87 protein-coding genes, 2 tRNA genes and 1 pseudogene (1 of these 90 running past the window's edge) are annotated in these 101098 nt (G+C 60.6%); 62 read left to right on the forward strand and 28 right to left on the reverse strand.

What is annotated here, in order from left to right:
* On the reverse strand, positions 1 to 326 hold the 5' end (the start) of the coding sequence (locus tag H3V09_RS07820) for an ABC transporter ATP-binding protein (RefSeq protein ID WP_198191504.1). Its footprint begins 487 nt before the window's first position; only the first 326 of its 813 coding nucleotides appear in the window; it begins with the start codon at positions 324 to 326; its stop codon lies off the left edge, out of view.
* A 395-nt stretch (positions 327 to 721) separates the two neighbouring features.
* Here H3V09_RS07820 and H3V09_RS07825 point away from each other — a divergent pair, with 395 nt between their 5' ends.
* From H3V09_RS07825 to rsmD, 4 genes and pseudogenes are all read left to right on the forward strand, one after another.
* Complete coding sequence (locus H3V09_RS07825) at positions 722 to 1747, forward strand: helix-turn-helix transcriptional regulator (RefSeq protein ID WP_198191503.1); 1026 nt, start codon at positions 722 to 724, stop codon at positions 1745 to 1747.
* Positions 1748 to 1871: 124 nt separating this feature from the next.
* On the forward strand, positions 1872 to 2066 hold the full coding sequence (gene rpmB / locus H3V09_RS07830) for a 50S ribosomal protein L28 (RefSeq protein ID WP_029677698.1): 195 nt from the start codon (positions 1872 to 1874) through the stop codon (positions 2064 to 2066).
* Positions 2067 to 2166: 100 nt separating this feature from the next.
* Positions 2167 to 4644: an ATP-dependent DNA helicase RecG gene (locus H3V09_RS07835; protein WP_198191502.1), complete on the forward strand. Its 2478-nt coding sequence runs from the start codon at positions 2167 to 2169 to the stop codon at positions 4642 to 4644.
* Between the two features lie 10 nt (positions 4645 to 4654).
* Positions 4655 to 5284 (forward strand): annotated as a pseudogene (gene rsmD / locus H3V09_RS07840) (16S rRNA (guanine(966)-N(2))-methyltransferase RsmD); the annotation flags it as partial.
* On the opposite strand, the gene trmD reads toward rsmD, so the two are convergent.
* Positions 5285 to 6235: a tRNA (guanosine(37)-N1)-methyltransferase TrmD gene (gene trmD, locus H3V09_RS07845; protein WP_046322437.1), complete on the reverse strand. Its 951-nt coding sequence runs from the start codon at positions 6233 to 6235 to the stop codon at positions 5285 to 5287.
* A 938-nt stretch (positions 6236 to 7173) separates the two neighbouring features.
* Here trmD and H3V09_RS07850 point away from each other — a divergent pair.
* Positions 7174 to 8283, forward strand: coding sequence for a helix-turn-helix domain-containing protein (locus H3V09_RS07850; protein ID WP_198191499.1), 1110 nt, complete (start codon positions 7174 to 7176; stop codon positions 8281 to 8283).
* Positions 8284 to 8838: 555 nt separating this feature from the next.
* The gene (locus H3V09_RS07855; protein WP_198191498.1) at positions 8839 to 10242 is read left to right on the forward strand and encodes an MFS transporter; all 1404 of its coding nucleotides are present in this window, start codon (positions 8839 to 8841) and stop codon (positions 10240 to 10242) included.
* A 29-nt stretch (positions 10243 to 10271) separates the two neighbouring features.
* Here the strand turns inward: H3V09_RS07855 and H3V09_RS07860 are convergent, their stop codons facing one another.
* Positions 10272 to 11288 carry a YdcF family protein gene (locus H3V09_RS07860; protein ID WP_232339505.1) on the reverse strand — a complete coding sequence of 339 codons (1017 nt, stop codon included), beginning with the start codon at positions 11286 to 11288 and terminating at the stop codon, positions 10272 to 10274.
* Positions 11289 to 11645: 357 nt separating this feature from the next.
* Here H3V09_RS07860 and H3V09_RS07865 point away from each other — a divergent pair, with 357 nt between their 5' ends.
* From H3V09_RS07865 to H3V09_RS07875, 3 genes are read left to right on the forward strand one after another with little or no spacing between them, the layout of a single operon-like run.
* Positions 11646 to 12464, forward strand: coding sequence for a (Fe-S)-binding protein (locus tag H3V09_RS07865; RefSeq protein WP_198191497.1), 819 nt, complete (start codon positions 11646 to 11648; stop codon positions 12462 to 12464).
* A complete protein-coding gene (locus H3V09_RS07870; protein ID WP_046322442.1) occupies positions 12461 to 13966 on the forward strand; it encodes a LutB/LldF family L-lactate oxidation iron-sulfur protein in 1506 nt (501 codons plus the stop codon). Before H3V09_RS07865 ends, H3V09_RS07870 begins: the two co-directional genes overlap by 4 nt.
* Positions 13963 to 14667 carry a LutC/YkgG family protein gene (locus tag H3V09_RS07875; protein WP_046322446.1) on the forward strand — a complete coding sequence of 235 codons (705 nt, stop codon included), beginning with the start codon at positions 13963 to 13965 and terminating at the stop codon, positions 14665 to 14667. The genes H3V09_RS07870 and H3V09_RS07875 overlap by 4 nt, the downstream gene beginning before the upstream one ends.
* 106 nt (positions 14668 to 14773) lie before the next feature.
* Here H3V09_RS07875 and rimM read toward each other — a convergent pair whose 3' ends face one another.
* From rimM to ffh, 5 genes are all read right to left on the reverse strand, one after another.
* Entirely contained in the window at positions 14774 to 15379 is a 606-nt protein-coding gene (rimM, locus tag H3V09_RS07880) for a ribosome maturation factor RimM (RefSeq protein ID WP_046322447.1), read from the reverse strand.
* The gene (locus H3V09_RS07885; RefSeq protein WP_015021362.1) at positions 15376 to 15609 is read right to left on the reverse strand and encodes an RNA-binding protein; all 234 of its coding nucleotides are present in this window, start codon (positions 15607 to 15609) and stop codon (positions 15376 to 15378) included. Before H3V09_RS07885 ends, rimM begins: the two co-directional genes overlap by 4 nt.
* 36 nt (positions 15610 to 15645) lie before the next feature.
* Complete coding sequence (rpsP, locus tag H3V09_RS07890) at positions 15646 to 16104, reverse strand: 30S ribosomal protein S16 (RefSeq protein ID WP_046322448.1); 459 nt, start codon at positions 16102 to 16104, stop codon at positions 15646 to 15648.
* Positions 16105 to 16275: 171 nt separating this feature from the next.
* Positions 16276 to 17238: an endonuclease/exonuclease/phosphatase family protein gene (locus H3V09_RS07895; RefSeq protein ID WP_198191496.1), complete on the reverse strand. Its 963-nt coding sequence runs from the start codon at positions 17236 to 17238 to the stop codon at positions 16276 to 16278.
* A 30-nt stretch (positions 17239 to 17268) separates the two neighbouring features.
* Positions 17269 to 18885 (reverse strand): signal recognition particle protein, encoded by a 1617-nt coding sequence (ffh, locus tag H3V09_RS07900; RefSeq protein ID WP_198191495.1) that lies wholly within the window; start codon positions 18883 to 18885, stop codon positions 17269 to 17271.
* A 323-nt stretch (positions 18886 to 19208) separates the two neighbouring features.
* Between ffh and H3V09_RS07905 the strand changes: the two genes are divergently transcribed.
* The 8 genes from H3V09_RS07905 to H3V09_RS07940 all read left to right on the forward strand — a co-directional run bounded on the left by H3V09_RS07905 (position 19209) and on the right by H3V09_RS07940 (position 27501).
* Positions 19209 to 20468, forward strand: a complete 1260-nt coding sequence (locus tag H3V09_RS07905) for an ABC transporter substrate-binding protein (protein ID WP_110424860.1) — start codon at positions 19209 to 19211, stop codon at positions 20466 to 20468.
* Entirely contained in the window at positions 20465 to 21391 is a 927-nt protein-coding gene (locus tag H3V09_RS07910; protein WP_232339504.1) for a carbohydrate ABC transporter permease, read from the forward strand. Before H3V09_RS07905 ends, H3V09_RS07910 begins: the two co-directional genes overlap by 4 nt.
* Position 21392: 1 nt before the next feature.
* Positions 21393 to 22337: a carbohydrate ABC transporter permease gene (locus H3V09_RS07915; protein ID WP_232339503.1), complete on the forward strand. Its 945-nt coding sequence runs from the start codon at positions 21393 to 21395 to the stop codon at positions 22335 to 22337.
* Between the two features lie 19 nt (positions 22338 to 22356).
* Positions 22357 to 22812, forward strand: a complete 456-nt coding sequence (locus tag H3V09_RS07920) for a hypothetical protein (RefSeq protein ID WP_046322451.1) — start codon at positions 22357 to 22359, stop codon at positions 22810 to 22812.
* A gap of 285 nt (positions 22813 to 23097) precedes the next feature.
* Entirely contained in the window at positions 23098 to 24408 is a 1311-nt protein-coding gene (locus H3V09_RS07925; RefSeq protein WP_198191494.1) for an ABC transporter substrate-binding protein, read from the forward strand.
* 31 nt (positions 24409 to 24439) lie between these two features.
* Positions 24440 to 25375, forward strand: a complete 936-nt coding sequence (locus H3V09_RS07930; RefSeq protein ID WP_024627639.1) for a carbohydrate ABC transporter permease — start codon at positions 24440 to 24442, stop codon at positions 25373 to 25375.
* A gap of 20 nt (positions 25376 to 25395) precedes the next feature.
* Positions 25396 to 26277 carry a carbohydrate ABC transporter permease gene (locus tag H3V09_RS07935; RefSeq protein WP_046322455.1) on the forward strand — a complete coding sequence of 294 codons (882 nt, stop codon included), beginning with the start codon at positions 25396 to 25398 and terminating at the stop codon, positions 26275 to 26277.
* 99 nt (positions 26278 to 26376) lie between these two features.
* Positions 26377 to 27501, forward strand: coding sequence for a glycoside hydrolase family 172 protein (locus H3V09_RS07940; RefSeq protein WP_232339528.1), 1125 nt, complete (start codon positions 26377 to 26379; stop codon positions 27499 to 27501).
* A gap of 5 nt (positions 27502 to 27506) precedes the next feature.
* Here the strand turns inward: H3V09_RS07940 and H3V09_RS07945 are convergent, their stop codons facing one another.
* Positions 27507 to 28535, reverse strand: a complete 1029-nt coding sequence (locus H3V09_RS07945; RefSeq protein ID WP_198191492.1) for a LacI family DNA-binding transcriptional regulator — start codon at positions 28533 to 28535, stop codon at positions 27507 to 27509.
* Between the two features lie 4 nt (positions 28536 to 28539).
* Complete coding sequence (cysS, locus tag H3V09_RS07950) at positions 28540 to 30117, reverse strand: cysteine--tRNA ligase (protein ID WP_198191491.1); 1578 nt, start codon at positions 30115 to 30117, stop codon at positions 28540 to 28542.
* Between the two features lie 90 nt (positions 30118 to 30207).
* Here cysS and H3V09_RS07955 point away from each other — a divergent pair, with 90 nt between their 5' ends.
* Positions 30208 to 30933, forward strand: a complete 726-nt coding sequence (locus H3V09_RS07955) for a type 1 glutamine amidotransferase (protein WP_121912578.1) — start codon at positions 30208 to 30210, stop codon at positions 30931 to 30933.
* A gap of 2 nt (positions 30934 to 30935) precedes the next feature.
* Here the strand turns inward: H3V09_RS07955 and H3V09_RS07960 are convergent, their stop codons facing one another.
* The 9 genes from H3V09_RS07960 to coaD form a co-directional block, all read right to left on the reverse strand.
* A complete protein-coding gene (locus tag H3V09_RS07960; protein WP_198191490.1) occupies positions 30936 to 32900 on the reverse strand; it encodes an ABC-F family ATP-binding cassette domain-containing protein in 1965 nt (654 codons plus the stop codon).
* A 61-nt stretch (positions 32901 to 32961) separates the two neighbouring features.
* Positions 32962 to 33621: a sugar O-acetyltransferase gene (locus H3V09_RS07965; RefSeq protein ID WP_198191489.1), complete on the reverse strand. Its 660-nt coding sequence runs from the start codon at positions 33619 to 33621 to the stop codon at positions 32962 to 32964.
* Positions 33622 to 33651: 30 nt separating this feature from the next.
* A complete protein-coding gene (gene ilvN / locus H3V09_RS07970) occupies positions 33652 to 34206 on the reverse strand; it encodes an acetolactate synthase small subunit (protein ID WP_015021375.1) in 555 nt (184 codons plus the stop codon).
* 14 nt (positions 34207 to 34220) lie between these two features.
* The gene (locus H3V09_RS07975; RefSeq protein WP_198191488.1) at positions 34221 to 36161 is read right to left on the reverse strand and encodes an acetolactate synthase large subunit; all 1941 of its coding nucleotides are present in this window, start codon (positions 36159 to 36161) and stop codon (positions 34221 to 34223) included.
* 217 nt (positions 36162 to 36378) lie between these two features.
* Complete coding sequence (gene rnc, locus H3V09_RS07980; RefSeq protein WP_121912574.1) at positions 36379 to 37140, reverse strand: ribonuclease III; 762 nt, start codon at positions 37138 to 37140, stop codon at positions 36379 to 36381.
* Positions 37141 to 37246: 106 nt separating this feature from the next.
* Positions 37247 to 37441 carry a 50S ribosomal protein L32 gene (gene rpmF / locus H3V09_RS07985; protein ID WP_015021378.1) on the reverse strand — a complete coding sequence of 65 codons (195 nt, stop codon included), beginning with the start codon at positions 37439 to 37441 and terminating at the stop codon, positions 37247 to 37249.
* A gap of 64 nt (positions 37442 to 37505) precedes the next feature.
* Positions 37506 to 38126: a YceD family protein gene (locus tag H3V09_RS07990; protein WP_121912573.1), complete on the reverse strand. Its 621-nt coding sequence runs from the start codon at positions 38124 to 38126 to the stop codon at positions 37506 to 37508.
* The gene (locus tag H3V09_RS07995; protein WP_144178060.1) at positions 38123 to 38815 is read right to left on the reverse strand and encodes a cell division protein; all 693 of its coding nucleotides are present in this window, start codon (positions 38813 to 38815) and stop codon (positions 38123 to 38125) included. Before H3V09_RS07995 ends, H3V09_RS07990 begins: the two co-directional genes overlap by 4 nt.
* Complete coding sequence (coaD, locus tag H3V09_RS08000; protein WP_046322473.1) at positions 38812 to 39321, reverse strand: pantetheine-phosphate adenylyltransferase; 510 nt, start codon at positions 39319 to 39321, stop codon at positions 38812 to 38814. Before coaD ends, H3V09_RS07995 begins: the two co-directional genes overlap by 4 nt.
* A gap of 62 nt (positions 39322 to 39383) precedes the next feature.
* On the opposite strand from coaD, the gene H3V09_RS08005 reads away from it, so the two are divergent.
* Positions 39384 to 39695, forward strand: a complete 312-nt coding sequence (locus H3V09_RS08005; protein ID WP_232339502.1) for a DUF3039 domain-containing protein — start codon at positions 39384 to 39386, stop codon at positions 39693 to 39695.
* Positions 39696 to 39720: 25 nt separating this feature from the next.
* Here H3V09_RS08005 and H3V09_RS08010 read toward each other — a convergent pair whose 3' ends face one another.
* Together H3V09_RS08010 and H3V09_RS08015 are read right to left on the reverse strand one after the other, a co-directional pair.
* The gene (locus H3V09_RS08010) at positions 39721 to 40740 is read right to left on the reverse strand and encodes an aldo/keto reductase (RefSeq protein WP_198191487.1); all 1020 of its coding nucleotides are present in this window, start codon (positions 40738 to 40740) and stop codon (positions 39721 to 39723) included.
* Entirely contained in the window at positions 40740 to 42086 is a 1347-nt protein-coding gene (locus tag H3V09_RS08015) for a nicotinate phosphoribosyltransferase (protein WP_198191486.1), read from the reverse strand. Before H3V09_RS08015 ends, H3V09_RS08010 begins: the two co-directional genes overlap by 1 nt.
* A 103-nt stretch (positions 42087 to 42189) precedes the next feature.
* Here H3V09_RS08015 and H3V09_RS08020 point away from each other — a divergent pair, with 103 nt between their 5' ends.
* The 4 genes from H3V09_RS08020 to H3V09_RS08035 all read left to right on the forward strand — a co-directional run bounded on the left by H3V09_RS08020 (position 42190) and on the right by H3V09_RS08035 (position 47545).
* Complete coding sequence (locus tag H3V09_RS08020) at positions 42190 to 42828, forward strand: Pr6Pr family membrane protein (RefSeq protein ID WP_198191619.1); 639 nt, start codon at positions 42190 to 42192, stop codon at positions 42826 to 42828.
* Positions 42829 to 42893: 65 nt separating this feature from the next.
* On the forward strand, positions 42894 to 43658 hold the full coding sequence (gene rph, locus H3V09_RS08025) for a ribonuclease PH (protein ID WP_046322477.1): 765 nt from the start codon (positions 42894 to 42896) through the stop codon (positions 43656 to 43658).
* Positions 43659 to 43693: 35 nt separating this feature from the next.
* Positions 43694 to 44380 carry an RdgB/HAM1 family non-canonical purine NTP pyrophosphatase gene (gene rdgB / locus H3V09_RS08030; RefSeq protein ID WP_198191485.1) on the forward strand — a complete coding sequence of 229 codons (687 nt, stop codon included), beginning with the start codon at positions 43694 to 43696 and terminating at the stop codon, positions 44378 to 44380.
* Between the two features lie 240 nt (positions 44381 to 44620).
* Entirely contained in the window at positions 44621 to 47545 is a 2925-nt protein-coding gene (locus tag H3V09_RS08035) for a hypothetical protein (protein ID WP_332460997.1), read from the forward strand.
* A gap of 78 nt (positions 47546 to 47623) precedes the next feature.
* Here H3V09_RS08035 and H3V09_RS08040 read toward each other — a convergent pair.
* A tRNA-Leu gene (locus H3V09_RS08040) sits at positions 47624 to 47704 on the reverse strand.
* Positions 47705 to 47744: 40 nt separating this feature from the next.
* Positions 47745 to 47817 (reverse strand) — tRNA-Thr (locus tag H3V09_RS08045).
* A 123-nt stretch (positions 47818 to 47940) separates the two neighbouring features.
* Here H3V09_RS08045 and H3V09_RS08050 point away from each other — a divergent pair.
* The 14 genes from H3V09_RS08050 (at position 47941) to H3V09_RS08115 (ending at position 65099) form a co-directional block, all read left to right on the forward strand.
* Positions 47941 to 49065, forward strand: a complete 1125-nt coding sequence (locus tag H3V09_RS08050) for a mannose-1-phosphate guanylyltransferase (RefSeq protein ID WP_198191484.1) — start codon at positions 47941 to 47943, stop codon at positions 49063 to 49065.
* Between the two features lie 129 nt (positions 49066 to 49194).
* The gene (gene pgi / locus H3V09_RS08055) at positions 49195 to 50892 is read left to right on the forward strand and encodes a glucose-6-phosphate isomerase (protein WP_198191483.1); all 1698 of its coding nucleotides are present in this window, start codon (positions 49195 to 49197) and stop codon (positions 50890 to 50892) included.
* A gap of 221 nt (positions 50893 to 51113) precedes the next feature.
* Positions 51114 to 51485, forward strand: a complete 372-nt coding sequence (gene rplS / locus H3V09_RS08060; protein WP_046322486.1) for a 50S ribosomal protein L19 — start codon at positions 51114 to 51116, stop codon at positions 51483 to 51485.
* A 155-nt stretch (positions 51486 to 51640) separates the two neighbouring features.
* The gene (lepB, locus tag H3V09_RS08065) at positions 51641 to 52405 is read left to right on the forward strand and encodes a signal peptidase I (protein ID WP_198191482.1); all 765 of its coding nucleotides are present in this window, start codon (positions 51641 to 51643) and stop codon (positions 52403 to 52405) included.
* Positions 52406 to 52412: 7 nt separating this feature from the next.
* Positions 52413 to 53120 carry a ribonuclease HII gene (locus H3V09_RS08070; protein ID WP_198191481.1) on the forward strand — a complete coding sequence of 236 codons (708 nt, stop codon included), beginning with the start codon at positions 52413 to 52415 and terminating at the stop codon, positions 53118 to 53120.
* A 38-nt stretch (positions 53121 to 53158) separates the two neighbouring features.
* Complete coding sequence (locus H3V09_RS08075; protein WP_121912565.1) at positions 53159 to 54280, forward strand: LacI family DNA-binding transcriptional regulator; 1122 nt, start codon at positions 53159 to 53161, stop codon at positions 54278 to 54280.
* Positions 54281 to 54382: 102 nt separating this feature from the next.
* Positions 54383 to 55996, forward strand: coding sequence for a xylulokinase (locus H3V09_RS08080; RefSeq protein ID WP_144178046.1), 1614 nt, complete (start codon positions 54383 to 54385; stop codon positions 55994 to 55996).
* A gap of 64 nt (positions 55997 to 56060) precedes the next feature.
* The gene (locus H3V09_RS08085) at positions 56061 to 56753 is read left to right on the forward strand and encodes an L-ribulose-5-phosphate 4-epimerase (protein ID WP_110412451.1); all 693 of its coding nucleotides are present in this window, start codon (positions 56061 to 56063) and stop codon (positions 56751 to 56753) included.
* A 28-nt stretch (positions 56754 to 56781) separates the two neighbouring features.
* Positions 56782 to 58296 carry an L-arabinose isomerase gene (gene araA / locus H3V09_RS08090; protein ID WP_198191480.1) on the forward strand — a complete coding sequence of 505 codons (1515 nt, stop codon included), beginning with the start codon at positions 56782 to 56784 and terminating at the stop codon, positions 58294 to 58296.
* Between the two features lie 243 nt (positions 58297 to 58539).
* Positions 58540 to 60564, forward strand: coding sequence for a pilin N-terminal domain-containing protein (locus tag H3V09_RS08095; protein WP_198191479.1), 2025 nt, complete (start codon positions 58540 to 58542; stop codon positions 60562 to 60564).
* 192 nt (positions 60565 to 60756) lie between these two features.
* Positions 60757 to 61626 (forward strand): hypothetical protein, encoded by an 870-nt coding sequence (locus H3V09_RS08100; RefSeq protein WP_198191478.1) that lies wholly within the window; start codon positions 60757 to 60759, stop codon positions 61624 to 61626.
* Positions 61627 to 62032: 406 nt separating this feature from the next.
* Positions 62033 to 63271 carry a class C sortase gene (locus H3V09_RS08105; RefSeq protein ID WP_198191477.1) on the forward strand — a complete coding sequence of 413 codons (1239 nt, stop codon included), beginning with the start codon at positions 62033 to 62035 and terminating at the stop codon, positions 63269 to 63271.
* A 127-nt stretch (positions 63272 to 63398) separates the two neighbouring features.
* On the forward strand, positions 63399 to 64247 hold the full coding sequence (locus H3V09_RS08110) for an aldo/keto reductase (RefSeq protein WP_198191476.1): 849 nt from the start codon (positions 63399 to 63401) through the stop codon (positions 64245 to 64247).
* Between the two features lie 54 nt (positions 64248 to 64301).
* Positions 64302 to 65099, forward strand: coding sequence for an HNH endonuclease family protein (locus H3V09_RS08115; RefSeq protein ID WP_232339501.1), 798 nt, complete (start codon positions 64302 to 64304; stop codon positions 65097 to 65099).
* A gap of 131 nt (positions 65100 to 65230) precedes the next feature.
* Here the strand turns inward: H3V09_RS08115 and H3V09_RS08120 are convergent, their stop codons facing one another.
* A complete protein-coding gene (locus tag H3V09_RS08120; protein ID WP_198191475.1) occupies positions 65231 to 66802 on the reverse strand; it encodes an MDR family MFS transporter in 1572 nt (523 codons plus the stop codon).
* 328 nt (positions 66803 to 67130) lie between these two features.
* Here H3V09_RS08120 and H3V09_RS08125 point away from each other — a divergent pair, with 328 nt between their 5' ends.
* The 5 genes from H3V09_RS08125 to H3V09_RS08145 all read left to right on the forward strand — a co-directional run bounded on the left by H3V09_RS08125 (position 67131) and on the right by H3V09_RS08145 (position 72072).
* Positions 67131 to 68279, forward strand: a complete 1149-nt coding sequence (locus H3V09_RS08125) for a phosphate ABC transporter substrate-binding protein PstS (protein ID WP_198191474.1) — start codon at positions 67131 to 67133, stop codon at positions 68277 to 68279.
* Positions 68276 to 69229: a phosphate ABC transporter permease subunit PstC gene (gene pstC, locus H3V09_RS08130; protein ID WP_198191473.1), complete on the forward strand. Its 954-nt coding sequence runs from the start codon at positions 68276 to 68278 to the stop codon at positions 69227 to 69229. Before H3V09_RS08125 ends, pstC begins: the two co-directional genes overlap by 4 nt.
* Positions 69226 to 70206, forward strand: a complete 981-nt coding sequence (gene pstA / locus H3V09_RS08135; RefSeq protein WP_198191472.1) for a phosphate ABC transporter permease PstA — start codon at positions 69226 to 69228, stop codon at positions 70204 to 70206. Before pstC ends, pstA begins: the two co-directional genes overlap by 4 nt.
* A gap of 31 nt (positions 70207 to 70237) precedes the next feature.
* Entirely contained in the window at positions 70238 to 71017 is a 780-nt protein-coding gene (gene pstB / locus H3V09_RS08140) for a phosphate ABC transporter ATP-binding protein PstB (RefSeq protein ID WP_024627440.1), read from the forward strand.
* A 68-nt stretch (positions 71018 to 71085) separates the two neighbouring features.
* Positions 71086 to 72072 (forward strand): AEC family transporter, encoded by a 987-nt coding sequence (locus H3V09_RS08145; RefSeq protein ID WP_198191471.1) that lies wholly within the window; start codon positions 71086 to 71088, stop codon positions 72070 to 72072.
* 4 nt (positions 72073 to 72076) lie between these two features.
* On the opposite strand, the gene H3V09_RS08150 is transcribed toward H3V09_RS08145, so the two are convergent.
* Positions 72077 to 72292, reverse strand: a complete 216-nt coding sequence (locus H3V09_RS08150; protein WP_198191470.1) for a hypothetical protein — start codon at positions 72290 to 72292, stop codon at positions 72077 to 72079.
* Positions 72293 to 72511: 219 nt separating this feature from the next.
* On the opposite strand from H3V09_RS08150, the gene H3V09_RS08155 reads away from it, so the two are divergent.
* Complete coding sequence (locus H3V09_RS08155) at positions 72512 to 73912, forward strand: NCS2 family permease (RefSeq protein WP_046322514.1); 1401 nt, start codon at positions 72512 to 72514, stop codon at positions 73910 to 73912.
* Between the two features lie 649 nt (positions 73913 to 74561).
* On the opposite strand, the gene H3V09_RS08160 is transcribed toward H3V09_RS08155, so the two are convergent.
* Together H3V09_RS08160 and trxA are read right to left on the reverse strand one after the other, a co-directional pair.
* Entirely contained in the window at positions 74562 to 75569 is a 1008-nt protein-coding gene (locus H3V09_RS08160; RefSeq protein ID WP_121912552.1) for a G5 domain-containing protein, read from the reverse strand.
* 149 nt (positions 75570 to 75718) lie between these two features.
* A complete protein-coding gene (trxA, locus tag H3V09_RS08165) occupies positions 75719 to 76063 on the reverse strand; it encodes a thioredoxin (RefSeq protein ID WP_110412466.1) in 345 nt (114 codons plus the stop codon).
* A gap of 170 nt (positions 76064 to 76233) precedes the next feature.
* On the opposite strand from trxA, the gene H3V09_RS08170 reads away from it, so the two are divergent.
* The 19 genes from H3V09_RS08170 to H3V09_RS08260 all read left to right on the forward strand — a co-directional run bounded on the left by H3V09_RS08170 (position 76234) and on the right by H3V09_RS08260 (position 98708).
* Positions 76234 to 76863, forward strand: a complete 630-nt coding sequence (locus H3V09_RS08170) for an NUDIX hydrolase family protein (RefSeq protein WP_046322519.1) — start codon at positions 76234 to 76236, stop codon at positions 76861 to 76863.
* A gap of 23 nt (positions 76864 to 76886) precedes the next feature.
* Positions 76887 to 77744 (forward strand): alpha/beta fold hydrolase, encoded by an 858-nt coding sequence (locus H3V09_RS08175; protein WP_198191469.1) that lies wholly within the window; start codon positions 76887 to 76889, stop codon positions 77742 to 77744.
* Complete coding sequence (nudC, locus tag H3V09_RS08180) at positions 77741 to 78778, forward strand: NAD(+) diphosphatase (protein ID WP_198191468.1); 1038 nt, start codon at positions 77741 to 77743, stop codon at positions 78776 to 78778. Before H3V09_RS08175 ends, nudC begins: the two co-directional genes overlap by 4 nt.
* Before the next feature lie 86 nt (positions 78779 to 78864).
* Complete coding sequence (locus H3V09_RS08185) at positions 78865 to 80463, forward strand: L,D-transpeptidase (RefSeq protein ID WP_198199050.1); 1599 nt, start codon at positions 78865 to 78867, stop codon at positions 80461 to 80463.
* A gap of 39 nt (positions 80464 to 80502) precedes the next feature.
* A complete protein-coding gene (gene gcvH, locus H3V09_RS08190; protein WP_045935082.1) occupies positions 80503 to 80916 on the forward strand; it encodes a glycine cleavage system protein GcvH in 414 nt (137 codons plus the stop codon).
* 10 nt (positions 80917 to 80926) lie between these two features.
* Positions 80927 to 82117, forward strand: a complete 1191-nt coding sequence (locus H3V09_RS08195; protein WP_198191466.1) for an App1 family protein — start codon at positions 80927 to 80929, stop codon at positions 82115 to 82117.
* Between the two features lie 7 nt (positions 82118 to 82124).
* Positions 82125 to 84548 carry a S9 family peptidase gene (locus tag H3V09_RS08200; RefSeq protein ID WP_198191465.1) on the forward strand — a complete coding sequence of 808 codons (2424 nt, stop codon included), beginning with the start codon at positions 82125 to 82127 and terminating at the stop codon, positions 84546 to 84548.
* Between the two features lie 66 nt (positions 84549 to 84614).
* A complete protein-coding gene (locus H3V09_RS08205) occupies positions 84615 to 85658 on the forward strand; it encodes a 3-isopropylmalate dehydrogenase (RefSeq protein WP_046322529.1) in 1044 nt (347 codons plus the stop codon).
* Between the two features lie 30 nt (positions 85659 to 85688).
* On the forward strand, positions 85689 to 86630 hold the full coding sequence (locus H3V09_RS09050) for a TM2 domain-containing protein (RefSeq protein WP_232339500.1): 942 nt from the start codon (positions 85689 to 85691) through the stop codon (positions 86628 to 86630).
* The gene (locus tag H3V09_RS08215; protein WP_198191464.1) at positions 86612 to 87859 is read left to right on the forward strand and encodes a lipoate--protein ligase family protein; all 1248 of its coding nucleotides are present in this window, start codon (positions 86612 to 86614) and stop codon (positions 87857 to 87859) included. The genes H3V09_RS09050 and H3V09_RS08215 overlap by 19 nt, the downstream gene beginning before the upstream one ends.
* Before the next feature lie 124 nt (positions 87860 to 87983).
* Positions 87984 to 88703 (forward strand): Crp/Fnr family transcriptional regulator, encoded by a 720-nt coding sequence (locus H3V09_RS08220; protein ID WP_046322531.1) that lies wholly within the window; start codon positions 87984 to 87986, stop codon positions 88701 to 88703.
* A 41-nt stretch (positions 88704 to 88744) separates the two neighbouring features.
* Positions 88745 to 90940, forward strand: a complete 2196-nt coding sequence (locus H3V09_RS08225; protein ID WP_198191463.1) for a transglycosylase domain-containing protein — start codon at positions 88745 to 88747, stop codon at positions 90938 to 90940.
* A 179-nt stretch (positions 90941 to 91119) separates the two neighbouring features.
* Positions 91120 to 92472, forward strand: a complete 1353-nt coding sequence (locus H3V09_RS08230) for an NADH:flavin oxidoreductase/NADH oxidase (protein ID WP_198191462.1) — start codon at positions 91120 to 91122, stop codon at positions 92470 to 92472.
* 8 nt (positions 92473 to 92480) lie between these two features.
* Positions 92481 to 93224, forward strand: a complete 744-nt coding sequence (locus tag H3V09_RS08235; protein WP_198191461.1) for a polyprenol monophosphomannose synthase — start codon at positions 92481 to 92483, stop codon at positions 93222 to 93224.
* Positions 93225 to 93444: 220 nt separating this feature from the next.
* Positions 93445 to 94320 (forward strand): DeoR/GlpR family DNA-binding transcription regulator, encoded by an 876-nt coding sequence (locus H3V09_RS08240; RefSeq protein WP_198191460.1) that lies wholly within the window; start codon positions 93445 to 93447, stop codon positions 94318 to 94320.
* Positions 94321 to 94402: 82 nt separating this feature from the next.
* Positions 94403 to 95686 carry a galactose-1-phosphate uridylyltransferase gene (gene galT / locus H3V09_RS08245; protein WP_198191459.1) on the forward strand — a complete coding sequence of 428 codons (1284 nt, stop codon included), beginning with the start codon at positions 94403 to 94405 and terminating at the stop codon, positions 95684 to 95686.
* A complete protein-coding gene (galK, locus tag H3V09_RS08250; RefSeq protein ID WP_121912540.1) occupies positions 95683 to 96945 on the forward strand; it encodes a galactokinase in 1263 nt (420 codons plus the stop codon). Before galT ends, galK begins: the two co-directional genes overlap by 4 nt.
* Positions 96946 to 97060: 115 nt before the next feature.
* On the forward strand, positions 97061 to 97333 hold the full coding sequence (locus tag H3V09_RS08255) for an ACT domain-containing protein (RefSeq protein ID WP_198191458.1): 273 nt from the start codon (positions 97061 to 97063) through the stop codon (positions 97331 to 97333).
* A gap of 10 nt (positions 97334 to 97343) precedes the next feature.
* Positions 97344 to 98708 (forward strand): PFL family protein, encoded by a 1365-nt coding sequence (locus H3V09_RS08260; protein ID WP_198191457.1) that lies wholly within the window; start codon positions 97344 to 97346, stop codon positions 98706 to 98708.
* A gap of 345 nt (positions 98709 to 99053) precedes the next feature.
* On the opposite strand, the gene H3V09_RS08265 is transcribed toward H3V09_RS08260, so the two are convergent.
* Positions 99054 to 100931 carry a family 49 glycosyl hydrolase gene (locus H3V09_RS08265; RefSeq protein ID WP_332461000.1) on the reverse strand — a complete coding sequence of 626 codons (1878 nt, stop codon included), beginning with the start codon at positions 100929 to 100931 and terminating at the stop codon, positions 99054 to 99056.
* Positions 100932 to 101098 lie beyond the last annotated feature (167 nt).

Below are 101098 nucleotides of genomic sequence, written 5' to 3' on the forward strand. Positions count from 1 at the left end.
ACCAGGTTGTAGTCCTGGAAGACGAAGCCGATATGGTCGCGCCGAAGCCTGGTCAACTCCCTCTCTTTCATTCGTGTCAGATCCTCCCCGGCGATGGCCACCTTGCCCTGTCTGACTTGGAGCAGTCCTGCGGCGCAATAGAGGAGGGTCGATTTGCCGGCGCCTGAAGGGCCCATGATGGCCGTCCAAGTCCCAGCCGGACATTCCAGGCTGATTTCGTCCAACACTCTTGTGCCCTGCTTCTGCCGGGTTCCGTAGTCGTAGCAGACCTTGTTCAGAATGAGCGGAATCTGTGCGTATGGATCCTTGGCCATTCGATGCTGCATCGTTGCCTTCCTTTCGGTCGTCGCCTGCCTGGTCTCTTCTTCTATGAGACCATGGCGAGAGCTCCTGTCAGGGTGTTTTCAGGGTCGAATCGGGGACGGTTCAGGGTGGGATCCACAGGATTCGCATTCGCTCCTGAAAGGTATGTATCGTGAACGTAGAGGGGTCGCATCTCTTGCCGGAAGGGGGATTGATGGGCGGGTCGTCATCAGAATGACAGGGATTCAGTGATCGCTTATTTCCTTGGAATTGCAAGGATGCAACCGTCAGTTGACAGCAAATATCGGTGTCTTTGCCGGGTGCAACCCAAAGCTGGTGGCGGTCGGAGCCCTGCACGTTTCATCATGGCCTCGTTGCTGGTTGAATCGGCATTCCGCCGATCGGGAGAAAGAACAATATGAGTTTCAGAACCAACGTGCAGTATCTGCGTTCGCAGCGCAATATGACTCAGGAGCAGCTGGCCATGCTGGTGGGGGTGTCCCGTCAGGCGGTGTCCAAGTGGGAGTCGGACAAGGCATATCCTGAGATGGACAAGCTCCTGGCCATCTGCGACCTCTTCGGCTGCACCCTTGATGACCTGGTCCTGGGCGATGTTCGGCATCCGGGTTCCGGGCAGCGTGCGTCCAAGCCTGACCATCAGGATGCCGACCAGGCGACTTCGGCAACCCATGTGACTGCGCCTGTCCAGTCTGCCATGGAAGACGTAACCGGCTACGCATCCTTCAGCAATGCCTATAGTCTTCGGATGGCTTTCGGCATCGCCCTTATCATGCTGGGACTGGCTTTCGGTGGTCTCTTTGCCGGAGTCAGCCAGCCGACCGACGCACAGAATGGTCTGGCCTTTCTTTCTCTGATGATCGGCATCGTCCTGGGACTGGCCTGTCTGATACCGGCGGTTTCCGCCAGAAGGGATTTCCGCCGCAGGCATCCTTATGTGGCGGATTTCTATACCGATGAGGAGCGCTCGAGAGTATACCGGCAGACTACTTGGGAGTTGGTCTGCGGTTTGGCTGTCGTGCTCTTGGATGTGGGAATCAACTCTGCTGGGTTCCTGGTCTGGGGCTGGTCCCATCAGGTCAGAGGGTTTGTCTTCTTCCTTCTTCTGGCTCTGGGGATCTTCCTACTAGTCCATGCGGGAACGAGCCACAGAATGATGAACCTCCGAGCCTACAACAGGCAGATGGATTCCGTCGATGACGGTCGCTGGGACACCTATCGTTACGAACACCGGATAAGCAATGCCATCAGCGGAGTCATCATGGGCCTTTGCACGCTGGTGGCCCTGACCATGCTCTTCTCAGGCAATTACGACAACCTTTTTGGTTGGCGCATCCCATTCTGGGCCATCTGGATCATCGGCGGGGTATTTTGCGGAGTGCTTCAGTCTCTGATCGGCATCTTCCGCAAGCCTCCTCGTGCCTGAAACTGTTAATTTGCCTTACTTGACGGAATGTAGTAGTCTAACAAAGTTGTGTGTTCATCCGTAGCCTTGTGTTGCGGCCTGGAGCACCTGGGACGACTTGGAAAACAACGTAAAGGAAGTCATCATGGCAGCTCGTTGCGCGGTGTGCGGCAAGGGCCCGCAGACCGGTTACAGTGTTTCTCATTCGCATATCCGGAACAAGCGCATCTTCCGCCCCAACCTGCAGTCGGTGCACACCACCGTTGATGGTCAGAACGTGCGTCTGCGTGTCTGCGTCAAGTGCCTCAAGGCCGGCAAGGTGCAGCGCGTCGCCGCCTGAAGGCGGTTCGTCGGTCGTATTGGGACCCCCGGGGGCAAAGCTCCGGGGGTTCTTGTCATCCTGAGGGATGATGATCGGCGCTTGCGGGAGGTGATCGGGTATGTCGGCAGTGGCTCATGTTGGGCTGCACAGCACCGTGGCCTCGCTGGTGGCCAACAGGCGTCGGGTGAGCGCTCTCAAGGCTCTCGGCGTGGTCACGGTCGGGGATGCGCTGACCTATTATCCTTTCCGCATCACCGATCCCATGCAGGTCACCACTATTGCCGGCATTCGGCTGGGTGAGCCCTGTGCCTTCGCCGCCCGGGTTGATCAGGTGCGTCTGGTGCCGCTGAGCGGTCACCGGGGCTTTCGGCTGGACGTGATGGTGGACGATGCGGCCTTCGTCAGCAGCCAAGGTGGCACTCCGCTGGCGGTCAGGCTGGTCTTCTTCTCTCATAAGAAGCCTTATATGGACTGGATGGTCCGTCGGCTGCAGATAGGGGCGGATTTGGTCGTGGCCGGTGAGCCCGGCATCTACATGGACCAGCTCCAGTTCACCCACCCCGAGACCCTGGTTGTCGCTAATGCCGATCAGGAGGTTTCTGCGGACGCATCTCGGCCCGATGCGGCCAGCCTTGACGAGGCCCTGGAGCGTGTGCGTCGACCGCGGCCGGTTTACCATGCCAGCTCTCGCATCTCCTCGGACCATATTCACGATGTCATTCTGGGGTTTCTGCGTCTGCTGGCGCAGGCTGATAATTCACCTGACTCAACTCCCGCAGCCAGTGCTGCCGAAGAGGGGCAGCCCAGTGCCGATGTCCGTATTGATCCAGAAGCGCTGGGCCGTGCCATACCTGATGTGCTACCTGAGCAGGTCCGTGCCGACCAAGGGCTGTTGCATCGTGCCCGTGCCCTCTTGGGCATGCATGCGCCCGACAGTCCTGACGACTTCGCTGCGGCACGGAAGACCCTGCGCTATGAGGAGGCCTTTGTCTCGCAGACAGCTCTTCTGCAGACCCGCCGCCAGACCCAGCAGCAGCCCACTTATCCATGCATGGATTCGGGCGCTGACCGTCCAGACACCCTGCCTGCCCGTTTCATCGACTCCCTGCCATTCCAGCTGACCGAAGGCCAGCGTCAGGTCATCAATGACATCGGCGTCGACATGGCCAAAGATCAGCCCATGCAGCGGCTTCTGCAGGGCGAGGTCGGCTCCGGCAAGACCGTGGTGGCCCTGGCGGCCATGCTTCAAGCGGTCCAGGCTGGTCATCAGGCTGTCTTGGTGGCTCCTACCCAAGTGTTGGCCGAGCAGCACTATGCCTCTATCGGCGGCATGCTCAAGGCCATGGGCACCGATGTGACCGCCACTGCCGTAGAAGGCCGCCATAAGCCTGTGGACAACGTCACTATGATCCGTATGACGGATCAGCTGGTCCTGCCTCTGGTGCTGCTGACCGGAGGTATGAGACTAGCTCAGCGCCGCTCGGCTTTGGCTGTCTCGGCCTCGGGCCGTCCCTGCATTGTCATCGCCACCCATGCGGCCTTCTCCAAGACCTTTCAGGCTCCCAATCTGGCCCTGACCGTCATCGACGAGCAGCATCGTTTTGGTGTTGAGCAACGCGAGGAGCTGCGCCGCAAATCCGAGCGCGTTCCCCATCTGTTGATCATGACCGCTACACCCATTCCTCGTACAGCAGCCATGACCTGGTTCGGAGATCTTGACATCTCCACCCTGACCGAGCTGCCCAGCAACCGCAAACCGGTCCGCACACACGTCATTGCTGAGTCCGACGGAGCGACCATGGGCGCCATGTTCTTGCACTTACGTCGTCGGATCGAAGCTGGGGAAAGGGCCTATGTGATCTGTGCCCGTATTGACGATGAAGACGATCCTTCGGCCGCTTCAGACCGCCCCGGCCAATCCGGTGGGTCTGACTCCCAGCCTGAACTGCTGCTTGAGGAGGGCCAAAGTGATGGCCAGCGTCCGCCACTGCATTCGGTGGCTGAAATGAGTCAGCGACTGGCCGCCCTGCCGCAGTTCCAGGGCATCGCCATGGCCACGCTGACCGGGCGAGACGACGATGCCACCAAGAACGCCGTCATGGCGGACTTTGCCTCGGGTCGCACGCCCTTGCTGGTGGCCACCACTGTAGTGGAGGTGGGGGTGGATGTGCCCCAAGCCTCCTGCATTGTCATCTTCGATGCCGATCGGTTTGGGCTCTCCCAGCTTCATCAGCTGCGCGGCAGGGTGGGACGCGGCGGCACTGACTCTTGGGCCTTCATGATCTCGCGCGCCCCAGCGGATTCACCAGCTGCCGAGCGGCTTGAGGTCATTCGCGACACCACTGACGGGGCTAAAATCGCCGAAGAGGACATTCGAATCAGGGGAGCCGGCGACGTGCTGGGGGATGCCCAGTCCGGCGGTCATTCTTCTCTGAAGCTTCTGCGGGTGGTCACTGATGCGCCCATGATCGCTCGTGCCCGCACCCAGGCAGGCCAACTCCTGGAGTCCGATCCCACCTTGGCCGGGCAGCCCGAGCTGGCTGGCGCCGTTCTGGACTTCATGAGGGGCAACGAGGGTTTCCTGGTCTCCAGCTGAAAGGACAACGGACCATATGCACATCATCGCCGGCCGATTCAAGGGATTCCCCATTCCCGCAGCCCTCAGGGGCACCCGGCCCACTACCGATCGGACCAAGGAGGCCATTTTCTCCCATCTGGAGTCCGAAGACCTGCTGTCCGGTGCTCGGGTCCTGGACCTGTTCGCCGGCACAGGGGCCTTGGGATTCGAAGCCCTATCCCGTGGTGCCCAGAGCTTGGTGGCTGTGGAGTCTTCTGGCCGTGTCGCTGGACTGCTGTCACGTTCAGCTGCAGGGCTGCGCCATCACCCGGCTTGGGATTCAGCCATGGACATTCGCGTCAGCAGAAACCGTGCCGAGCGCTTTGTCCGTCCCCTCTCCTCAGGTCATGAGGATGCTGGTCTGTCCGAAGCTTGCTTCGACCTGGTCTTCATGGACCCGCCTTATGATCTGTCGACGGATGACTGCCAGAGCATTATGACCGGTCTGACTGGCCGAAAAATGGTGGATGATGGAGGCATGATCGTTCTGGAGCGATCGACACGCACCCCGCCGCCCACGGCTCCTGAAGGATGGGCGATTGATCAGGCCCGTACCTATGGGGAGACAGCAGTCTACTATCTGACGGCTCGCCGATTATCCCCGCAATCGGACAGCTGATCAAATCGACGGCTGATCCAGAGGTCTCGGATGGGTTTCCCGTGTATCCCAGCCCAGGTCTTCCAAAAGACGCCGGTCATGCTTATCCAGGGTTGAGCAATCCAATCTGGCAATCAGGTCGGGACGGATCCGACTGGTTCGCCTGATGGCCTCGTTGCGCCGGAACCTGTCCACCTTTCCGTGGTCGCCACTGGTCAGTATCTCGGGCACGGCCATACCCCGCCAGGTGGTGGGACGTGTGTACTGGCGATATTCCAGCAGGGGCTCATCACCTGTGTAGGATTCCTGCACTATGGATTCAGGATTGCCCATGAAACCTGGCAGGAGTCGGGTGATCGCCTCCAGCATGACCGAGACAGCCACCTCGCCCCCATTGAGTACATAGTCGCCAATGGAGTACTCACGAACGTCAGTCCCCTTATTCCGGTAGTAGTCGGGGATGCGTGCGTCGTAGCCCTCGTATCGGCCGCAGCCGAATACCAGCCTCTTCGCCTGTGACAGCTCGGTTGCATCGGCCTGGGTGAACAGAGGAGCGGATGGGTTGGGGAAGATCAGGATTGGTTCGGCCACGCCAGCCTTGTGGCTGTCTACAGATGAATCTGCCTCGGATGCTATGCCATCGCTTTCGCCGCCGGAACTCTTCATCGCTTCTTTTTGCTCTTTCACTTCAGCGGTGCCAACTGTCTGGTCCGTGGGTAGTTGTTGCCGAGTCGATCCGTCTGGCATGTCCAGCAGGTCGTCCAGGCACTGGCCCCAGACTTCGGGTTTCATGACCATGCCAGCTCCGCCTCCTACCGGCGTATCGTCCACGGAGTGGTGCACGTCATGGGTCCAGTCGCGCAGATTGTGGGCATGTATGGTCACCAGGCCGTTTTCCTGGGCCTTGCCCAGCAGGCTGAGTCCAGTCACGTCAAAATACTCAGGGAAGACGGAGACAATATCGATTTGCATGTCACCAACTCTACCCAAGCCTGTTCGAGTCGGAATCGGGCGCGGAATGGCAGGTTTTTGAGTTCGCCTGAAGATTCACCACGATAGTAAGCCTCGTTTCCAACGACTCTGTCAGATTGATGACCACTTTGCATCAACTGTTCGGACATGGTCAGCTCAGTGGACAGTATCGTCGCCTCGGACTTGTCGCCATGAGGATTCGTGACAACCTTGGCAAGGCAAGATCGATTGAATCTGTGCCGATTCCGATTTGATAAATTAATTTTGTGGCAGTAAAGTCAAACTCAGATAGTAAAATACAACAATGATCCCGATATCAAACAAGAATACGCGCTTTAAGGAGACTCTTTGGAAAAACTTGAACTCATTCGTCAGAATCTCACGCCAATCAATGATGCCCTTCCAACATTGTTGCCGCAGGCCAGGCTTCGCTCACTGTCGGCCATGAACACGCCACTCCTCGAATTAAGTATCCGAAGCTCTATGCAGACAACTTCAATGCGACGCTCCGCGCAGAAATCGCAGATGAGCCAATCGACGGCTGGCAACTTACGAAGTCCACTTCCTGCCTTCATCTGCGCAATACCGGCTCAGGCCTCAGGCTTCGATTCCTCAAGAAGTTCAAATTCGAGGGAAGTGTTCCTCCCGCCGGTCCGAACTTACGGCGTAGGGAGGCATGGGTGCAACCAGCTATGCTCGACCAGGAGCTTTCCGGCAAGAAGCCACTGAGCGACTCGGAAATCGTCCTGGTTTGGACCGAAGCAAATGGCATTTTCCATTGTTCTGCCTACCAGCCTACTGGAACCGGCCGGTTTCATAGTTCTTCAGATGGGTGAAGGTTTCAAGGGTATGGCGTTTAACGGTGATGACGAGGAAAATGAGCTGTTGGTCCCACGCTCAAATACAATTGTCGAAGAAGAAAGGGAAGAGACGGTCCGATGAATGACTTCAACCCCACGCGCATTGAGCTTGCACGGAAGTATCGGGGTTGGACCAAAAAAGAGCTTGCCGAGCGTTCTGGCATGACCCCGACCTACATCGGCATGCTGGTTGGCAATCCGACCACTCATCTTACGGAATCGAGCGTCGAAAAGATAGCCTACGCAACCAGCCTTCCTCTGTCTTTCTTCATGCTGCGCGATCCAGGTCTTGACTGGAATCGCCTCGCCTTTCGTCGCAAGAAAACAATTACCAGGAATCTCAGCAATCGCATCTGCGCAGAGTTCGAGATGTTGGCGGACACGGTATCCAGGGTCAGTTCGATGTCAAATGTGCCAGATAAGACGGCATCCTGGCTAGATAAGATTGCACCGACCTTTAACCCGCAGGCACAAGGAGTCCGCCGCATTGCGGCAAACACGCGCGCGATATTGGGGCTGCCTTCCAGGGGAGCGGTGCGCAATATGATCCGAAGCGTGGAACGCAAGGGGGTGATCATTGCACCGCTGACGACAAAGGTAGCTGATTCGGTCAGTGACGGAGTTACTTACCCAGACAAGGCCCTTATAGGCTATTTTCCCGAAAACAAGCCTGGTGACCGGCTCAGATTCACTATTGCTCATGAGCTGGGGCATCTGGTTTTGCACCGGTACCGCCGTCCCAAGGATGTGTCCTTGATGGAGAGGGAGGCTAACGAGTTTGCTGGCGAATTCCTTTTTCCTGAGTCCGACGCGCGAGCGATCATCAGCCCGAGCATGATGCTGGAGGACTACCTGTACGTAAAGTCCGGGTGGGGAATTTCCATTGGTGCGGCCGTGCGCAGAGCCTTCGATCTGGGTCTGATCGATGGCGACAAATACAAATCCCTGTACGTTCGCATGGCGCAGCGTCATTGGATAAAGCATGAGCCCGTGGAGGTCAAGGCGGAGCATCCGGTACGTCTTGCTCAAATGCTCGGCCGTGCGTTCGGCGGACTGGACGACACTGGTCGTTCCACGGTGCCCAGGGATGGGATTGAAGGATTCCTTGGTGTTCCCTTCGAACTGGCGAACGATTGGTGTGACAACAGGCTGACGGAAAAGGCGGCGAGCTGGACGATCATGAGATAGGCAAAGCGGCTATAGAAGCATCTCCATAAAGGCCATATTCGTCAGCAAGATATTCGGAAATGACTTACATGCCGGTAATGTCAAGTCAAAAAAGAAGCTCAGTGGGTTCTTTGTTGACAGAACAGGAAAGTATGACCGGAACAGCGAGGGCTAGACTTGTCCAGGATCATCGAAGTCGTGGCAAAGTTAAAAAACCAACGGAGGGGTAGCCTGGCCTGATCGATGTTGAACGTGAGTTGCAGGAAACACATCAGCGTTAACAGCAAATCTCGATGTCACCAACTCTACCCAAGCCTGTTCAGGTCCAGAGTAAGCGCGGATTGGTACCCCTGCGGGTGCTACACTAGCTGGGTCTTCAAAAGTTGTGGAGGCGAACCGGCTCGTCGCAGCATGCGGCTGTTAGCCCGGCGCCACCTTGGAAGATGTCATCAACGCAGCCAGAGAGCTACAACCGTTGCGCAAACTGCAATGAGAGCGACATCGGATGATGCCATGCCGTACGGATCCGTGGAGATGGCTATGCGAACAGTCTGATGCGTTAGGAGCGGACGGTCCATGGTCGACCATGTTGATAAAAGAACAAAACTGCTGATTGCCGGCACTGCCGGGCTCGCCTTCTGCGGGGTCCTTTTGGAGACCTCGCTCAACGTCACTTTTCCGGAGATGACCCGGTACTTCAAAACCGGGCTGGGCACAGTTCAATGGCTGACTACCGGCTATCTGCTGGTGGTAGCCTTGACGGTTCTAGCCGCCGCCTGGCTGGAGCATTCATTCACGACCCGCGCATTGATTCTCGCCAGCGTGGGAATATTCCTGGGTAGCGACCTGATGTGCATCCTTGCTCCATGCTTTCCCGTCCTTATGGCGGGACGCCTCCTGCAGGGCATCAGCACTGGTATTGCTCTTCCCTTGGTGTTCTCTCTGATCATGAAAAAGGTTCCCCTTCACATCCAGGGCCGTTACGTGGGCAGCGCTGGCATGGCGGTGGCACTGGCACCCTCCTTGGGTCCGACCTTTGGCGGAGCCGTTATCCAAGCCTTATCCTGGCGGGCCATCTTCCTGATCGTGCTGCCCATCGAGCTGGTATTCGGGATTATCGCCTTCATTTCAGTAGACAGGGAGACGGCCCATGTCGGTGCTTTCGCCTGGCTCCAGTTCCTTTTTCTGGGTGTCTTTCTGACCGGTCTGACCATAGGACTGAGCACCTTGGATGTGCATGGCCCTGTCACTTGGCTGTCCTTGTTCATTGGGGTTCTGGCACTTGTTGCAGGCGTCTGGACTCTTACGCACCAGCGCACCAGGCTGATCAACATTGCGGTCTTCCGGAACCGTACTTTCACCCTTGCCTTGATCCTCTACTTCCTGGTCCAGTTTGTTCAGATCGGCCTGACGTTCATCCTGCCCAACATGGCTCAGTCCGTACTGGGTGAGACCTCTACCGTGTCTGGCCTCCTTCTGCTGCCGGGGAGCCTGCTCTCTGCGCTCTGCCAGCCCGTCACAGGCGGCTATCTGGATGGCCATGGCCTGCGTGGACTGCTCGCGGTGGGAAGCACCGCCTTCTTCCTCTCGGCCTTAGGCTTCCTGGTCCTCAGCCGACACTTATCCGTTCCGCTGATGGTTCTCCTCTATGCCTGCTACATGGTCGGTCAGGCCTGCGTCTTCAACAACCTGCTCACGGTTGGACTGCAGCATATCCCAGCCAAACTGGTGCCCGACGGTAATGCGCTCTTCAACACTCTTCAGCAGTATTCAGGTGCCGCCTCGACCGGCGTCCTGGCAGCCATCATCACTGGCATGCCCAAGGCCAGAGGGATTCATGCCGGCGCTCAGGCCTTCCAGTTCGGAGCCGTTTGGGCTTTCGTTTTCGTCTTTCTCATCGTCCTGGTCATCCTTCTGGTGGCCTGGTTCCTAGAACATAGCCTGGCCAGTCAGGATAAGGGTGGGGTTCAGGTTGTATGACCTCTGATTCCTTCTGGAAGGCGGTGTTTTTAATTCAGCAATGAGATACCGACCCAGACGACCCAGCCCAGTGCAAGGACCAGGTAGGGCCACCAGTGCATGCGGGTGATGGCCACGAACTCCCGGATGAAGGCGGTCGGCCAGTAGTAGCCCTTGGTGTGTGAGCCGATTCCATCGGCATTTAGCCCGACCTTGCTGGCGTATTCGCTGGCCCGGAAGACGTGGTAGTCGCTGGTGACCAGGGCCACCCGGTAATGCTCAGGCCCGGTGCCCATCTCGTAGCGGTCGTCCAGTATCTGCTTGGAGTAGCGCAGGTTCTCCAAGGTTGTGGTCGACCTGTCCTCCATGATGATGGCTTCGGCTGGCACCCCGCAGGAGCTGCGCAAATACTGGGCCATGGCCCTGGCCTCGCTGATGACCTCGTCGGGACCCTGTCCTCCGGAGACCACAAAGCGCCCGTTTCGTCCCTGCCGCTTCCAGAGGTCTACAGCCTTGTCCAGTCGTCCCCGGAGCAGCGGCGTGGGTTCTTCGCCGCGCAGGCCGGCTCCGTGGATGATGATGTAGTCGTAGCGACGCTTGCGGGGCAGCATCCTGTAAAAGTTGGAATAGAGCAGCAGGGCCAGGAAGGAGAAGAAGAACCAGGTGGCTTCCAGGTCGATCAGTCCGGCCAGCTTCTGCAGCCATGAGGGTGCGCCAAACCCAGCCAAGAGGGGTGAAAGAAGCATGTAGGCCACCACGGCCAGTGCAAGTAGGCCGGGCAGCAGAGTGGTCAGGGAAACCCCTTCGTGTCGGATGACGATGACCGTGTTGGCCAGCAGGAAGCAGATCACCAGCAGGGGAGCGGCGATGAGCAGGATGACCAGGGGCAGGATCAGCCAGCGCATGCCGAACTGCAGAAGAAGCGCTCCGCCCAGGGTCAGCAACAGGAGCAGCAACCAGATGGCATTGCGGAACTGCCGTGGCTCCTTGTGCAGGTCCCAGAGGAAGAGCAGGCCGAAGATGATGGCAGGTGCATAGAGCAGGAGGAGTTGCAGGTGGTTGGACATGCGCCGATTGCCCCTTTCACGAGAATGGCCGCGCAGGGTCTGAATCCACTGTAGCGAATCGGCCAGTCACCTCCATCCTTGACATGCCAAAGACTCCCAGACCGCCGTGGTAAGATATATGTGGTAAATCTCACACGTTCAAAAGCTGAGGGTGGGCGATTTTCGACGGCGCGAATTCCAGGTCGAGACCATGATAATGATGGGTCCTTTCAAGGATTGCGCATCGATGACCGCATGAGCGTGGTGGTCGCAAGGCAGCGATGTGTTGGAAGGATTAGGGGTTCAGGTGATGTTGGGTTTCTCCGCAATCCAGAGATGGTTCGGACCTGGCGTGCAAGGTTGTAGAGAGGTGCGGTAATGAAAGTTGTGATATTCTCCACCTGCGTGGTGGACCTCATGTTTCCGAACGTGGGGAAGGCCATGGTGGAGGTGCTCGAGCGGTTCGGCTGCGACACCTATCTCCCCAAGGAGCAGATCTGCTGCGCCCAGCCCACTTTCAACAGCGGGTATGTCAAGGAGAGCATGCAGGTCATGCGCAACGAGGTCGATGCCCTGCTGAGCGTGGATGCCGACTATATCGTGGGTCCGGCAGGCTCCTGCGTGAACATGCTCAAGGAGCTGCCCTTCCATTTGCGGGCCGACCCGGTCTATGCAGCCAAGGCCCAGACCATGGCTGACAAGACCTATGAGTTCTCGCAGTTCCTCTATCGGGTGCTGGGTGTGCTGGATGCCGGCGCCGAACTCGATGCTGTGGCCACCTACCACCGCTCCTGCCACATGACCCGGCTGCTGGGGGAGCGGACCAGTCCCTTCGTCCTGCTGGGCCATGTCAAGGGTCTGACCATGGTCCCCCTGCCCCACATCGAGAACTGCTGCGGGTTCGGCGGCATGTTCTCCATGAAGGAGCCTGAGATCTCCAAGCAGATGGTCGATGAGAAGGTAAACGACGTGCTCAGCACCAAGGCCAGCGTCCTCATCTCCTGTGATCCGGGATGCCTGATGAACATCGGCGGCCGCTTCAACCGGCGTGGCGAGAAGATCACCATCATGCACCTGGCTGAGGTGCTCAATCACAACGTGGATATGCGTCGCGTCAAGTATGTGGAAGGCCGCTCTGCTGGCGATGGGACTGTGGATTCCGTCAGGGCTGCCAAGAAAGAGGGGGCTCTGGTATGAGCAGCTTGGTCAATGGCAAGAAGGCCGCGCAATATCTGCGGACCAGCAAGGCTCCCTTCCTGACCAGGGTCAAAGAGTCCGAACAGGACAAATTCGCCCAACAGGCCGTGGCCAAGGCCCAGGATGCCCAGTGGATCAAGCGTGAAGCCGCCCGCCAGGAACTGGGCAACTGGGAACAGTGGCGCGACCTGGGCGAGCAGATCCGCCAGCACGTCATCCGCTACCTGCCTGACTATCTGGAGGAGTTCGCCGACAACGTGGAGAAGCGCGGCGGCCATGTCTTCTTCGCCCAGACCGACGATGAGGCTGCCCAGTACATCAAGCAGATCGCTATCGAAAAGAAGGCCAAGCACGTCGTCAAGAGCAAGTCCATGGTGACCAGCGAGATCAACCTGGATCCAACACTGATGACTGTGCCCGGCCTGGAAGTGTTGGAAACCGATCTGGCCGAGTTCATCCTGGAGGAGGATGACTGGGACCAGCCCACGCATCTGGTCTTCCCCGCCCTGCACAAGAACCGCGAGCAGGTTCGTCAGGTTTTCGAGAAGAAGCTGGGTTACAAGGGCGACAACGACCCCCAGCACATGGCCCGGTTCTCGCGCAAGGTTCTGCGCAAGCACTTCCTCGAGGCGGACATGGGCATCACCGGCTGCAACTTCGCCGTGGCTGATACGGGCATGATCAACCTGGTGACTAACGAGGGCAACGCCGACCTGGCCATGTGCATCCCCAAGACCCAGGTGGTGGTCATGGGCATGGAGCGCCTGGTGCCGACCATGAAGGAGGCCGAGACCATGGACAACATGCTGGCCCGGTCCGCTGTCGGCCAGAAGCTGACCTCCTACCTGACCTACACCGCGCCACGCACTGGTCAGGAGTCGGACGGACCGGACGATTTCTATGTGGTCATTCTGGACAACGGCCGCTCAAACGCTCTGGGAACGGTCTTCGAGCCCATCCTCCAGTGCATCCGCTGCGCCTCCTGCCTGAACGTCTGCCCCATTTACCGGCACATCGGCGGTCACGGCTACGGATCCATCTATCCGGGCCCTGTGGGCTCGGTGCTTTCGCCGGTGCTGGACGGCGGCTATGACGACTTCGGAGACCTGCCCTACGCCTGCAGCCTGTGCGCGGCATGCACGGCCACCTGTCCGGTCAAGATCCCCCTGCATCAGCTCATGATTGAGCACCGGCGGATCATGATGGATGACCAGTCCCAGGCCAATCTGATCGACGACACGGTTATGAGGGTCATGGGCCTGGGAACCGGCCACTCCTCGCTCTTCCGCACTGCACTGGGTGTGGATCACACCATGCTGACCCCCATATCCAAGAAGCAGCCGGAGACGGCCAAGAACCTCTTCGCCAGTGATCGGCATGTGGAATGGATGCCCTTCGTCTTCGGCGGATGGACCAAGGTACGTGATCTGCCGGATCCGCCCAAGCACGGGGAGAACTTCCGCAGTTGGTTCGCTCATCACAAGAAGGAGCAGCAGGCATGACCGATCGTGAGGTATTCCTGGATTACCTGGCCAAGAAGAGCGGTCGGCCCCGTCACCAGCTCAAGGATCATCCTCTGGTGCCGGTCAACGATTTACCGGAGACCACCCTGTCGGGTCATACCCAGGACGAGCTCCTGGAGATCGCCCGGAAGAGCAGCGAGGCCGTCCATGTGGACTTCCGCACATGCACCAAGGCTGAGCTTCCCACTGCATTGGACGAGTTCATCGATTCACGCAAGGACGACAGCGACCATGTGATGCTGCCCACCTCCGACCTGTTCGCAGACTTCGGGCTGGAGGAGTGGAGGGACAGCCTGAATCCGCCCGCCACTTTCTGGAAGCCGGGGGCCAGCCGTGAGGAGAACATCAAGACCGCCGACGAGTCCGGTACAGCCATCGCCTTTGCGGACTTCCTCCTGGCCGAGTCGGGCACCATTACCGTGGCTACCACTCCTGGTCAGGGTCGTGCCTTCCACTTCCTGCCGGTTCACTATCTGAGCATCATTCGCAAGTCGAAGATTCTGCCCCGAACCCGGCAGGCCATGGACTACTATGATCCCGCCCTGGTCTCAGGTGAGCTCAAGACCTCCAACATCAACTTCATCACCGGCCCCTCCAACACGGGCGATATCGAGATGGTGATCGTGGTGGGCGTGCATGGTCCCCTGGATATGACATATCTGGTGGTTGAAGACATGTAGCTCCGTAACATTTCCTGCTTATGCAGGCGCATTTCCCGCAAGTGGGGAGTCAGTGGCTTGAAGAAAGATGCTGACTCCCCACTTGCGGTTTTGCTCAAAGACGGGTTCAGCCCAAGCCAGGCAGAAGCCCTCCAGGTGGATCGATGGCCACATACCCGTTTTCAATGTCAACCTGGGGTACCAAGGCTTCGACGAAGGGTATCAGCCCCTCCGTTTCCTCGTCGTTTTCTGCGGTGGTCATGTGGATCTGCAGCTGCTGCTGGGCTACACCATCCAGTACATCGCTGACTTGGCCGACCACTCGTCCGGACGGTTCACCTAGTGAGTTGCCCGGGGCCATGCGAACCTCGAGTCCAATCAGATCCTCGGGATACCAGGCGTCCTCCTGCGCCAGCTCCTCGGCTGGATCAGCCTGGACATACAGTTCGATGCCATTCAACGCTTCGGAGGCGTTCCTGTCTTCCACTCCTTTGAAGAGGACGATCCAACGCTGTTTGAAGCGACGGGAGGAAACCACCGTGAAAAACTGTCCGTCCTTGGTCTGCAACTGGGAGCCGGGGGCGAAGCGCCGCTCAGGCTCGTCGGTGTAGACATATACGTTGACCTCGCCCTTGAGTCCCTGGGCGCGGCCGATACGGCAGACCCTCAGCAACCTTCGCTGCTGAGGGTCCGGACCCTGCGGGTCGTGATTGGTGGACCGGCTGGGGCTCACCGGCGCACGTCCATGATGTCGACGCGCACCTTGTGGTCGGCCAGAGCCTGGATCACGGTGCGGATGGCGTTGGCGGTCCTGCCGCCCCTGCCGATCACGCGGCCGATGTCCTCGGGGTTGACACGCACCCGCAACAACTCTCCGCGAGAGTTCTCGTGGGACTTGACCGACACGTCATCGGGAAAGTCCACGATGTTCCTGATCAGGTGCTCAACGGCCTGTGCAAGCATGATAGCCGGTCCTTCCAATCCTTAAGTGAATGTGCCTTACTCAGCTGCCTGCTCGGCCTGGGCTGCATCTGCCGACTCATCGGCCTTGGGGGCTTCCTTCTCTGCCTGAGCCTTGGCCTTGGCATCAGCCTCAGACTTGGCGGCCTTGAGCTTCTGAGCTTCGTTCTGTGCCTGCTCGATGCGGGCCTGGGCGTCGACCTCGGCCTGCGGCACCTTAAGGGTGCCTTCCTTGCCGGGCAGATCCTTGAACTTCTGCCAGTCGCCGGTGATCTTCAGGAGGTTGAAGACGGGGTCGCTGGGCTGAGCGCCCACACCCAGCCAGTACTGGGCGCGCTCGGAGTCGATCTTGATTGAAGAGGGCTGGGTGTTGGGATCGTAGGTGCCGATCTCCTCAATGACCTTGCCATCGCGCTTCTTGCGGGAATCGACCACGACCACGCGGTAGAAGGGATAGAACTTCTTGCCCATTCTCTTCAGACGAATTCTGGTTGCCAAAACGGCTCTCCTTGGTACTTGGTATGCCCGGCGGCGTCTCCATGTGGGGCATGGTGGCGCTCCTGGCGTGTTCCTCACGGCCGTCGGAATGAGAGGGCTCCTCCGGACATGAATAACAGCAAAAGTATACCTCAACCTTGGGATATGGCGGGCGGGAAGCCTGTACGGTGTTCAGAGCTGACGCGGCAGAGTCAGACGGGCCACTAGAGCTCGATGGTCGCTGCCTGAAATTCGGAGGACATGCATGGATTGTGTGATCAGGTTGCCGTCCGTCAGAATATGGTCGATTTCGATCAACGAGGGTAGCGTGCTTGCGGAGGGGAAAGTCAGGTGGCTGCCGGCTTTCAGGTGCAAAGAAGCGTCATGCAGCCCGGATTCGGCCAGCATGGCCCGGAAGGTCGGATGCTGCAGGGTGGCGTTACAATCGCCCATGACTATGGTGGGCACGGTCGGATGAGTCAGCCTGGCCAGGGCAGCGATGCCCATGCCCCACTGTCTGGCGCCTCGCTGGGGTGATTTGGGATGGACGCTGGCCACTCGGATCGGTCCAGAGCTGGTCTTGAGCTCGACTAGGGGTACTGCCGCCGCCGGAAGGTTCACGGCCGATGGCGAAGCTTTAACGGGTTGGTGAGCCGAGAAGATAGCGTTGTAGCCGCCGTTGTCGCTAGGGCTGGCAGTCCCCTCTGTCAGATAGGGCAGGAGCTGATTCAAGCCCGCAGCCTGAAGTGATTCCAGCAGCTTCCCCTTTACTTCTTGCAGGGCCAGAACCTCTACTCCGTAGGCGCGCACGCAACGTACGATTTCCTCAGGATCGGCCCTGCCGAAGCGGCAGTTCAGAGTCATGACGCTCAGCCCATGGCCAGAAGATGATTGACCGGCCCGGTCTGCTGGAGGTAGTCGGTAGCGCAGGCGCTGGCAGCTGACCAGAGTAAGTTCAATCAGCGCCAGCAGGCATTGGGGCCAGGCGCCCGCGACGACCGTCCATATCAGTATGGCCAACAGAGGAGCGGTCAGCAGGTCGATCAGGGCGATCAGCTCTACCAAGGGGCGGTGCCAGTCAGCCCCGGCGGGCAGGAAGCGCAGGGCAATCCATAAGGCGATGAGCCCCAGGAGAATCCAGAGAAGGGTGTTCACGTGCCATTGTCTCCTGCAGGAGGGAGGGGTTTAGCGACCGCCGAAGAGACCGCCCAATCCACCGCCCAGGTTGGGGGGCAGGTCCGGCAGACCCTCAGGCATCTGCGGGGCCTCAGGGTGCTTGGCGAAGGCGGAGCCGCCGGAGGATTTGCCCTTGCCGGAGAGGCGCTCGCGTAAAGCCTTCTCTTCGGCCTCCCGCTTCATGGGATTGCCTGAGCGGGAACCCTTGCGGCCTTTCTTGCCTTTTTTGCCCTTCTTGCCGCTGCCAGCGCCCATACCGCCCATGCCGGGGATCGAGCGGTTGCCATTGGTCATCCGCTTCATCATCTTGGCAGCCTGCTCGAACCGCTGCAGCAGGCCGTTGACTGCGGAGACCGTAGTGCCGGCACCATAGGCGATCCGGGCCCGTCGTGAGCCGTCGATGATGCTGGGGTCGCGTCGTTCCTGGGGAGTCATCGACTGGATGATGGCCTGGGTCCGGTCCACCTCCTTTTCATCGAACTGCTCAAGCTCCTTGCGATGCTGGGCCATGCCTGGGATCATACCCAGGATGCTCTTGAAGGAGCCCAGCTTGCGAACCTGCTGGAGCTGCTCCAGAAAGTCGTCCAGGCCGAAGCTGCCCTCGGACATCTTCCCGGCGGCCTTGCGGGCCTCCTCCTCGTCGAACTGGCGCTGGGCCTGCTCGATCAGGGTCAGGATGTCGCCCATGTCCAGAATGCGGGAGGCCATACGATCGGGGTGGAAGACCTCGAAGTCCTTGAGACCCTCGCCGTTGGAGTCGAAGAGGATGGGCTTGCCGGTCACCGAAGCCACCGACAGGGCCGCGCCGCCGCGGGCATCGCCGTCCAGCTTGGACAGCACCACGCCGGTGAAGTCCACGCCCTGGTCGAAGGCCTTGGCTGTGGCGACCGCGTCCTGGCCGATCATGGCATCGATGACGAAGAGGATCTCATCGGGGTGGACGGCATCGCGGATATTGCGGGCCTGCTCCATCAGCTCCTGATCCACGCCCAGTCGACCGGCCGTATCAATAATGACCACGTCGTAGAGCTTGTCCTTGGCCACCCTGATCGAGTCGGCCGCGACCTTGACGGGATCGCCTGTGACCTGCCCCGGGGCCGCCAGCTCGGATCCTTCGGTCTGCACGCCTGGCTCGGGTGCGTATACCGGTACTTCGGCGCGCTCGCCGACCACCTGGAGCTGGGTGACCGCATTAGGCCGCTGCAGGTCGGCCGCCACAAGCAGGGGGGTGTGGCCGGCGTCCTTGAGCCAGTAGCCCAGCTTGCCGGCCAGTGTGGTCTTGCCTGCACCCTGCAGGCCGGCCAGCATGATGACTGTGGGTGGATTCTTGGCGAAATTGAGCGGTCGATCCACTCCCGCGCCCAGGATACTGGTCAGTTCGTCGTAGACGATGGAGACCACCTGCTGGGCCGGGTTCAGAGCCTTGGAGACCTCCTCGCCCAAGGCGCGTTCCCGGACGCGTCCGGTGAAGGAGCGCACCACATCCAGGGAGACATCGGCATCCAGAAGGGCGCGGCGGATCTCGCGGATTGTGCCGTCGATGTCGGCCTCGGTCAGCTTCCCCTTGGAGCGCAGATGGGTGAAGGCCTGGGAGAGCCGATCGGTCAAAGATGAAAATGCTGCCATAATGTCCCAAGTCTACCTGTCAGCCGGGAGATTGGCTCTGGTTTCAGCAATGCCTGTGCCCAAGACCTGCCTGGCTGGTTCTGATATGGAACGACGATTTTGTTCAATAGCAAAGGCGTGTTACCCTGAATTTGCAACGTTGCAAATCAACATGAACCGGTCGGTCCGGCTCGCAGGGTGTTGATGTTTGATGCCCGGGGGCCGACGGGTTCTGAAAAACGATGCAGGGTTGCCGGCATACGGGTGTGCCGGTCCCATCGAGAGGAGCAAGAGGGATGGTGAGTGTCTTCAATGAAGAAAGACACGGGGGAGGTGGAACCCACATGCCCTTATTTGCGCGACGTTGGCTCAGGCTGTTGCTGAGCCTGGCGGCCATATGCGGCATGGTGGTCTCGACCGCAGGCTGTGGCGGCGGCGATCAATCCGCCAAGGAGATCTACTTCTGGAATGGTTTGACCGGCGATGACGGTCCGGCCATGCAGAAAATCATCAAGGCCTTCAATGCACAGAGCCCCGAGTACAAGGTGGTCTTCCAGCCCATGAACGGCGGAGATCTGACCACCAAGATCTACAGCGTCATGCAGACCGGGAAGAACATCCCCGATCTGGTCATCAACGATTCGTTCTCCACTTCGGTTCTGCAGAGCCAGGGGCTGCTCAACCCCTCCTCGGTGTGGACCAAATACCACCCGGAGCTCAAGGAGTCGAGCTTCCTGCCGCAGGCCTGGCAGAACACCGTCGTCAAGGGGAAGTCCTACGGCATCCCCCTGTACATGTTCCAGATGGCCATCTATTACAACAAGGATCTGATCCACAAGTACGGCCTGGACTATATCCTGGACGACCGGCTGGTCACCACCGATGAGATCGCCTCCATGAAGGGCAAGCTGCCCAAGGACGTCTATGGGCTCTGCCTGGGCAACCTGCCCTGGGCCATGATGTCCCTGCTCTACAGCACCGGCACCAACATCGAGGATGGCGTCAAGGACATGACCGGTCCGGGCTGGCGCAAGCCGCTCAAGGCACTGCGCGACCTCAACGACCAGGGCATGCTCTCGCCCATCGACAGCGACGGTGAGCAGGTCTTCGCCTCTGGGCATGCGGTCTTCGGCATGCTGGGCACCTGGGCGCAGGGCAACATGTCCTCCACCCTGGGCAAGGACAAGGTTGGCGAGATCAACACCCTCCAGTACGGTACCGAGCATCCTTCCAACTTCCTGTACCAGCAGAACTGGCTCCAGCTCAAGGACAAGAACCGGCCCGAGGCCAAGGTCAAAGCGGCCGCCGACTTTGTGGACTTCGTCTACAGGAATTGGATGATGTGGTCGGACGTAGGGTCCATCTCTCCGGCCTACCGTGACCTGAACAACCCGGAATACCAGAAGCTCATCCAGGCCTCCTTCACCAATGACAAGCGTGAACGGCAGTGGATCAAGACATCCAACTACATCTATGGCGGCTATGCCACTGCCGGGTGGGGATCCTTCATGGACATCGTCTATCGGAACATCTCCCTGGAGGAAGGTCTGAAGACGCTTGATCTGATGACCCAGGGCCAGATCCAGATTCAGGAGCAATCATGAGCGCGCACGGCACAACCGCAGTCATGGATGGACGGGGCAAGCGCCGTCCGCTGGGACAGAAGTCCTTCTGGCATGCCTTCCCCTACATCGCCCCGCACATGGTGGTCTTCGCCATCTTCGGCGTCATCCCGATCTTCTTCGGCATCTACCTGGCCTTCACCAGGTGGAACCTGGTTGGTTCCCCCACCTGGGTCGGGCTGGACAACTTCAAGCTGATCTTTGACAAGTCCACCTACTTCTACTCCATTTTCTGGAGGGACATGTGGCACACGATCATCTTCGTGCTGATCAGCGTGCCCCTGACCATCATCGTCCCCCTGTTGCTGGCCTGCGCCCTGCAGACCAAGCACCTGAAGGGAGTGGGGCTCTTCCAGGCCATCTTCTATGTGCCCGGTCTGATCTCCGTGGCCGCAGGAGCCCTGGTCTGGCGGCTGGTCTTCAACTCCCAGTTCGGCCTGCTCAACACCACTTTCCGGTGGGACATCAACTGGCTGGGCAAGCAGCCCTGGGCCTGGATCGCCATCTTCGTCCTCAGTCTCTGGGGAGGCATCGGTGGCAACCTGATCATTTATCGGTCGGCCCTGTCCGGGGTAAGCCAGGATCTGTACGAGGCGGCCTCGGTGGATGGCGCCGGACCCATCCGGCAGTTCTTCAGCATCACCCTGCCGGCCATCAAGCTGCCACTCTTCTATACGACCATCATGACCACCGGCGGCGCCTTCAACGTCTGGGGCCAGCCACAAATGCTGACCGGCGGCGGTCCTGCCTACACTTCGCAGGTGCTGCTGATGGACATCAGGAACCTGGCCTTCCCGCAAGGGCCTTCGGCCGCTGGCATGGCCTCCGCAATGGCCCTGCTGCTGGGGATCATCCTCATGCTGATCTCCCTGGTCCAGATATTCTTCATGAACAAGGAGGACTGACATGAGTTCGGCAACCCTTGATATGGCATCCCTGGGCAAGGGGCTCAAGGCTCCTGGCCCCAGCGCAACGGTTCCCGGCGGCGAGAACGTGCCCGAAAACCACCACAAGGTGCTCAAGCCTTCGCTGGTGGCCATCTATGCGGTGCTGATCGTCCTGGCTGTGGTCTGGATCATTCCTGTGGTCTATACCATCACGACATCGTTCAAGTCACCCCAGGAGTTCCTGAAGAACGCCTACAACTTCCTGCCTGCGCACTGGGTCACCGTCAACTATCTGACCCTGCTGCAGGCCTCGGCCTCCTACCCGGTCTTCAACTGGCTGGGCAACTCGCTGGTCATCTCGCTGTCCCATGGCATCCTGGCGGTCTGCGTGGTGGCTCTGGCCGGGTACGGCTACTCCCGAATCAACTTCAAGGGCAGGGACACGCTCTTCTTCGTCCTCCTGCTCATCTCGATGTTCCCGGGTGTGGTCAACATGATTCCCTCATACCGCATCGTGGCCACTTTCGGCTGGATCAACTCATACTGGTCCTGCATCATCCCCGGCTTGGGGAACGTGGCCAACATCTTCCTGGTGCGCAACTTCATGAAGGGGATCCCCAAGGAGATCGACGAGGCCGCCGAGATTGACGGCGCCGGCGATTTCCGCATCTTCCGCAGCATCATGCTGCCCTCCATCCGCCCGATCCTGATTGTGATCTTCCTGTTCGCCTTCACTGGAGCATGGAACGACTTCCTCTGGCCCACTTTGGTCTTCAACGACATCAAGAAGACCCCGGTCACGGCCGGCCTGCAGCTGCTGGGCAACCAGATGATGCAGTACAACCAGATGGGCACGCTTTGCGCGGCCACCTGCCTGGCCATCATCCCTACCCTGCTGCTCTTCGTATTCGCCCAGCGCTACTTCCTGCAGTCGCTGAACATCACCTCGGGCCTCAAGGGCTGAATCAGGAAAGGCGGCAACAATGGCAAAGGAAAACCGTAGCGATCATCTGGCGGGCAAGGACGTAGCGAGCAGAAGGACCGAGAAGATCATCCTCCTGGTGGCGGCAGCCATCAACGTGATCATGGCCTCGGTCACCATGTTCATATACTCGCCTTGGTTCAAGGACGAGGGCTATGCCATTCTCGGCCGGGCCGGACGTCTGGCCGACGATATGGCCACAGTCAACGGCGCGGCCACCGTGGCCCAATCCTACGGTTTTCTGCTGCTTATTCTTGGGGCGGTCTCCTTCATTGTGGCTCTGCGGGCCATGCGGCCCTCGACGATTATTCGAGGGGTGCAGTACTGGATGATCTTCTGCATGGTCTTTTCCTTGGCCACGGCGGATTGGCTTTCGCTGATCGCCTACGGCCTGGCCTTCGTCACCTATGTGGCCAGAAACAAGACCATCCGCCGGATCTCGTCGAGTCGAAGGTGACCAGCCCCGGGGGTATGCGGCGCCCCTGACCGCTGCACTTCCAATCCCCTCCCCTTGTCCGAAACCATCGGGCAATGGGGAGGGATTTTTGATTTTGGGCAATCTTCTTCTGCGTGCCTTGTTGACATGACCCCTGCCCGGCTTCTATACTAAGTCGAAACGATTCGATATTTCGGTTGCATCGACGAAGATGGTCAGCGCCTGCAGTACACCCGAAGTCGAAACCTTTCGACACATTGAATCGCAGTAGATGGATGCAAGGATGCAAGGAAGTTAGGAGCCATCATGAAGATCAGAAGAGGGATCGGGGCGGCCTTGGCCTTGGCCATGTCGATCCTGCCGCTGGCGGCCTGTGGATCGGGGGGCGATGCTCCCCAGGAAGCCCATCCGTCCAGCATCAAAATCTGGTACTACGAGGAGCCCAGCAGCGGTCAGGCCCGGGGTTGGCTGAAAGCTGCAGATATCTTTACCCGCCAGACCGGCATCAAGGTGGATTTCGAAGTCAAGTCTTTCACTCAGATTGCCCAGAACGGCAGTCAGTTCCTTAATTCGGACGACGCCCCGGACGTCATGGAGTCCAATCGTGGCAACGGCTCGGCTGGGGTCCTGTCCACCCTGCAGCTGCTGACCGACCTCAAGCCCTATGTGCAGAAGTACGGCTGGGACAAGAAGGTGCGCGGCCAGGCAGCAGCTGTGGGCAAGTACGACAAGCGCGGCGTCATGGACGGGAATACCTGGTACGGGGTTTCCTCCTACGCGGAGATGCAGCGCGTCTACTACAACAAGGACCTTTTTGATAAGTACAAAATCCCCATCCCTCGTACTTTCGACCAGTTCGTGGCAGCCCTCAAGGCTTTTAAAAGCCACGGGGTCACGCCCATAGCGGCCGATGCCCAGGAATACGGGGTGCTTTGGCTCTGGTGGCAGCTGGCCATGACCAAGGCCGATGCCCGATTCGTCGATGATTGGCAGCTCTACAAGCATCCGGTCAACTGGCGCAGCAAGCCGCTGACCTTCGCCACCAATACCATCCGTGACTGGATCGACAAGGGATACATCTCCAAGAACGCCACCGGTATGAAGGCCGAGGACACGACCACGGCATTCATCAAGGGGACCTATCCCATCTACCAGACCGGCACCTGGAACCAGACCCGCTTCATGGAGCAGGTGAAGGCCTTCGACTGGACGGCATCCATCTTCCCAGGGGCCAGGATGGTCGAGGGCTGCGCGGGCAATCTGCTGGTCATCCCGCAGAAGTCACGGCGCAAGGATGCTGCAGCCCGCTATATCAATGTGGTTCTGTCCAAGGAGGTTCAGAACTACATCGGCAACAAGGGCGGCGTGCCGGTGGCGGCCGATACGGACGCCATCACCAACCCCAAGAGTCGTGATCTGGTCAACGAATACACCAAAGCCTCGGACGCCAGCCGGATGAGCTACTATCCCGACTACCCTGCGCCCAACCTGACCGACGCCATGCCGGCCGCCTTCCAGGAGCTGGTCAACGGTACCAAGACCCCCGACCAGGTTCTGGACACCCTGCATAAGAACTACGACGACGGCGTCGCCCAGCTCGATCTGGATGACGACTGAGCTGCGTCAATCCGCCAAGGAGAGTACAAGCATGTCTGACACACATAGCAGGAAAAAGGCGCAGTCCCGAATCCCGGGCAGTGCGCCCTCGCGGTTCGTCCCTTATCTGATTCCCGGTCTGATAGGCATTGTGGCCATCGTCATCGTGCCCATTTTCTGGAACATCTACCTGAGCTTCACCCGCTGGAGAGGGGTGGGGCCAACCAAATGGGTGGGTCTGCGCAACTGGCGACGGCTCATGGGCGATTCGACCTTCTGGGTCTCCTTCGGGCACACCCTCTGGATCATTGTGGCCATCGTCATCATTCCCACGGTTCTGGGCCTGCTGATCTCCTCGGCCCTGACCGACGTGATCCAGAAGAAGTTCGGCCCTCATACCTCTTCGACCCTGCGGGCTCTCTATTACCTGCCTCAGGTCCTGCCAGTGGCAGTGGCCACCATCATTATGGGCTGGATCTTTCGGCCTGAAGACGGTGCGGTCAACGACCTGCTGACCAAGATCGGCCTAGGCGGCTTGGCCCATAACTGGCTGGGTTCGACCACCACGGCCCTGCCCATCCTCATGGTCATCCTGATCTGGATCCAGCTGGGCTATCCCATCGTCATCTTCATGTCCGGACTGCAGCGGGTGGATCCTGAACTCTACGAGGCGGCCAGCCTGGACGGGGCCAACTGGTGGCAGAAGTTCCGCGTCATCACCCTGCCCTCCATCATTCCCGAGCTGCTGGTGGTCATCCTCACCTCCACCATCGGCGCTCTGAAGACCTTCGCTCCGGTCTATCTGCTGACCAAGGGCGGGCCCGGCACCTCCACCATGGTTCCCTCCTACTACTCCTACAACCAGTTCTTCCAGGTGCAGCAGGTGGGCTACGGCGCCGCCATCTCGACATCCCTGACCGTGGTCATCGTCATCTTCTCCATCGTCTTCACCATTGTGCAGAAGCGCGTGCAAAAGAGCATCGCCTGAGGAAGGCTAGGAAGCACATCATGAATAATCAAGCCACACTGCAAGCCGACGCCCGGGTGTCCTCCCGGCACGCCCGTAGAATCCGCACCTGGGGGAACTGGGCCGGTCTGATCCTGCTCATCGCGGGAGCTGTGATCATGCTCTTCCCCCTGCTGATCCTGGTCCTGAACGCCTTCAAGACCACGGCTGACTACAACGCCACGGGCCCCCTGTCCGTGCCCGCCCACTTCAGCATGGACGGCATCATCTCCTTCTGGAACAAGAGCAATTTCCCGCTCAAACTGGGCAACTCCCTGCTGATTTCCCTGGTGGTTGCCGTGGTCGGGGTCCTGCTTTCGGTCCTCAATTCCTTCGCCCTGGGCATTGGCAGAGTCAAGGGCAACACGGTCATCCTCCTGTTCATCATGCTGGCCAACATGGTTCCCCAGGAGGCCCTGCTCTACCCGCTCTACGTCATGTTCAAGTGGATGGGCTTCTATAACTCCCAGTGGTCCATCATCATCATCTTCACCATTATTCAGAGCGCCTACGGTACTTATCTGCTTTCCTCGGTCTACGGGACCTTCCCCCAGGCCATACTGGAGGCGGCCACCGTCGACGGGGCCTCGCGCTGGCAGATTCTTCGCAAGATCGTACTGCCGGTGTCCTGGTCGACCATCAGCGTCCTCTTCGTCTTCTTCTTCATTTGGACCTGGAACGAGTACATGATTCCCATGGCCTTCCTGATGAGCGAGAAGACGCAGACCATTCCGCTGGCCTTGGCCACCATGCAAGGGCAGCACACCATGGCCGCCACCGACCTGGCCTCCGCCTCCCTGCTCAGCATCATCCCCACCATCATCTTCTTCATCTTCTTCCAGAGGAAGCTCTCGCAGGGGATAGTGGCTGGCGCTGTCAAGTAATCGCCGCCGTACAAGTACACTGAACATGGCCGCCCGCTGCAAGAAGGCAGAGGAGGGGAGCGGGCGGCCCGAATATGAAAGGCAACCACAACCATGGGTATGACCATGCCGAACATCACCAACGGTCTTGAGGCGCTGACCCGCCCATCCACAGACCGCACCCGCTGCATCAACGCCGAGAACCCTCGGGGAGGCAAAGGCAGAGCGGCCATGACAGCCAGTAATCTGGGCCCCTCAAGGAAGGGGACTCCTTGCCTGAAGAACATTCCTCCCGGGAAGGACATGGTTCTGGCCGACCTGTCCGGCGCGGGCGAGATCCGTCATATCTGGATGACCGTGACCGATGCCACCTCGCCCACCGGGCCCAACGTCCTGCGCAATCTGATCCTGGAATGCTACTGGGATGGCGAGCAGACACCCTCGGTTTGCGTGCCCCTGGGCGACTTCTTCTGCTGCGGTCACGCCCAGGCCTGCAGGGTGGAGTCCGTGCCTGTGGCCGTCTACCCGCGCCGGGGCTTCAACTGCTATTGGCCCATGCCCTTCCATGATGGGGCCCGGATTGTCCTGCGCAACCGGCACAACGAACCCATTGAGGCCTTCTTCTACCAGATCGACTATGTGGAGAAGGACGAGCTGCCCGAGGAGGTCATGACCTTCCATGCCCAGTGGCGCCGTCAGCGGGTCACCGAACTTGGCCAGGACTATGTGATCCTGGATGGGGTGCATGGCCGGGGCTCATACGTAGGCACCTATCTGGCTCTGACCGCTCTGGAGAGCCGCTGGTGGGGGGAAGGCGAGGTCAAGGTCTACCTGGACGGAGACAAGGACTATCCCACCTGGTGCTCCACGGGAAGCGAGGACTACTTCGGCGGTGCCTGGAGCTTTGCCGGGCAGGACCCGGATGGCAGGATGCGCGAGGTCACCTACAGCGGGGCCTACATGGGATTTCCCTTCCACTCCAGGCAGTTGGACAACCGCGAATCCCAGTACTGGGATGCCGACACCCCGGTGACCAGGGGGTTCTACCGTTGGCACATCCCCGACCCGATTATTTTCAGCAGCGATATCAAGGTGACCTTGCAGCAGATAGGTGTGGACGAACAAGGCTACTTCGAACGTCAGGATGATCTGGCCAGCGTGGCCTATTGGTACCAGCAGGAGCCCCATAAGCCCTTCCCGCAGAACGTGCTGGAGACGGGGGAGCGGGACCGCCGACCCCGTTGATTGGCTCAGGCGGCCTCCTGCTTCTGTCTGCTGATGGAGGCGCGATCGATCAGCCTGGGGCGCTCCAGTAGGACTCGTCCAGCCAGAGAAGCCCCCTCCTCCACAGCCTGTGTCAGCAGATCCGCAGCCTTGGCGCACAGTGAGCGGGGGGTAAGTGGTATCTCAGAGATACCCTGAAGCTCAAGAGTATGGCTGACCTTGCCTGCAGCGCAGGACAGAACAGCCACGTCATCGGGAATGCTCATGCCGTCTGAGTGCATGCGGACCACCACAGTGTCCAGTAGGGAGGGGCGGATCTGGCCGATCAGACCATCAATGCGGCCGTGATGGATGATGTCCAGCACTTGCTGGGTGTAGGCAAGATCGCTGCCGGTAGGGCCCGGTTCAAGCTGCAGATCCATCCCCAGACGGCAGGCCCAGGTTTTGAGACTGCGTAGCAGGATGAGGCGGAAGCCGGACCCGCGCCGGTATTCGCCCTCCAGATCCTCCAGAAAGAGCAGGCGTTTGCGTCCCGCTCTGGCCATGGCTTCCACCGCCATACGACCCATCAGGTCAAAGTCCAGATCCACACAGGCGCATGCTGTGTGCTGCCGAGGCAACCCCAGTGCCACGCAGGGGCGTCCATACGAGGCGGCCTGCGCGGCGCGGATGTCATCGTCCACCAGATCCATCAGCACTACGCCGTCGGCCAGATTGCTGCGGGTGACCCGCCGGATGTCTTCAGCGCCATTCTCGGCAGTCAGCAATAGGGAGTCATAGCCACGGGCATGCTCGCAGCTGGCCATCTCGATGAAGTAGTCCGCGTAGGAGGCCCGGTTCTGACCGGGTCGGAGCGGGGCGCTCAGAGCGACGATCTGATTGCGCTTGGCCCGCAGCATCCGGGCGCCGGCATCCGGGGCGTAGTCCAGCTCACCGGCGGCCTGCATGATCCGCTGGTAGGTTCCCGGAGAGACGGGACGCTTGCCGGAGAAGGCATAGGAGACTGTGCTGACCGAGACCCCGGCCCTTCTGGCGACATCGCGTATGTCGGACATGGGTTCAGCGGCTCAGGTCCCAGGTGCTGCCAGCGGGTGTGTCAGCCACGGTCACACCGGCCGCTGCTAGCTGGTCCCGAATAGCATCGGACCGGGCGAAGTCATGATCCTTTCGCGCTTGATCCCGTTCCTGCAACTGCTGGCCTACCAAGGCATCCAAGGTGTTCATGGCTCGATTGTCATGGACGGCCGCGGCTCCTGCCCAGTGGGGATCAAGTGGATCGAGTCCGAAGACATCAAGCATGGCTCTGACCTGGAGCAGGGCATTAGCCAGCCACTTCCGATCCAGGGCAGCCTGGTCCGCATCCATGGTCGCGTTGGCTTGACGAATCAGCGCATAGAGGGCAGCGAGACCGCCAGAGACGTTGATGTCGTCATTCATGGCCTGCACAAAGTCCTCTGGTAGATCGTCCGCGCCCAGTCCCGTTACCCGGGCACGCTCGGGCTGCGCTCCCAGGATTCGTCCGGCCCGGTCCATGAAGTTGCTGATGCGCTCGTATGCGCCCTCGGCCTCCTGCAGGGACTGGTCGGACCATTCCAGCATGGACCGGTACTGCACCGAGACCAGGGCGTAGCGCACCACCCAGGCAGGATGCTGCGACAGCACCTGGTCGACGGACAGCCCGTTGCCCAGGGACTTGCTCATCTTCTCGCCCTTCTGGGTCACCCAGGCCGTGTGCATCCATCGATGGGCGAACCCCCAGCCGGCTGCGTGCGACTGGGCCATCTCGTTCTCATGATGGGGGAATCGAAGGTCAAGACCGCCTCCGTGGATGTCGAAATCCGCACCCAGATAGCGGTGGCTCATGGCCGAGCATTCCAGATGCCAGCCTGGCCGACCTGTGCCGAAGGGTGTTTGCCAGCGGGCCGTGGGCGGATCGGTGGGTTTGGGCGCCTTCCAAAGTGCGAAGTCGCGGGGGTCGCGCTTGCCGGGCTCTTCATCGGAGTTGGCAGCCTGGTCATCGGTGTCGATACTGGGTCCCAGCCGGTCGTTGGCGGCGGCCTGCTCGTCAGCGGGCTGGGTGCCGGTCTGCTGGTGGGTCAGGGCGCCATACTCAGGCCAGGAGGCCACGTCGAAGTAGACGTTGCCTGATGGGCGGCCCTGTTCGTCGGGCACCACATAGGCGTGGCCGCGGTCGATGATGCGCTGGATCAGGTCGATCATCTCGGGGATGTGCCCGGTGGCCCTGGGCTCGTAAGTAGGTGGCAGGACTCCCATGGTCTCGTAGGCATGGGTGAATTCGCGCTCGTAGATGTAGGCCCGCTCCCACCAGCGCTGGCCGTTGGCCGCCGCCTTGGTCAGGATTTTGTCGTCAATGTCGGTCACGTTCCGGATCAGGGTCACCTGGTATCCCAGCCTGAGCAGCCAGCGTCGGATCACGTCGAAGGCCAGGGTGGTCCTGATGTGGCCAATGTGGGGCGAGCTCTGCACCGTGGCTCCGCACACATAGATGCCGACCTTGCCCGGTTCAATGGGTCTGAAGGGGGTCACCTGGTGATCAGCAGTGTCATACAGACGTAGACCAGCTGCGGCCAGGCTGACTGAAGCCTTGGAATCATGCGGTTGCGAACTCGTGTCCATATCCTTGAGCCTATCAAGGCTTGCTGACTGTCCAGGGGGAATGCCGAGCCCGCAGACTCGGTCCGACGGCATATGTGCAAGAATGGAATCATGGCGAAACCTAGGGTGCTGGTACTCCAGCATGTGGATTGGGAAAAGCCGGGTCGCATTCTCGACAATCTTCAGGAGTGCGGGCTGGACACCGAGATCACCAATATCGTGGATGAGAAGAAGCCCAAGCTGCCGCGCTCGCGTGAATTGGCGGGGCTGGTCATCATGGGCGGGCCCATGTCGGCCGATGACTACGCGCAACACCCCGGACTCAAGGCGGAGACCAAGCTGGCCAAGGCGGCGATGGCTGCCAACAAGCCCATTCTGGGGATCTGCCTGGGTCATCAGATTCTGGCGCGGGCCCTGGGAGGCACCCTGATGAAGGACCAGGATCCCGAATACGGCATGGGGCCCATCCGCTGGGTGGGGCAGGACGACGACGTGGCCATGTGGAGCAAGAACACGGATGTGCTGCACTGGCATGCCGACCAGGTCACCCTGCCGCCGGGGGCCAAGCTACTGGCCCGCTCCCAGGCCACCAAGGTTCAGGCTTTTCGGCTGGGGTCGGCTCTGGGCCTGCAGTTCCATTTGGAGGTGACGGCGCCTATCTTCGAGGAGTGGATGCAGGTGCCCAGCATGGTTGGCACGATCAAGAAGTCCAAGATCGCTAAAATGCGCGACGAATTTATCAAAGGGATGCCGCAGATGCAGCCTCTGGCCGACGCAATCTTCTCCGCCTTTGCGGCCCGGTGCTCGACCCAGGCCGCTCAGCTGGCTGCCGCCTGAGACTACTCCAGCTCCTCCCCGATGGTCAGCCACTCCTCCTCCAGCTGGTCCGACTGCCCGGTCAAATCCTTAAGCTTGCTGTTGAGCTCGTTGAGGCCCTGGTAGTCGCCAGGGTCATGCTCAGCCATCTGCCGTTCAAGTTCCTTGCGCTGATCGGCCAGCTTGGCCAGCTTGCGTTCGATGGCGGATGCCTGCTTGCTCAGATTTCGTCTGGCAACTCGTTCGGCCTTGGCCTGATTGGGATTCCCAGCCTCCTTGGCTGATGTCTGACTTGGAGCATCCGCAGCCTCCCGGTCGGCAGACTCGACCATATCCAGGTAGTCCTGAACACCGCCGGGCAGATGAACCACCTTGCCATTGATCAACGCGAACTGCTGGTCGGTCACCCTCTCCAGCAGGTAGCGATCATGGGAGACCACAATCAGGGTGCCCGGCCATGAGTCCAGCATGTCCTCCATGACGGCCAGCATGTCGGTATCCAGGTCGTTGCCTGGCTCGTCCATGATCAGCACGTTGGGCTCGTCCAGTAGGATGAGCAGGAGCTGCATACGGCGCTTCTGCCCGCCAGACAGGTCGCTGATTCTGGTCATCAGCTGGGAGCTTTCAAAGCCCAGGCGCTCCATCAATTGGCTCGGGGACACCTCCTTGCCTTCCACCAGATAGGTGGGCTTGTAGCGGCTGAGGACCTCTTTGATTCGATAGCGGCCCAGTTTCTCCAGCTCATCCAGACGCTGGGTCAGCACCGCAAAGCGGACCGTCTTGCCGACCTTGACGTGTCCTGCCGTGGGAGACACACTGCCGTCAATCAGACCCAGCAGAGTGGACTTGCCTGCCCCGTTGGCGCCTACGATGCCGAATCGGTCGCCAGGGCCGATTAGCCAGGTCACGTCGTCCAGGACCTTGTGTCCGCTGATGGTAAGGGTGTCGGCCGCTGCAGTGCCCGGACGGTTCTGGCCGTCTTCGCCATCCTTGTCGGGATCAGCAGCCACTGTTACTGAGCCCATCAGAGGACGCTCGGCATGAGGGGAGGGGACCCGGTTGTCATTGCCTTCGGCGGCATCGGAGTCGGTTCCCGGATAGATTTTGGTTACGTCGACCAGGTCCACCACCTGCTTGCCCAGGCGGGAGGTGGCCATCCGCTTGAGTTCCAGGCTGTTGCGCATGGGTGGCACGTCGGCGATCAGCTCCTGCGCGGCCTTGACATGGAACTTCTGCTTGGTCGATCGGGCCCGGGCACCTCGGGTCAGCCAGGCAAGTTCCTTGCGGGCCAGGTTCCGGCGCTTGGTCTCGGCCAGATCCGCCTGGCGCTCGCGCTCCACCCGCTGGAGCATGTAGGCGCTGTAGCCGCCCTCGAAGGGGTCGATGGTTCCGTCATGCACCTCCCACATGGAGGTGCAGACCTCGTCCAGGAACCAGCGGTCGTGGGTGACCAGCAGTAGGGCTCCGGAATTCTTGGCCCAGCGGTTCTTCAGGTGCTCGGCCAGCCAGTGGATGGTGAGCAGGTCCAGATGATTGGTCGGCTCATCCAGGGCCAGGATGTCCCAATCCTGGAGCAGCAGCCGTGCCAAATCCACCCTGCGGCGCTGACCGCCGGACAGGGTGCCCACCTTGGCCTCCAGCTCCATGCCACCCAGAAGGGACTCGACGATTTCGCGGGATCTGGGGTCGGCGGCCCACTCGTAATCTTGTCGGTTCTCCAAGGCCGCCTTGCGGACCGTGTCCTCGTCTTTCAGGGGGTCACGCTGGTCCAGCATGCCGAAGGTGAGTCCATTGCGCATGGTCACCCGGCCCTGATCCGGTTCCTGGGTCCCTTTCAGCAGGTGCAGCAGGGTGGACTTGCCGTCGCCGTTTCGGCCCACGATGCCGATCCGATCACCCTCGAAGATGCCCTGAGTCACATCCGTAAAGATGGTTTTGGTGGCGAATGACAGAGCGACGTGTTCCAGACCGAGATCATAGATGGGCATGATTCCCCAATCTACCGCCAGCCTTGGATGGAATGAGCTGTGGGCTTTTCGGGGAAGGGGATTATTGGTCCTGGTCGTTCTCCTGGTCCCGCTGACGAATTCTATCCAGATAACCGGTTTTGTCCGCATCGGTGAGAGGCCGCAGGACAGTGCAGGGGTTGCCGACCGCAACTACCTGTTCCGGTATGTCATGAGTCACGACAGACCCCGCTCCGATGACGGCTCCACGGCCAATCCGCACTCCTCCCAGGACGACCACGTGACCACCCAGCCAGGCACCCTGGCATATCTCGATGGGTCGGGCCTGGCAGGCACCGGCCTTCCGTTCCTCATAGTCCAAGGCATGGTTGGTGCAGAAGAGCCCCGCGCCGGGGCCTATCCACACGTTCCTGCCTATGGTGATCGGAGCGTTGTCCAGCATGACGGCGCCGTAATTGATCAGAGTCTGACTGCCGATCCGTATGTTGCAGCCTACCTCGCATCTGAAGTCCGGGTTGATGACGACATCCTGCCCCACTTGGCCGAGCAGGTCTTCCAGAATCCTTCGGCGTTCCTGCTTCTGTCCGGGGCCGGTCCTGTTGTATTCCATGAAGAGGCTTTCGGCCCGTCCCCTTTGGCGATCGATGTCGGGGTGGGTGTCCTGATAGACCTGGCCGGATACCATCCGCTCCCATTCGATTCGGCCCGTCCGGCTCATTCCTTCCATTACATCGTCAGTCATGGGCACCACCTTCTAGGATTTCAGAATGAGTCAGCGGCCGGTGATCTGCGAGCCCAGTACCTTCTCGCTCAGGGCCCGGGGTCCCCGAGTGACGGCCACGGCGCCCGACCGGACCAGTTCGATGATGCCGAAGGGCCGCAGCAGACGCAGCAGGGCTTCCAACTTGCCCTCGGCCCCGGTGGCCTCAATGGTCAGGGACTCGGGGTGGACGTCGACCACGCGCACGCGGAAGAGTTTGACAATCTCCAGCACGTCGGAGCGGTTGCGTTCGTTGGCCTTGACCTTGATCATGACCAGCTCGCGCTCCACGGCCTCATCGCCCTTGAGCTCGACGATCTTGAGCACATGCAGGAGCTTGTTGAGCTGCTTGATGATCTGCTCCAGGGGGACGGCCTCTACGTCAGCCGTGACCGTAATCCGGGAGATATCGTCCCGCTCAGTGGACGAGACGGACAGGGAGTTGATATTGAAGGCGCGCCGGGCGAACAGGCCGGCCACCCTGGCTAGGACGCCGGGGCGGTTCTCGACCAGGACGGAAAGGGTGTGCCGTTCGGAACCGGGCTTGGATGCTGGATAATTGGCCATGTGGTGCCCCTTTCCTACTTGTTCATGCGACCGGCGGCGTCGCTGGCCATGGCTGCCCGGTCGGCTCCGGTCTGCTCATGCGGCTCGGGCTGCTCCTGCTCCGGACGGATGCCGGCCAGGGGCTGCACGCCAGGCTTGTAGATGATGGTGTCATTGGAGGCGCCTGCCGGGACCATGGGCCATACCATGGCATCCTTCCAGACGCGGAAGTCGATCAGGACCGGTCGGTCGGTCACTGCGTTGGCCTTATCGATGGCCTCCAGGGCCTGCTCCTGGGTAAAGGCCCGCAGTCCCAGGCAGCCATAGGCCTCGGCCAGTTTGACGAAGTCGGGGATGCCGTTGCCGTCTGTGGGCTTTGCGCCGCCATCCTCAAGGTTGGTCTGGGAATAGTGGCTGCCGTAGAAGAGGGTCTGCCACTGACGGACCATGCCGTAGACAGAGTTGTTGAGTATGGCGATACGGATGGGCAGTCCCGCCTGCCCGGCCGTGGCCAGCTCTTCGGAGGTCATCTGGAAGGAGCCGTCCCCGTCGATCAGCCAGACGGGCCGCGGATCTTCCTCTTCTCTGGTGCCGATTGCTGTTCCTATTGCAGCGGGCAGGCCGTAACCCATGGTCCCCAGTCCGCAGGAGGAGACCCAGGAGCGGGTGCGTTCGAAGTCGATGAACTGGCTGGCCCACATCTGGTGCTGGCCTACGCCGGATACCCAGATGGTATTCGGATCGGCCTTGTTGCTCAAGGTCTGAACCACCCACTGGGGGGCTAGGGTGCCGTCTGGGCTGGGTTCAAAAGTGGTGGGGTAGTCGTGCCGCCAGCCGTCGATCAGCCGCCACCAGGGCTTGAGATCGGGCTTGCCCCAGGTGCGCTGGGCCGCCTTGAGCGCCGGGATCAGGTCGTCCAGCACCTGGCCCACGTCCCCGACGATGGGTACGTCTGCCTGCCGGTTCTTGCCGATCTCGGCCGGGTCGATGTCGATGTGGATGACCCGGGCCACCGGAGCGAAGTCCTCCAGGCTGCCGGTCACCCGGTCGTCGAAGCGTGTGCCCACTGCCACCAGCAGGTCGGAGTGTTGGATGGCCCCGTTGGCGGCCACCGTGCCGTGCATGCCGGGCATTCCCAGAACTGCCGGATCGGAGTCGGGCACGATGCCTCGCGCAGGCAGGGTGGTGACCATGGGGGCACCGGTGGCTCGAACGAGTTCCTGAACCTGTCGACGGGCATCTGACCGGACTGCGCCTCCGCCCACATACAGGACCGGCCTGTGCGACTGGACCAGGAGCCGGGCGGCATCATCCAGGACGTGCCCGTGGGCCCGCGTCACCGGGTTGTAGCCGGGCAGGATCATCTCCTGGGGCCAGGAGTAGAGCATTTTGCCGTTTTGAGCCGTCTTGCTCAAATCCACCACTACCGGGCCAGGCCTTCCCGAGCGGGCGATGTGGTAGGCCTCGGTCATGACCCGGGGGATGTCCTGGGCCTTGGTCACCAGATAGGAGTGCTTGGCCACCGGGTAGGTGATGCCCACGATGTCGGCCTCCTGGAAGGCGTCGGTGCCGATGGAGTCCACACCCACCTGGCCGGTCACCACCACCAGGGGAACCGAGTCCATCATGGCATCGGCTATGGGGGTGACCATATTGGTGGCTCCAGGTCCGGAGGTCACCAGGCAGACCCCCACCTTGCCCGTGGAGACGGCGTAGCCCTCGGCAGCATGCCCCGCGGCCTGCTCGTGGCGGGTCAGTGTGAAGTTGAAGCGCACCTGTTCGTCAATGGCGTCGTAGGCAGGCAGAATGGCCCCTCCTGGAACGCCGAAGACCTGGGTGACCCCCAAATCCTCCAGGGACCGAATAAGCGCCTGGGCTCCCGTCATGGGTTCGCCCTGGGCAGGGACATCCTTGTCGTCATGGTCCCAGTTCTTGGGTACTGAGCTGAACGCTTGCAGAGGTGTCGGCAGACTCATGTTTCCTCTCGACCTCCAGACTGCGCGCCGACCTGCGGCCGTGCATGTCGAAATACGAACCTGTCGGAGCGTCGGCGGGGTGGGCGGACGAATTCCGATCAGGAGGAAGCACCTATGCCGTTCGTGACGGCGTGCCTCCGGGTTATGCCCATAGTCTAAACAGGGGTCTGGTCGGGGCGTTGGCGCAGTACCGCATGTCGGAATTTCTACAGAAACTTCAGGATGATTGCTCGGCGCGCAGGGTCGCAAGCAGATCTTGGTTGTCCAGCTGCTTCCATCCCTGGGCGGCAGCAGCCAGCTGGGCCTTACGCTTGCTGCTGGCCCGGCCCTTGCCGATCACGGTCCCGCCGTCCGCCAGTCGCAGCTCGGCAGTGAAAACCTGGGCGTATTCCGGCCCGGAAACCGCCATGGTGTACCGGGGCTCGCCCAAGCCCAGCTTGTGGGCCTTCACGGTGATTGAGGTTTTCCAATCCAGCGCAGGCCCCTCGGTGGCTACCTCGGCCAGGGTGTCGTCAAGAAGGGTATGGACGGTAGTCCGAGCTCCTTCGATGCCGTGTTCAAGAAAGACCGACCCGATCAGCGATTCGACGGTGTCACAGAGTATGGAGTCCTTGTCGGCTCCGCCATTCTCGCTCTCTCCCCGGCCCAGAAGAATATACTGCCCCAGATGCAGCTTCTCCCGGGCTATGGCCGACAGGGCCTCCTCGGAGACTGCCTTGGCCCGCATCTTGGCCAGCTGGCCCTCGGTCATGTCCGGATGGACCTTGTACAGGGTCTCGGTGGCCACCAGTTCCAGAACCGCGTCGCCCAGGAACTCCAGCCGTTCGTTGTTGGGCATGCCTGGGTGCTCATGGGCGAAGGAACGATGGGTCAGGGCGTGCACCAGCAACTCCGGGCTGATCCTGCCGCCCAGGGCCTGGAAGAGCTCCTCAGCCGCCTGGTTGCCGGAATCCACTTGCTCCTGTTCCTCCTGCTGCATATGGTCTTTGTGGTCCTTCCTGGCCTTGCCGTCTGATGATATGGAAAAACCCCTGCCACCCGTCGATGGCCGGGGTTCTCTCATTGCGTGTCGATCGCCGATCGGCTCACTTGCTGAACTGCGAGCGAATGGCGTCGCGGTAGACGCGCCCGCGGTACATGCCGCAGCTGGGGCATGCCATGTGCGGCAGCGCAGGAGCTCCGCAGTTGGGGCAGGTCACCGTAGCGGCGGCCTGGGTCTTCCAGTTGGCGCGCCGGGAATGGGTGTTGGCGCGCGAGGTCTTGTACTTTGGCAGTGCCATATTGTCCTCTGTTTCGATCGAATACTTCGAGCTTAAGCGTAGAGCAGTCTACCGCAACCTCCGGTCATTCGCCAGTCTGGCCGTCGCTGCCGGGGTTCTCCTCCTGCTCCAGACGCTGCTTCAATCCCTCCAAGGCAGCCCAGCGATCGTCCATCATCTCGTGGTGGTGATCGGGATGGTCATTCAGATCCATGCCACACTGGGGGCACAGACCCCGGCAGTCGGGTCGGCACAGGGGCTGCAGGGGAAGGGCCTCCACCAGGGTGTCACGCAGGAGGGCCTCCAAATCCATGAAGGCGCCTCCGCTGACCAAAGGATAGGTCTGGCCGCTGGCCTCCTCCTGTTCTGCCAGAATCTCCTCCTTGCCATGGGTCGGCTCTGGTTCGGGCTCCTTGTATGGGAAGAAGACCACCGGATCGTCCTGGATGCTGGTATTGACGGGCCTCAGGCAGCGGGTGCATTCGGTGTTCAAAGGCACGCTGATGTGGGCCTGCAACAAAAGGCCGTCCACCAGCGAGTCGATATCGCCCTCTACATGTACAGGTGTCCCCGCTGGAATGCCCACCACCTGGTCGCCGATGCCTTCCGGGGCTGGAAAATCACGGTCCACCCGGGTGCTCTGCCCTGCTCGCGTCGACACCTGAGCCACTGAAACCGCCCAGGGGGAATCCTCCGGTCTGCTCATCCCTGCGTCTCCTCTCCTTGGTCCGGAGCTGACGCGTTCATGCTACGCGCCGCCTCTTGCTCACGCTGGTGGAGAACCTCCAGGCCGGCACGCACATCCTGACCCATCTTGTCCAGCTGGGTGTCAAGCTCGCCCATGACCTGGGCGGCATAGCCATTGGCTCCCTGGACCAGACGATCTGCCTGGGCCTGGGCCGTGTCAATGATGGTCTGGGCATTCTGCCGGGCTATGGCCACCACATTCTCCTGGCCGGCCAGGAATCGGGCCTGCTCACCGGCCTCCTTGACGATGTCCGCAGCTCGACTCTGGGCATCGGATATGGTGGCGTTGGCCTGGGTCTGCGCCGTGTTCAGCCGACGCTCCGCCTCCCTCATGAGCGCCGAGGCCCGCTCCAGTTGCACTGGCAGCATTTTCTTGAGCTCGTTGAGGTCGTCGGACAGCTCGTCTCGGTCCACCTTGACAAGTCCCGGGCTGAAAATAGGGGCCTTGGCCTCATCCAGCATGGCCTGAATCCGGTCGATGATGTCATAGACGGTGGTGAATTCCGATCGAGGATTCCCGCTCTCGCTTCTATCCTCCTGCAGGTCGGGCAGGTCCTTCATGTCGACTGCGTGCCTGGGAGCGCTTGCTCTGGTCGAGTCGTCGATAGGCTCGTCATCGTCCCTTTCCTGGGTCTGCTCGTTCATCATTGGCTCTTTTCCGTGTGCGGTGTGTCCCTGTGCAATGTGCCTATCAGTGCGTTCACGACGCTGTCGGGGACCATACCGGTGACATCCCCTCCGTGTCTGGCCACGTCCTTGACGATGGTGCTGGAGATGTGCTCTCGCACCGGATCGGCTGGCAGGAAGAGCGTTTCGACCCCAGACAACTTGCGATTGACCAGGGCCATACCCAGCTCGGCCTCATAGTCCCCGTTCTGCCTCAGCCCCTTGACGATGACCGAGGCGCCCACCTTGCGGCAGTAGTCGGTGATCAGGCCATCGGTAGAGGCTACGGTGATGTTCGGGTACCCGTCCTCGTCCAGGGCCCGGCGGATCATGGCCACCCGCTCCTGTTCGCTGAACATGGGGGTCTTGGCGGCGTTGACGGCCACAACCACGTGGACCGTCTCGAAGAAGCAGGCGCAACGTTCGATCACATCCATGTGGCCGGAGGTGACCGGATCGTATGAGCCAGGGCATACAGCGATAGTCATGATTCTCAGCGTAGCGCGTCATAGGGAGCGAACGTGCAGCTCGCCGCCGTACCATAGATGTCATGACTGCAAGCAAGAGCATTCGCATGGAGGATCCAGAGCGGGAGCAGAACCCCGACCAGGGCACTGGCACGGCCCTTCTGGACCGTCCGGACACCGAGACCGCCGAGAAAACCCGGCTGAATGACCAGGGCGATGCCGACCGGTTCGCCCACTACGTCTCCCGTGAGCGCATCGCCGAGTCCAAGCTGACCGGCCGGCCTGTCGTGGCTCTCTGCGGCAAGGTCTGGGTGCCCAAGCATGACCCCTCCCAGTATCCGGTTTGCCCGGACTGCAAGCGCATCTACGAACAGATGACCGGCGGCAGCCACTGATCGCTACCGAGCGGTCCAGGCTCCTTCAGGACTGTTTGTCCAGGGCGATCCGATCGATCGTCTCCAGCTCTTCCTGGCTGAAATCGGCCGACTGCACAGCCTTCAGATTGTCCAGAATCTGCTCGGGCTTGGAGGCGCCGATGAGCACCGAGGTGACAGCGGGGTCCCTGAGCAGCCATGCCAGGGCCATCTCTGCCAGACTCTGGCCGCGTTGACGGGCCAGGTCGTTCAGCGCCTGGATCTGCTTCAGCCGCTGTGGGGTCAGGGCGGACTCCTTGAGGAAGCGACCGTCGGCACGAATTCGGCTGTCCTCGGGAATCCCATGCAGGTAGCGGTCGGTCAGCAGTCCCTGGGCCAGCGGGCTGAAGGTGATCAGTCCCTTTCTTTCTTTCGACACCGCCTGTTTGAGACCGTTGTCCTCGATGGTTCTGTCGAAAATGGAATAGCGGTTCTGGTTGATGACGAAGGGAACGTGCATCTCGGTCAGGATGGCTGAGGCCCGCTTCATGGTCGGCCCGTCGTAGTTGGACAGTCCTACGTAGAGGGCCTTGCCGCTGGTGACCGCCTGGGCCAGAGCGCCCATGGTCTCTTCCAGAGGCGTGTCCGGGTCGGGGCGGTGGTGGTAGAAGATATCCACATAGTCGAGTCCCAGCCGTTTCAGACTCTGGTCCAGTCCGGACAGCAGATGTTTGCGTGAGCCGAAGTCCCCATAAGGGCCGGGCCACATTTCATAACCGGCCTTGGTGGAGATGACCAGCTCCTGGCGGTGGTGGCTGAGGCACCGTTGCAGGATGATTCCCATGTTGCGCTCGGCGGCGCCTGGTCCGGGCCCGTAATTGTCGGCCAGGTCGAAGTGGGTGATGCCATGGTCGAAGGCCGTCGTGCACAGCTCCTGCATACGGTCCAGGGGCGTGGTGTCGCCGAAATTGTGCCAGCAGCCCAGGCAGATGGGCGGCAGTTTCAGGCCACTGTCACCGCAACGCCGGTAGGTTGTGGAATCGTATCGCCTCGGGTCGGGCTGGTAGGTTGCGGATTGCACGCTCATCAGATGCTCCTCACCAGGGTGGGCAGGACTGGCTCGCCCTTCATCAGACTCAGGGCATTGATGGGCATCTCCTCAAGGGCCTTGGCCCGATGTTCTCGGGCATCCAGGACTGCCTGCCCACCTTGGAACTCTGGCATGCTTTGGCCATGGTCCACGTAGGTGACCAGCAGATCCCGCCAGTCCTGCTCAGGCTTATAGGCTGCCAGAGCCTCCTCGGCACCCGAGATGACGTGCTCGGCGTCGGCCACTCCGTTGTGGTAGGAGCGGTAGGCCAGCTTGCGTCCCGGCACCGAAGCCTTGCCCACCGACTTCTTGGCGACGGCCTGCATAACCCCGTCGGAGTTCTCCCGCTCGGTCAGTTTGTAGACCATGGCGCAGGTGGGGGCTCCCGAACCGGTGACCAGCATGGTGCCGACCCCGTAGGAGTCAACCGGAGCGTCCTGCAGGGAGGCGATGGCGTACTCGTCCAGATCGTTGGTGACGGTGATGGTGGCCTTGGTGGCTCCCAGTGAGTCCAGCTGGGCACGGACCTGCTGGGCCAGCGAGCCCAGGTCTCCGGAGTCGATGCGGACCCCGCCCAGCTCCGGTCCGGCCACCTCGACGGCCGTCTTTACGGCCTCCTCGATGGAGTAGGTGTCGGTCAGCAGGGTTGTTCCCTTGCCCAGGGCCTGAATCTGCCCTTGGAAGGCCTCGCGCTCGCTGTCATGCAGGAGGGTGAATGAATGGGCTGCGGTTCCGATGGCCTTGAAGCCGTATTCTTTGGCTGCCAGCAGGTTTGAGGTTCCTTGGAATCCGCCGACTATGGCCGCTCTGGCCGCCGCCACGGCCGCATACTCGTTGGCCCGGCGCGCGCCCATGTCCATGCAGGGCCGGCCCTTTGCCGCGGTGACCATGCGGGAGGCAGCTGATGCCACAGCCGAGTCGTAGTTGAGTATGGACAGGATCAGGGTCTCCAGCAGGGTGCACTCGCCGAAACTGCCTTCGACCTGCAGAATGGGGGAGTCGGGGAAGAATATCTCGCCCTCCCGATAGCCGCGTATGGTACCGGTGAAGCGGAAGTGCTCCAACCAGTCGATGGTGGTCTGGCTGACGATGTGACGGTCGGACAAAAAGCGGAGCTCATCCTCGCTGGGGTGGAAATTCGCCAGCGCATCCAGAATCCGCCCAGTGCCTGCTACCACTCCGTAGCGGCGTCCTGTCGGCAGATGCCGGGTGTAGACCTCGAAGACGGATTGGCGTCCGGCCGTACCGTCCTGCAAGGCGGCGTCCAGCATGGTGTATTCGTACATATCGGTCATCAGAGCCGTGGAGGTTCCGGTGTCCCTACTGTTGTTTTCGGCGTTCATATCTTCCCCTTTGTGGGTGGAAAAGCCCTTGGTTGGCACCCAGTCTAATCCTCTGACCACCTGGCTCGCCCTGCCCTCCCAAGGTCGGGATAAGCTGGTCCGCATGAGATTCGTTGTGGGCATCTACCGGTTGCTGATCGCCTTTTTCTGCCTGGGCGGCACCTACGAGGCCTGGCTGCTGGGGATCGGCAATAAGTGGGTCTATTTTACCTTCCAGACCAATATCGCCTTAGGCCTGGTCATGCTCTGGGCCGGAGCGGCCACCCTGCTCAAAGGCATCCAGCCTCCAGCTTGGCTCAAAGGCTGCCTGACACTCTACATCGTCATCACCGGGTTGGTGGCCATTCTGGTTCTGGGGCTGAACAGCACGGATTACAAGCTGGTCCTGGGCATCCGGACCACATGGATGATTCACGTCATCAGCCCCATCCTGGCATCGTTGGATTTCCTCTTGTTCGACCCTCATCGTCGTTTCCACTGGCACAACGTACTTACCTGGCTGATCTATTTCCCCTTCTACGTAGCTTTTGTGCTGATCCGGGCCGCCATTTGGCCTCATTCAGGACCGGAGCCGGGCGGCAACCCCTATCCCTATGCCTTCTTGGACCTCGGACATCTGGGCTGGGCCCAATTGATGGTCAACCTGGCTGAGTACCTGGTCGTCTTCTTCGCCCTATCGCTGGTCATCTTCCTGATCGATCGCATCCTGCCGGCCAAGACACCGCTGACCATTGATCGGTAGACGGCTGACGGAATAATGGGGACCAGACCAGGGGAGCCTGGGCGGAACGGAAAGGATCATCACTGATGGTTGCTATCAAGGACATGCTCCAGGAGGGTGCCGTGCTACGGCCTGACGGCAGGGCGGCTGATGAGTTGCGACCGGTCGTCATCACCAGGCATTGGACGGAGGCTCCTGAGGGTTCGGTGCTGATTGAGTGCGGCAAGACCCGGGTTATGTGCACCGCCTCCTTTACCCCGACGCTGCCCCGTTGGCGCAAGGACTCCGGCCTGGGTTGGGTTACGGCCGAGTATGCCATGCTTCCCAGGGCAACCAGCGACCGGACTGCACGAGAATCGGTCCGGGGAAAGGTCGGCGGCCGCACCCAGGAGATCAGCCGGCTGATAGGCCGTTGCCTGCGCGGCGTGGTGGATATGAAGGCTCTGGGCGAGAATCAGATTCAGCTTGACTGCGACGTGCTTCAGGCCGACGGCGGCACTCGTACCGCCTCAGTCACCGGCGCCTATGTGGCCATGGTCGATGCCCTCAGATGGGCCCAGGACCACCATCACATCCGCAGCGCCGACAAGGTGACCAAGGATTGCGTTTCGGCCGTCTCCGTGGGCATCATCGATGGCAAGCCCATGCTGGACCTTCCCTATTTGGAAGACAGCCGGGCCATGACTGATATGAACGTGTCAATGACAGGCTCCGGCGATTTCATAGAGATACAGGGAACGGCGGAGCATCGCCCCTTCAGCCGTCAAGAGCTCGGCCTTTTGCTGGACCTGGCATCCAAGGGGAACAAGGAGCTTCAGGCCGCTCAGCGCAAGGCTCTGGCAGCTGACTGACGCCCGGGGCGGGCATTTTAGCGAAAAGGATCGGTATGGGGCAGGTCAAAACAGTGGTTGTGGCCACACACAACGAGGGCAAACTACGTGAGCTTCGTTGCATACTTGACGGTTTCCTGGCCGATGAGGGCCAGAGGATCGAGTTGGTTTCGGCCGGCCAGTTGGGCCTGCCTGATCCGGTGGAGACCGGCACCACTTTTCAGGAGAACGCCCTTCTCAAGGCTGGGCAGGCTGCCCATGAGTCCGGTCTGCCCGCGCTGGCGGACGACTCGGGGCTGGTCGTTGATGTGATGGGCGCCGCCCCGGGGATCCTTTCGGCAAGATGGAGCGGCCGCCACGGCGACGACCAGGCCAACTTGGAGCTCTTGCTGAACCAGCTGAACGACATTCCTGACGACCACAGGGGAGGGCGGTTTGTCTGTGCTGCCGCCCTGGTCGTTCCGGATGTGCCAGGATATGCCGTCCGTGGGTGCCAGGTGACCAGGCTTGGCGAGATGCCTGGAACCATCATCCGCCAGGCACGTGGGGAAAACGGGTTCGGCTACGACCCGATCTTCGTGCCGAGGGATCAGCCGCAGGGCACCGGCAAACAGCGACTGCTAACCTCGGCGGAAATGACCTCGGACCAGAAGAATGCCATATCGCACAGGGGCAAAGCATTGGCAGCCATCATGCCGATTCTCGTCAGCTGGGTGCTGGGGGACGGCCATATAAAAGGCTGATAGGCCTGGCGGAGTCAACACCGTGAAAGGCCGTGGAAAACCGGCTGTGAAAACACCCTATTTGAATCCCAGATTACGCCTTCAATTTCGGTACTCTTAAAGCAAGTAAGGGGGATAGAAGACACCGTAAATGAAGATGCGGCACTTGTGATCTAAGGTTTCGTGGCCTGCACTGGGGACATATCAAGCGTGCAGTCCATCTGATTCTGGAGATGGTCTCATTGTGGTGTGGGGGGTAGCGTGTTGAAGCATTTGCAAGAACGGGGCACTAAGGGTCCACAGCATGTGGATCGCCCTATCATCGCTGTTTTGATAACTCTTTTGGCGACGCTGGCCATGGTCGTTCCCCTCGGGTTGAGCGCTCTGTCGGCAAACCAGGCCAATGCCACCGATGAGCAAGGCGCAACAGCAAGCGCAAAGCCGTTGCTCTATAAACTTCTGGCTTATAATGACAAAATTGATTCCTACGAGGATGAGCTGCGCATGGACTTCATCCTGCGTGTGAAGCATGGCGCATTCGATCCGCAATGCCAAAACGGGGATGATTCCTCTGCGGCTGGAACGCAAACTTGTGCATTGTCTTTCTTCTACGAATTCGAGGGAGAGACCAGCAAAACGCACTATCGGCGGCTGCGTTATATGCAGACCATACCGTCAGACAGCAGTGATCCCAATAATCCAACTTCTATTGCCGACCCTGGCGCTGGTGCAGTGAAATGGGCGTATAACCAGAACGAATACTTCACGGTCCACAAGGTGATCAACTCTGGCCTTTATGATTTTCTGGTAATCTCCATTGAAGGAGATTTGTCTTATGGAGACAAAAACGATAACCCGCAATATTACCAGGTGGGGGGCTATCCTCAGCCGCTCAACCTCTATGCGGTTGTTGGTCCGCAGAATACTTTGACCTGCGGCTCTTCCCCGTGGGCTTATAATAGTGATGATTGCACTGACTTCCATCCTGAATCTTTGGTCGGTTTAGGCGATACGGTCTCCAACATCACTGCAGATCAGGGGAAAAACATAAAGCTGTACATGGGCGATTGCTACGCCAACAATCCGAACCGCTGCAGCGGGCCTGCATCCTTTGTCGGCTGGGACAATTATCCGGTGCTGTGGAGCGGGCATCAGGCCAACTGGGGCCTGGTAACCGATTATGGGCTTTCAGTTGATCTGGGAAACAATCAGAGCAAACCCTATAACCCAGGGGTAGCACCACCCAACTCCTTCTTTGTCTATTGGTTCAATGTCCGAGGCGGGAGCAATATATGCTCCAAGACCGATTCTTACTACTACCAGTGGGTTGGTCTTAAAAACAGCCAGTGGATGCCTGTCGATTCCTTGACCCCCAAACCCGTACTGTTAGGCAATAAACAACAAATCAGCAAGAACAATGCAAAGACAACCTCCTGGGGCATTCAATACGATGTGGGAACCAACAACGCTAATAATTCCGGCGTTCAAGCCTCGAATATAGCGCAGCCGGCGACAGGTCCAGCAAACGAGCTGAACGTGAACGCAGCAAATCCGACGGGTCCGCAGGCAAAAGACGGGTCAATCGATTTCAAGCGCATTACAGAACAAGAGGGCTTCGACGGGTACTTCAAGCTGGTCACCTGGCCTGTGACCAGGAATATGGATGACACCGGCACTAGCAACAACTGCACGGTCAACCCCGAAGTATACAACCCAATGCGAGTGGGTCTTGCCGGCATAACGGACGATATGGATGCTACGCAAAAGGATAAGAATCTGGACACGGGATGGACCATTGACACTGCCTTCTATAAGTATGATGTGCCACGTCCCAACGATCCGACCATAACCAACATCCAGAATGATGCCGACGGCTCCTTGAATGCCTCGGGGAGCGTCTATACCGGCACGCTTGATCCGGTGGTCAGCGGTGAGTGCACTCCCTCCAAAGACGACACGCATCCCAACACGGTTACCCTTTATGGCGAGGATCCCAGCAAACCCTTCAAGGAAGGGCAGAGTAAGAGCAGTGACGACTTGGTGAAAAGCTCGGACAACTGGGGGTTCAAACTGGGAGAAACCGTATGTAAGGTCGATCCCAAGAGCAAGCAGGGAGGGTCCTGGCAGATACAGGACACCAACAAGCAGTATCCGTCGCCTGATTCCGGCAATAAGTATAACGGCTACAGGCGCTATCACGCCTGGGTAACTGAGTCAGCCTCCGGGTTTGGTTTGACCTCGCTCTTCTCGAACATAGGAACAGCCTATTTCGTCTCCAACGAGAAGGCTCCCGACGGCAAGCTCTCTGTAACGGTGCCCCATACAAAAAACGGGAATCTGCCGGCAAACTCGGTCGTCACCTTGAAGGGCACGGTTTCACCCATATATACAGCCTGGTCTTCGGGAGGTCTGGGGATGACCGATTCCAAGATGGCCATTTCCATGAAACAGAACACTGCCTCGGACTGGACCAGTCTGGTGACCACACCGGCCAACACCTTCCAGAGGGACTCGGCGGTCAATACTACTGTGCCTTCCTTCACGGACCCCGCGTCAGGATCTGTGCTGAATGTCGTCAAGACGACGGCTTCCACATGGTCCTGGAGCTTGAACATACCAGCTGACAAATTCAAGGCCTACAACGGTGACGACGAGACAGAAAAGTATACCTTCCAGGTCAAGATGATCAACCCGCTGAATGCCCCTTCGGATCCGGTTTCCATCAATCAAAAGGTCGACATCACGCCAACCACTCTGACCTTGGAACGGTATGACGTCTTCCAAGTAGGAGGGAAAGCATACAAGTATGTCAACGGTAATACAAGGATTCCTGAGACCAAAGGCACTCTGGTCCATATAACCTGGCTCGGCAATACAAGCACCGATGTCGCTGTGGGAGACCAGGGTTCATGGCAGGCGAGTACCCCTGAGGGGATAAACAAGGGGGTAATCACTGCCCAGGTTTCTTCCGATGATGCTGAAAGCGCTGATCCTCAAAGCGGCAACTTCAAGGGAGGAAACGAGTCAGCCACAGTGTCGCACGAGCTGGAATTCCGGCCCTCCAATGCCTCCCTGCCCCTCACTGGAGGATGGCCGCTTTCCGTGCTCAAGATACTGTCGATGCTGGCACTAGGTCTGGTCGGCTTTGTCGCCTGTCTAAGGAACAGGCAAGAGAGCCGATACTGATTCCGCGGCATAAGGCAGGGTCTGCACTCGCATCCATGGAATTTGGGGTATGAGCGCAGACCCTGCTTGTGTTTCCTGTGCGCGAGATGGGACTCGAACCCACACGTCCGAAGACACAGGAACCTAAATCCTGCGCGGCTACCATTACGCCACTCGCGCGTACGACATACCTCGCCGTTTAAAAAGCAGCTGGTAGAAGAGCCACTTGACAGAATCGAACTGTCGACCTTCTCATTACGAGTGAGACGCTCTGCCAACTGAGCTAAAGTGGCCTTCGCCTCCCGTCCGGACATGCCGGAAGAAGACAACATGCTACATCATACTGGATGCGCGCGATAAAAAACGCCTTGGGCTTCGGACCGAGGGTGTACAAGCTTCTTGACACAATGGAAGGCATGGATCTCAATGATTTCTATGCCGTCATTCCGGCCGGTGGCGTGGGTACCCGGCTCTGGCCATTGAGCCGCCAGGACCGGCCCAAGTTCCTCTACGATTTGTTGGGTTCAGGCAGAACAATGATCCAGGGCACCTTTGACCGGCTGGCTGGCATCTGCGGGGCCGATCATGTGGTCGTCTCCACCGGCCAGCGGCATGTGGACCAGGTGCGTCAGCAGCTTCCGGATCTGGCTGAGGACGCGCTCTTCGCCGAGCCTGTTCCTCGCGATTCCACGGCGGCTATAGCCTTGGCGACTGCTGTGCTGGCCCAGCGGCACGGTGGGGAAATCATCGTGGGCTCCTTCGCCGCCGACCACGTCATCCGAGACGACAAAGCGTTCGCTGCCTCAGTGGAGCAGGCAGTGGCAGCGGCCCGAGCCGGTTATGTGACCACCATCGGTATCGCAGCCTCCCGTCCCTCCACCGCCTTTGGCTACATCCACCAAGGCCCCTCCCTGGCCGATCGCATTCCCGGGGCTCCGGATGCCTGCCTGGTCAGCGAATTCGTCGAGAAGCCGGATGCCTCTACGGCGCAGGCCTACCTGTCAACAGGGGAGTACCGATGGAATGCCGGCATGTTCGTCATGCAAGCGCAGGTGCTCCTTGACTGCCTGCATCGTTACAAGCCGGAGCTCCACGCCGCAGTTATGGCCATTGCCCAGGTCTGGGACCAGGGTGAGCAGGACCGCAGCCAGGCCATGGAGGAGCACTGGCCAGGCATCGAGAAGATCGCCTTCGACTATGCCGTGGCCGAGCCATTATCGGCGGCCGGCGGCGTGGCGGTTGTTCCAGGGGGCTTCGATTGGGATGATATCGGCGACTTCAATTCAGTGGCGGGTTTGCTTCCGTCGTCCAACAGGCGCAATATCAAGATTCTGGGTGATGCCGACCGGGTCATGTACTTGGATTCAGCCGGAGACATGGTCGTGCCCGGCTCCGAACGCACGGTCGCTCTTCTAGGCGTGGATGACATGATCGTCGTCGACACTCCCGACGCTCTCCTGGTGGCCCCTCGGGCCCGCAGCCAGGAGGTCAAGGACATGGTGGCCAAGCTGGCCCAGTACGGCTGTGACGACATACTCTGAGAGCGATTTGGTCCAGCTAAGAAGGTTGGCCGATTTTGTTGTCTTCTGTCTGCTTTTGTGAGTAGTTTGGGATACAGAACCGGGTGCTCGGCAGACCGGGCATCACCTCATGAAAGGACCCGAACAACCATGGCCATCAATCCTCCAGTGGACGCTACCAGCACCAAGGCCTGGGCGGCCTTGCACCAGCACTTCGACGACATGCAGCGCCAGGGGATCGATCTGCGCGCATGGTTCGCCAAGGACCCGCAGCGCACCGAAAAGCTCAGCTTCGAGCTGGGCGATCTCTATATCGATCTGTCCAAGAATCTGATTCAGCCCGAGACCTTGTCCCTGCTGGCTCAGCTGGGCCGCGAGGTCGGCCTTGAGGAGCGGATCGAGGCCATGTTCAACGGCGAGCACATCAACAACACCGAGGACAGGGCCGTTTTGCACACAGCCCTGCGCCGTCCCGAGGAAGACCGCGGCAGGCTGATCGTGGACGGCCAGGATGTGGTGGGCGACGTCCGCGATACCCTCAAGCGCATCTATGCCTTTGCCGACCAGGTCCGCTCGGGCAGCTGGACCGGTCTGACCGGCAAGCGGATCACCACGGTGGTCAACATCGGCATCGGCGGCTCCGACCTGGGCCCGGTCATGGCCTACGAGGCCCTGAAGCCTTATGCTGATGCCGGCATCAGCGCCCGCTACATCTCCAACATCGATCCCAACGATCTGGCCGAGAAGACGCGCGATCTGGATCCGGAAACCACGCTCTTCATCATCGTCTCCAAGACTTTCACCACCCTGGAGACCCTGACCAACGCCCGCCAGGCCCGCACTTGGCTCCTGAAGAGCCTTGGGGAACGTGGCCTGCTGTCCAAGGACGGCCAGGACCTCTCGGCCGAGGCCATCCGTCGGCACTTCATCGCCGTCTCGACGGCCCTGGACAAGGTGCGCGACTTCGGCATCGATCCGGACAACGTCTTCGGCTTCTGGAACTGGGTCGGCGGCCGGTACTCAGTGGATTCCGCCGTGGGCACCTCCCTGGCCATCACTATCGGCCCCGAGCGCTTCGAGGAGTTCCTCAAGGGCTTCAACACCGTTGACCGCTACTTCCGCGCCACCCCTCTGGATCGGAACGTGGTGGCCCTGATGGGTCTGCTCAACGTTTGGTATGTCAACTTCTTCGGTGCACACTCGCACGCCGTTCTGCCCTATGACCAGTATCTACACCGCTTCCCGGCCTACCTGCAGCAGCTGACCATGGAATCCAACGGCAAGTCCGTGCGCTGGGACGGCACACCGGTGACCAGCCTGACCGGAGAAATCTTCTGGGGGGAGCCCGGCACCAACGGCCAGCATGCCTTCTACCAGCTGATCCATCAGGGCACCCGTCTGATTCCTGCTGATTTCATCGCCTTCGCCAACACCCCCAACCCGGCCAAGGACGGCGACCAGGACGTGCACGAGCTCTTCCTGGCCAACTTCCTGGCCCAGACCAAGGCATTGGCCTTCGGCAAGACCGCTGATGAGGTCCGTGCCGAGGGCACTCCCGAGGCCATCGTCCCGGCCAGGGTCTTCACCGGCAACAGGCCCACCACCTCCATTTTCGGCGATGCGCTGACCCCGGCAGCCCTGGGCGAGCTGATCGCCCTCTACGAGCACATCACACTGACCGAGGGCACCGTCTGGGGCATCGATTCCTTCGACCAGTGGGGAGTTGAGCTGGGTAAGAAGCTGGCCCGCGAGATCACGCCGGCCATCTCCCGGGACGACCAGGCGCTGGCCGAGCAGGATCAGTCCACCAGGTCTCTGATCGCCTTCTACAGGGCCCATCGCCGCTGATGCCCGGCCGGGCCCTTGCAGGTCCGGCTCGTGGTATATTATTGGACAGTTGTTTGCCGGAAGGGCAGCTGCCGCATGGGCTCCCTTCCTTTCAGGTCCAGCCGGATGTTCCGGCGGATCGGCACCCCCGACGGCAGACCGTCGGGTTCCGTTCAGGATCGCTTCCTTGTGGATTGCGGTCCATGGCATGGGTCGACGTGCGGCGGCCATGGAGGAACAGCATGAACGCGATTCAGGAATTTGACGCCAGCCACATGAAGCCTGCGGAGCAGATCCCCGACTTCCGTCCCGGCGATACCGTCGAGGTCAACGTCAACATCACCGAGGGCAACAACTCCCGTATCCAGGCTTTCACGGGCGTGGTGATCGCCCGTCAGGGCTCCGGTGTGCGCGAGACCATTCTGGTGCGCAAGGTCAGCTTCGGCGTGGGCGTCGAGCGTCGCTTCCCTCTGCACTCCCCGCAGATTGACTCCATCAAGGTGCTGCGCCACGGCCGTGTCCGCCGTGCCAAGCTCTACTACCTGCGTGGGCTGCACGGCAAGGCCGCCCGCATTGTCGAGCGGCGCGACAACAAGGCTGAGTCCGACAAGTAGGATTTTGCCGGGGCGATTCAGCCCAGACCTTGGCCGTAAACACCCGGGATGCAGTTCTCCCGGGTTTTTTCATGCTTGGGTGTGTACGCTATGAGGCATGCGGGACCTATTCTGTTAGTTAGTGTGTGGTTTTCTGCGGATGACAAGGAGTGAATATGGCCTTTCGGGATGAGGAAACGACCCCGTCAGGACTCTGGTACCCGGACGGCAGGCAGGCCACCTCAGCCCCGGTGCCACCCCGTCATGCCCACGGCCACCCTGGTGGACGCGGCTCCGCCAGGGGCAGCCACCCACGTCTTGGCGAGCGTGGCTTTCTGCCCGAGTTCCTGTTCGAGCTGGTTGTCCTGCTGGTAGTCGTCTCCATCCTGCGCATTTTTTTGATTTGCAACTACATCATCCCTTCCGGTTCCATGGAGAACACCTTGGGCATCGGGGATAGAATCCTGACCACTCATAGGCTGACCAGATCCATGGTGGCTCCCCGCCGTGGGGATGTGGTGGTCTTTACCGACCCTGCTGACTGGCTCGGAGATGAATCTTCGCCCAGCTTCCGAGGCAATCACCTGGTCAAACGCCTGATCGGCATGCCCGGCGACACGGTGGCCTGCAAGGGTCATGGCGCCCCGGTCACCGTCAACGGCGTAGCCCTGGACGAGAGCTCCTACCTGCGCCCAGGAGTAGAGCCAAGTTCCTTCCCCTTCAAAATCAAGGTCGATCCTGGGCATGTCTTCGTCATGGGCGACAACCGCTCCAACTCTGCAGATTCCCGCCTGCACAAGGACGACGGCCACAATGGCCTGGTTCCCATAGACAACATCAAAGGCACTGCATTGTTGACCTATTATCCGGTGGGCAGCTGGAAGCTGCTCAATAACCAGCACAAGGTCTTCGACGCCGTGCCCGACCCGAAGCAGGACTGAACCGGCTGTGAGGCGGATTCTGCCAACCCTGGCCACCGAGGCTGCCTTGGCAGACCAGGGAGCTGAGTATGTGCTGGGCCTGGATGAGGTCGGTCGGGGAGCCCTGGCGGGCCCGGCCATGGTCGGCGTGGTGGCGGTCAGGTCCGCTGACCTGCCCCATTTGAAGGTTCCTGACGGGGTGGCGGATTCCAAGATGCTGACCCCTGCGCGTCGGCTGGCTATGTATCGTGATCTAGAGAACTGGGCTGCCGGCTGGGCGGTGGGGGCCTGCTCCAACCATGAGATCGACCAGTGGGGCATCGTTCACGCCCTGGGCATCGCCGCCCTGCGTGCACTGGCCGAATTGGAACATGGGATGGACCTGGGCCCTGGCCGCCGCCTGGCCGCCATCCTTGACGGTCCCCATGACTACATTACCCCGGCCGCCGATAGCTTTGACGCCCTCGACATCCCGGTTCTGCCCAAGGTTTCCACCCAGGTCAAGGGGGACGCCCACTGTGCCAGTGTGGCCTGCGCAGCGGTCATAGCCAAGGTCACCCGTGACCAGCTCATGGTCCGGCTGGCCGCCTCGGATCCCGCCCTGGCCCCATACCAGTGGGAGCACAACAAGGGCTATGGGTCGCCTGCACACCTGGATGCCATTCGCCGCCTGGGGCCCAGCCGTCTGCATCGGGTCAGCTGGCATTTGCCTTCATCCGGTCCCGGCAGGGGCTAATATCGGAACGGTCGAAACGGCTATCGGAAGAAGGTCACATGCCCGCAGGCAGCGGCGGCAGGTCACGGTCCAAGCGCCCCTCCATGTTCGAGGTTGCCCGGCTGGCCGGTGTCTCCCACCAGACTGTGTCCAGGGTCATCAACAATTCCAAGGACGTCTCGCCGGCAACCAGGGTCAAGGTGCAGCAGGCCATCAGAAAGCTGGGCTATCGACCCAGCAACTCTGCGCGGGCCCTGGCATCCAGCCGCAGCCGAACCATCGGACTGGTAGCTGGCGGTGTTAGTCTCTTTGGACCTGTCTCATCGATCACAGCCATTGAGACCGTGGCCCGTTCCCATGGCCTGTTCATGTCGGTCATGATGGTGGACGAGTCAACCTGCACGCTTGCCGGATTCCAGGAGCTCTGCGGCACCTTCCTGGAGCAGAATGTGGATGCCTTTATCTTCCTGACACCCACCGACACCATGTTCCAGGCTGCCTGCCAGGTGGAGGTGAGCCAGCCCCGGGTCATCGTCACCTCCACGCATGGCATCACCAGTGTCGAAGAGGCTCTGAGCCGCCGGCGGGGCGATGGCCGTATAGCCCTGACCGGGATCGACCAGTGGGGCGCTGTGCAGCGTCTGGCCCGGCTGCTGGTCTCCCGGGGCCACCGGCGGGTGCTCTATATGGCCGGCCCCCCTCAGTGGCGGGACGCCGCCACCCGACTGGCCTCCTGGAAGGTGGCCTGCGCCCGCTGCCGCATACGAACGGCCGTGGTTCACGCTCGCAGCTGGGAGGCGGGGGAGTCCTACACGCTGATGAACCACCTGATTGATCAGCGGGGCATGAGCGGCACCTCCATGCCCTCAGCCGTGGTTACCGCCAACGATAACCAGGCCGTGGGCGTGGCCCGGTCCCTGCAGGAGCACGGCATCCGTATTCCCAGTGACATCAGTCTGGTGGGCTTCGACGACGTTCCCACGGTAGACAACATGTTTCCGCCGCTGGCCACGGTTCGCCCCCGCTTTGAGGATCTGGGCGTGGCCACCATGCGGCAGGTCCTGGCCCTGCTTCACCAGGGACAGCCGGTGGACTTCCCGGTCACCCACCATGGGGTGGGGCTGATCCAGGCGGATGTGATTCAGCGTCGGTCCCTGGGCTACGCCGTCAAGCGCCTCTGACTACTGTCGGCCTGTATCCAGCGGGCTTGCCTGATGCTCTGGTCTCAGTTACAATTGTAACCAGACTATGTGAGCGTTAACATATCAGGCAAAGGAGCGGACATGGTTCTTGGCGAACAAGGCGTCATCGTTAGCGAATTACAGGAGGGCGCGACCAGTCTGGGCATCGAATTCGGCTCCACCCGCATCAAGGCTGTGCTGATCGACCATGACTACCGGACGCTGGCCACAGGGGACGTCGAGTGGGAGAACCGGCTGGAGGACGGCCTCTGGACCTACTCCATGGACCAGATCCATCAGGGCCTGCAGGCAGCCTATGCGGCCATGGCCGAGGACGTTCGTCGCCAATACGGGGTGACGCTGACCAAGATAGGTGCCATGGGGATTTCGGCCATGATGCACGGCTACCTGGCCTTCGACAAGGATGGTCGGCTGCTGGTGCCCTTCCGCACCTGGCGCAACACCAACACCCGCCAGGCCCACGAGGAGCTTTCGCAGGCCTTCAAGATCAACATTCCCGAGCGCTGGTCCATTGCCCACCTTTACCAGGCCATTTTGAACGGCGAAGAGCATGTGCCCAAGGTGGCCTATATCACCACCTTGGCCGGCTACATGCATTGGAGGCTATCCGGCCGCAAGGTCATCGGCATCGGCGATGCCTCGGGCATGTTTCCCATCGACTCCTCCCGCAAGGAGTTCGACCAGGGCCTGCTGGACATCTTCTCCCGACTGCCCCAGGTCCAGGCCCAGCCCTGGGACATCCATGACCTGCTGCCTGAGCCATTGACCGCCGGCAGCGATGCCGGTGCGCTGACCGCAGAAGGCGCCGCCCTGCTCGATCCCAGTGGTCAGCTGCAGCCCGGCGTGCCCATGGCCCCGCCCGAGGGCGACGCGGGAACCGGCATGGTGGCGACCAACGCGGTTCGTCCCCGTACCGGCAACGTGTCTGCGGGCACATCCATCTTCGCCATGGTCGTCCTGGAACATCCCCTGCGTGATTTTCACCCAGAGGTGGATCCGGTCACCACACCGGCTGGGGATCCAGCCGGCATGAGCCATGCCAACAACTTCACCTCGGACCTGAACGCCTGGGTGGGGCTGTTCGGGGAATTCGCCAAGGCCGCCGGTCTGGATCTCAAGGGGGATGCGCTCTACGCCACCCTGTTCAACCAGGCCCTTCTGGGAGACAAGGATGCCGGCGGGCTGATCAACTACTGCTTTTATTCCGGGGAGTTCCTGGCTGGCCTGGAGGAGGGCCGGCCCGTCTTTGCCCGCGGCCCCGAGGGACGGATGACCCTGGCCAACTTCATGCGCGCCCAGCTCTTCTCGGCCTTCTCGCCGGTCACCATCGGCATGGATGTGATGACCCGCCAGGAGCATGTCCAGGTGGACACCATGGTCGGGCACGGCGGCATCTTCGCCACCCCCAAGGTGGCCCAGCGGATCCTGGCCGCCGCCTTCAACGCCCCCATCAAGGTCATGTCCACCGCTGTGGAGGGGGGCGCCTGGGGCATGGCCGTTCTGGCCGACTACCTGGGTCATGCCGACCAGACCCTGGCCGACTACCTGGATGCCAATGTCTTTGCAGGAGTCCAGTCCACAACAGAGCAGCCGGACCCGGCTGATGTGAAGGGCTTCAGAGCCTTCTTCGACCGCTTCACCAAGGGCCTGCCCATCGAGCAGGCGGCCGTGAAGACCATCCCCCTGCAGGGATGAGGCCGGGAGCTGAAAACGTCAAGCGGCCGGATCAGCGTGATCGGGCCGGGAAAAGGAGTTGCTGATGGTGTCCTTGGCTGATTATTCGCCCGAGGTGCGCGACGAGGTGAAACTGGTGCGCGAGCAGGTGGCCACCCTGCATGCGCAGCTGACCAGGTGGAATCTGGTGGTCTGGACGGCGGGTAATGTCTCGCAGCGGTTGCGTTCTGCCGATTTGATGGTCATCAAGCCCTCGGGGGTGCGCTATGAGCACCTGACCCCGGGCTCCATGGTGGTCACCGATCTGAATGGCAATGTGGTTGACGGTGCCGAAGCCCCCTCCTCGGACACGCTATCGCACGCTTATATCTACCGGCACATGCCCGAGGTCTACGGCGTGGTCCACACCCATTCCACCTATGCCACCGCCTGGGCGGCCACCGGCAGGGACATTCCCTGCGTACTGACCATGATGGGTGACGAGTTCGGCGGTCCTGTGCCGGTCGGTCCTTTTGAGCTGATCGGCTCCGAGGCCATCGGCAAGGGCGTGGTCGACACCCTCAAGGATCACCCGGGCTGCCCGGCTGTGCTCATGCGCAACCATGGGCCCTTCACCGTGGGGGCCGACGCCGAGGCTGCTGTGAAGGCGGCGGCCATGACCGAAGAGGTGGCCCACACGGTCTGGGCGGCTGAGCAGATCGGCACGCCCAAGCCCATCGATCCGGCCGACATAGCCAAGCTCAACGACCGGTACCAGCACGTCTACGGCCAGCACTGAGTTGGAAAACATAAGCAAAGGAGCAAGTATGAGCATGAAAAATCCCTTCGAGGGCAAGGAGCTTTGGTTCGCCGTTGGTTCGCAGGACCTCTATGGTGAGGAGACCCTGCGTCAAGTGGGCGTCCAGGCGGCGGACATCGCCAAGTCCCTCAACGACTCTGGGCGGATCCCGGTCAAGCTGGTTCTGAAGCCCACTCTGAAGGACTCGGATTCCATCCTGAACTTCATGGTCGATGCCTCGTCGAACCCGGCCTGCATCGGCGTGGTGGCCTGGATGCACACCTTCAGCCCTGCCAAGATGTGGATCAGAGGTCTGGAGAAGCTGCGCAAGCCGCTCCTGCAGCTGAACACCCAGCATCATGTGGAGATCCCCTGGGACACCATTGACATGGACTTCATGAATCTGAACCAGTCGGCCCACGGCGACCGTGAGTTCGGTTACATCCTTACCAGGCTGGGAATCCCGCGCAAGATCGTGGTCGGCCACTACACCGACCCCGAGGTTGCCGACAAGATTGGCGTCTGGGCGCGCGCCTGCGCCGGCTGGGATGCCGCCAACAACATGAAGGTCTGCCGCTGGGGCGACAACATGCGCGACGTCGCCGTCACTGAGGGCGACAAGACCGAGGCCGAGCGGGTCTTTGGCGTCTCCGTCAACACCTGGCCGGTCAACGAGCTGGTGGACCATGTCAACGCCGTCACCGACGACCAGGTCAAGGATCTGATCGAGGACTACAAGCGCAGCTATGATGTGGCTCCCGAACTCCTGGACTCCCGGTACGACTCCCTGGTGGTGGCCGCCCGCGAAGAGCTCGGCATGCGTGCCATGATGGAAGAGGTGGGTGCTACTGCCGCCGTGGACAACTTCCAGGATCTGGGAGATCTGCGTCAGCTTCCCGGCGTGGGAGCACAGCGGTTGATGGCCGACGGGTACGGATTCTCGGCAGAGGGCGACTGGAAGACCTCGGTTCTGATCCGGATCGGCAACGTCATGGGCTACGGGCTCAAGGGCGGTTGCTCGCTCATGGAGGACTACTCCTACAACTTTGTGCCCGGCCATGAGGAGATCATGGGCGCCCACATGCTGGAGGTCTCGCCCACGCTGCTGACCGAGGGGCGGCCCCGCCTGGAGATCCATCCCCTGTCTATCGGCGACAGGGAGGATCCCGTGCGCCTGGTCTTTACAGCTACGCCTTGCACCGATGCCGTGGTCGTCTCCTTGGCGGATGTGCGCGAACGCTTCCGCCTGGTCATGAATGTGGTGGATGTGGTCGAGCCCGGCGGGTCTCTGGCCAAGCTGCCTGTGGCACGTGCGCTCTGGAAGCCCCGGCCCTCGCTCAAGGTCTCGGCTGAGTGCTGGCTGCGTGCCGGCGCAGCCCACCATACCTGCATGACCACCACCGTGGGCCGTGAGGCCTGGGAGGACTTCGCGCGCATGGCTGGTGTGGAACTCGCCGTCATCGACGAGAACACTGAACCTCGGCGTTTCGAGGCCGACCTGCGTGCAGCCGAGCTCTACCATCGGTTGGATAACCGGCACTGAGCGCCTGTTCCAGGAAGATAGCAAGGCCCCGCCACTGCACTTGTGGCGGGGCCTTTACATGTTCGGCTTGTCGGTTTGCGTTGTCACAATTTTGTCGGTACAGTGATGATTAGGCAATGGGAACAGTGGCATGTCCCAAAGTTGACATAAAGCCCACCCCCCTGAGTCGGGGAAGTGATCGGTTGGGGAGGCGAAGATGTGCCTGGCCATCCTGTGCCTATTAATACAGAAGGGAAAGCGTGCATGCACATGCAACGAGATAATGAAGGGATAAGGCTCCCTAAGCTTTTAGGCTTGGCGGTCGCCGGAGCGACGCTCCTAGCGGGCATGGTCGTTCTGCCAGCTACCCAAGCTTCAGCCGCTGACGACCAATATGGATTCAGCACAGATGATAACTTCAGACCTGGCGTTTTGGATGACAGCGTCCAGCCAACTCTGACAGTTACCAAGTACTTCTCACTGGTTGATGGGTACGCTTCAACTGGATCTGCTAATGATGCCAATAATTTTAAGGACGACAAAGATCTAGTCCCGGCTAAGGGTATTAGGTTCCGCGTCTATGAGGTTGTGCCAAAAGGCGAAAATAAGCAGATGGGCGATATAGTTGCCTCTGACGAGGAGTCTTGGACGCAAAAACCTGACACCCCGTTATACGTCGCAGATACAGACGGACAAGGTGTCATCAACCAGTGGTACAAGGGGGATACTAACGGAGTTCCTACGACGACCAAGTTGCAGTTCCCCAAAGGTGCTGGCCACTACTTCGTTATGAAGGAAGACCAGGCGGGTTCACCTGCTTTCACTGAAGGCCCGAATAAGCTCGACATGACTAAGTATGCTGTTTCAACAAACGCTTTCTTTAGCTTGCCCTACGCAACCACTGGAAGTGATGCTAACAGCACTACTGGATACATCTATAACCTCCACCTCTTCCCCAAGAACAGGCACAACACAGTATTCGCCAAGACAGTTCAAGGAGTCACAGACTCGACGACTGGTAAGGCGAAGTCCACTCGTTATGCGAAAGCAGGAGATAAGATCTCGTACAAGCTGTCGCAGACGATTTATAATGAGCCTAATGAAAACAATCGGGGCACACCGGATGGAAAGCTCGATACGCACGAGTTGAAGGGCGCGAATGGCGATCTTCGTATCGTCGATCGTATGTCCAGCTCATTGAGCGCCAATAACGATTTCACTGTAAAGGTGAATTACAAAGATAATACTAAGAATAATACGCCTGGTTCGATGGACTTGACAAAGGATCAGGATTATACGCTCTCCACTCCTACCGCGAATCCAGAAAGAATCCTGAAGACCGAATCTTCCCCGAATATGTTCCCGGACAATCCAGATAACGTCAGCTACTACCAGTTTGACTTCTTTGGCGGGTCTGCAACGAGCGGTATCATTCCTAAGCTGCAGAAAGTTCCGGCAACGGTTATGCAGCTTGATATCACCTACACTGCCACCGTTACTGGCAAGGGTGATTCGACCGGTACTGATGGTGTAGCAAACGATGCGTCTTCTGACTTTACAGAGAACACAACTTCAGACGGCAAAGCTACTGACCCGATTCATGAGCACACGAACGTCGTCAACGCGGTTCTTGTCTTTGGTTCAATTAAGAGCGAAAAGGACGGTTATGCCGCCCTTCCGGATACTCAGTATCGCCTGGTGGACGCCACTGATCAGGACAAGTACCTGGCAACTGATGGACAGTTCTATAGCGCGGGAGCTGATTTGCCAACAGGTGTCACGCTTTTTGAGGCTACGGCTAATAAGAAAGGTCTGGTAGTCTTTGCCGGTCTGCCTATCTTTGGTTCTGATACAACTACGCAGAACAAGGCTGCTACCGACACCGTCAAGGAAGGCATCAATTGGCGGGTAGTTGAGACTAAGACTCCTAAAGATTGGCGCAGTCCTGGTTTCCCGTTCAAGCAGGTTTCTTATGATAATCACAAAAATGAGACAGTAGACGATATTGTACAGAAGTATGGTCCTCACGCCACGATTGAACCTGACTATTCTCAGTTGAGCTTTGGAAACTTTGATGCACCAGCTTCAAAGGTCACTCAGAAGATTCAGTTCAACAATTCTGACATTCAAAAGTACCTGATGCATTATGCAACGGATTCTTCTGATTCGCCTCTGGCACTGCCTCTGACTGGTGGTCGCGGCATCCTGCTTCTGCTGGTTGTTGGCGCCCTGCTCATGGGTGGTGCTCTGTACGCTCGTAGCCGGCGCAACAACGCCGCCCGGGCCTGATGATGCGGTCACATTAGAAATTATGTGAGGTGACCTGATGGCGGACGGTTCCTCCGAGAATCGTCCGCCATTTTCATACGGACCGTCGGATTCTAGATGGTTCGTACATGTCGGGGCCGTTGGTCAGGTTTTTTAGGCCAGCGGATCTGACGCAACCACGTCGTCGAAAGGCGGCCTTGGAAGGGAAGGTTTATGAAGGGAATTGCCTTGCCGAAATGCCTCACCCGCCGGGTCCTGCCCTGTCTGATTGTGGTCTTGGCCTGTTTAGGTTTGACTGCTTTCGATATGACGCCGGCGGCAGAGGCGGCGACGGTCAACCCGACACTGACGGTGCAACTCAAGAGAGGACATTCAGGTCAAGGCGGTCAGAACGACATCCTGCCGAGTGCTCCTGTATCGGCTGGAGCAGGGTATGTCTTTCGCGCCCTTAGGCTGGATGCCAGTACTCTGAAAAGCCGGGTGCAGGCACTTGACCATAACCCTGGGGCTGATAAGGCTCAAGCGGCTATCAGTAGCGAGGTGGCAGCCAACCCAGATGCTTTCAAGGATAAGAAACAACCAGCCGAATACTACGGTGTTTCTGATCAAGACGGCACCATCACCAACGCCTCAGAAGCAAAATCTCAGGGAGTCTGGCTCACTGGAGCCCATCTTGATCTAGAAGCGTCCACACTGACAGGAGGAAGCCCAGCTGTTTTTGACGGGGACTACTTCAATGCCTCATATTGGCTGGTCACTTTAGTAGCGCCACCAAAGAGCGAAAAAGTGAAGGTAGATCCTGTAGTTGTGCAGTTGCCGCTCTACCGGGAGCAGGGTGAAGTCCATCCGCTTTACGAGGTAACCATTAGTCCCAAGCTTGTTGACGTGCCTCAGAATGCGTTTCCGAATGGAGACCAAAGAGGGAATGGAGCTAAGACTGTTCCTGTCGTAAGATCAGGTCCACGAAAGCTGGCCGCTACTGGTGTATCTATGGTAGCGCCTGGTATTCTGCTCCTGGTTTTGGCCGCGATGGGCCTTTACTTGGCAGTCGTCGCGCGCTCCTGGAACAAGGATCAGCGCTAGGTATTCTCACAGACAAGTCGGTTTGATGTCATCACAGGATATCAGCGGCATCTGTGAGGGTGTATAAAAGACCGGCAGCATCATACAGGTGCCGCCGGTCTTTGTATGTCAAAAGCTATGTATAGCTATTAACCGGAATATACGAAATGCAGCATGAGGAAGGCTATAGATGGATCATAATATTGACTCGGCTACTATGAGCCCAGCTCATGCCCCTGGCAACAGTGATGTTGCTTATGCATCCATTCCTGCTCAGCAAGCAGATATGCCGCCTACCTATGCTCCTAGTTCTGAACTTCCGCCTTCCTATCCGCCCTTGAAAGCTCCCAAGGATCGCGGTGCTTCAGACCCGAATGGTTCAGATGCAATAGCAGATCCGGTGCTCGTTTCGGGCCAAGCTAAATCATTGGCCCCGATAATCGTCGTTTCAGGAAATAATCGCAAAGCAGTAGATGAGCAAGCCAATGCTGGGCAGATTGCCGTAACAGCATCCAAACAGGCCAAGAAGGGTCGAAGGACAGCCAAGTCCGGCCGAGGATTCGGGCTCCTGGAGACTTTGGCCTTTCTGATTGGTTTGGGAATCTTCCTCTACCCGCTGTTGGCCGCCTATGTGAACTACTCCGAGGATGCCACCGCAGTGGACAACTACGATCAGATCGTGGATGCTCTCTCGCCAGCACAGCGCAGAGCCATGTGGCGCGATGCCAAGAAGTATGACGAGGAGTTGGGCAAGCCCACGCTGAGGGACCCCTTCAAGTACAAGGAAGTCAAGGAGCCATTGGGTCGCTACTACAAAACCCTCAATGTAGACGGCAAGGGCATGATGGCCTATGTGGAGATTCCCAAGATCAACGTCAAGCTGCCTGTGCGTCACGGCACCAGCGACCAGGTGCTCAAGGACGGCATAGGGCACATTGCTACAACCCATGTGCCTACCGACAACCGAACCATCCACTCCGTCATCACAGGGCACACCGGCGAAGTCGGCTACATGCTTTTCGATAACCTGACCCAGTTGCGCAAGGGAGACGTCTTCCAGATACGAGTGCTCAAACGGCATTTGAGCTATAAGGTAGACCAGATAAAAGTCATTTTGCCTACCGATGTCAGCGCACTGCAGCCAGTCCAGAATGCCAACTATGTGACCCTTCTGACCTGCTACCCCTATGGCGTCAACTCTCACCGCCTGATTGTGCGCGGACACTATATCGGCGATGACGTGCCTCCTACCCAACCTGAGGGTGCACCCATTTACATGGTCTGGGTGCTCCTGGCTCTGTTTGCGGCCTGCCTGGTGAGCTGGTATCTGCTCTCACGTCGTCGACGCAACTGCCGTCACAAACTAGAGCAGATGGAACATCTGGAATCTCGGGCGACAGGACCCGGGACTGTGGGGGAGCCGCTGGCGACGATCATGGTCAGCCATGAGCAGGAGACCCGATCCGAAGCCACCCGCCGTCGCCGGTTGATCAAAACACGGCGAATCTGCAGCGTTCTCATGTGGTTGCTGGCTGTGCTCGGCCTCTTCTTCGCCTGGGGTTCGGTCGGGATGATGATGAGAATCGGCTTCCTGCCCGTATTCGACCTTGGCTACCACTGGTTCGATACCCATCTGATCTACTTCTTCGGTATCACCAAATTCTAGGCCTGTGCATGTGCGGACAGGTTTGACCACAGGGTCTGTTCTGTTGTAACCGGACTTTTGCCCGGCTCTAGAATGGAGCGAGCATGGCCCGGCAGACTGCTGGGCCGCGTCTGGGAAGGTTTGGACCATGACAGCAGTTCCTGACATCTTATTGTCTGACGGTAATCGCATTCCGCAGGTAGGCCTGGGTGTACTCAGGATCGACGATGATCAAACCGCTGGAGTAGTGCAATCTGCCTTGGAACTGGGGTATCGTCACATCGATACGGCAGCGGGCTACCGCAACGAAGGGGGCGTGGGCCGTGGCCTCAAGGCCTTCGGTTGCCAGAGTGGTCCTAAGCGTGCCAATCTGTGGCTGACCACCAAGCTGCGTGACTCCGAACAGGGCTATGACAGCGCTCTGCGGGCCTTCGACCGCCAGCTGGCCCTGCTGGGCACTGACTATGTCGATATGTACATGATCCACTGGCCAACACCGTTTAATTGGCGGGCTGATCAGGTTTGGCGCGCTTTCCATCGGTTGCGCGATGAAGGGCGGGTGCGGACTCTGGGGGTCTGCAACTTCCTCCCAGAGCATCTGGAACGGTTGCATCGAGAGACCGGGGAGTACCCAGCGGTGGATCAGATTGAGCTGCACCCCAGCTGGCAGCAGCGCACAGTGACGGCCTTCTGCAAGGAGCACGGCATCGCCGTTCAGGCATATTCGCCATTGGCGCGCGGTGCAGACCTGACAGCCGGAGGCGGAAGGCTGGAGAAAATTGCACAGGCCCACGGGGTCACGCCGGCTCAGGTGGTACTGCGTTGGCATATCGAAAACGGGACCATCATAATTCCCAAGTCTGTCCACCGGGAAAGGCAGGCGGAGAACCTGGATCTGTTCGGCTTCAACCTGACCCCTGAAGAGCACGCCGCCATTGATGCCATGGACTCCCCGGTGCGTGCAGGACACGACCCGATGACCTACGCCTACGCCTGACCGCTATTATGGATGATTCATGCATACAGTCGACATAGGAGGTATCGGCGGTAGATGACCGGTCCGAGACGCAGAAGATATCGGTATCGAGGCCGCAGCCGGTATGGTTCGGCATGGAGGAATCCCGCCCCGGCCCGCTTCCGTCGCGAATCGCTCACGGAACGGGTGCTGATCCTTCTGGTAGTGGCTGTGGTCCTGGGCATCACCATCGGCCTGATATTGCCAAGGGTCAATGGCGGGGTCGGACGGCTGACCGGCCGATATACGGCAACCGGCGATGCGGCCCAGACCCTGCAGGGCCTGATAGTGGACGATCACGCCCGCCCAGGCCGCCAGTACCGGCGTGAGGCTTTCGGCTTCAAGGAGACCGATGAGGACGGCAACGGCTGCAATGTGCGTGAGGATGTGCTGACCCGCGACCTGACTGACCTGCGTACCACTACTCCCGGCGGTTGCAAGGTGGCCAGCGGTCGTCTACAGGATCCCTATACCGGGCGGACCATCGAATTTGTCAGAGGCCCGAAGACCAGTTCGGCCGTGCAGATCGACCACGTGGTCGCCCTGGAGAATGCCTGGCGGTCAGGAGCCAGCAAGTGGGACACGGCCCGTCGCTACCGTTTTGGCAACGATCCCTACAATCTGCTTGCCGTGGACGGTCCGGCCAACCAGGCCAAGGGGAGTGCCTCGGCCGACTACTGGTTGCCCGAGAACAAGGGATATCAGTGCTCCTATGTGGCCCGTCAGATAGCGGTCAAGGACAAGTATTCACTTAGCGTCACCAGCTCGGAAAAGCAGGCCATGCTGGCTGTTCTGCATACCTGCCCGGGCCAGCCTCTCCCGCCGGACCGCTGAGTGCTGGCCTTTAGAAGGCTGACTGAGACTGACATTTTCGATTGACATCTTGTATTACCAGCCTGTCTATCTTGCAGCTTGCGATGAATCTGCCCAGATTCAGCAGGTGCCGGAGGAAGATTCTTCGGTGATCAGTCCTGGGTTTTGGAGTCGGCGGCGGAGGCTGTGAGGGCAGGGGCGTCGGTGTGGATGATGTGCATGTGGCGCAGGAGCATGCGGGTCATCTGGCGGCCGGAGCCAGCACCGTTTCCACGAACGCCGAAGTAGACCAGCAGGACCATGCCCAGGCAGATCAGTGCTGAAATGCGCAGGGCCCACTGCACGCCGAAGATGTTGGCTGCGATCTGGGTGGAGTGGCCGCCGCCCATGGCGTTGTGGCGCAGGGTGGTGATGGTCTCCATGAGGATGACCAGGATGGGGGCTCCGACAGCGCCGGCGATCTGCCGGGCCGTGTTGGTGACGGCCGAACCGGCCGAAACGTCCTTGGGAGCCAGGTTGTTCAGAGACCAGGTGGTCAAGGGCATCAGGGTGAAGCCCATGCCGATCTGACGGATGAACTGGCAGATGGAGACCAGGCCGATCCAGGTATTGGCGCTGATCATGCTCATGGCGATGGTGCCCAGCAGCAGGACCGAGCAACCGGTCATAGCCACGGGTCGTGCACCCCAACGGTCCAGCAGCCGGCCGCCGAAGAACTGGGCGATAGCGGTGCCGATGGCCCCTGGAAGCATGACCAGACCGCTCATGGTGGCTGAAAAGCCGCGATCCGTCTGGATATACATGGGCAGGATGACGGTGACCGAGCTGAACGCGAAGAAGGACATGGATGCGATGATGGTGCCCACGGTGAAGTTCTTGATCCGCAGCACATGCAGGTCCAGCAAGGGCTTGTCGTGGTGGAGCTGGCGAAGCACGAACCAGATGATCCCGATCAGGCCGACCAGCATGAAGGGCCAGGTCATGAAGGAGGTGATGGGGAAGTTCTCGATGTTGGTGAAGCCGAACATGAGCCCGCCGAACCCGAAGATGGACAGGGCCACCGAGAAGAAGTCAGCTTTGACGCTGGTGTCGCGCTGGCCGAAGTTGCGCAGGCCGAAGATGGACAGGAGCAGCGCAACAGCCCCGCAGATGCTCAGCGTCAGGAAGATGGAGCGCCAGCCGTTGGCGTCCGTCTGCCAGCCGCCCAAGGTCGGGCCGATGGCCGGGGCCACGCTCATGGCCAGGCCCACGGTGCCCATGGCCATGCCGCGCTTGGCCAGCGGATAGATGGAGAAGACAGTGATCTGCAGAACGGGCCACATGGTTCCCGTGCCTATGGCCTCAAGAATGCGGCCCAGCAGGACCAGGGCGAAGGTCTGCGACTGCCAGCTCAGCAGCGACCCCAGGGTGAAGACGGCCATGGAGGTGATGACGATCTGCCTGGTGGAGAAGCGCTTGGTCAGGAAACCGGTCAACGGCACCATGACGCCCATGACCAGCTGGAATACCGAGGTCAGCCACTGGCCGGTGGTCAGGGTGATGTGGAACTCGTCCACAATGGTGGGTAGGGCCGAAGCCAGCTGCAGCTGGGTGAAGTTGCCCAGGAAGGTGATGACGGTCAGGATGGCCAGCGAAAGGAAGGCCTCATGGGTGAGCCTCCCGTTGACGAAGGCTCCGTCCTTGCTGAGGGTCCGCCCTTGCTTGGCGAGCTCCTGCTTCCTCATGCACCACCACTTCCTTCGGGTTAGTCCTCATTGCGCATACCGCTCCCCGCGGTGCCGTCCTAGAAAGCAAATCAGGGCATACCGATACCGGTGACACTAAGAAAAGAACAAGAGAGCTAAGCGTCTGACAATGACCTTATAATATACCCGGCTGTGGATTGTGATTGGGTTTTTCCACATGGCTGACGCGGATGTGGCGACCTTGTCCGGCGGTCAGCGTTTCCAGTATGCTGTGTGAGGCGAGCTTCGGTAATGTGAATACGGAAGGGTCCAACACGGGCTGATGAGGACAGACGTTTGAAATGAAACGGCGGTCAAGGTAGGTAGCATGCACGCACATGGTCATGGTCGTGGCAGATTCCCGGCCCTCCTCATGTCCTTGGCAATGATGATTTCCCTGGCGGCCTGCGGCGACAATGTCCCCGTCGAAGGCAGCGGAACGGGCAATACTGCAGATCAGGCCGTCTTCCAGGGCGAGTTCGCCGGATCTGGCGCATCCTCCCAGCAGAGCGCTGACGAGGCCTGGATAGCCGGCTTCCGCAAGCAGCATCCTGGGGCACGTATTTCTTACGATCCGGCAGGTTCCGGTGCTGGGGTCAACGCCTTCCTGTCAGGCTCAACCATCTGGGCCGGCACCGATGCGCCGCTGACCAGTGATCAGCTTGAGCGCTCGCGTAAGGTTTGCGGTTCCGGCACGGCCTTTGACCTGCCCGTTTACGCCACCCCGATTGCTGTGGCCTACAATCTGCCTGATTTGTGGCCCAAGGGTTCAGATGGCCATCTACGGATGGACCCGGCTCTGATTGCCATGATTTTCTCCGGAAAGGTCACCAACTGGCGTGATTCGCGCATCGCAGCGCTCAATCCGGGAGCCAATTTGCCCGACTTGGACATCACTGTGATTCATCGTTCGGACAAGTCGGGCACCACGAAAAGTTTCCTCTCCTATCTGCACGACACGGCCGGGTCCGCCTGGCCTTATCCAGCGGGCGAGAATTGGCCCAACGACCTGGGGCAGGGTGCCAAGGGCACTGCCGGAGTGGTCATGACCATGAACCAGGCACAGGGTACCTTTGGCTATGCTGACGCGGCCCAGACCACCGGTTTAGGCACCGTGGCCGTCCAGGTGGGGAAGACCTGGCAGCCGCCTACAGCCAAGACCGTGGCCAACCTGCTGGATGCGGCCCAGCGGGATCCTCAGGCCAGTCAGCCTGGCAGGGTGGTCCTGACCGTGAACCACCGCACCACCCAGGAGCACACCTATCCGATCGTCCTGGTTTCCTACGACGTGGTATGCACCGCCTATCGAGATGATCGGGACGGATCCAAGGCCCGGTTCGCTAAGGCCTGGCTGACCTATCTGCTGAGCGAGCAGGGTCAGCGCATGGCCGCGGCCAATGCGGGCAGCGCCGAGCTGGGGCAGGGGCTGCGCGCCCAGGCCATGGCCTCGGTAGAGACCATCGGGGGGAAGTCATGAGCGACAAACCTGACGAGACCGCAACCCTGAACAAGGCCAAACGGGTGGATCGGATCTTCAAGGCCTGCGCCACCGGGGCCGGTATCCTGATCCTGCTGGCCCTGGCTGCGGTCACCCTCTTTCTGATTCTGCGCGCTTTTCCGGCCTTCACCGGAGACCCTGATTCCCGCAACCAGGCCATACTCTCCCTGAGCGGTGGACGGGCGAGCAGCTTCCTGGGCTATGTGGGCCCGCTGGTTTTCGGCACCATTCTGATTGCCGGCCTGGCTTTGCTCTTGGCCTTCCCCGTCTCCCTGGGCATCGCTCTCTTCATTGGCTACTACGCTCCCAACCGCCTGTCCACGCTGCTCAGCACGGTGATTGACCTGCTGGCCGCCGTGCCCTCGGTGGTCTACGGGCTCTGGGGGGCTCTGGTCCTGGTTCCCAATATCACTGGTTTCTGGCGCTGGCTGTCTGTCCATTTGGGATGGATTCCGCTCTTTTCCGGACCCGTTGCAGCCCCGGCCCGGTCCGTGGCCACGGTGGCCCTGGTGTTGGCGGTCATGATCCTGCCCATCATCACCTCAGTCACCCGTGACATCCTGATCCAGGCCCCTCGGCTGCAGCAGGAGGCCGCCTTGGCCCTGGGCGCCACCAAGTGGGAGATGATCCGGCTTGCGGTCCTGCCCTTCGGCCGTTCGGGCATCATTTCAGCCTCCATGCTGGGGTTGGGACGCGCCCTGGGCGAGACCATGGCGGTGCTGATGATCCTTTCGCCCGGCTTCAGCTACTCCCTGCGGCTGCTGCAGGCTTCGAAAAGCCAGACCATCGCCGCCAACATCGCCGCTCAGTTCCCCGAGGCGGACTCCCAGGGCGTGGCCCTCCTGGTGGCCACCGGTCTGGTCCTCTTCATCATCACCTTCATCGTCAACTATCTGGCGCGCAGGATCACAGCAAAGGCGGGTGCATGATGGCAAGCCGAACTGATCGCGGACCGGTCATCGACTTTGACCGCTTCAGACCAACCAGGTCTTCCATCCGGGCACGCAAGCGCAAGGACCGGCTGATGACCGTCCTGATCGGGCTCTCCTTCCTGGTCGCCTTGATCCCGCTGGTCTCGGTGCTCTGGGTCAGTCTGTCCAGGGGGGCGCGACGGCTGACGCCTGACTTCCTCACCCACAACATGAGCGGGGTGGTGGGCGGCAACCCCACGCCTTCCGGAGGCTATGGCGGCATCCTGCACGCGGCAATCGGCACCTTGGAGATTACCTTTGGCTCCATGGTCATATCCATTCCGGTGGGTGTCATGTGCGCGGTCTACCTGGTCGAATACGCCCATGGAGGTCGTCTGGCCAAGGCCATCAGTCTTATGGTGGACGTGATGAGCGGAATTCCCTCCATCGTGGCCGGTCTCTTCGCCTTCTCCATGTTCGCCCTGGTGGTTGGGCCAGGCACCGTCAACGGTCTGGCCGGTTCGGTGGCCCTCTCCCTGCTCATGCTGCCCACGGTGGTCAAGACCTCCGAGGATATGCTGGCCGTGGTTCCCAACGACCTGCGAGAGGCGGCCTATGCCCTGGGGGTGACCAAGCAGCGGACCATCACCAGCATTGTTCTGCGCACAGCCTTGCCTGGCATCGTTTCGGGGACCATCCTGGCTGTGGCACGGGTCATCGGGGAGACGGCGCCTCTGCTGATAGCCTCGGGTTTCATCGCCACTACCAACCCCAACCTCTTCTCCGGGAGGATGACCACCCTGCCGGTCTTCGTCTACAACGAGTATTCCCAGGGACTGGCCGTCTGCGGGCCGGGCGCTGACCCGGGATGCCTGACCGACATTCACATGCAGCGGGCCTGGGCTGCGGCCTTGGTGCTTATCCTTATCGTCCTGCTGCTCAACCTGCTGGGGCGGCTGGTCTCTCGCATCTTTGCTGTTGGGCGGACCCGTTGAGCGCCGCCATGAGAGAAACGGAGGCCGGAACATGGGCCAACGCATAGACATCAACCACCTCAACGTCTACTACGGCGACTTCCTGGCCGTCCAGGACGTAAACATGCGCATCCAGGCCAACAAGGTCACCGCCTTCATCGGTCCCTCCGGCTGCGGCAAGTCCACGGTCCTGCGCACCCTGGACCGCATGCACGAGATCACACCGGGGGCGCATGTGAGCGGGCAGGTGCTGCTGGAAGGTCGCGACCTCTATGGGCCGGATGTGGATCCGGTCGAGGTGCGGAGGGACGTGGGCATGGTCTTTCAGAGGGCCAATCCCTTCCCTACCATGTCCATCCGGGAGAACGTCCTGGCCGGCATACGGCTCAACAAGAAGCACATCGCCAAATCCGACGCGGACGATCTGGTGGAGTGGGCCCTGCGCGGTGCCAATCTTTGGAACGAGGTCAAGGATCGCCTGGACAAGCCGGGCATCGGGCTCTCAGGCGGTCAGCAGCAACGGCTCTGCATTGCCCGTGCCGTGGCCGTGCACCCGCAGGTCCTGCTCATGGACGAACCCTGCTCGGCCCTGGATCCCATCTCCACCCTGGCTGTGGAGGATCTGATCAACGAGCTAAAACGGGACTACACCATCGTCATCGTCACCCATAACATGCAGCAGGCCGCCAGGGTCTCGGACTATACGGCCTTCTTCAACCTCAAGGCCGTGGGTCAGCCCGGCCACCTGGTGGAGATGGACGACACCACCACCATCTTCTCCAACCCGCACGAGCCGGACACCGAGCGTTACATCTCCGGTCGCTTCGGCTGAGACAGAACCGGTCTGCGCACCCGCCCGTCAGGTATCATGGTTCCGGCATCCATGGAAGGAGCGACGGCATGGGAGTATTGCTGGAACCGGCCACCCTCTTGGGCATTATCCTGGTGGGTTACCTGTTCAAGCGTTTTGGCTTCTTTCGTCCGCTGGACTACCGGGTGTTGCAGACCATTGTGTTCGATCTGGTCCTGCCTGGTGCCATCATCTACTCCTTCGCCACCAACCCCCACAATCCGAGCCTGCTTCTGGTCTCGGCCTTCGCTTTCATCGCCTCGCTGATTCCGCCACTGGCCATCTTTCTGACCAGCAGGCATCGTCCTACAGCTCAGCGGGCTTTTCTTATGCTCAACGGATCGGGTTTCAACATCGGATGCTTCTGCTTCCCTATGCTTCAGTCGCTGCTTGGCACGGCGGCCCTGGTGCCCGCCGCCATGTTCGACATCGGCAACTCGGTCATGGTCTCTGCCGGGACCAACGTCATGACCCAGGGGCTTCTGCATATTCGACCGGGTCAGTCCCTGGATCCCGATGCAGGGGAGCCGGTCAAGCTGGACGACCCTGATGCCCGCAAACTTCATCGCAAGGCCGCAGCCATCTCCATAGCCAAGGGTTTCCTGAGCTCGCCCTCCTTCGACACCTACATGGTCATGGTGGTCCTCATGCTGACCGGGATCTCGCTGCCGGACTGGTCAGCCCAGATCACCCGTCCATTGTCGGCGGCCAACGCCTTCTGCTCCATGCTTATGGTGGGTATGCTCATGGACTTGCCCGGCGGACGGGATGATGTCAAGTCCGTATTGCAGATTCTGGCCTGGCGACTGCCCTTCGGCATCCTGTTCGCGACGGCCGCATGGTATCTGCTCCCCTTCGAACCGTTGATCCGTCAGGCGGTGGCCTTGTGTTGCCTGGCTCCGACGGCGGTATTCGCCACCATGTTCACTGACAAGGTTCTTGGCAACGCCCGACTGGCGGGATTCACCCTGGCCCTGACCGCGGTGATCGGTGCGGTGCTCATGGTCTTGGCGCATCTGCTGATGGGCGCCCTCTGAGGATTCAGTCCTTCTTGTTGGTTTTCTTATCGTCCTCGCCCTGGTCGCGGCGCTCCTGCTCCTGACGCAGGGTGCGGCCCTCGCGGGTGCGCTGCTTGTTGACCGTGGCTGCTGCGATCCGTTCGGCAACGCGCTCATCCTGGCCACGATCGACTTCGCTGTCGTGCACATGCTGATACTGCTTCTGATCGTCCTGATCCCAATGATTGTTCCTGGCCATATACCCCTCCTTGAAAGTATTGCATCCGTCAGCCCATCCCCGTCTATGAGGACGGCTTCAGGGCCGTGCAGGTATGCCGATTATAAGTTAGAGAAAAGTGTTGAGTTGGTATTGGAGCCGATAGAAGGTTGGGAACAGGGGGCTTGTAACAGAAAAAGCCGAGTGCTCGTGATATTCTTCTCTTGTCTCATCGCCAAATAAGACAATAAGGAATCGAATATGCATAAGCTATTTCGGCTTTCGGATAATAATACCACAGTCTCTACGGAAGTGGTAGCAGGCATCACCACCTTCTTTGCCATGGCCTACATCATTGTGGTGAATCCTTCGGTGCTTTCCACGGCGGGCATGCCCTGGGGTGCCGTCTTTCTCGCCACATTGATCGCTGCGATCATCGGCACCCTGATCATGGGACTGGTGGCCAACGTGCCCTACGGCGTGGCGCCAGGAGTCGGGCTGGATGCCTTCTTTACCTTCACCGTAGTCAAGGGGCTGGGCTTCACCTGGCAGCAGACCATGTGCATGGTCTTCCTGTGCGGACTGATCAACATCCTGGTCACGGCCACCAAGCTGCGCAAGATGATCATCCAGGCCATTCCGCCCCTGCTTCAGCACGCCATCGGCGGCGGCATCGGTGTCTTCATCGCCTATGTGGGTCTGCTCAATGTGGGCATCATCAAGTTCACACCCGACAAGACCTCGGCAGCAGGTGCCAACCCTGGACTGACCACCTTCAACACACCAGGAGTCATCCTCTTCGTCATTGGCTTGTTGCTGACCGTCTTCCTCCTGATCTTCAAGTTCAAGGGTCATTTGGGCTTCATCAACAAAGGTGCCTTTGTCATCGCCATCATCGCGGTCACGCTGCTGGGCATTCCCATGGGGGTCACCAGCATGGCCAAGTCGGTCGATCTGGGCCAGGCCTGGTCACAGCTGCCGCAGACCTTCCTGGCCATTTTCAGTCCGGAGGGCTTTCCTGCTCTCTTCTCTGACCCGGCCAAGTTGCCAGTGGTTCTGGTGACCATCTTCGCCTTCTCCCTGTCGGACACCTTCGACACCATCGGTACCTTTGTGGGCACCGGCCGGCGCTCAGGCATCTTCTCCGCCGAAGACGAGCAGGCTCTGGAAACCGGTCGTGGTTTCAGCTCCAAGATGGACAAGGCCCTGTTCGCCGATGCCACCGCAACCTCCATCGGCGCCCTCTTCGGCACCTCCAACACCACTACCTATGTGGAGTCTGCAGCGGGCATTGCAGCTGGTGGCCGAACCGGACTGACCTCGGTGGTCATCGCCGCCTGCTTTGCGCTCAGTGCCGTCTTCGCCCCCTTGATTTCGGCCGTGCCATCGGCGGCCACCGCACCCGTCCTGGTCATTGTGGGTTGCATGATGATGAGCTCCTTCGCTGAGATCGAGTGGGGCGAGCTGTCTGAGGCCATTCCGGCCTTCTTCACGGCCATCTTCATGGGCTTCGCCTACTCCATCTCCTATGGCGTGGCTGCCGGTTTCATCACCTACTGCCTGACCATGGTCTGCAAGCGCAAGGGCAAGGAGGTCCACCCCATCATCTGGGCGGTCTCGGCCCTCTTCATCCTGGACTTCGTGCTTCAGGCTGTCCTCTAGAACAAGGTTTTCGAATTCCAGGTCTATCCAAGTTGTGCAGGATTCGGTCTTGGCGAGCTGCTGGCTAGGGGAGACTGAGAGAAAATACACAACAAAGCAGTAGGGCCTCGCCGCATGTGTAGTGGCGAGGCCCTACTGGTCCGTGATCTGGTTGAGCGGCTTCAACTGGCAATCCTGTTATAAAGCAAGCTGATATCCCTCGTCCCGTTCCCCCCCCCCCTGAAAAGGTGGGAGCCAGGATGGATTAAGGGGGGGGGGATATAGCGCCATTTTTATGGGTTGCGAAGTCACATTGAGCTTCAAAATGGTGTCTCGGTTTTCTCGGCGCGGGCCTAACGGCTGGTGCGAGGACAGTCCCGTTTCTGCTCCGAAGACGACAAAAAGATACCCGGTTGATAGGAGGCATCTTGACAAGGGAGCGAATGATCTGCGTCGCATGGCCGACCAAGGGTTCTGGTTTAATAAATCCTGGTTGTTGTCTACCATACTGCTGATTTTGTGGTGAGCAAACATTGCGCTCAAGTCCAAAACGGATAATCAAAATGACGGGATGATTGGTGGCCCTGTATAGATTGCCCTATATAGAAAATCCCCGGCAGACTATGAGAAGTCTGTCGGGGATTCCTGGTTCAGGTGGTAGGAAAATGGATCAGTACCAGTTGGATGCCTGGGATTGAGCCCAAGCACCACAGGGAGTCCCATAACGGCCCTGGATATAGCCCAGGCCCCAAACAATCTGGGTATGAGCATCAGTCTGCCAGTTGGGACCGGCCGAGGCCATCTTGCTGCCGGGCAATGCCTGAGGAATGCCATAAGCGCCCGATGGGTTGGATGCGTTGGTTCGCCAGCCGGACTCCTTATTCCACAGCTGCACCAGGCAGGTGAACTGGTCTTCTCCCCAGCCGCGGGAGGTGACCAGACCGTGGGCGATGCTTTGGGCTTCGCCCACAGGGACTGTAGTGGTGGTCGAGCCGGCCTGTGCGGGGGTGCCACCGCCGGTGCCCACCAGGACCACCTTGTCGACGGGGACCGTCTTGACGAAGGAGGCGAAGATGTTGCTGGTCAGATGCTTGTTGCCGGCTGCGGTGACCAGGCTGGTGGTCTCCATGACGCCGTTCTGTCCCTCCGTCTTGACCTTGGTGGTCCCCGCCGGGAGGGAGTCGGTCTTCTCTTCAATGGTGTTGAAGGGGATGGGCGACTCGTCCGTTTTGACCTGGGCGCCGGCCCGGTCGATACGGATGACGGTCTTCTCATCGACACGAGTGGTCAGAGAGGGTGTGATCTGGTCTCCAGGCTGCAGAGTGATGTCCCCGGCCTCCAGCACGGATTTGACATCGGTGAAGCCAGTGCCCAGGACCACCTTGTTCTTCCCGTTGATCTGCACACTCACATAGGAGGTGTTCGCGTTAGCGCCGCCCGCACCGTTGCGGATGGCCTGCCTGGTGCTGCCGCGGGACACCGTGTTTACATCTTGAGTGGCTGAATAGGATGTCACGCCTGACTTGGCCGAGTTTTCAGTGGATGTGTAGAAGTCGCGCGAGACGAAGCCTGCGCCAACGACCATGCCGAGAACAGTGACACCGGCAGCCAACCGCAGCCACTGACGCTTGGTCAGAGCCTTGACCGCACTCATCCGTCCTCTACGGTGGTTCGCCATTACTCTCCTCTGTTGGACCGACAGATCCTCAGTGATCAGTCGACTTAACGCTTCCTATCGACCTCATGCTTCCGGTAAGACCGAAAGGGTCACTGGACAAACACATCACTACTTTAGTGCAAATCGGCTGTGGGGCCAACTCGACCGACTCAGGCCTGTGCCGGGGTTGACAGATCGGCCTTGCGTGCCTGGTCGATCAGGTCGTCCAGATCCGAAGACCTGAGCGCACCGGCCTGCTTGAAGATAATCTGGCCCTGCTTGGTGATCATCAGCGTGGGCACCGCCTGGATGTCTGCGGCCGCAGCCAGATCCTGGTTCTGGTCGATGTCCACCTTGCCGAAGACGATGTCGGAGTTGGCCTGCGAAGCCTTCTCGAAGATAGGCCCGAAGGCCTTGCAGGGTCCGCACCAGGTGGCCCAGAAGTCAATCAGCACCAGGTCGTTGTCCTTGATGGTTTGTTCGAAGTTTTCCGAAGTAATAGTCGTGGTGGCCATGATAACGCTCCTTGAAGTCGTTGACTGTTGCGCGGGAAGCTCCCGTGCTTAGCAACCGCTTTCAATCATCAGCATTCCATCAAGGCTGGAGAAAGCGCCCGAATATGCTCTGGGTGGAGATGTCCGCCGGGGTCCCGTGGGCGGTCAAGCCTGGTGCGGATAATGGAGCCATGCCAGTGCTGAACGACGAGATTCCCGATGATGACGACTTCGATGCCGATCGCGACCGTGGCGCCTTCTCACACATCACCCCTGAGGATTTCAACCGGGGTTTTTCGGGCTCGAATCCCCCCGGATGGCTGGACCGTGACTCCATCGACCGTGCTCGGCGCTGCCTGCCCATGCCCTATGTGGAGGTAGTTCCGGTTCGTGTGGATGACATGAGTGCAGTCACCCAGGTGGGTACGCTTTTGCGCGTGGATGATCAGGGCAACATCGAGCGCACCCTGATCACCGGACGGATCCTCTACCACGAGACCATCAGAGAGGCTCTGGCCAGAAACATCGCCAAGGATCTGGGCCAGCTGGCCCTGCCCATGCTGCCTGCCAGCCCGCAGCCTTTCACCGTGGCTGAGTTTTTCCCCACGCCAGGGGTTTCGGAGTACTACGATCCGCGCCAGCATGCCATCGCGCTGTGCTATCTGGTGCCGGTGGCCGGGGACTGCAAGCCCCAAGATGAGACCCTGGATGTGGAGTGGATCGATCCCAAAGGGGACATGCTGGAGTCCTTCATGAGCCAGATGCCCGGCGGGCATGGCAAGGTGCTGATGAGCGCCCTGACATGGGCCGGTGCACTGTGAATCGCGAATCCTTGGAGGCGGGCATGACCATTGCCAATACCGTATATCGTCCTGGGAAGGGGCTGCCACTGGTCCTGGTCCATGCTTTCCCTGTGGACCACCGCATGTGGGATCGGTGCGCGGCCTCTCTGATTGCGCAGGCAGATCGTGCGGGTATGGAGCCCTTTCCGGTCTATGCGCCAGATATGCCAGGAGCAGGCGATTGCCCTCTGCCTGGGCCGGCTTCCTGTGGTCCGAAAGATTCTGATGGCGCTCTTCCTGGTGCATTGGATGCCATGGCTCAAGCCTTTGTGGACATGATTGCCGCCACGGGAGCGCAGAAGGCCATCTGGGTCGGACTTTCCATGGGAGGCTATCTGGTCGAGGCCGTAGCCAGGCTCTATCCGCGGATGGTGGCCGGGCTGGCCTTATGTGACACCACCATGATGGCTGACCGTCCGGCCTCCCGTGCCAACCGGCTGCGGATCGCCCGAACCTGTGAGGTGGAGGGGACGCTTGATCCGGTCATGCATTTCGCCAGGCCCCAGGAAGACGATTCCACGGTCAAGCGTTCGCCCGCCTTCGTGCAGACTATGGCCGAATGGATACAGTCCCAGGATCCCCGGGGCATCGCCTGGCGGGAGCGGATGGCTGCAGGCCGTCCGGATCAGAGCGATCTGGCCGGCCGTATCAGAGTGCCCGTGGCCCTGGTCAGCGGCCGCTGCGATCCCTCCAGCCCCCCAAGTACTATGGAGCCGTTGGCCCAGACCATGCGTCAGGCTGGAACCGATGTCACTTTCACTGCCATCGAAGACTGCGGCCACTTCAGCGCCGTCGAGCATCCGGATCAGGTGGCCGCCGCCCTGCTGGACCTGGTTCGTCGCGTGGGGGGACAGTCATGAGCGATTCCGGGACGGTCTTCTCCCCGCTGGCACTTACTGGACCCCTGTCCTTCCTGCCCCTGGCTCAGGGGGATGTGGATTATGACACGGCGTCTCGGCAGCAGCCCGGGCTGCTTGCCCACCTGCTGGACCAGGACGGCACTGGGATCATCCTGGTCCGGGGCGACAGGGTGGCTGTGCCCAGGGGCAAGGGGGTTCTGGCCGGCCGAACTGGAGCCAGCATCCGTCTGGCCACCCTGCCCGCTGCATATTTGCGAGGTCCTTTGGCGGGCTCGACTGACCGGCCCGAGCCGCCCTGCTACTACCTGGGGAAGGCCGGTCAGCAGGCCTGGCTGGCCCTGGATCTGAATCTTGCCTGTGCACATCGGGTTGTCCAAGCCCCTCTTCGTGACCTGGCTCAGGCTGCGGATCAGCGCTTTGACTGGCTTGCCCTGCGTGAGTATGCCCCACATGGCCGTCCGCGCCAGGTGGGCCTGGCAACCTGTGCGGTCGCTCTGTCCATATGGCATGAACGCCAGGCCTTCTGCCCTCGATGTGGTGCACCGGTCCATCCTTGCCAGGCCGGATGGGCTCAGATTTGCCAGGGGAATGCGTCAGGGGACAAACACACGCTCTTTCCCCGCATTGAGCCTGCAGTGATCATGGCCGTTGTGGACGGTCGCGATCGGCTTCTGCTCCAGCACAACCGGAAGTGGGCTCCTGGCTTTCGCTCGGTCACTGCAGGATTCGTCGAGGCTGGGGAGAATCTGGAGCATGCAGTCCGACGGGAGACCATGGAAGAGGTGGGCCTGAACCTGGGCGAGATGCGGTATCTGGGCTCCCAGCCCTGGCCCTTCCCTTCATCGCTGATGGTGGCTTTCAGAGCCAGATCCCTGAATACGAATATCCGGGTGGACGGTGAGGAGACCGATGAGGCCAACTGGTTCACACGGGAGGAATTCGGGGCTGCTCTGGCCTCGGGCCGGTTGCGCATACCCCAGGCGGCCAGTGTGGCCAGGTACATGATTGAGCAGTGGTACGGCAGCGAGCTCTGATTCATTGGGGTGGTGTTGCACCCCCGGACCTGGTCTTGCCGTAAGATATTTCAAGGACTGTAAGCAGCGAAAGGTGTGTTATGGCTATGGAGGAGCAAGAAGAGTCCCGTATCTCTGATGTCGACCAGGCTGAAACAGTGACCATGCCGCCGACGATGGGCAACGGGCCTGATCCTGTGGACCTCTTTGCCGACGAGGAAGCAGAGCGGGCCTTCGGCGCAGGTGTCAGCCATAAGGCTCCTTCGAGCGGTCATCGGGGACGTACCATCCTGGCTCTGTTGCTTTTGGCTGTGCTGATTCTGGTGGGTTGCTGGTTCGGCGTCCGCGCCTTCTTCCGCGATCGGGTGGCCCCCGGCGTCACCCTGGGAGGGCAGGTCATGATGGGCCGGACCAAGGACCAGGTCAGGCAGATCGTCGATCGACAGGTACGTGACTCCCAGGTGGAGATCAAGGGTGAAGGCACATCCGCCCGGGCGGGGCTGAAGGACCTGGGCGTAAGCGTGGATTCGGATGCCACGGTCACCAAGGTCATGAATGCCAAGGGCTCAGCAGGCCTCTCCCGGCTGAACCCTTTCCACGGCGAGGCTGTGCCGCTGGTGGCCGAGCGGGATCAGCTGGCCATGGACAAGTATCTGACTGAACATTTCATCCCCCGCCAGGACCGCTCCGCTCCCTCAACCATCGTTTTCGATCAAGGTGCGCATGCCTTCCGGGCCCAGGAGGGTCGCAGCGGCAAGGCGCCTGAGTTGGGCCGCGTGCAGGATGCCGTCTCCTCCTTGATAGACAAGCCCGGCAGGCGTCTGGCCGTAGGGATGGTCTACAAGGATGTGGCCATGCCCATCAGCCTGGACACTGCCAATAAGGTGGCCTCTCAAGCCAACCAACGACTGGCCAAGGATCTGGTCATCAAGGGTGCTGATAATGACCTCATGACCATTCCTGCCGCCACCGTGGCCACCTGGGTCAAGCCAGTTACCGATCTGGACAAGGGGACCATGGAGCTGGGCTTCGATCGGCAGGCCATCAACCAGTATCTGGACCAGGAGCTGGCCCGGCAACTGAATCGGGACATGGTCACCGCCGTCAATGTCAAGAACACCAAGGGCGATGTGGTGGCCGAGACCACCAAGGGAGTGGACGGTGTCCGGGTCAAGGACGTGTCCGCCACTGCAGACTTGGTTGTCAAGGCATTGGAACAGGGCGATACGAACCCAGTACAGGCGAGCGCCGAGATCACACCCCACAAGGAGCAGACCCGTGTGGCCCGCTACGACGTGCCGGACGGCGACATGTGGATTCAGGTCAACCTCAGTGATCAGACCGCCACTGCCTACCACGGCACCACCCAGGTCAAGACCTTCCCCATATGCTCAGGCAAACCCGCTGACGGGAGATGGTCCGACACCGGCACCTTCTTCATTTATCTGCGCTATCCGGTTCAGACCATGCGCGGGGATGGCTACGTTTTGCCCAATATCACATGGGTCTCCTACTACAACGGCGATGAGGGGTTCCACACGGCCAATTGGAACTCTACCGGCATCGCCAAGGGCGACCCTGCCCTATACGGATCCCACGGTTGCATCAATATGTATGAGCAGGACGCCAAGTGGGTCTTTGACAACGCTCCGATCGGGACCATGGTCAAGGTGGTGGGACAGGCTCCGTCGGGTTCGGCCCGCTAGGAGCACTTGCTGCGGCAGATGGCCGAGTAGGCTGGAACCATGAGTGATGAACACAGTGATGGGACTTCCCGTTTGGACGTGCCCGAACACCTGCGGTATTCCCAGGATCATGTCTGGATCGACCCCAGCCAATCCCCGGCGCCCATGGGCGTGACCGAGTATGCGGCGGACCAGCTGGGAGACTTGGTTTTTCTGGACTTGCCCGAAACCGGCACACACGTCGATGCCGGCGATGAGGTCATTGAGTTGGAGTCCTCCAAGGCTGTTGAGCCGGTGGTCTGCCCGGTGGCGGGTACTATCGCCTACGTCAACAGGGCAGCCTCGGACGATCCGGAGGTCATTAACTCCGACCCCTATGGGGAAGGCTGGATAGCCAAGATCGACCTGGAGGACGATGAGCCCGACTTGATGAGCGCCGAGGAGTACGGTCAGCTGCTGAAGAGCCTGAACTGACGGTTTAGCTATGACCAGGCGATCCGGCCGCAATGGAGGGCCCTTGCGGGTCCGATCGGTCAGCACCACCTTCGATTCAGCCGCGCCCGGGGAGGACATCGAGAGCAGACCAGCTCCGGTTCGTCTGTTGCGTCGCCTGATTACTGGCGCCTTCGACCTCTGGGTGGGGTTGTCCATCAATATGACCGGGCGCCTGGGCTGGTCGGCCGACGTCCAACCCTATGTGGGCTACGGTACCGAGTCATATTCCCGGCTGATATGCCGTACCATTCTGACCGACGGCCGCAGACGCGCAGATCCCGCCATTCGAGGTATCCGCGGCCTGCTGACCGTACCCGCGCCGAGGACCAGGGTCAGGCTGGCCATTGACAGTACGGCCATCGGAAGGGTCCAGGTGGGCGATTCCTCGGTCTACGATGCCGTGGATCCAAGCCGCAGCCTGAGTGCGGATGCCGTCTTCTCCGACCGATCGGGCTACCTGGATCTGGTGGCCGAGCATCGGCTGACCCCGGGCGTGCACCGGGTCTCCTACCAGGTGCGGGGCCGCCGGCCCGTCGACGCGCCTTTATACATTGTGCCCGGTCAGACTCCTGTCGGCGTCATATCCGACGTGGACGACACCATCATGATCAGCCAGGTGCCCAATCATTGGAAGGCTGCCTGGAACCTGCTCCTGTCAGACCCGCACCGCCGGTCCTCGGTGCCGGGCATGGCCGTGCTTTACAACCGCATCCGCGATCTGGACCCCCGGATGCCTTTCTTCTACCTGTCGGCCTCGCCCTGGAATGTGGAGGGATCCATACGCGCTTTCATCCGCGACCACGGCTTTCCGGCTGGCCCCTTGCTGCTGCGGGATCTGGATCCCAGGCCCAAGACCTTCGTGCCCTCCATCGTGCAGCACAAGATGGAGTTCGTCCGCCAGCTCATGGCCGACTTCCCCAAGATGCGCTTCGTGCTCATGGGCGACGACGGGCAGAGCGACCCCTCCACCTTCGCCCAGGTGGTACGGCAATATCCGGGCCGCGTCCTGGCCATTGGCATCCGTCAGCTGAGTCCTCGGGAGACCGGGCTGGGGACCTTGATCAAACGCACTGCCACCCAGCCGATGCCAGTGACGGAGGTGCCGGTCTTTTACGGGACCACAGGCGCCAATTTGATGCGAACCCTGCTGCCCTATCTGCGTCGTTGTGCCCGAATATAATCGCCCCATGAGTTTTTCGGCCGTCAATCCCGTTCCTCCACGTGCACAACGCCGTCCCTCTGATCGATGCTTCCATGGGGATCACTTCGAAGATCCTTACGAGTGGATGCGCAACCGGGAGGATCCGGCCACCAAGGCCTATGTGCGTGATCAGAACCGATACTGCCAGGAACGGCTTGCCGGTCAGGAGAGTTTGCGGTCCACCCTGCTCAAGGAGTTCACCGACCGGGTACAGCAGACCGACATGTCGGTGCCCACCCGGATGCACGGCTATTGGTACTTCTCCCGGACGCTCGAGGGCCAGGAGTATGGGGTGCAGTGCCGCCTGCCGGTGCGCGACCATGATGATTGGGATCCTCCCGCTGTTCAGACTGATGCAGCGCCCGGGTCCATGCCGGGTGAGGAGGTCATCTTCGATGCCAACGCCGAGGCCAAGGGGCATGACTTTTTCTCCCTGGGGTGCCTGGACCTGAGCGCCGACGGCCGGTGGATGCTCTATGGACTGGACACCAAAGGCAATGAGCGCTACGACCTGCGCATCCGGGATTTGGCCGAGCACCGAGACCTGCCTGATCGGATTGACCAGGTCTCCTCCGGGGCGGTGCTGACCCCCGACGGCTGCTGGGTCTTCTACACCGGCCTGGACAAGGCCTGGCGTCCGGACACGGTCTGGAGGCATAAGGTGGGCACCTCGGCCGATCAGGATGTCATGGTCTACCAGGAGGACGATGAGCGCTTCTGGGTGGGGCTGGGCCTGAGCTACGACGAATCCGCCATGCTGATTGCCACCGGGTCCAAGACCACCAGTGAGGTGCTCATGCTGGACCTGAAGGATCCGCAGGGTGAGTTTGTGCCCTTGATCCCCCGCAAGGAGGGAGTCGAGTACGACATCAGCCTGGCCCGGTTCGAAAATGCCGGTCCGGCGGGGGAGGACCTGCCGGTGGCCGTGGTTTACCACAATGTGAACAACCCCAACTTCGAGGTGGACCTGATCGATCTGCGCAGCCACCGTCCGCCCTTCCGCCTGGGAGAGGGGGTGCGGCTGGCACAGGGCAGCCCCTATGGCTGCGAAGGCTCCGGAGACCTGTCCTCTCTGCCGCCCGAGAAGCCTTATCAGGACCCGGGCAATCCCGCCATCCTCCAGGGCGCTCGCGGGCTGGGCATCGAAGGGTTGGGCATCCACCGCAGCTTCGTGGTCCTGACCTACCGGGCCGACAGCCTGCCCCACATGGCCGTCATCGCCAAGGACCAGGCGTTGGAGGATTTGCGGGCGGGCCGGCCCTGGCGCTTCCGTGAGGTCCTGCCCGACCGGGCCAAGAACGGCATTGACCGTCTCTACAGCATCGGTCCCACGGACAACCCCTCCTACCAGGCTCCCGGGCTGCGCTACATCCGGGGCAGCTATGGAACCCCAGCCGAGTTGCGGGAGCTGGATCCGGTCCGGGGTGTGGATCGGCTGCTCAAGCGGGCTCGGGTTCTAGGCGACTTTAAACCCGAGCGCTACGCCGAGCGTCGAATTCTGGTCCGCGTCAGGGATGGGGCCCTAGTGCCGGTCTCGCTGGTCTGGCGGCGGGGCATGCATCCGGCGCTGGACTCCAGCGGGAGGACCGGGCCCGATGACACGGTCATCCAGGCTCCCGACCATCCCGAGCGCCGTCCTTGGCCGGCCCAGGATCCGGACAGGTCTGCCCCCATGTTCATCACCGGGTATGGGGCTTACGAAATCAGCCAGGACCCGGGCTTTTCCACCGGTCGGCTCAGCCTGCTGGACCGGGGAGTGCTCTACGCCGTCCCACATGTGCGCGGCGGTGGGGAGATGGGCCGCGCCTGGTACGAGCAGGGCCGCCGGCTGCACAAGGTCAACACCTTCCAGGACTTCATCGACGTCACTGCCGCCCTGCAGGCTCAGGGTTGGGCGGATCCACGTCATACCGTGGCCAACGGCGGGTCGGCCGGCGGGCTTCTGATGGGGGCCGTGGCCAATATGGCCCCTCAGCTCTATGCCGGCATCGAGGCGGATGTGCCTTTTGTGGACGCGCTGACCAGCATCCTGGACCCCGGCCTGCCGCTGACCGTGACCGAATGGGACGAGTGGGGAGACCCCCTGCATGATCAGCAGGTCTACCGGTATATGCGTTCCTACTCGCCCTACGAGAACGTTCCTGATGCTGATAGTAGGCGCCGGCTCTACGGCGGCGACCATTTCCCTGCCATCCTGGTGACCACATCCATGAACGACACCCGCGTGCTCTACGTGGAGCCGCTCAAATGGGTGGCCAGGCTGCAGGAGCCGCAGGTGGGGGCCGACGCGCTGATCAGAATCGAGGTCCAGGCAGGCCACGGGGGCATTAGCGGACGTTACCGGCAATGGGAGGAGTTGGCCTTCGAGAACGCCTGGTGCCTGTCCATCATGGTCCCTGAAAGCCGCTGATCCTGGTCTGTCCGGGATTCGGTCGGGGTCATGAAAGGGGCTTGACTGGCTCGTTATGCTCGGGGTATGACAAATAGCAAGCAGAAAACATATCACATTGCGGTCATTGCCGGTGACGGCATCGGCAAGGAGATCGTGCCCCAGGCACAAGCCGTCCTGGAAAAGGTGACCCGGGGCAAGGCTGATATCCGTTATGAGGACTTCGACCTGGGCGCTGAGCGCTACCTGCGTGATGGAGCCGTTCTGCCCGACGAGGATCTGGACAGGCTCAAGCAGCAGGATGCCATCCTCCTGGGGGCCATCGGCGACCCGCGAATCAAAGCGGGCATCCTGGAGCGTGGACTGCTGCTTAAAATGCGTTTCGAACTGGATCAATACGTCAATCTGAGGCCTTCCAAGCTATACAAGGGCGTGGTGTCGCCCCTGGCTAATCCGGGAGACATCGATTTCGTAGTCGTGCGGGAGGGCACTGAGGGGCTTTACGCCGGGGCCGGCGGCTCCATTCGCCGGGGCACCCCCCAGGAGGTGGCCACCGAGGTCTCCATCAATACGGCTTACGGAGCGGAACGGGTCATCCGCTATGCCTTCCAGCTGGCCATGAAGCGTCGCCGCCGCCTGACCCTGGTCCACAAGAAGAATGTGCTGACCAACGCAGGAGACATGTGGCAGCGGCTGGTGGATCAAGTGGGCCAGGAGTATCCCGACGTGGAGCGCGAGTACCTGCACATCGACGCCTCCACCATATTCATGGTGACCGAGCCCAGCCGCTTTGACGTGATTGTGACCGACAACCTCTTCGGAGACATCCTCACCGACGAGGCGGGGGCTGTGGTGGGGGGCGTGGGTTACTCGGCCTCCGGCTGCATCAACGCCTCGGGCACCTACCCATCAATGTTCGAGCCCATCCACGGGTCCGCCCCTGACATCGCCGGTAAGGGGATTGCCAACCCCACGGCGGCCATTCTCTCGGCGGGTATGCTCCTGGATCATCTGGGCTTTGAGAGCGAGGCGGCCAGCATTGAGCGTGCTGTGGAGGACGATATCGAGCGGTCCGGCTCCACCCAGCGGAGTACGGAGCAGATTGGCAAGGATATTCTGGCCCGGCTGTAATCGGGCCGGATGGCGGCTAGACTGGAGGGCATGACTATGGATGATGCCCCTCAGCCGGGCGACCGGCAGTCCAACGATACGCCGACAGGGAATCCTGGTTTCGGCACCTCCCCATCCCCGCAGGTACCGCCTGAGCATCGGGATCCTGTCGGCGGGGATACTCCTGCCGGTGCAGCTGATGGTCAGCGGCAGACTGCGGGCTGTCCAGCTGGCCATGACGTTGGCGGCGGGAATCAGAATCCGTATCAGGCCGGTCAATATCCCACTAGCCAGTATCCCCATGGTGGGTATCCGACAGGGCAGAGGTACGATGCCGGATACCCGTTTGCCCCTCAGAATGGCGGCCAAAATCCTGGGGCCTATCAGACGGGGCCCAACCGGCCTAATCAGTATCCGACCGCCGGTTATCCAACAGGTCAGCAATATCCTGCTGGGCAGTATTCAGATGGCCGTTATCCTGACGGACAGTATCCTGGCGCTCAGAATCCACAAAGGCCCTATCAGCCGGGACCGGGCTATCCCGGCCAGTATCCGGCTGGTCAATACCCCCAGGGCGGGTATCCGGGCAATCAATACCCGATGGGCCAGTATCCCGGCAATCAGTATCCCGGCGGGCAGTATCCTCCCCAGACTTCCATGCCCTGGCCCTACCCGGTCATGCCCCAGGGCGGGTATCCGGGGGCAATGCCCAACGGCAGGGGAGCTTACCCGATATCGCCCACCCCGCACAGCAAGCTGGCAGCCGGGTTACTCAGCATCTTTCTGGGATGCTTCGGCGTGGGCAACTTCTACCTGGGCAGGACCGGCCGGGGTGTGGCTCAGCTCATGCTCACCCTGATCGGCTTCCCCTTCTTCTTCATCGGGCCGACCATCGCCATGATTTGGGGGCTTATCGAAGGCATCCTGATTCTGACATCCTCGGCCGGCTCCTTCTGGCATCGTGACGCTCGCGGATGGGAGCTGACGGATTGAATCCGGCCTGTCTGCGCGGCGTCGGCAAGCAGATGGGCGGCAAACTGGCGGCCGTAACCCTGACCCTGGGCCAGGGATCCGACTCGCGTCCGGTCATTTCCTCATGCAGGATTGACGGCGACTTCTTCGCTGAACCAGCCCCGTCAGCCTCTCAGGAATCCGGAGGGGTTCATGGGCCGGTATCCCGGCTGGAATCCGCAATCTGTGACCTCCCGTTGCCTTTGGACCCTGGTCTGGCTCTGGAAAGGCTGGACAGGGTCATGGCAGAAGGGGAAGGTCAACGGGTAGTCGGTGTGTCTCCATGGAGCCTGGTGACCGCTCTGGAGCGCGCTCTGCCTGATGGGTTGGTTATCCAAAGACAGGGGAAGTCCGACCAGCTGCCGTCCGTCTCGGACCAGACCGCTTCCAGGCGGTCTCAGCCGGACGAGGCCGAATGCCGCCGCCGTTGGTCTGGCCTAAAACTGGACCTGATCAGGGACAGTCCACGTCAGCCGGTCATGCAGATGGCCATGGATCAGGCTCTTAATGATGCCGTGGCTCAGGGCCAGCTGCCACCCACCCTGCGCATCTGGAACTGGTCGGCACCGGCGGTGATCCTGGGGCGCTTCCAGTCCCTGAGTAGAGAAGTCCACGTCGAGCGGGCGCGCAGTCTGGGCTTTACCCTGGTCCGCCGCTGCACCGGCGGTGGCACCATGGTCATTCAGCCCGACCGGGCCATTACCTATTCCCTCTATCTGCCCTTGGACTTCGTCAAAGGAACCGACCTGATCGACTCCTATCGGATCTGCGACTATTGGCTGGTCCGTGGCCTGCGCATGCAAGGGATTCAGGCCGGATGGCAGGGCATGAATGACATCGCCTCCCCGCGGGGCAAGATGGGGGGCGCCGCTCAGAGAAGGCTGCCAGCAGGCTCCTACGGACCGGGCGGGTTGCTCCACCACACCACGCTTTCTTATTCGGTGGACGCCGATCTGATGGCCCAGGTGCTCAACGTGGACCCGGAGAAGTTCCATGACAAGGCTGTAACCTCGGTCAGAAGCCGGGTGGATCCCATCGACAGGCAGACCAGCCTGTCCCGTCAATCCCTGATCGATATTCTTCTGGATACCCTGCCCTCCCTGGTGGAGGATCTGCGCATCTCTAAGCCTGCGCCCGAGGTCGAGCAGCGGGCCCGCACTTTGGCCCGGCAGCGCTACGGCCGTGAGGAGTGGACCGCCCAGATCGCCTGACCAGGCAAGGGGGTTGATGTGTGTGGGTATAATCGTGCTCAGTCGCGTCGAACCCGGCGTGAGGTCATCAACCATACGCGAGTCGGTGCAGACCCGCCAGACATGGCAAAAAGGAGTGCGGAGTATGGCGGTTCACAAGCCCAATGAGATTCCCGATGACGGGAACGCCCTCAGGCAGACCGCCCTATTCAAACAAGTGCCCAGGCTGGACGCCGACCAGCTTTTGGGTACCATGCACGAGTCCACATACGCCAAGGGGTCCACGGTCTTTCGACAGGGTGACACCGACCACCGCATGTATCTGCTGGAGGAGGGGCGGGTCAAGCTGGTCCGCCAGTCGCCCGACCGTCGCATCCAGCTGCTCAGCATTCATGGGCGCGGGGAGATCCTGGGCGAAATTCCCGTCTTTGACCCTTCCGGCGGGCCGCGTACAGCCTCCGCCGTGGTCATGGTCAACAAGACCAAGGTGGCGGCCCTGGACCACGATACCCTCTTCGACTGGCTCAACCAGCATCCCAAGGTGGCTGTGGACATGCTTCAGGTGCTGGCCCACCGTCTGCGGACCGACAACGAGCGCATCTCCGACCTGGTCTTTCTGGACGTGCCGGCCCGCCTGGCCAAGACCCTGCTGGATCTGGCCACACGTTTTGGCGAGCCCTTCGAGCAGGGGCTGATGGTCCCCTACGATCTGACTCAGGAGGAGCTGGCCCAGCTGGTCGGCGCCTCACGGGAGACCGTCAATAAGGCCCTGATGGACTTCTCCAACCGGGGATGGATCTCTCGCAAGGGCCGTACCATCATCATCTTCCAGCCTGGACCGCTGATTCGACGCTCGCGCATGTAAACGCCACTGTTCGGTAGAGCCGACGGCCTAGGATGGAGACCATGCCCGAACAAAAGAAATCCATGTCGGTCAGGCGCTTCTTCACGCTGCTGCTGGCTTACCTCATCTTCTGCATCGCAGGTGGCGTGGTCGTCTCTGGTTTCCTGTCTCCCGTTGTCTTCGGCATCAACGCCGCCTCCAGGAATCTGATGCCTGCACTGAAGACGGACAACATCGACTTCAACGTGAATGATCTGCCGCAGCAGTCTCGCCTCTACGCCTCCGACGGGCATACGGTCATCGCCACCTTCTATGCGCAAAACAGGATTGTGGTGCCCATCAAGGACGTTTCCGGGTACATGCAGAAGGCTGTGGTAGCCCGCGAGGACCGTCGTTTCTTCGAGCATGCCGGCGTGGACACCCAGGGCGTGCTCAGGGCCTTCATCCAGACCTACATCAAGCAGGGCGACACCCAGGGCGGCTCCTCCCTGACCCAGCAGTACGTCAAGAACGTGCTCATGAGCCAGGCTGCGGAGAACAACGACCCCATCGCCGAGTACCATGCCCAGGAGGAGACCATAGCCCGCAAGATGCGGGAGATGCTGATTGCGGTGCAGATGGAGAAGAAGTACTCAAAGGCCGAGATTCTTCAAGGGTATTTGAACATCGCTCAGTTCGGCACCAACGTCTACGGGGTTGAGTCGGCGGCCAGGCGCTACTTCAGCAAGTCGGCCAAGGACCTGGATCCGGGCGAGGCCGCGACCATCGCCGCCGTGACCAAGAATCCCGCCCGCTTCGATCCCACCGTCAACGTCAAGGCATCTCAGGAGCAGCGGGACATCGTCCTGGACCTGATGCGCCAGGAGAACTACATCACCCAGCGCCAGTATGACGAGTACAAGGCCAAGCCGCTGGATCAGATGCTGCATGTGCAGTCCGCGGACGCCGGTTGTCAGGCGGCTGGGGACGCGGCCTTCTTCTGCGACTACGTGACCAAGCAAATCCTCAACTCCAAGGAGTTTGGCAAGAGCCAGGAGGAGCGCAACAAGCTCCTCAAGGAGGGCGGTCTGGACATCTACACCACAATGGACGTCAACGCCAACGCTGCAGCCATGAAGGCGGCCCGGGACACCATCCCCGTGGATGATCCGACCGGTTTCGAGGTCACGATGGCGGCCATTCGCCCGGGCACCGGCGAGGTCCTGGGCTTCGGCATCAACCGCATTTACGATGCCACCCAGAACTCCGGCGGCGGCACCCGCACGGCCATCAACTATGCAGTGGACCAGCAGGACGGTGGCGGCTGGGGTTTCCCCGTGGGCTCCTCCTGGAAGCCCATCAACATGGTGGCCTGGATGAAGGCCGGCAAGTCCATCAACCAGCCCCTGCGCACATCCACCAGCTACCCAGAGACCACATTCGCCTGCACTGAGGCTGACGGCACCCCTTACGGGTTCGGCACCGGCAGCTGGCATGTGGAAAATGCAAGCGGCGGCACCACCTCGCCGGAGACCCCCCTGCAGGCCCTGATCCGCTCGCACAACACCACCCAGGCTTCCATGGCCCAGCAGATCGGCCTGTGCAGCATAGCGGATACAGCCAAGGACATGGGCTACCACAATTCGCCCAAGGACCAGATGGATATCCACTCAGCCAACAGCTTCCAGCCGCCTATGGTGATCGGAGCGGTCCAGGCTTCCCCCCTGACCATGGCCAATGTCTTCGCCACCATTGCCGCCAAGGGCGTGGCCTGCAGCCCCATCGCCATGACCAAGGTGGTCGACAAGAACAATCGGTCCATCAAGGTGCCCAAGGCCAATTGCCATCAGGCCATCGATCCGGGCATCGCCGAGACCACCGCCTATGCCATCAACCAGGGTGTGGTCCAGCCCGGAGGCGTGGCGTCCGTGGCCCAGCTGGACGGGGGCCGCAAGACCTTTGCCAAGACGGGCACCCATGAGGACAAGTACATGCTGACCGGCGGATTCGTACCCCAGGTGGCTGCCTTCGTCACTGTGGGCAATGCGGAGGGCCAGGTCTCCTTCAACAACAAGACCATCAACGGACGGTTCTTCCACATCTGGGACGGCGTATCCATCGCCGCCCCGGCCTGGAAGGACTTCATGAACACCTACCTGGCCGCAGCCAATATCCAGCCGGACAACTCCTATGGCAATCCCGATCCTCGCTTCACCGGCGGGGTCCAGCAGTCTCAGCCATCCCAGCAGATCCAGCAACGGTCCACGGGCAGACAGTGACAGACCTGTCGTCACGGCCAAGGGGAACAACAAGGGAACCAGAGGGGCCAGTCCGGAGCGATCACAGACGGTGGATTCGCCAGAGGACCAGGGCCTGTGCCTACAATAGTGACCATTAGGGATTCGTCAACGGGCGGACCACGAGGGGTGCGGCCGCCCGCCGGGAGAGGCAGGAACTGATGGTCCAGGAATATTCGGAGCTGGATGACAAGGCCCCTCGGGCCGACGGCCGGGTCAAGGAAGATCAGGCAATGCCAGGACCAGTGAGCGGCTCTGGCAGGCTGGATGTGTCCAAACCGATCCGGCCCTTTGAGTCGGGTGTCGCCGACGGCAGGAAGAAGTCTGGCAAGGCGATCAAATCCTTCAAGAAGGGCAAGAAGGATAAGAGAGACAAAAAGGCTGGGAAATCAAAGTCAGGCAGAAGGCGGGAGAGGGCCCTGCCCGCGATCTTCCAGCCCATGGAACTGCGAGATCAGCATATCCGCAACAGGATCTGGATGCCGCCCATGGACACCTATTCGGTCCTGCGGCACGACGGAGTTCCTACCAACTTCCATTATCAGCACTATGTGTCTCGAGCCCTGGGTGGCTTCGGAGTCGTCATCGGGGAGGCCACGGCCGTAGATCCCCAGGGGCGGATCTCGCCCTGCGATGTAGGGCTGTGGAATGATGAGCAGACCAGGGCCTGGCAGGGCATCGTCCGGGATGTCAAGGCCGCTGGGGCGGTTCCTGTCGTCCAGCTCAACCACTCGGGGCGCAAGGGCTCCTCCGGGTGCTCTTCCATGGGTTATATCAATGCCACTGTGCCCGTGGCCGAGGGCGGCTGGCAGCCCGTAGGCCCCAGCCCCATCGCCTTTGGGAAGATGGCGGTCCCTGTTCAGCTCTCGCGGGCTCAGATAGCCTCCATTGTGGCTGACTTTCGCGCTGCTGCCGTACGAGCTGTTCAGGCTGGCTTCCTGGGAGTGGAGCTGCATGCCGCCCACGGCTACCTGCTCTCCCAATTCCTCGACCCCCTGATCAACCGACGCAACGATGAATACGGAGGGGACCTTTCTGGCAGGATGCGCCTGCTGATCCAGGTGACCGATGCCGTGCGCGAGGTCATTCCCTCGGGCATGCCCCTGCTGGTGCGCATGTCCGCCACTGACTGGGCCACTGGCGGATGGGGCCTGGACGAGACCATCCGTACTGCCAAGGTGCTCAAGCTGCACGGGGTGGATCTGATTGACGTTTCCACCGGGGGTCTGGTGCCAGGCGTGGAGATTCCGGCCGCCCCCAACTACCAGGTGCCTTTCTCCTATCAGGTGCGCAGCCAAGTGCTGATTCCCACCACGGCGGTGGGGCTGATCACCAAGCCCAAGCAAGCCGACCGGATTGTACGCAAGGGCTTGGCTGATGCGGTCGAGATTGGTCGAGCCAGCCTGCGTGACCCCTACTGGCCGCTCAGGGCCGCCTATAAACTGGGACTGTCCGCTCAGCAGACCCCTTACCCCGAGCCTTACCGGCGCGGGGCCTACGGCATCGCACGCTGAGAGCAGCCATGGACGCTGTTCGCGGCGGAGCAGGGACCATTGTGGTCATGCCCACCTATCAGGAGGCTGACAACATCGGGGTGATCCTTCCTCAGCTGCTTGCCTGCTGTCCTGAGGTCGATGTCCTGGTCGTAGACGACAGTTCGCCGGACGGCACTGGCGCTATGGCCGAGGATATGGCCAGCCGCGATCCTCGCGTGCATGTCATCCATCGGAATGCCCGTCGTGGGTTGGGTCCAGCCTACATACAGGGGTTCCGCTGGTCGTTGGAGCACGGCTATGACCTGATCTGCGAGATGGACATGGACGGCTCCCATCGGCCCCAGGATCTGGCCAGGATGCTGGCGGTGGCCCGAGGCCATGCACATCCGGGCCTGGTCATCGGCTCGCGCCGGGTGCGCGGAGGCCGCACTCAACATTGGCCCTGGTATCGGGATCTGATCTCGCGTGTGGGATCCTGGTATGCACGCACCGCCCTGGGGTCCTCCGTACGGGACATGACTGCCGGCCTGCGGGTCTATCGAGCGGACGTGCTGAGGCGGATCGATCTGGGAAGGGTTCGATCCAGCGGCTACGTCTTCCAGGTGGATATGCTGCGTCGAGTCCAGGCCATGGGCGTTAGCGTTGTCGAAGTGCCTATAGTCTTCGTGGAGCGGGTTCGCGGCAGCTCGAAGATGGATACGGGGATTGTTCTGGAGGCCATGGCCCAGGTAACCCTGTGGGGACTTGAGCGGTTGACCCGTCGAAACTGACATTGGGTTACATTCGTGTTCGCTTTCTTAAGCGACCCTGCAGGCATCTTTTGGAGATTTGAAGGATCAATTACGCCTTGATGAATAGATTCCTGCAAGAGCTTTGGCTGGCTTCAGGTGTATGGAAGAATGGTTCCAGCATCGAAGTAATGTCGTTTTTCCGCCCCTGCTTGGTAATGGCGACCGCAGTCCGATTACCAGCTTGCCAATTTGGGCGAATGTGTGCGATAATGTTCGAATGATATCGTCACAACGCCAACACCTGATATTGAACCGGTTGCGTACTCGTGGCGCAGTCCGTATTACCGCCCTCTCCAAGGAGCTGGGCGTCTCAGCCATGACCATTCGCCGGGACATTGCCGACCTGGCAGACAAGGGCCTGCTCAAAAGGGTCCACGGAGGGGCCGTCACTACCAGCTCGCTTCTGGCTGAGCCGCTCTTCTCGGTCAAATCACAGATGGACATGGGTCTCAAGGACACCATCGCCCGTCGTGCCATCGACTATGTTTCACCGGGCGACGTCATCGCCATCGGGGGCGGGACCACGGCCTATGTCTTCGCTCAGCACCTCCTGGAAAGCCGCCAGTGCGCCGGGGTGACCCTGCTGACCAATTCCATTCCTGTGGCCGAACTGGTCCAGGCCATGGAGAGCAAGGACGTGGAGGTCATCGTCACCGGCGGCGTCATCACCCGGTCCAACTCTCTGGTAGGCCCCATTGCGGACAAGGTCATCGCCTCCTTGCGGGTCAACACGGTCTTTTTGGGCACCCACTCGGTTTCCATCCCTCGTGGCTTCCTTATGCCCAACTCCCTGGAGGCGGCTACGGATATGGCCTTGATGGACATCGCCGACCGGACCATCATCCTGACCGACCACACCAAGTGGAGCTGCACATCCCTGTCCCTGTTCGCCTCCTTCGACCAGGTGGACACCGTCATCACCGACGACCAGCTGGACCAGGAGTCGGCCGAGGCCACGCGGTCCCTTGTCAAGCGGCTGGTTCTGGTGCCGGTCAACCCCGAGGAGGGACAGGCTCGAGACGGGTCCTCCGACGGGTCCGGACCTGAGGCCGGGGAAGCGGACCATGCCGGATGAGCGAGCAACCATTCAAAGATGCGCCGGTTGCCATAGCGGGTTGTCATGGATTGTCAATCATCACGGACGATGAAGGAGCAGCATGAAGTCAGAGCAGTATGTCCCCCAGCGGTATGTTCCCGGCGACTATGCCAGGGAGCATATCCGCATCACCCCCACCAGGCTGGCCGACGGGCGTCGGTTTTTCTATTTGGATGATGATCCTGAGTATGTCTCCGGCAGCAAGACGAGACGCCTGGATGACCCTCGTCCCCTGACAGACCGGTTCGCTCCCCATCAGGATCAGGAGGGCAGGATGGTGCCCTTCCAACCGCCGCAGATGCGCCGGGATCCTCTGACCGGAGACTGGATACCCATGGCCACGGCCCGCATGAACCGGCCCATCACCGCCGGTCCCCAGGCTACCGCCAAGGGCAACCCCCTTGCCGCCAGAAAGCCTGGAGACCCCTACCAGGATGGGGAGATTCCCGATGTGGACTACAATGTGGCGGTCTTCGAGAACCGCTTCCCCTCCATGATGCAGGTGCCCAATACGCAGGCGGCCGACCAGTCCTCCCTGGTGGACGGCAACCCCCTATGGCCGGTGCGCGAGGCAAACGGACGCTGCGAGGTGGTCTGCTTTGATCCCGACGAGCACGCGCTGCCTGCCGATCTGCCGGTCTCCCGTCTGCGGACGGTGGTGGAGGCCTGGGCCTTCCGGACTGCAGAGATTTCGGCCATGGAGGGCATCGAACAGATTTTCCCCTTCGAGAACCATGGGCAGGAGATCGGTGTCTCCCTTGCCCACCCCCATGGACAGATCTACTGCTATCCCTTCATCGCCCCCCGGCTGGAGCAGGAGTTGAGGCAGTGCGCCGACTACCGTGAACGCACCGGCGGCAACCTCCTGGCGGACATCCTCAAGGCTGAGCTGGATTCCGGTCGACGTGTCGTCTTCCGCAACGCCACCTGGGTGGCCTACGTGCCCGCCGCTGCACGCTGGCCCCTGGAAGTCCACATGGCCCCTGTGCGCGACGGGATCCTGAGCCTGGATCAGCTGAACGACCAGGAGCGCTGGGATTTGGCCGTCATGTATTCCACGCTGCTCAAGCGGGGCAACGCCTTCTTTGACAAGGGCGACGGCAAGGGGATGGACCTGCCCTACATCGCCGCCTGGCATCAGGCCCCGCTGCACGATCCGCGGCGGGAGGACTACCGGCTCAACCTGCAGTTCTTCTCCTTCCGTCGTGCCGTGGACAAAATCAAGTATCTTGCCGGGTCCGAGTCAGGCATGGCTGCCTGGGTGTCGGACACTACCCCCGAGCGGATCGCCGACCGTTTCCGCCAGCTGGGGCCCCTGGATCTGGAGAAGGGAGAGAATCAATGACGACCACAGTCGAATTCATACAGCCCTGGACCCAGGGTGCTGACGGCCAAGGAGCCACTAAGGCCCGGGAGCTCTTCCAAAAGGTCTATGGCTTGGATCCCCAGGGCGTCTGGAGCGCCCCCGGGCGGGTTAATCTCATTGGCGAGCACACGGATTACAACGCCGGTCTCTGCCTGCCCATCGCCCTGCCCAATCGTACCTATGTGGCCGCAAGCCCCAGGACGGACAGCCGGGTCCGTCTGGTCTCCAGCATGGATCCGGAGAATCCGGTCCAGGCTGACTTGGATGGTCTTCAGGCCCGGGGAGTGAGCGGCTGGGCAGCCTATCCGGTCGGCGTGGCCTGGGCCCTGCAGCGGGATGGCTTTCCTCAGGTTCGAGGGTTCGACCTGGCCCTGGCCTCCTGCGTGCCGGTGGGATCCGGATTGAGCTCCTCGGCGGCCATGACCTGTGCCGTGGCCCTGGCCCTGGATGACCTGTTCGGCTTGGGGCTGGGCGGTGACGAGGCTGGTCGGGTCAGGCTGATCCAGGCCGCCATCACTGCGGAGAACGATATGGCTGGCGCCTCCACAGGTGGCATGGATCAGAGCGCCTCCATGCGGTGTCGATCCGGTTGTGCCCTGCGGCTGGACTGCCGGCCGGAGCTGGATGCCATGAGCAACGTGCGCCAGGTTCCCTTCGATCTGCAGTCTGCGGGCCTGGAGCTGTTGGTCGTCGACACCAGGGCCCAGCACCAGCTCAACGATGGCCAATACGATCAGCGGCGGGCCACCTGTGAGCAGGCTGCGCATCTACTGGGAGTGGCCAACCTGCGCCAGGTGGCAGACCAGGTCAATGGGGCCGCAGATCCCCCGTCCGCCCTGGCTGCCCTGCTGGAGCAGCTGCCCGATGAGATCATGCGTCGGCGGGTCCGTCATGTCATCAGCGAGATAGGGCGGGTGGACCGCTTCGTCGAGGCCTTCGGCAGGGGCGATTACGTCTTGGCCGGTCGCCTGTTCAACGCTTCCCATGACTCCTTGAGGGACGACTACGAGGTCACCTGTCCGGAGTTGGATGAGGCTGTGGATGCGGCACGTCAGGGCGGGGCCTACGGAGCTCGCATGACCGGCGGCGGGTTCGGCGGATCCATCATCGCCCTTGCTGACGCCGGCAAGGGTTCCGATCTTGCGTGTGACATTGCGGAACGATTCGCCTCCAAGGGATTCAAAGCCCCCAGAGCCCTGATCGCCCTGCCCTCCTCGGCGGCCGCGCGCGAATCCTGAATCCAGACTGTAGACCTCTACGACCCTGCTTCTCCCGGCGCTCCTCTAAGCTGGGGGAGCGGGGTCCCGGTTTTCAGGGGTCTAGTCAAGGGCGAGGTGGATGAGGAGGACGGCCATGGACAAGGCGATCATCACGGTGGTGGGCAAGGATGCCATTGGCATCATCGGCAAGGTCTGCACGGACCTCTCCCAGCAGAGTGTCAATGTGCTGGACATTTCGCAGACCATTCTGGACGGCTTCTTCACCATGATGATGATCGTGGACTGCACCGCCTGCAGGGATGATTTCGATGCACTGAGCCAGCGGATGGAATCCTTGGGTGAGGACATCGGAGTCTCCATCCGCTGCCAGCGCGAGGAGATCTTTACCAGGATGCACCGGGTCTGAGGAGGCAGCTGTGATCACACGTGACGAGGTCCTGGAGACCAACGAAATGATCGACCGGGAGCGCCTGGACGTGCGCACCATCACCATGGGCATCAGCCTGTTGGACTGCGCCAGCCAGGATGTGGACATGCTCTGCCGGAACATTCATCGCAGGATCGTCTCCCTGGCCGGCGACCTGGTGTCCACTGGGGACTCCATCGCCCGCGAATACGGCATTCCCATCGTTAACAAGCGCATCACCGTCACCCCCATCTCTCTGGTGGCCGCCGGAGCCTGCCACACCGTGGAGGATTATGTAACCGTGGCCAAGGCCCTGGATCGCTCGGCCCAGGAGGTCGGGGTCAACTTGATTGGTGGTTACTCGGCCCTGGTCGGCAAGGGCATGACCCCGGCCGAGCGGTTGTTGATCAAGTCCCTGCCCAGGGCGCTGAGCCAGACGGAACGGGTCTGCGCCAGCGTCAACGTGGGCTCCACCAGAACGGGCATCGATATGGACGCCGTAGCCCTTATGGGCCGAGTCGTCAAGGCCACCGCCGAGAGCACCGCCGACTCGGACAGCTCCGGCTGCACCAAGCTGGTGGTCTTCTGCAACGCCCCGGACGACAACCCCTTCATGGCCGGCGGTTTCCACGGGGTCAGCCAGGGGTCGGCCGTCATCAACGTGGGGGTTTCCGGGCCCGGCGTGGTCAAGACCGCCCTGGAATCTGCCAAGGGAGCGGACTTCGGGCAGCTCTGCGAGACCATCAAGCGCACAGCTTTCAAGATCACCCGGGTGGGGCAGCTGGTGGCCCAGGAAGCCAGCCGTCGCCTGGACGTGCCCTTCGGAATCATCGATCTGTCCCTGGCACCCACCCCTGCGGTGGGGGACTCGGTGGGCGAAGTACTGCAGACCATGGGCCTGGAGCAGGTGGGAGCCCCGGGGACTACTGCGGCCCTGGCCATCCTCAACGATCAGGTCAAGAAGGGTGGTATCATGGCTTCCAGTTCGGTTGGCGGGCTGTCTGGAGCCTTCATTCCCGTGTCCGAGGATGCCGCCATGATCCAGGCTGCGCAAGAGGGGAGCCTGACCCTGGAGAAGCTTGAGGCCATGACCTGCGTCTGCTCGGTGGGGCTGGACATGATCCCCATCCCCGGGGACACCTCTGCGGAGTCCATTGCCGGCCTTATCGCCGACGAGGCGGCCATCGGCATGATCAACCAGAAGACCACCGCAGTCAGGGTCATTCCTGTCTTCGGCAAGAAGGTGGGCGAGTGGGCCGAGTTCGGTGGGCTCATGGGCGGCGGCCCGGTCGTGCCCGTCAATACCCGCTCCTGTGCGGCATTCGTCAATAGGGGCGGGCACATCCCGGCGCCCATCCATAGTTTCAAGAACTGAGCCTGATCGCAGGATTCAGCGGCCGCCCGGCTCGGATCCGAACAGGAGGATGTCGTCGGGCCGGTAGTTGACCTCGATGTAGAGCTTGTCGGCCTGGTCGACGCCGGTTTGGCTGCACAGGCGGCCCAAGACTTAGCTGATGAGTTTCGCCATAAGTGTTTCAACCAGCCCAGATCCCTGTCCGACGTGGCATCCTCCGGAGCCCGGTCAGAGGTCTGAAAGTGGCTTTGTCCACCTCGGCCGTGCTGGCCATCGCCGATTTTAGCGAAGGAGACAGCACGGCCGAGGTTTTCCTATGCACGAAGGGGCTCACGGAGCCGTGAACCATGGAACCGCAGATGGGATTTATTCAGTGTCCCAGTTTTCCCAGAGGCGTCCGTCGAAGTCCAGACGGCCCAGCTTGTTCGATGCCCAGTTCCCTTTGGACTTGAGGATTGTGACCCCTCCCACGGTGTAATCTTTTATCAGGAGGCCTTCATGGTCCCTTACCTGGTTTCCTATGGTGACTGGCCTGCCTGATGGGTCTGTGAAGGCTGTGAAGTTGTTCATATGACCTTCAGGGCTCATCTTATTCCATGATTCTACATGCAGCCCGTCGATTGTGACCCGCTTCATCCCTTCCAGAGCGTAAATCCGGATGACGCAGTTGACCATGCCTTCCACGTTCGTGTTGACGAAACTGACATCCGTCATTTCCTGCGTGGTGTCAGCCGTAGCTGTCGAATCCACGTCAGTGATGGAAGGAGAAGAGTTGAAAATACAATGGTTCTTGGTCCACCGCCACCACATCCTGTTGTGGATGACATCGGTATTGCTCACCTGGATTCTGCTTATCGTCCGGGGTCCCCACCCCCACTGGAAGACCGGCCCGTTCTCCACCTTCCAGATGACATTGTTGTCGACGCTGACATCGGAGTGATAGAGCTTGATAACATCATCATTGGAATGGAGGAATGAGTTGCGCAGACTGCTACCCTTATAGAGTTCGAGCCCGTCCGTTTGCCAATACCAACCGCCGACCTGCTGGTAGTTGTTCACCTCCATCTGGAAATCCCCGTCTTCATTGCCATACATGACGAAACTGTGGTATGGGGGTGTCGCCACGGTGATTCCCCGCATGAGCAGGGTCTGTTTGGGGCCGGATTGGGGCGATTGGAACTGAAGCATCTTCACGCAGCTGCTCCAACAGTTCCCCTTGCCTGGAGCAAGGTGCTTGTAACCATCCGTGGTGTCGGCCTCGTAGACGTATTGCTCACCGGACAGTACCCCGTAACCGGTGATTCTGAAGTCAGTATCACTGGTTGACAGGAATTTGAAAGCCCCTTTGACATAGGCTCCGGGGGCCAGGTATATCCATCGGACGTTTGCAAGTTCGCTGCGGTATTGGCCGCCCATGTAATAAGTGCCCGGCGCGAAGTAAAGGGTATCCACATGATCGGGCAGGCTCTCGAGCTCCTCTCTGGTCAGTTTGCCTGGCTTGGGTAAGTAGACGTTCTCGGCTTCCTTGTCCGGAACCAGGCCGTCTTCCCTGCTTGTGTCCATCTTGGGTTGGGCAAAGACCATCATGGCGTTGCGGGGTTCGGTCTCCACGCGGCTGGCCCCGCCGGCCGAGCTCATGGTCAGGTGGCCGGATCCTGCCGTGTTGTCGTTGTAGACGGTCACCTGCTGGGGCTGGAATTCCACCGAGAACCGGTAACCGGTCCGGGCGTAAGGAACAGTGATCCGTACCGTATGATCGTCCACCAGCTTTTTGTCGAAGCCCAAGCCTGTTGGTCGGATGGTCACCTGGTCGGCAGAATTTATGGTCTGGCCAGTGTCCAGACTTACCTCGATCAAGGCATCGGCTGCATACTCGAAGGTTGACCAGGACATGCTCATATGGTTGTTGGCGGCGAACTCGGCACCGTCTTCCTCTGTGTAGCCGATTTTGGAGTTGCCTGACCGAGGCAGGCTGAGGTAAGTGAAGGAGTCGAACTTATTTGCGGGGGTTTTGGCCGGGGCCACCTTCATGGAGTAGAAGGGGGACTGGCGGACGGCCTGGTCCTTGACGGGGGCGTCCGCCTGTTTTTCGGCATTATCCTGCCACCAGGTGTGGAGGGTTTCCGTATCAGCCGTCTTGGCACCTCGCGAAAAGGGGAGGCGAATGGAACCTGCGGCCGGCCCGCTCGGAATCAAGGCCGCTCCTACAACGGCCAGGGCGGCCACCATAGCACCTATCGTCACTGCCAAGAGGATCCATCTGTGTCCAGGTCTGTCCTCGTGATCCATCTTCTTATCCTCTTTTCCGTTCTCGGGTTCTTTCTCCATTCTGTTTATTTGTTGTTGTTGTTGAGGTTGACTCCGATGGTGTCCATGTTCTTTTTGAAGGAGTTGTAGACGTCCTGTTGGAT

This window comes from Bifidobacterium sp. M0399 (genome assembly GCF_016100595.1).
In the GTDB taxonomy this organism is placed as follows: Bacteria; Actinomycetota; Actinomycetes; order Actinomycetales; family Bifidobacteriaceae; genus Bombiscardovia; species Bombiscardovia polysaccharolytica.

What these genes read in the sequence shown, in the direction of transcription:
- H3V09_RS07825 (WP_198191503.1), top strand. Translation starts at nt 722, where the DNA reads ATGAGTTTCAGAACCAACGTGCAGTATCTGCGTTCGCAGCGCAATATG.
- rpmB (WP_029677698.1), top strand. Translation starts at nt 1,872, where the DNA reads ATGGCAGCTCGTTGCGCGGTGTGCGGCAAGGGCCCGCAGACCGGTTAC.
- H3V09_RS07835 (WP_198191502.1), top strand. Translation starts at nt 2,167, where the DNA reads ATGTCGGCAGTGGCTCATGTTGGGCTGCACAGCACCGTGGCCTCGCTG.
- trmD (WP_046322437.1), bottom strand. Translation starts at nt 6,235, where the DNA reads ATGCAAATCGATATTGTCTCCGTCTTCCCTGAGTATTTTGACGTGACT.
- H3V09_RS07850 (WP_198191499.1), top strand. Translation starts at nt 7,174, where the DNA reads ATGAATGACTTCAACCCCACGCGCATTGAGCTTGCACGGAAGTATCGG.
- H3V09_RS07855 (WP_198191498.1), top strand. Translation starts at nt 8,839, where the DNA reads ATGGTCGACCATGTTGATAAAAGAACAAAACTGCTGATTGCCGGCACT.
- H3V09_RS07860 (WP_232339505.1), bottom strand. Translation starts at nt 11,288, where the DNA reads ATGTCCAACCACCTGCAACTCCTCCTGCTCTATGCACCTGCCATCATC.
- H3V09_RS07865 (WP_198191497.1), top strand. Translation starts at nt 11,646, where the DNA reads ATGAAAGTTGTGATATTCTCCACCTGCGTGGTGGACCTCATGTTTCCG.
- H3V09_RS07870 (WP_046322442.1), top strand. Translation starts at nt 12,461, where the DNA reads ATGAGCAGCTTGGTCAATGGCAAGAAGGCCGCGCAATATCTGCGGACC.
- H3V09_RS07875 (WP_046322446.1), top strand. Translation starts at nt 13,963, where the DNA reads ATGACCGATCGTGAGGTATTCCTGGATTACCTGGCCAAGAAGAGCGGT.
- H3V09_RS07885 (WP_015021362.1), bottom strand. Translation starts at nt 15,609, where the DNA reads ATGCTTGCACAGGCCGTTGAGCACCTGATCAGGAACATCGTGGACTTT.
- ffh (WP_198191495.1), bottom strand. Translation starts at nt 18,885, where the DNA reads ATGGCAGCATTTTCATCTTTGACCGATCGGCTCTCCCAGGCCTTCACC.
- H3V09_RS07905 (WP_110424860.1), top strand. Translation starts at nt 19,209, where the DNA reads ATGCCCTTATTTGCGCGACGTTGGCTCAGGCTGTTGCTGAGCCTGGCG.
- H3V09_RS07910 (WP_232339504.1), top strand. Translation starts at nt 20,465, where the DNA reads ATGAGCGCGCACGGCACAACCGCAGTCATGGATGGACGGGGCAAGCGC.
- H3V09_RS07915 (WP_232339503.1), top strand. Translation starts at nt 21,393, where the DNA reads ATGAGTTCGGCAACCCTTGATATGGCATCCCTGGGCAAGGGGCTCAAG.
- H3V09_RS07920 (WP_046322451.1), top strand. Translation starts at nt 22,357, where the DNA reads ATGGCAAAGGAAAACCGTAGCGATCATCTGGCGGGCAAGGACGTAGCG.
- H3V09_RS07925 (WP_198191494.1), top strand. Translation starts at nt 23,098, where the DNA reads ATGAAGATCAGAAGAGGGATCGGGGCGGCCTTGGCCTTGGCCATGTCG.
- H3V09_RS07930 (WP_024627639.1), top strand. Translation starts at nt 24,440, where the DNA reads ATGTCTGACACACATAGCAGGAAAAAGGCGCAGTCCCGAATCCCGGGC.
- H3V09_RS07935 (WP_046322455.1), top strand. Translation starts at nt 25,396, where the DNA reads ATGAATAATCAAGCCACACTGCAAGCCGACGCCCGGGTGTCCTCCCGG.
- H3V09_RS07940 (WP_232339528.1), top strand. Translation starts at nt 26,377, where the DNA reads ATGACCATGCCGAACATCACCAACGGTCTTGAGGCGCTGACCCGCCCA.
- H3V09_RS07945 (WP_198191492.1), bottom strand. Translation starts at nt 28,535, where the DNA reads ATGTCCGACATACGCGATGTCGCCAGAAGGGCCGGGGTCTCGGTCAGC.
- cysS (WP_198191491.1), bottom strand. Translation starts at nt 30,117, where the DNA reads ATGGACACGAGTTCGCAACCGCATGATTCCAAGGCTTCAGTCAGCCTG.
- H3V09_RS07955 (WP_121912578.1), top strand. Translation starts at nt 30,208, where the DNA reads ATGGCGAAACCTAGGGTGCTGGTACTCCAGCATGTGGATTGGGAAAAG.
- H3V09_RS07960 (WP_198191490.1), bottom strand. Translation starts at nt 32,900, where the DNA reads ATGCCCATCTATGATCTCGGTCTGGAACACGTCGCTCTGTCATTCGCC.
- H3V09_RS07965 (WP_198191489.1), bottom strand. Translation starts at nt 33,621, where the DNA reads ATGACTGACGATGTAATGGAAGGAATGAGCCGGACGGGCCGAATCGAA.
- ilvN (WP_015021375.1), bottom strand. Translation starts at nt 34,206, where the DNA reads ATGGCCAATTATCCAGCATCCAAGCCCGGTTCCGAACGGCACACCCTT.
- H3V09_RS07975 (WP_198191488.1), bottom strand. Translation starts at nt 36,161, where the DNA reads ATGAGTCTGCCGACACCTCTGCAAGCGTTCAGCTCAGTACCCAAGAAC.
- rnc (WP_121912574.1), bottom strand. Translation starts at nt 37,140, where the DNA reads ATGCAGCAGGAGGAACAGGAGCAAGTGGATTCCGGCAACCAGGCGGCT.
- rpmF (WP_015021378.1), bottom strand. Translation starts at nt 37,441, where the DNA reads ATGGCACTGCCAAAGTACAAGACCTCGCGCGCCAACACCCATTCCCGG.
- H3V09_RS07990 (WP_121912573.1), bottom strand. Translation starts at nt 38,126, where the DNA reads ATGAGCAGACCGGAGGATTCCCCCTGGGCGGTTTCAGTGGCTCAGGTG.
- H3V09_RS07995 (WP_144178060.1), bottom strand. Translation starts at nt 38,815, where the DNA reads ATGATGAACGAGCAGACCCAGGAAAGGGACGATGACGAGCCTATCGAC.
- coaD (WP_046322473.1), bottom strand. Translation starts at nt 39,321, where the DNA reads ATGACTATCGCTGTATGCCCTGGCTCATACGATCCGGTCACCTCCGGC.
- H3V09_RS08005 (WP_232339502.1), top strand. Translation starts at nt 39,384, where the DNA reads ATGACTGCAAGCAAGAGCATTCGCATGGAGGATCCAGAGCGGGAGCAG.
- H3V09_RS08010 (WP_198191487.1), bottom strand. Translation starts at nt 40,740, where the DNA reads ATGAGCGTGCAATCCGCAACCTACCAGCCCGACCCGAGGCGATACGAT.
- H3V09_RS08015 (WP_198191486.1), bottom strand. Translation starts at nt 42,086, where the DNA reads ATGAACGCCGAAAACAACAGTAGGGACACCGGAACCTCCACGGCTCTG.
- H3V09_RS08020 (WP_198191619.1), top strand. Translation starts at nt 42,190, where the DNA reads ATGAGATTCGTTGTGGGCATCTACCGGTTGCTGATCGCCTTTTTCTGC.
- rph (WP_046322477.1), top strand. Translation starts at nt 42,894, where the DNA reads ATGGTTGCTATCAAGGACATGCTCCAGGAGGGTGCCGTGCTACGGCCT.
- rdgB (WP_198191485.1), top strand. Translation starts at nt 43,694, where the DNA reads ATGGGGCAGGTCAAAACAGTGGTTGTGGCCACACACAACGAGGGCAAA.
- H3V09_RS08050 (WP_198191484.1), top strand. Translation starts at nt 47,941, where the DNA reads ATGGATCTCAATGATTTCTATGCCGTCATTCCGGCCGGTGGCGTGGGT.
- pgi (WP_198191483.1), top strand. Translation starts at nt 49,195, where the DNA reads ATGGCCATCAATCCTCCAGTGGACGCTACCAGCACCAAGGCCTGGGCG.
- rplS (WP_046322486.1), top strand. Translation starts at nt 51,114, where the DNA reads ATGAACGCGATTCAGGAATTTGACGCCAGCCACATGAAGCCTGCGGAG.
- lepB (WP_198191482.1), top strand. Translation starts at nt 51,641, where the DNA reads ATGGCCTTTCGGGATGAGGAAACGACCCCGTCAGGACTCTGGTACCCG.
- H3V09_RS08075 (WP_121912565.1), top strand. Translation starts at nt 53,159, where the DNA reads ATGCCCGCAGGCAGCGGCGGCAGGTCACGGTCCAAGCGCCCCTCCATG.
- H3V09_RS08080 (WP_144178046.1), top strand. Translation starts at nt 54,383, where the DNA reads ATGGTTCTTGGCGAACAAGGCGTCATCGTTAGCGAATTACAGGAGGGC.
- H3V09_RS08085 (WP_110412451.1), top strand. Translation starts at nt 56,061, where the DNA reads ATGGTGTCCTTGGCTGATTATTCGCCCGAGGTGCGCGACGAGGTGAAA.
- araA (WP_198191480.1), top strand. Translation starts at nt 56,782, where the DNA reads ATGAGCATGAAAAATCCCTTCGAGGGCAAGGAGCTTTGGTTCGCCGTT.
- H3V09_RS08095 (WP_198191479.1), top strand. Translation starts at nt 58,540, where the DNA reads ATGCACATGCAACGAGATAATGAAGGGATAAGGCTCCCTAAGCTTTTA.
- H3V09_RS08100 (WP_198191478.1), top strand. Translation starts at nt 60,757, where the DNA reads ATGAAGGGAATTGCCTTGCCGAAATGCCTCACCCGCCGGGTCCTGCCC.
- H3V09_RS08110 (WP_198191476.1), top strand. Translation starts at nt 63,399, where the DNA reads ATGACAGCAGTTCCTGACATCTTATTGTCTGACGGTAATCGCATTCCG.
- H3V09_RS08115 (WP_232339501.1), top strand. Translation starts at nt 64,302, where the DNA reads ATGACCGGTCCGAGACGCAGAAGATATCGGTATCGAGGCCGCAGCCGG.
- H3V09_RS08120 (WP_198191475.1), bottom strand. Translation starts at nt 66,802, where the DNA reads ATGAGGAAGCAGGAGCTCGCCAAGCAAGGGCGGACCCTCAGCAAGGAC.
- H3V09_RS08125 (WP_198191474.1), top strand. Translation starts at nt 67,131, where the DNA reads ATGCACGCACATGGTCATGGTCGTGGCAGATTCCCGGCCCTCCTCATG.
- pstC (WP_198191473.1), top strand. Translation starts at nt 68,276, where the DNA reads ATGAGCGACAAACCTGACGAGACCGCAACCCTGAACAAGGCCAAACGG.
- pstA (WP_198191472.1), top strand. Translation starts at nt 69,226, where the DNA reads ATGATGGCAAGCCGAACTGATCGCGGACCGGTCATCGACTTTGACCGC.
- pstB (WP_024627440.1), top strand. Translation starts at nt 70,238, where the DNA reads ATGGGCCAACGCATAGACATCAACCACCTCAACGTCTACTACGGCGAC.
- H3V09_RS08145 (WP_198191471.1), top strand. Translation starts at nt 71,086, where the DNA reads ATGGGAGTATTGCTGGAACCGGCCACCCTCTTGGGCATTATCCTGGTG.
- H3V09_RS08150 (WP_198191470.1), bottom strand. Translation starts at nt 72,292, where the DNA reads ATGGCCAGGAACAATCATTGGGATCAGGACGATCAGAAGCAGTATCAG.
- H3V09_RS08155 (WP_046322514.1), top strand. Translation starts at nt 72,512, where the DNA reads ATGCATAAGCTATTTCGGCTTTCGGATAATAATACCACAGTCTCTACG.
- H3V09_RS08160 (WP_121912552.1), bottom strand. Translation starts at nt 75,569, where the DNA reads ATGGCGAACCACCGTAGAGGACGGATGAGTGCGGTCAAGGCTCTGACC.
- trxA (WP_110412466.1), bottom strand. Translation starts at nt 76,063, where the DNA reads ATGGCCACCACGACTATTACTTCGGAAAACTTCGAACAAACCATCAAG.
- H3V09_RS08170 (WP_046322519.1), top strand. Translation starts at nt 76,234, where the DNA reads ATGCCAGTGCTGAACGACGAGATTCCCGATGATGACGACTTCGATGCC.
- H3V09_RS08175 (WP_198191469.1), top strand. Translation starts at nt 76,887, where the DNA reads ATGACCATTGCCAATACCGTATATCGTCCTGGGAAGGGGCTGCCACTG.
- nudC (WP_198191468.1), top strand. Translation starts at nt 77,741, where the DNA reads ATGAGCGATTCCGGGACGGTCTTCTCCCCGCTGGCACTTACTGGACCC.
- H3V09_RS08185 (WP_198199050.1), top strand. Translation starts at nt 78,865, where the DNA reads ATGGAGGAGCAAGAAGAGTCCCGTATCTCTGATGTCGACCAGGCTGAA.
- gcvH (WP_045935082.1), top strand. Translation starts at nt 80,503, where the DNA reads ATGAGTGATGAACACAGTGATGGGACTTCCCGTTTGGACGTGCCCGAA.
- H3V09_RS08195 (WP_198191466.1), top strand. Translation starts at nt 80,927, where the DNA reads ATGACCAGGCGATCCGGCCGCAATGGAGGGCCCTTGCGGGTCCGATCG.
- H3V09_RS08200 (WP_198191465.1), top strand. Translation starts at nt 82,125, where the DNA reads ATGAGTTTTTCGGCCGTCAATCCCGTTCCTCCACGTGCACAACGCCGT.
- H3V09_RS08205 (WP_046322529.1), top strand. Translation starts at nt 84,615, where the DNA reads ATGACAAATAGCAAGCAGAAAACATATCACATTGCGGTCATTGCCGGT.
- H3V09_RS09050 (WP_232339500.1), top strand. Translation starts at nt 85,689, where the DNA reads ATGACTATGGATGATGCCCCTCAGCCGGGCGACCGGCAGTCCAACGAT.
- H3V09_RS08215 (WP_198191464.1), top strand. Translation starts at nt 86,612, where the DNA reads ATGGGAGCTGACGGATTGAATCCGGCCTGTCTGCGCGGCGTCGGCAAG.
- H3V09_RS08220 (WP_046322531.1), top strand. Translation starts at nt 87,984, where the DNA reads ATGGCGGTTCACAAGCCCAATGAGATTCCCGATGACGGGAACGCCCTC.
- H3V09_RS08225 (WP_198191463.1), top strand. Translation starts at nt 88,745, where the DNA reads ATGCCCGAACAAAAGAAATCCATGTCGGTCAGGCGCTTCTTCACGCTG.
- H3V09_RS08230 (WP_198191462.1), top strand. Translation starts at nt 91,120, where the DNA reads ATGGTCCAGGAATATTCGGAGCTGGATGACAAGGCCCCTCGGGCCGAC.
- H3V09_RS08235 (WP_198191461.1), top strand. Translation starts at nt 92,481, where the DNA reads ATGGACGCTGTTCGCGGCGGAGCAGGGACCATTGTGGTCATGCCCACC.
- galT (WP_198191459.1), top strand. Translation starts at nt 94,403, where the DNA reads ATGAAGTCAGAGCAGTATGTCCCCCAGCGGTATGTTCCCGGCGACTAT.
- galK (WP_121912540.1), top strand. Translation starts at nt 95,683, where the DNA reads ATGACGACCACAGTCGAATTCATACAGCCCTGGACCCAGGGTGCTGAC.
- H3V09_RS08255 (WP_198191458.1), top strand. Translation starts at nt 97,061, where the DNA reads ATGGACAAGGCGATCATCACGGTGGTGGGCAAGGATGCCATTGGCATC.